Below are 85,498 nucleotides of genomic sequence, written 5' to 3' on the forward strand. Positions count from 1 at the left end.
TCAGCTGGAAAAGTATCGTTATCTTTTTCAATGCGCAAAGGAAAGCAATGATTTTGATTCATTTATGAAATTCGCAGTGTAGTTTTGTGCAATTTTTCAAATTTGCTCATTTATAGTATTCTATTCATATTTTTTATTTTTATTCAAAAAAGCCATCAGCCCGATGAAAATGTTTTTTACATCTTCATCGGGCTGATGGCTTTCAATTATGAACAGACGGTGAATGCGGACTAACCTATTCACCCGACCTACAGTGGCTATCTGTTCTATTTGTTAATTGTACAGGTAATTTGCAATGTCTTCGCTTTTGATATTCTCAGCATCGATCCATACCGGATCAAGTAAAACCTTCTTATCAATCTTTGTTTCCTTCTTCGGTGCAGTAGACTGAATAGCCGCCCACATGGTCTGATATCCCATCGCATAAGGATTCTGTGAAAGCACTCCCAGTTCTTCCCCTTTCTGGATCGCTTCCTGCTGTTTGCTGGTTGCATCTACGCCTACTATAGCAACTTTATTTTCTCCTGTGTCCTTATTTACCTCCAGAAACATTTCAGAAACCTCGGCATTGGTGCAGAAAACACCATCCAATGCCGGATATTTATCCAGAACTTCCTTCATGGCTTCCTTCATATCATCAACCTGGTCAGAATATACGGTTTCCACCACTTTAATATCCGTATAATTTGCAATATTATCCAGAAATCCTTTTACACGCTCCTGCGCGCTCTGTGTTTTCTCCTGTGCGGAAAAAACAGCCACATTTCCCATTTTTCCAATGGCGCTGCCAAGCTTATATGCTGCATATTTGCCGATCTGTGTATTGTCTGTTCCACGGAAAGCTCTGACCAGCTTTGTATCACTGACATTGGAATCAAATGCGACCACCGGAATTCCGTTCTCTTTCGCTGCTTCCAGCTGTGCCTGACAGGAATCCATATCTCCGGCAGAAAGACACACTACAGATGGATTCTCAGCGATCACTGCATCAAGAGTATTGATCTGACTTTCTACGTCCTCTTCATCATCCGGACCCTCAAAGGTCATCGTGATCTGCTTGTCTTTTTTGAAACCATACGCCTCATTTACGTCCTTGACAGCAGCTTCCATTCCTTCTTTTACTTTATTCCAGAACTCGCCTTTTTTGCTTTTGCTGACAACAGCTATTCTGGCACCTTCTTCAATAGAAAGAGTGTCATCGATCTCAGGGATCAGCGGGCTTTTTTCTTCTTCCACTTCGGTTGCTTCAGGGGTTTCCTGGACATCTGCTACAATCGGTGCAACAAGCTTTTCTACTTCTTCTTTCTGACAGCCTGTCAGCAGGGTTGCCACAGCCAACAAGGCTGCTGACGCTACTGCAGCTCTTTTCATTGTAATCTCCTCTTCCTCGCTGGTTACTGTTCTTTATCGTCTGCCTTGTCCGTCCACAGTAACTTATACTTTACAAAAATCTTACATTTGGTTACTTGCTTTTTACATTATACACTTTTTCGTATTTCCGTCCAGAGTTTTTACACTTTTTTCACAAAATCCAGAAACGCGCTTCCCTGTGGCTCTGTTTCAAACTTCATCATTTTTCCTGTTCTGGGGTGTTTGAATTCCAGACAACTGGAACAAAGTCCCAGTGATGTACCTTTTTCTCCCGAAGGATTATATTTCCGGTCTCCAAGAAGGGGCAGTCCCTCATGAGAGAGCTGCACACGGATCTGATGATGCCGACCTGTTTCCAGCCTGATCTTAAGAAGTGTCCGGGATTTTCCGTTTATCTCCTGCTGATCCAGAACTTTATAGTGAAGGATCGCTTTTTTTGCTCCCGGTGTATTGGCAGACACCACCTGAGACATGTTGGCTTTTCCATTTTTTTTCAGATAGTCTGTAAGAGTCCCTTCTGAGCTCTTTGCTTTTCCCTCTGTTACTGCCAGGTAATATTTTCCGGCGCCTCCTGCCATCATCTGTTTACTCAAATTTCCTGCTGCTTCGGATGTTTTCGCAAATACAAGAATGCCTTCTACCGGCTGATCAAGGCGATGTACTACTCCCAGATATGGGATCTTTCCCGGTGTTTTTTGTGCCAGATAATTTTTCAGAGCACTTTCCATATCCATTGTTCCTATTTTTGCTGCCTGCACCGGCATTCCTGCTGTTTTTCTGCACACAAGGATCTCTTTGTCTTCATATAAAATATTTTCTTCAATCTGATAATTCCACATATTTTCTCATCTTACTTCCTTTCTCACAGAAGTATAACTGATGATGTTTTTGATGGCAACTGATAAATATAACTGTTCGGAAAATCTCTGATCGAAAATTTTGCTCTCTGCTCGGATCATATTATTTTATCCAGGGCTTTTCGGAACGGTTATATACTTAATATATGCAATCTTATATACACAACGAGACGGTCATCACTTTTTTTACTTTTACAGTTTCCAAAAATGATGACCGTCTCAACACTCTTCGTTATTCAATTTTTCTTCCTCTTCGTTCTTTCGAATAAAGTTTTCTTGTTATACTTATTATACTTATCAATCGAAATCTTTGATTTTATATACTTTATAAAATAATTTCGATTCTCCTTATTCAATTTTGAAATTTTTCTTTTTCAGATTCTCTCTTCTTTTTTATTTCCTGCTCATAAACGACTGATATATGTAAGTATATCTTTTCGATTATTTAGAAAGTTTTATAGATCAGAAATCATTTTTTACGATGTTTGATTTCCTGTTTATCTGAAGAATTTCGGTGGTTATACTTTTTCCTGTTCACTAAACAATTCTGGACTTAACTTCTTAAATTCAAAACCATTTGTCATCTCTGTACTTTGCAATCTGCTGATTCAAATCGACCTATTGGGATTTTCTCCTCTGCAGTTCTTTAAAGTATCCTGGAAAAAAGTTCCTGCCCGATTCTTCTATTTTTAATATCCTCTCAGATATTCTTCTGATGCAAAGCTTCAATCCATATCCTAATGGTTCTGATATGCATTTCAAAGTATCGTTCTCATCTTCACGTTTGTTCTTGGAATCTCTTCTTTCCAACGAACCGGTGAGTTGAGGGTTTTACTCTTTCGGGAAATATTTCTTTACATATTTCCTGAAATCTTTGTATCAGGTGTGTGACAGTTGTTCAATATGAGTTACCGATTCTATATTACCTGAAATACTGATTTCCTTTTGTTTCTGATTTCTTAAAATATAAGTAAGATTTAAGAGGATCTTATTTATATTTCATAAAAGAAACTTCTGTTTTCTTAAGGTGTATCATATGTGATCTGTATCAGGTCTTTCTTGCAGGAAATCCGGTTCCTGTCACTCTCATATTGATGATGGTGTTTGTTTATGTTCCCACTGGAATCACCTTTTCCTTTCTTCATCCTTCATGTGCATCTATGCTATGAATTGAATGATTTTCTTTTTTGTTTTTTGTTTTTCTCTTGTTGTTTTTGATGGTCTTATAATAACATCGTTGCGTGTATTTGTCAATACATTTTTGTGTTTTTATGCTATTATTTTTATTTATTTGTTTTGTTATGTGTTTATATTTTATAATTTGTTTGTATTTTTTATTATTTTCTGTTAATTTATACTATTGTGAAGTTGTGAAGGTAGGGTATATGTCGCGAACGGACGGACGGGAAGGACGGGCGGGGCGGGTGAGGCTTCGGAGGTCTAGTGCTTCTAAGGCTGCGGGGATTCTGCTAAAACCGCTGAAAAAATCCCAGAACTCGCTAACGCTCAAACAGCTGGGATTTTTCCAGCAACGCAGCCTCCCCGCGGCCTAAGAAGTACTACGACTCCTGCAGAGTCACCCGCCCCTCCCGTCCTTCCCGCCCTGACTTTCGAACATGGAAAGTTAGTTAGAAAAGTTTCTGTGTGACTGTATTGGCACTGCAAACATTGCAATGTTTGTACTTTGCAATGTTTGCAGGGGATTGAGATAAACTTTATTCGAAAGAACGAAGAAGAAGAAAAATTGAATAACGAAGAGTGTTGAGACGGTCATCATTTGTTGAGCTTTTCTTGATATTTTTACCGGGGCTGGGATTTGTCTCTGGGAATGTCAGCGTGAGGTGTCCTGTGGGGAGCAGGGGCTTCGGAGTGAGCCTTTGGTCATACTTGGCGGCTGAGGTGACCTGTGGAAAGGTATTCTGCGGATACAGGCCGCAGAATAAGGCCCATCTGTCTGAGCCAGGTACGCATCAGCGTACATGGCGAGTTATGGGCCGGCCTTTTCACAGGTTGCCTCAGACGCTTAGTATGACCAGGCGAAACGACAGCCTCTGCTCCCCACAGGACACCTCACGCGTCCGCATCGTCCACATCCCATAACCAAATATCCATAACCTTAAAAATGTCCCACAACCACACTCCAAAAACAAAAAAGCAGACCGGCAACCTCGATTAAAACGGTCACCAGTCTGCAAAACAACACGGAAATTCTTAAATTACTATATTCCGCTCTGCAGCATATTCATGAACACACTTCCATCACCTTCACGCTCTATATGTGTTCAATCCCTGCATCTATCTACGATTATAATTGATCAGACAACCCTTAAGGATGATCTCTCTCTCATCATCTGTCAGCTCACCCAGAGTTACATCGAACTCCTTCAGAGCATCACCTTCAACAGTATATCCCTTGATCACGTCTGCTTTTTCCTCAACCGCCTTGCGGATTCCCGGGAAGAACAGATAATCACCATTCTTGAACGGAAGATCTCCGGACGGGATCAGGAATGGAAGCATACCCCAGTTGATCAGATTGGAACGATACCTCTTGGTTGCATACTCATTGGCAATGTTTGCCCAGCCGCCAAGTACCTTCTGGCAGGATGCAGCCTGCTCTCTGGCAGAGCCATCGCCCGGTTTCACTGCAAAGATGGTACTTCCTACGCCAAGGTTGGTCTTATCTACATCCGGATAAGTCTTGTTGATGGTTTTAATAACCGGTTTCAGTTCCGGAACAGCCTCTGCCGGGCAGTTACCTGCCTGGATCGCCTTCTGTGCTGCCTGGATCTCTTTTGCACGGCCAACATAAGCCGGATCCTTTCTGGACAGTGTGAACTCTGCAAGTCCAAGCGGATTGGAACGGTAGGAGGATGTCTCACCGGACGGAATCAACTCGTCAGTGGTAGTAACCGGATCGTGGATCTCGGAAACAACCTTCAGGATCAGGTTGTCTGCAAGTGCAGCCATCTCCGGCCAGTCTTTGATATTCGGTCCAAACTGGATCTCTACGCTTGGATCTGCCACGCCCTTGCTGTCAAATACACGGTTCTCGTAGATAGACTTATCGAAGTAGTATTTATGCTCGGAATAGCTTCCGTCAAACTCCTCTGCTGAGGTAAGGAATCCCTTGTTTGCTGCTGTAGCTGCAATGGAACGTGCATCCATAAGTGCAACTGAAGAAATCTGACCGTTCTGGATCTTGGAGCCTTCACGGTTCGGGAAGTTTCTGGTTGTATGACGGATACTGAATGCATTGTTTGCAGGTGTATCTCCGGCGCCGAAGCATGGTCCGCAGAATGCAGTTTTCACAACTGCGCCTGTTCCGATCAGTTCTGCAAGAACACCATTCTTAGCCAGTTCCATGTAGATTGGAGTACTTGCCGGGTATACACTTAAGGTGAAGGCATCATGGCCGATATTTTTGCCCTTGAGGATATCTGCTGCAGCGCAGATATTCTCGAATCCACCGCCTGCACAGCCGGCGATGATTCCCTGCTCAACATAAAGCTTGCCATCAACTACCTTGTCTCTCAATGTGAACGGAATCTTTCCGTCAAGACTTACCTGTGCTCTCTTCTCCACATCTGCAAGGATATCGTCAAGGTTTGCCTTCAGCTCATCGATGGTGTAGGTGTTACTTGGGTGGAACGGCATTGCGATCATTGGTTTGATCTCACTGAGGTCGATCTCTACACAGCCGTCATAGTATGCAACGTTGCCCGGTTTCAGTTCTTTATAATCCTCCGGTCTTCCGTGGATCGCATAGAATTCCTCGATCTTCGCATCTGTCTGCCAGATGGAGGAAAGACATGTGGTTTCTGTTGTCATAACATCAACACCGATACGGAAATCTGCGCTTAAGCTGGCAACGCCTGGTCCAACGAACTCCATAACCTTATTCTTCACATAGCCGTTGGCAAAAACCTCGCCGATGATGGCAAGCGCAACATCCTGCGGTCCTACACCCGGACGTGGAGCACCTTTCAGATAAATAGCAACTACTCCTGGCATATTAATATCGTATGTCTGGCAGAGAAGCTGTTTTACAAGCTCCGGTCCGCCCTCTCCCATAGCCATGGTTCCAAGTGCTCCGTATCTTGTATGACTGTCGGAACCGAGGATCATCTTTCCGCCGCCTGCAAGCATTTCTCTTGCAAACTGATGGATAACTGCCTGATGAGGCGGTACATAAACTCCGCCGTACTTTTTGGCACAGGTGAGACCAAACATGTGGTCATCTTCATTGATGGTTCCGCCTACTGCACAGAGGGAGTTATGGCAGTTGGTCAGTACATATGGTACCGGGAACTTCTCAAGTCCTGAAGCTCTTGCAGTCTGGATGATTCCCACAAATGTGATATCATGGGAAGTCAGTTTATCGAATTTGATCTGAAGTTTCTCCATGTTATCGGATTTATTATGAGCCTTGAGAATAGAATATGCGATGGTATTCTTAGCAGCCTCTTCTTTCGCTACAGGCAGATCAGCCTGGTTCTCGGGAATGATTTCCTGTCCGTTCTGAAGATAAACGCCGGTATCGTAAAGTTTCATTTCGGTTCCTCCAATCTGTAATGATTCTTTTTTTCATAATTTCGTTTATTATAGAGGATTTTTACACATTAGTCAATAAAAGTGATCACGACTGGTGCATTGTTTTGCGTACAAGCGTTATTGTCCTGTGCTTTACTTTCCCTGCAAAATCCGCTATACTGAAGACCATATCGGACGGATATTCATATTCTGCCGGCTGTGGCAGTTTCAATACGGAGGTACTGTTTATGTTTCGTTTATGGGGAAAAATATGGAAAGACAATCGCATGCTTCAGGACACCGTTGTCTGTGATGACAGCGATGATACCAGAACCCACAAGATCTTTCACGGACTTGAGGAAATCTGTTATCAGATGGATCTGGGAAATCCTATCTGGCTGGATGCCACAGTGCGGGATTTCAAAAAGCATGATAAGGCCCGCTTTTATCAGGATAATTTCATTGAACATATTGAATTCGACTACCTGGAGATCCAGGTGATCGAGGAAGACTGAGTAACATATAAAAGGACGCAGGAAAGCCACGAATGCTTATCCTGCGTCCTCTTTTTTCAGAAATCCCCAATCTGGGAGGTATATTTCAGAAGATCATGCTTACTGCTTTTAATGAAGTTTATGCTCTCAGCCAGGAGAAAAACGTAACGCTCCGTATGGCAGCTTACATGGTTGCGATCAAGAGGATCACCACAGCCGGAAAGCTCCGCGGCGGCCCGATCTCCATGGGTTGATAAGGTATAGCTGATAAATTCCTTATCTTACACAACTGCATACATAAAAAAGCTCTCCGGCGGATACAGAGAATCGTATCTGCCGGAGAGTTTTTTTTGCATCCGGTTTCCTTATTCCGGAATATCTTTGTGTACATTTCTGTATTTTCTCAAATATACCGGGATATGTTTTTACTCTGCATTCATAAATTCCCGTATGATCTCCCGCATGATCTCTTCCTCCTCCGGAGAAAGCATCTTGCTGAAGTGGCTTCCGGTAGCAGCCGTCTGACGGATACTTCTGGTGATCTTATCTACGATCTCTTCCTGCAGAACAGAATCCGGCTTTTCTGCGACCGGTACTTCCTCCACCCAGGTACGGACCTGTTCCACATAATCTGCAAGAGAAGCCATCACAAGCTCTTCCTTATAAGAAAAGTCCAATGCCTGACGAAGAAGAAGCAGTACTACCGGCACTGCCGCCCCTATATAAAGATAAAGCATAGACAATCCTTCCCTGTATCCCAGTCTGCTGTTGAGAAAAACAGACAGTCCCAGAAGAAATGTACAAAACAGTGACGGATACCATACAAATCGGTTCATCCGATGCCAGAGCCTGTCCCTTGACTTCCACAGGTTCAGCCATTTTTCTTTGAGATTCTGTAATCGCTGCGTATTTCGGATCATTCTTCGGTAGGTAAGGTTTGTTGCCAGCATCCCCAGACCGCCGATACATCCCATGGATGTCATGACGTAAAGCGGGATGTTCAGCTTCATGATCATCTCCAGCATAAGCCCTCCCTTTTTCACTGCCGCACAGTGCCTGAGCGTGCTTTTGTTCTATAGCCGCACTGCTCATCGCCTTAGGAATATTATACTTCTATATAACTTAACTGGAAAGAATTTTCGTTCGTCAAATGCTGCCCCTGTTTTCGGTCTTTTTACATTTCCTGCAGTGCTTTGACTACATTTTCAAATTTCATGAAGTGAGAAGCCTTTACGAGGATGGTATCTCCAGGTTTCACATATGTGTTCAGGTTCTTAAGAAGGCTTTCCAGATCTTTTTCCCGGATGACTGTCAGATCCGGATTGGTCTGAGATGCCTTTTCCGCGATATGGGCTGCAAGTGGTCCTACGCAGATGCATGCATCGATCCTGCACTGACCTGCATGAATGCCTACACCTTCATGAAGTGCAGCTTCATCCGTTCCAAGCTCACCCATATCGCCAAGAATGGCAACCTTTCTTCCAAGTCCGTCCTGAAGAACATCCAGGGAAGCCTTCATGGACATGGGATTTGCGTTGTAGCAGTCATCTACGATCATGAATTTATCGGTCTCGATCATATTGAATCTTCCGCTGACCGGTTCCAGGCTTTCGATGCCATTTTTGATCTGCTCTGCATTCAGTCCGTAAAGTCTGCCCACAGCTGCTGCTGCCAGTGCATTGGATACCATATGACGTCCCGGCATTGGAATATCTACATGAAATGTCTGGAGTTCTCCGTTCTCTGCCATTTTTCCCTTCAGACAGATGTCACAGCTCATTCCCTTCAGGCCACGGCTTTCCACATTTTCACAGGTAACAGAAGCATTTTCTCCGTTTCCGAAAAATACCGGCTGCATGCCGTTGTATTCCTTTACTGTGGAAAGCTTATCATCATCACCGTTAAGTACGATATTTCTCTTCACATACTGAAAAATCTCTGTTTTTGCCTTCAGGACGCCGTCTCTGTCTCCAAGGTTTTCCAAATGGCAGGTTCCGATGTTTGTGATCACGCAGGTGTCCGGTTTTGCGATCTTTGCAAGACGGGTCATCTCACCGAAATCACTGATTCCCATTTCCAGAACTGCGATCTCATCTTCATCACGAAGGCGGAATACTGTCAGTGGAAGTCCCAGCTCATTGTTGAAATTCCCCTGGGTTTTCAGTGTACAGTATTTTTCCTTCAGCACAGAGGCGATCACCTCTTTTGTGCTGGTCTTTCCAACGCTTCCTGTGATTCCCACAACAGGAATATCAAGCTGCTCCAGATAAAACTCCGCAATGTCCTTTACTGCCTGAAGGGAGGAGCCTACCTGGATATACGGATGATCCGCCCCTTCAAGAGTTCTCTCGGATAAGGTCGCGAGTGCACCTGCTTCCATTACCTGCGGGATAAAACGGTGAGCATCCACACGCTCTCCTACTACCGGTACAAAAAGACCTCCTTTTTCCACCTTACGGCTGTCCGTTGTGATCGCAGTCACTTCCTCCTGAAGTTTTTCCTGCGGGCCGTGGTAAATACCATTGCAGACTTTTGTGATATTTTCCAATGTAAGATTTTTCATGAATAAAATCCTTTCTTTTGCCAGAAACTCCTCCTGTCAACAGGAGGAGTTACGGTCAGATATTTTATTTGCTGTATTTCTTAAAAGAAATGCGGATCAGTTCTTCACAGAGGTCCGGATAGTCGATTCCCAGGACCTTTGCTTCCTGCGGGATCAGACTGGTGGGTGTCATTCCCGGAAGTGTGTTTGCCTCCAGGCAGTACATATCACCGTTTTCTTTCATCATGAAGTCAAAACGTGCATAGCCCTCAATGCAGAGAGCCTTTGCGCCAGCTTCCGCATAATGCTGCATTTTCTCGGTCAGTTCCGGTGAGATCTCAGCCGGACAGGTTTCTACTGTGGAGCCTGCCTGATATTTGTTCTTGTAATCATAAAAGCCCTGCTTCGGTGCGATCTCGATGATCGGATAAGCCTTTCCGTCTACAACTGCAACGGAAAACTCACGCCCCCTGATATACTCTTCAACAACTACCTCATCTTCATAAGAATAAGCACCATCAATGGCATCCTCATATTCTTTCTGGTTGTTTACAATATAAACACCTACGCTGGAACCACCGCAGCATGTTTTTACAACAACAGGAAATTCCATACCAAGATCATGGATGTTTCTTGTACAGTTTTCTTTCAGCATGGAAACGCCCTTCGGTGTCGGTACCTGATCCATGAGAAAGATCTTCTTGGTGAGGCCCTTATCCATAGCAAGGGCACTGCTTAAATATCCGGTTCCTGTGTAACGGATCCCCAGAAGATCGAAGGTTGCCTGAACCTTTCCATCCTCTCCGTTGGAACCGTGAAGTCCCATAAATACAATGTCTGCTGCCTGACACAATTCCAGTACATTCGGTCCGAAAAAGCTTCTTCTTGTGCGTTTGATCTCTTCGATATCATCATCGAAGCTTCTCATATACTCTGCCGCAGAATCTACCTCATAATCTTTATCTCCAAAGGGCTCATCCCAGTCCACCGGCTCCAGTCCGCAGAAAATATCTACAAGAATGGCATTATGGCCTTTCTTACGAAGTGCCTTGCAGACACCGGTTCCTGTTACGATGGAGATCTCTCTTTCTGTACTGGTTCCGCCTGCCAATACAACGATATTCATACTTTCATCTCCCTTGATGATCTTGTGTTTTCTTTTTTCGTATTCTTTTAATATTTCTTTTAATCTCTTATTCATAAACTACGATTGGTACTCCTACACTAATATTATTATAAATGATTGCCGCCTTATCCTTCGGGGTGTTTACACAGCCATGAGAACCATTTGTGATATAGATCTGCCCGCCATACTGTGAACGCCAGCTTGCGTCATGGATTCCGACTCCTCCGGAAAACGGCATCCAGTATGTAACCGGTGATGCATATCCAGGTCCCTTCAAAACTGCCGGTGAACGCATGGCATCCAGTGCAAAGCATCCGGTCGGTGTGGAATGGCCCTTTCGGACACAGCCGGTAACTACCGGTGTATCTACCAGAAGCTGTCCGTCTTTATAGAATACCATTCTCTGGTTGGTCAGGTCAATCTCTACATATGTATTTCCGATATCATTGGTATCTCTGCAAAGTCCACTGTAAGCATACGCCGGCTGTCTCACTTCTGTAGTTCCTGCAAGAATGGCATTATAAAGCCATTCAGTCTCTGTGGTCTGATCGATAGCCCATCCGTAATCACCGCCCTTGATGGTTTTCTGGCGGCCATCGTAAGTGGTAAATGTCCTCGTGCAACCAAAGGTATCATATTTATATCCCAGGCTGTTCACATAAGCTGCAACCTGATCTTTATTTACTATATAATCTCCGTTTGCGTCCCTGACCAGCCAGTCTTTGATGGTATTTCGGTCAAGTTGTTCCGACCGGTCCGAAAAATCATAGGTGATCACGCAGCTGGTAAGCTTGTTCATCTGGTCACAATCTTTTTTCAGAGCTTCATCGTCTTTATATATCGATGGTTTTTTGTAGCAGTTTTTCTTTTCCAGACTAACTGTTTTGTCTCCTGCGGAAACAGCTGCACGGATCACCTTCTGAACCTTTTTTGTATCCAGGGTCGTTCCTTCTTTTTCCGGCTGGATCTCGTAGGTTTCGCCATTATCCTTAATGCATGCGTCTGCAGGCTTTTCCATATTGTCCTTCTGCATGCATTTCAGATTCTTCACAGCCTCTGTCAGTTTGTTCTGATCTTCATAAGCAGTATCCGTTGCCAGTGTATATTTTTTCTTCTGATTAAAAGCAAGGAACCATTTGTACCGGTCCTGTTTCTTGATCAGCTTTTTGGCTCCGTCATCCGGCTTGTAGACCAGTCCGGCTTCTTTTGCGGTAATACTCTCTTTTCCGTTGTTTCTTGTATCAACGGTAAGAACATATGCCTGCACTTCCTTTGCAAGAAGCTTTTCTGTTTCATCTGCAGTTTTATAGGAGCAGTTAAAACCATTCACCTGAGATCCCGGCAAAAAATGATCTGTAAAATAGTGTACACCATATCCATAAGCCCCTGCTGTAAGGATCAGCAGGATCATGATCAGTGCAATGACCAACTTTTTGCCTGTTTTCATTTTTTCTTTTTCCTCATCCATGAGCTCTCTCCAATAGTTATGACTGCCCGGTATTACGCATGCTGAAATACCGGGCAGTCTGATGTGATCGATTTATTTCTCCAGAAGTTTTTCCACACTTACAAGCTTCACACAGAGAACAAATACCTCTGCTGCCTTGCCAAGCTCCTCAACGCTTGGGTAGCTTGGTGCAATACGGATATTACTGTCTTTCGGGTCCTTTCCATATGGATAGGTTGCGCCCGCTCCAGTCATAACAACGCCTGCTTCTTTTGCTTTGGCAACGATGGCTTTCGCACAGCCTTCCATAGAATCAAAGGAAATGAAATATCCGCCGTGAGGTTTGGTCCACTCACCGATTCCAAGTCCGTTAAGCTCTTTATCCAGTGTTGCGAGAACAAGCTCGAATTTCGGACGAAGGATGTCTGCGTGTTTCTTCATATGCTCATGCAGTCCGTTGATATCTTTGAAGAAACGAACGTGACGAAGCTGGTTCAGTTTGTCGTGTCCGATGGTCTGTACAGTCATGTATTTGCGGAAGTCATCCAGGTTCGCCTTGGATGCAGCAACTGCTGCGATACCGGAACCAGGGAAGCTTACCTTGGAGGTAGAAGTAAATTTATAAACAATGTCCGGATTTCCTGCTTTCGCACACTCATCAAGAATCTCAAGAAGGAAATCCTGATTGTCATCATAGAGATGATGGATGCTGTAAGCGTTATCCCAGTAAATACGGAAGTCCGGTGCAGCCGGCTTCAGATGCGCAAAACGCTTAACTGTTTCTTCGGAATAGGTGTAGCCCTGCGGATTGGAATATTTCGGAACACACCAGATTCCTTTTACTGCCGGATCTTCATTGACATATTTCTCAACCATGTCCATATCCGGACCTTCCGGAGACATCGGAATGTTGATCATCTCAATGCCGAAAAATTCTGTGATACGAAAATGACGGTCGTATCCTGGTACAGGACAGAGGAATTTCACCTTGTCAAGCTTGCACCATGGTGTATTTCCCATTACTCCGTGGGAATAGGAACGTGCAATGGTATCGAACATTACGTTCAGACTGGAGTTACCATAGATGATGATATTCTCTGGCTCTACCTCTGACATCTCACCGAGAAGTCTCTTGGCTTCCGGGATTCCGTCGATGACTCCATAGTTACGGCAGTCCACACCGGTCTCACATTTCAGATCTGCATCCCCTGCAAGTACTTCCATCATTTTCATGGAAAGATCAAGCTGATCCGGTGCAGGTTTACCACGGGACATATCCAGTGCCAGACCTTCGGCTTTGATCTCGTCGAACTCACGGTCAAGTTCTTTCTTTAAATCGAGTAGCTCTTCCCTGCTCATCTCACAATATTTTTTCATAAGTTTGCTTCTCCTCTTTTTGTGCACAGTTTCATATCTGCGGTTGCTGTGTTTCTTCTGTTAACGATTTCTGTCTGTCAGGAATTCTCTGCAAAATCTCTTCCGCAAAAAACAGCCACAGTTTCACGGAAGCGGGAAGCCTCTGCCCGGCAGAAAATCTCTGCGTACATTTTAGTATGTAAAAGCGCTGTTGTCAAATCTTTCGTGGAAAATCCTGTACTTCTCTTGCACAGCATCCATTTTTCCTCTATACTGGAAAAAACATTATTATGGCGTTTTTATGGATTCATGTCCCGATCAGCCGGATCTGGTACAGTAATCTCCGGAAATGCTATATAAAAATGCTATATATATCTTATAAATTTACTATTATGAAAGAGGTATTGATCATCATGTGGATTGCAGATGGATGGAAAGAATATGAAGTTATTGATACATCAAAAGGAGAAAAGCTGGAGCGCTGGGGGGATTATCTTCTGGTTCGTCCGGACCCGCAGGTAATCTGGGATACTCCCCGCAAAAACCGTGGCTGGAAGCATATGAACGGACATTATCACAGAAGCAGCCGTGGCGGCGGTGAGTGGGAGTTCTTTGATCTGCCTCATCAGTGGGAGCTTCATTACAAGGACCTTACTTTTAATCTGAAGCCTTTCAGCTTCAAGCATACAGGACTTTTCCCGGAGCAGGCTGTGAACTGGGACTGGTTCGGTGAAAAGATCCGCAATGCAGGACGCCCGATCAAGGTCTTAAATCTTTTTGCCTATACCGGCGGCGCTACTCTGGCTGCAGCTGCAGCCGGCGCTTCCGTTACTCACGTGGACGCTTCCAAGGGTATGGTGAACTGGGCAAAAGAGAATGCTGCTGCTTCCGGACTTTCCGGTGCGCCGATCCGCTGGCTTGTGGATGACTGCGTGAAGTTCGTAGAGCGTGAGATCCGCAGAGGAAATCATTACGATGCGATCATTATGGACCCGCCTTCTTACGGCCGCGGACCTAAGGGCGAGATCTGGAAGATCGAGGATGCGATCCATCCGCTGATCAAGCTTTGTACGAAGATCCTCAGTGATGATCCGCTGTTTTTCCTGGTAAATTCCTATACTACAGGTCTTGCACCGGCTGTTCTGACTTATATGCTTGCTACGGAGCTGAAGCCCTGGAAGGGTAATGTGGAGTCACAGGAGATCGGACTTCCTGTAACAGAAAGTGGTCTGGTTCTTCCTTGCGGAGCTTCCGGACGGTGGAGCTCCTCCCGGTAGGATAAGGATGTTGTGGCATCCTTATTAGCTGGCACTTTTTTTCTGCTGTTGTGAACTGCTGTGAGTTGGTTTTTTTCCTTTCGAGGGGACACTTTGGCGTGGGCAGGGTTGCGAGAAGGGGAAGCACTCGGAGTTAGCGAAGGCCGTCTCCCCTTCTCGCGCTCTTCCCCTCCTGGCCACGCCGCTGTTCTGCGTTGTGGAATGTGATTCTGTATTGGCGGGATGATGGATTCTACTATGTTGGATGTGAAGCGTTGTGCCGATTTTTATCCTTACTATTCAATGGTAATACTCCGCGAGGCGTTTTTTGTGAGCGAAGGTCACAGAAAGCCCGAGACATACCACGCGAATTTATACGATCAGTATAAATTCTGTGCATCACAAAGCGTATTACTGAAAACGGAGTGAACAGTAACTTTTTATCAGGTATCTTTTTGTATTTTCTGATTATTTGTATTGAAACGCTTTTTTGATAGGTCTATAATATAAAAAAAAGGAGCGTGATCTTTATGAGTACGGAAACTACGAAGGATACTCTTCCTTTTACCTGCACGCCGGCTTATAACCGGGATGCCTGTAAGGGATGTGTCTGTTCTACCTGCTATGAACAGGAATTTTGTGACCGGTGCAGCTCCTGTGTAGAGCAGGGACATCGGAAGGAACGATGCAATGCTTATGAGGGAGCCTACAATTACTAACAAAAAAAGGATCTGAAAAAGGCAGAACTATTTGTAAAATCTAGCCTTTTACAGATCCTTTTTATTATTATCCACCACCCAACAGATCGGCACAGCCTCCCCTTCTCGACACCCCCGAATCCCGCACCCTGTCAGAACATTCACGCCCACCACAACGCCGAACAGCGGCGTGGCCAGGAGGGGAAGAGCGCGAGAAGGGGAGACGGCCTTCGCAACTCCGAGTGCTTCCCCTTCTCGCAAATTACCGCCTTCCAAAAGGCCGAACCTTTATCCTAAAAATAAAAAAAATAAAAACATATAAAAAAAGAGACCGTCAGACCAATAAAGTCCAACAGTCTCAAAAAAGAAAAAAACTCTTTTTATTCTTACACTTTTTTATTTATTCTTAACCTTCTCCAGCATCTCCTCAGCTCTCTCAATCTCACTCTTCTCATCCTTCGGAAGAACAATATTAAGAATAATCGCAAATACCGCTGCCGGAACAATACCGGAACCGCCGAAGATCAGGCTGATCGCCTGTGGCAGATGCACCAGGATCGCTGTATTGGAGCCAAGTCCATAACCAAGACCAAGTGCTACGGAAACGATCGTAACATTTCTCGGTCCGATCGGCCACTTGGTGATTAACTGGATACCGCTGACAACAATAGATGAGAACATCATAACTGCAGCGCCGCCAAGAACACTCTGCGGCATGATGGAAATCAGTGCTGCAAGCTTCGGGAACAGTCCGCATGCGATCAGGAAGATTCCTCCTGTAGCGATACAAAAACGGTTTACAACCTTATTCATTGCAACCAGACCAACGTTCTGACTGAAGGATGTGTTCGGAAGCACACCGAACAGTGCTGCGAAGGAAGATCCAAGTCCGTCACACATAACACCACCGGAAAGCTCTTTGTCTGTAGCCTCTCTTCCAAGACCACCCTCTGTGATTCCGGAAATATCACCAACTGTTTCAACTGCAGTTACAATAAACATGATCAGGATCGGCACGATCGCACGTGCGTCAAACACCCATTTTACAGGCATCAGTGCCGGTACCGCAAACCATTTTGCCTGAGCAACCTTGTCCCAGTTGAGAACCCAGGCCTTTGTAGCCTCCACAGTAGCACCTGTGTCATCTACATATGTAAATGTTGTAGGAAGTACCATAGCCATGATACTTACCAGAACGTATCCCACGATAATACCGATGAGGATTGAAGAAAAGCTTGTGAAGCCTTTTGTTCCATGTTTCAGTACAATGATCACGATCAGAACTACAAAGCCTACGAAAAGGTTTTCAAGAGAACCGTAATCCTTTGCGGAGCTTCCGCCACCGAAAGAGCTGATTCCCACACCGATCAGTGAAAGACCGATTGAAAGTACAACTGTACCTGTTACAACAGATGGGAAAAATTTTCTTAAGGGTTTCAGAAAGCTTCCCAGAACAGTCTCAAAAAGACCGCCGATAAAGCAGGCTGCCATGATCGAACCATAGGCAACGACACCATTTCCCATGACTCCGGCAACACTCTGACATACGCCGATGAAGCCTGAACTTGTTCCCATAACGATAGGAAGCTTGCCACCGACCGGTCCGATCGTAAAGACCTGTACAAGTGTAACAATTCCTGCGATCAGCATTGCATTCTGAAGTAATGCAACCTGAAGATCCCCTCCTGCTTCGATCCCGCAGGCAGCTGTGATGATCAGAAGCGGGGTAAGATTACCCACAAACATGGCAAGCACGTGCTGCAGTCCAAGGGGAATTGCCACCTTAAGAGGTGGGCGTCCGTCCAGCTCATAAGGGCTGGCTGTGTTTTTCTCCTGTTTTTCCATAATGAATCCATCCTTTCTTTCCCTATGTCCTGACGATAACATAAAAAAGAAGGCAGTTATACCCACTGCTGAATATAACCGCCCTGTTATCTGTCAGTACACGTATCGTGTCTCTTCTGTTTCGACACTCTTATCTGAACTGTTATTTCAGACTCCTGAAAAACGGGTTCATTATACAGTATCCCAACATCTATATCAAGTGTTAATTAACAAGTTGTTGATTTTTTTGCAGCTTTTTTCGCCTGGCTCTCACTCCAGAGCTCATCTGCCTGTTTCTTCCATACCTCTGCATAATGATCACACTTTGCACAGAGATGCTCCGCTGTCTCCGGAGACTGAAGATCTGTAGATTTCGCTCCTGCACGCTCAACCATCTTGCGGAGAAGCTCAGGATTTTCAAGCATCGGACATGGACGAAGCATATTTTTGTTGAACGGCTGACCCTTGTGATACTCCATAAAGATCGGGCTCTTCAGCGCCTCAAGGAGTGTACATTCTTTAATGTTCGCATTGGAGAAATGAATGAATACACAAGGATCCACATCCCCGTTTGCATTGATATGGAGGTAACGACGGCCACCTGCGATACATCCGCCTACATACTCTGCATCGTTCTGGAAGTCCATAGTGAAGAGAGATTTTGTGGCACGGAATCTGCGGACGCTGTCATACATTTTGATTCTCTGCTCCGGTGTGGGGAGGAGATCTGCTGCTGCATCATTTCCAACCGGCATATAGTGGAAGAACCATGCAAAATAAGCTCCGCACTCGATCAGATGATCAAAATACTCCTCACTGCTTACTGCATCTACGTTTGCGGATGTGTAGCATGTGGAAACACCGAACGGAAGGCCGTGGCTCTTCAGAAGCTCCATGGCGTGCATAACCTTCTGATATACACCATCACCACGACGTCCGTCTGTAGTTGCCTCTGTTCCCTCAAGGCTGATAGCCGGAACGAAGTTTTTCACACGGAGCATTTCCTGACAAAATTCTTCGTCAATAAGAGTTCCGTTTGTGAAGGAAAGGAACTCGCAGTCCGGATTCATCTCACAGATCTTAATGAGATCCTTTTTGCGGACCAGTGGCTCACCGCCTGTGTAGATGTACATATAGGTTCCCAGTTCTTTACCCTGTTTTACGATAGAATCGATGGTCTCAAGATCCAGGTTCAGCTTGTGGCCATACTCTGCTGCCCAGCATCCTGTGCAATGAAGGTTACATGCGCTGGTAGGATCAAGAAGAATTGCCCACGGTACATTGCAGTCATTCTCTTCTGATACCTTTTCCTGCGTTGCACTTCCCTTAAGACTGGCATTTACAATAAAGTTGCGGAAAAATGTCTGGCGTACGCCTGCATCCAGCTGATACATACGAAGGATCAGCTGATACCAGTTGTCCTTTGCCTCGATGGAGTGACGGATCGCATTTCTCTGTCCTGCATACCAGCCATCCGGTGTTACTTTATCAACCATTTCCATGATCTTCGGTATATTTGTCTCCGGATCCTTCTCAAGATAATCCAGTGCTTTTGTTACGGTAGCTGCGATCGCTGCCTGTTTTGCTTTGTCTACGATTCCCATACTCTATTTCCTCCTATGTTATTATCTAAAGTGATTGGTTATTTTTATGTTTATGTTTAAAGCCGACTCTTGATGATCTTGATCGTCAGGATCCCGACCCATAGATTGAGAATCCCTTCCAGTAAAATGGAAAATCCTACCAACACCATCATCATAGCTGCTGCTTCAAATGGTCTGATAAAAACCAGAACTCCGATCACTCCGGTGACCAGTGCGATCAGCAGGATCTGCCACCACAACGCCAGACCGAATCTCTTCGCATCTACAGACATCTGGATCTTAAACAGGGCATCTGCCAGGATCAGGATTCCGAACACGGAAAAAATAAGATCCACTGCGAAATTTTTTCTGGCTATCAGGATCACTCCCACTGCCATCAGCAGGATCCCGAAAGCCAGATCAAACTGAAATGCCAGACAGAAAGCATCTCTCGTGAAATATCCGCTGATTTTAATAGCTCCGTACAGGATCAGCATGATTCCCATAAGCACGCACAGCATTTTTACAGAGCTTTTGGGCCTTGCCATCAGAAAAATACCCAGCACACAGAACAGTAATGACATGACGATGTAGATGTTTTTTATAAGCTTCAGCTGTTTCAGGTCATCCATATGTTCCCTCCTTGATAATTTTTTCTCATTTATTGTACTGAATTATACATCCCTGTGTCGTTTAAAAAAACAGACAAAAAAGAGCCAGTGCCTAAATTTCAGACACCAGCTCAAAATTAACCGTTTCTATACCTTAATAATATTCGAGGACATTCCTGTTCTACACTAAATGGATATTTTTAATCTTCATTTAGTTGAGATCATAGCTTTTATTTCAGATTTTTGTACTGACTCTCAAGGCTCTTCTCGTAAATATACTCCAGCTTATGCATATCTGACAGGATATCATAATCCATATCATGCCGTAGCCAGTCCAGGATCACTCCCACAAATACGCATTTATAATACCGGCTTATAAGATGCCTATCTTCCTGATCCATTTCAAAGTCTCCGACCGCCCTGTTGATCAGCTCCTCCACCACACGCTCTGCGGCATGATCCAGATAATCGGCAAATACATCCCTCTGGATCGAGCGGTACAGATGTATCATGGCTTTTTTGTTCTTCTGAACTGCGTTGACAAGGATTTCCATACAGTCGCTGACTGATTCCGGTACTTTCTGATCCTTCAGAATGTCATTCAGCTCTTCCTTTACCATTGCTTCCACTGCATCCGGAATATCTCTGAAATGGTAGTAAAATGTATTCCTGTTTACTCCACAGCGTTCCACGATGTCCTTTACCGTGATCTTGGACAATGGTTTTTCGTTCATAAGTTCCGTCAGTGTATGCAGTATGATCTGTCTTGTAAAACCTGGCATTTTCTCTCCCCCATCACAAGCTTTCCTCGGGTTATTTCCTTATTATGTCATAAAAATAACATACTTTCAAGCAACAACATGTTCGAAAATGTCCATAAATCCCCGGAGATCTTTCTCCCGATAACTGTCCCATGACCTGGCTGAACAAGGTTTTGTCAGATCTCTTCTTTCTGTTCCTGCACTTTTTTCTCTGGCTGAACATGAACGATTCCCTCCACAACGGTATGGTTTCTGACCTGATTTACCACAATATCCAGATTTTTCCAGCTGCATCGGAATTGTTCTCCGTCCTCCGGTACACGTTCCAGAACTCCGCAGACAAAGCCGCTGAAAGTATCATATTTTTCTACAGGAAGCTCCACATTTATGACCTCTGCCACATCATCCAGGATCGCTCCTCCCTGTATTTTCCAGATATGTTCTCCTGTCTTCTCAATATCATCCGGCTTCGGCAGATCTGTCCTGTCGTCAATATCTCCCACCAGCGTCTCCACAAGATCATGCAGAGTGACAATTCCCACAAAGCAGCCGTATTCATCCAGCACTACTGCAAAATAATCCCGTTTTTCCCTCATTTCCCGGAAGATCAGGTTGGCACGCATGGATTCCGGTACAAAAAACGGTGAATAACAGGCATGATGCAGAACAGCTTCTCTGGATCTGTCATCCAGGCGGAAATAATCTCTGGTGTCCAGAATATGGATAATATCATCCTGGTCTTCCCCGCATACCGGATAAAAGGTGTGACGGTTCTCTCTGATGATCCGTTCCCATTCCTCATCGGAGTCTTCCATATAGAGGACAACCACATCTCTTCTGTGTGTACAAATCTCATCTGCCGCAGTATCATCCAGGTCAAAAACATTCTGGATCATCTCGCTTTCTTCCTGCTGGATGCTGCCCTGTTCATTTCCCTCTGTAAGCAGCATACGGATCTCTTCCTCTGTGGCCTGCTCCTCTTTTTCTTCCGGTTTGATCCCCATCAGATACAGCACACCATTGGCAGTTACTGTCAGAAGTGCAGTAGCCGGCCAGACTGCGATCATCGCGATCTTAAGAAGTCCTGCCAGACGCAGAGACAGCTCATCCGGATTTTTCATTCCCAGACGTCTTGGCACCAGTTCTCCGAACAGAAGACTTACATAGGAAAGCAGTATGGTCACAATGATCATGCATACGATCTTCAGAATATTCTGCGGTACATCTATCCCTGTCTTTATCAGTGCCTCTGTCATCGGCTGTGCAAAATATTCTGCCGCAAAAGCGCTCTGCAGAAATCCTGCCGTAGTTACCGTTACACGGATCGCTGTCATAAAATGTGCCGGCTGTTCTGTAAACTTTATCAAAATCTGCGCCCGGTGATCTCCCTCTTCCGCCAGCACCCTCATCTTTGCTTCATTCATGGACAAAATCGCCATTTCCGCACCTGCGAAAACAGAATTCAGAAGGATCAGGAACACCAGTAAAACAATTGCCTGTATCATATTTTTATTCCCCTCAGTATCGTCCGGAATTATTCCGAACCAATTATAATACAGAAAGCGGACCGTTATCATCCGCTTTCCTGTTGCTTATTCTGATTATTATTACATAAGATAGCATAACCCTTCCGGTCTGTCAAACCATCAACCTCCAACCAGCAATATACTATGATATAAAAAGCAGCAGATACATACAACAGAACGGCCTTTCATCTTCCACTCTGCTGCATGCCTATGAACATCATCGCTGCACGACCTATGTTCACTCTGCTGCTTCCTTTTCCATATGATGTTTCGGAAATTCCATAAGGATCTCGGTTCCCTGTCCCGGTTCACTGTTAAGCCACAGCCTGCCGTTCAGAGTTTTTACCCCGTGCTTCACAATAGAAAGGCCAAGACCGGTTCCGCCGATTTCCTTGGAATGGCTTTTGTCCACCCGATAAAAGCGTTCAAAAATGCGTTCCTGATCTTCCTTCGGAATACCGATCCCTGTATCCCGCACATTCACGCGAACTGCATCCTCGCCATCCTTCAGTCTCACAAAGACCTCTCCACCCCGGCGGTTATATTTGACAGCATTATCGCAGACATTATAGAGAACCTCTTCCATGATCGTCGGCACTGTATCCAGCACTGTACTTCCGCCTTCCATATACATATGCACTTCCTGCTTTTCGGCAGCTTCATGTAAAGTAGAAAAAATATCATGAGTCAGACTGTAAAGATCCAGTTTTTCCCACTGATACGGCAATCCACCCTCATCCAGACGGGAGATCCGGATCACATCCCCAACCAGACGGATCAGTCTCTGCGCTTCCTTATAGATGCGTCCTGCAAAAACCTTCACATCCTCATCCTTCACAAATCCGTCCTGCATGATCTCAGCAAATCCGGAAATGGAAGTCAGCGGCGTTTTCAGTTCATGGGAAACATTGGCGGAAAATTCTCTTCGCAGCTGTTCCCTTTCTACTTTTTCGGTCACATCCACCAGAAGGATCACCGCACCCTCTGTCTTATTTTCTCTTGTGACAGGATTGGCGATCACCTGAATCTCACTGCCATCCAGACGAAGGATCTTGTTCTCATGCTTTCCTTCAAGGACCTGCCCAACGACACCTCGAAACTCCTCCGAGCGGTTCAGAAGATATACACTTTCTCCTGTTTTGACCTCCTTTACTTTAAGAAGCTTTCCCACACTGGAGTTGACAGAAAGTACCATGGTATAACGGTCGATCACAAGAAGTCCCTCCTGCATGTTCTCCGTGATAATAGAAAATTCTTTCTGCTGTCTTCTGGCTGCCTCAAGCTGCAGACGGATCTGCCGGCTCTGTCTGCCGATCTTGCTAAGAAGCGGCTGTACCTCATCATAGGCATCATTCTCATCCGGATGCTCCAGATCAAGCCCATTAAGAGGTTCCACAACCTTCCCGGAAAGCCTGGATGCAAATACGCCGGACAGGAGCAGCATAAGTATCAGAACTGCAGCAAAAGGCGGAAGCAGCTGCAGGAGCAGCATCCATACAGAAGCCTGGTTACTGGAAACTCTCAGCACATTGCCATTTTCAAGGCGTACTGCATAATACATTGTTTTTTCGGAAAGCGTGGATGACATTCTTTCATCCGCACCTTCTCCGTTGATCTCTGCTTCACGGATCTCCTTGCGATGTCCGTGATTATCCATGCTTTCCACATTTGCCTCATTGTCGTAGATAACTTTTCCACTTTCATCCACATAAGTAATCCTGGAATCCTCATCATTCAGCTTCTTCAGATAATCTGTCCCGGTACTTTCCACGCCTCTGGAAATATACACGGCTTCTTTCTTCAGCTCACCCATCAGCTGTCCCTGAAAATAGTGATAAAGGATTCCCACGACAAATGCCAGTCCCAGTGCTGTGATCAGTGATGAAACCAGCATGATATACTTAAATATTTTTTTACTCAAAGCTCAGCCCTTTCCTTTCTCCGAAATCTATATAGCATTTTACAAAAGCAATGTAAAAATAATTATCCGGAAAAAGTTAAATCCTTGTAAATTTTATCACATTATAAAAAGTGCTGTGATATCCTTTCAATACCACAGCACTTTTTTTTGCAATAATGCAACTCTTTGCAATCTGCTCTTACTTATTTCTATTCCTCAACAAAATAGTTATCTGTATGACTGGAACCGCTTCTGTGGTTTCCTGTGATGGAATATTCCACCCACTCTGCAATGTTCACAGCGTGATCACCGATACGCTCGAAATATTTTGCAGCCATAAGGATATCCAGACCGATGTTTGCATCCGGCTTTCCGTTATTCAGGACCTCGGCCAGCTTTTCCTTAATATCATTGAAGGCATCGTCCACCTTATCATCATCGTCAATAACCTTTCTGCAAAGCTCAAGATCACCCTTTACAAAGGCATCGATGCTTTCTGTAACCATCCGGACAGTATCCTCTGCCATCTTCCGGATATTAATGATATCTCCGGTAACTGCTTTGTCCTCGATATGCTTGGACAGATCCGCAATATCTGCTGCCTGATCACCGATGCGTTCCATATCGGAGATCATCTTCAGCGCTGCGGAAATGGATCGCAGATCTCCGGCTACCGGATGCTCATGAAGAAGAAGCTTCATGCAGAGATTTTCAATCTCTTTTTCCTGTGCATCGATCTCTTTTTCCGTCTCAAAGATCTTGCCAATGAGAGTCATCCCGCCTTCACCCTGAATAGCTTTGGCAGAAAGTGAAATTGCTTTTTCGCAGAGACTTCCCATGGTGATCAGTTCCACGTGAAGCTCTTCCAGCTGTCTTACAAAACGTTCTGACATAATATCAACCAAACCTTCCTGTAATATAATCCTCTGTACGCTTATCCGCCGGCATGGAGAACAGCTTGTCTGTATCCGCAAATTCCACAACCTCACCAAGAAGGAAAAATGCTGTCTTGTCGGAGATACGGGTCGCCTGCTGCATGTTATGTGTGACCATGACAATGGTGTAATCCTTTTTAAGCTCTACTGCCAGATCCTCGATCTTGGAAGTGGAGATTGGGTCCAGGGCAGATGTGGGCTCATCCATAAGAAGTACCTCCGGCTGTACTGCCAGGGCACGGGCAATACAGAGACGCTGCTGCTGTCCGCCTGACATTCCAAGAGCACTTTTTTTCAGGCGGTCCTTGACCTCATCCCAGATTGCCGCATCACGGAGAGATTTTTCCACGATCTCATCCAGCTTTGCCTTGGAACGGATACCGTGTGTTCTCGGACCGTATGCAATATTATCATAAATGCTCATCGGGAACGGATTGGGCTTCTGGAATACCATTCCCACACGTTTACGCAGAAGATTCACGTCCATATCTCCGTAAATATCTTCCCCGTCAAGCTCTACCTTTCCTGTGATGGAACAGCCTTCCACAAGGTCGTTCATACGGTTTAAGGATTTCAGAAGTGTGGATTTACCACAGCCGCTTGGTCCGATAAATGCTGTGATCTCTTTTTCCGGGATCTCCATATTGATTCCCTTCAGGGCATGAAAGTTTCCGTAATGGAGATTCATATTGTCAATTGAAATTTTTGTATTTTCACTCATGATCGATCATTATCCTTTCGCAATTTTTCTGGCTACCAGACCGGACAGTCCGTTGATAACAAGTACAAATGCCAGAATGACTACTGCTGTTGCAGATGCCTGGTTTACATGAAGTCCCTCACTGGAAAGCACATACATGTGAAGTGCCAGGGTACGTCCGGAACCCATCAGGCTGTTTGGAACTGCCGCAACAGTACCGGAGGTATAAAGAAGTGCTGCAGTCTCACCTACCACACGTCCGATGGCCAGGATCACACCTGCCAGGATTCCAGGAACTGCGGAGGGAAGTACAATCGTAAAAATAGTACGGAGCTTGCCTGCTCCAAGTCCGAAGCTTGCCTCACGGTAAGAATCCGGAACAGATTTCAGTGCTTCCTCAGCGGTACGCATGATCAGGGGAAGTACCATGATCACCATAGTCAGTGCACCGGAAAGAAGAGACATGCCCCAGTGCAGTGCAGTTACAAAGAACAGCATACCGAACAAACCATATACGATAGATGGAATACCGGAAAGTGTCTCTGCGGTAATACGGATCAGCTTTACAAAACGGCTGCCTTTTTTTGCATATTCCACAAGGAAGATCGCTGCAAAGATTCCTACCGGAGCGGCAATCGCCAGAGATACCAGTGTCATGATCAGGGTATTGATCAGTGACGGGAGAAGGGAAACGTTCTCTGAGGTATAGGTAAGGCTGAACAGACTTGCATTCAGATAGGGAATACCTTTTACAAGCACATAGCCGATCAGGAAGAACAGCAGTGCAAACGTGATCACTGCTCCCAGCAGTGTGAGAAATGCCAGGATTCCTGCACCAGGATGTCTTGCATAAGACTTCAGCTGGTCTCCTATGGTAAGTGTATTTCTTTTTTTCATGGTTGTTTCTGCCGCAGGATCTGCAGTTACTGATACGTTAGTTTGCATACTCCGCCCTCCTGTTCAGCAGTGAAAGACTTAAGTTGATGATCAGGATAAATACAAAGAGTACAACTCCTGTTGCGATCAGTGCTTCTCTGTGAAGTCCTGATGCATATCCCATCTCTGTTACGATGTTTGCAGTCATGGTACGGACACCCTGAAGAAGTCCCTTCGGCATACGTGGCTGGTTTCCGGCTACCATGATCACGGCCATGGTCTCACCGATGGCACGTCCGATCCCAAGGACAACGCCTGCCAGGATTCCTGACTTTGCTGCCGGAAGCATAACAAAGAAAATGCTTCTCTCTTTTGTTGCGCCAAGTGCAAGTGAGCCTTCATAATAGCTTTCCGGAACGCTTCGTACTGCCGATTCCGTAACTCCGATGATCGTCGGAAGGATCATGATTCCCAGAAGGATACATGCTGCCAGCATACTGCTTCCGGTTCCTCCGAACAGCTGGCGGATCAGCGGCACCAGGAGAACCAGACCAAAATAGCCATATACGATGGATGGAACGCCTGCCATAAGCTCAATACCGGATTTCAGTGGTTTATAGATTTTTTTCGGGCAATATCTTGCCATAAATACGGATGTAAAAAGTGCGATCGGAACTCCGATAAGGATTGCTCCTGCAGTTACATAAATACTTGCCACGATCATTGGCAGGATTCCGAATTTATCGTTTGTTGGTCTCCATTCTGTTCCGAAGAGGAATTTTAAGGGACCGATCTTTCCCATTGCAGGAAGGCCGTTTGCAAAAAGGAACACACAAATAAGAAATACTGCGAGAACCGATGCACAGGCCGCAATGAGAAAAACGACCTTCATGGCCTTTTCTCCTAAATGATTCATAAGACACCTTTCTCTCTGTTCCAGTGGATATCCACTGTGCTGATATATAACGGAGCGGCTTTCCTGACCTTGTCATGATCGCCGCTCTTTGTAAGATACTTCAATCGTTTTTTACCTGGGAATTTATTTGGTCACGTCTTCCCAGTCTGTGATATCACCTGTGAAGATGGATTTTACCTGGTCACTTGAAAGCTCCTCAAGGTCATTGTCGTTATTTACAATGACTGCGATACCATCTTTTGCGATCTCTGTAGCTTTAACACCTTTCTCTGTTTCCTCGTCCTTCAGCTCACGGGATGCCATTCCGATATCACATACACCCTCTGTTGCGCTATTGATTCCTGTTGTGGAATCGCTGACCTGAACTTCTACTGTGATGTTTTTGTTTGTTTTCTGATATGCCTCTGCAAGCTTCTCCATTACAGGTCCTACGGAAGAAGATCCCATAACTACGACTTTGCCTTTTGCATCTCCGGCTTTGTATGCCTCTGCTTTTTCATCTACTTTGATGTAGCCTTCTTTTTCGATGATGTCCTGTCCGTCAGAGCTCATGATGTAGTTGATGAAATCCTGTGCTGCATCACTGAGCTTGTCGCCTGTTACGATGTTGAACGGACGTGCTACCTTGTATGTATCATCTGCAACGTTCTCTGCTGTTGCCTCTGCTCCATCGATCTTTACTGCTTTTACTGTATCGTTGAGGGAACCAAGGGATACGTATCCGATAGAGTTCTCATCGCCTGCTACTGTGGTAAGCATTACATCTGTGTTGTTTGTGATGCTTGCTTCCTGTGTTGTCATATCTACTTTCTCGCCGTCTTTTTCTTCTTCGATCCCAAACAGCTCTACGAATGCTCCACGTGTTCCGGATCCGTCCTCACGGGAAATTACGTCGATCGCTCCGGATGGTGCTGCCATTACAACGGTTCCCATTACTGTAGTTCCGATAAGTGCTGCTGTTAAGATACCTGCGATTCTTTTTTTCATGATTTTTTTCTCCTCATTTCTATGATCATTTTTACTTGCTTACTGCTTAAATACAGGTGTTATTATAGGAATGGAAGGTAAAATATAAAATCGCGGTTTTGTAAAATGTTAGTAAAAAAATGTGATATAAAAAAAGCTGCTTGCGCAGCTTTTTTTATATGATATATTCGTCCGCCTTCACGGCTTGCCAGTTCATCAGGTCTTCCAGTGTTATATGATCTACCACACCTTTGATGGCGTCGTCCAGCTTTTTCCAGAGGATCTGGGTGACGCAGTTCTCCTCACGGTCACAGATGGCTCCGTTGTCGTCCAGACATTCCACAGGGGAAAGGCTTCCTTCTGTGAGGCGGAGGATCATTCCGATGGTGTATTTATCCGGAGTCTGCTGCAGTGCATAGCCACCCTGAGGGCCACGGACACTGCGGACAAAGCCTGCTTTGTTCAGAATGGAGATGATCTGCTCCAGATATTTATCGGAGATCTCCTGGCGCTTCGCCACATCCTTCAGGCGGATCGGTTTTCCTGTATAATTTGTAGCAAGATCCAACATCAGTCTCAGCGCATATCTTCCTCTTGTAGAAATCCTCATGTAATATTTACCTCCAATATTTCAGTATTCTTCTGATTTATAGCCTTTTGCTCTTTCTGTTATTGTGTAGCTGTTCAGCCGGAAATATTCCTCTGTATTCCATAACCGGCACCCTTCTCTGTGATACACAGGCAGCTTCCTGTATCTTCTTTCATAGAAAGCAGAATCTGCTTTGCAGACTTTATTCTTTATATTGTTAATAGGTTTTGTTTGTTTTCTCTATTATACCTGAAAAAGCTACAAGATACAAGCAAGTCCACACACACTGCTTATTGCTTTTCGCGGGACCTTACCAGTGAACAGTAACCACAGCCCCACAGAGGGCTTACTTAATTCGATGAAATCAAGAATAAAACCGGCGCTCCGGCAGCCTGCTTGGACAGGCATTCAGGAGCGCCGTAAATAATCCCGCAGAATCACGCTTCGGGGCAAAAGAAGCGGTCTTCGGATCGATTATTTTGTAAACAGTGGTGTGGAGTAGTAACGGTCTCCACTGTCCGGAAGAAGTGCTACGATCACTTTCCCCTTGTTCTCCGGGCGTTTTGCAAGCTGGATCGCAGCATAGAGAGCTGCACCGGAGGAAATTCCTGTAAGGATTCCCTCTTTCTTGGTAAGGAGTTTGGATGTTTCAAATGCATCCTCGTTCTCTACCGGAATGATCTCGTCATAAACCTTGGTGTCAAGTGTGTCCGGAACAAAACCTGCGCCGATACCCTGGATCTTATGCGGGCCTGCTTTTCCCTCAGAAAGTACAGGAGAAGTTGCAGGCTCAACAGCAACTACCTTCACATTCGGGTTCTGGCTCTTCAGGTACTCACCTGTACCGGTGATCGTTCCGCCTGTGCCGACACCTGCTACGAAAATGTCTACCTTTCCGTCTGTGTCATTCCAGATCTCAGGACCTGTTGTTGCTGCATGTGCCTTCGGGTTAGCCGGGTTCTCAAACTGTCCCGGGATGAAGCTTCCCGGAATCTCCTTGGCAAGCTCTTCTGCCTTGGCAATGGCACCCTTCATTCCCTTGGCTCCGTCTGTGAGAACTACCTCTGCACCATATGCCTTCAAGATGTTTCTTCTCTCAACACTCATGGTCTCCGGCATGGTGAGGATCGTCTTATAGCCCTTGGCAGCTGCGATGGCTGCAAGTCCGATTCCTGTGTTACCGGATGTTGGCTCGATAATGGTTGCGCCTGGTTTCAGGACACCTTTCTGCTCTGCATCCTCGATCATTGCCTTACCGATTCTGTCCTTAACACTTCCTGCCGGGTTAAAATACTCAAGCTTGGCAAGTACTGTAGCCTCAAGTCCCTCAGACTTCTCTACGTTCTTAACCTCTACAAGCGGTGTGTTTCCGATCAGTTCCAGTGCGCTTCCGTAAATTTTACCCATGATGATATCCTCCTTATTTCCTTTATGTCCATTTCCTTATTTCCTAGTAACTATATATGTTTTCTGTGATTTGATTGAATTATATCATAGTACAGGGATTTGTCAATACATTTCAGCCAAAAAACGCAGGAATTTTTCTCCGGAAAAACCCCTGCGCTTCATATAATTTCATTTATTCTTTTTTAGGATTTTTACAAGCAGATGCATAGTCAGACAGATATTCATATTCTTTATTTTTCAGATTCTGTTAATGTAATATCCCCATCGCTGCATTCCACATTTAAAGTCGGTGCTGAAGCACCGGCCTTGTTCTCATAAACAGAGGTGTCTTCCTCATTGTCGGTTTTTCCCCTGGAAAGCCCCTCCGTGTCCACATCTCCGTCTGCAGTTTTCAGATAAATATTGGTTTTCTCTGCACTGCCGTTCTTCATTTCTACAGAAACATCACCGCAAGAGCTATTGATCTTCATATCTCCGTTAAAGCTGCTGTTGTCTATCTGAATATCTCCGTCGCTGAGAGCTATCTGCCCATCTGCAAGCTCTGCCTTTTTTATGGTCACATCTCCGTTTCCGGATTTCAGCTGCATGTTATCTGTACATTGAAGTTCTTTTACATTCAGATCCCCGTCGGAAAGCTTTGCATCAAACTTTTCGAACTCGCCCTTATCCAGCATCAGATCTCCACTGAGAAGTTCCAAGGTCATTTCTTTACACAAAAGCTGATCGGCAGCAAGATCCCCGTCGGAAAGCTGAAGCTCCGCTTCGGAAAGCTGTGCCTTCTCCGGAATATAAAGAACCACCGTATTCAATGCATCTTTCTTTTCTGTCAGATCCGCATGTGTAGAGAATATCCCCAGATCATAGGTTATATAATAACTTCCACTGCCGCCTGCAGGCTCCTCAAGCGTGAGCTCTCCATCCTTATCCTTCCAGGTCAGAGGATTTTTCCTCCCGTTTTTCTCAAGCTTATATTCCATATAATAATGGTCATCATCTGAGGTACGGATATCCAGATCAAAATCCTCAAAATCCACATTCAGCTTCGTAAAATCATCAATCTGTTCTTTTTTCATTACTGTAAGATTTTTACGACTGGAAGAATTTCCTCCGGATACATACATATGATCTGAAGTATATGTGAAATCTTTTCCCCCTGCAAAATATCCTGCTGTGGAAAGAACAACTCCCGCTGCACAGAGTGCTGTACCTGTCATCAGCACTGTTTTTGCAATCTTATTCATTTTTATGCACCTTCTTTCTTACAAGTCTGTTAACCAGACGGCCGATTCCCATTGCACACCATTTACATATATATATGGTAAGTACTCCAACGAGGATTCCCGCACCTGCCATCAGAAATCCACTGCCGACCATCATGCAGGCTGCTGCCAGAGATCTTGCGATCAATGTCACGCCGAAACCTGTGAGCACGATACCTCCGGCAATTGCTGATACACCTGTAACTGCCATGGAAAAGATCACTGCTGCGATGACAATCACCACTGCTGCCAGTACTGCAAGACCTGCAAACAGCAGCGCAATGCTCACCGGCGATGCACAGATCACCAGAAATGCGAGAAGAATGATCTTTCCGGGGGAACGCTTCTTTCCTGCGGATGTACTGTACCCTGTTGTACTCAGGTTTCTTGAATCTGTCCGGCTATGTGCATGGGAGCTCTCTCCGTAATATGAACCTGCTGCCGGCAAAGCTGCTGTTTTTTCCTCGGTGATGTCTTTACTGTCACCAACACTCTCCTGTAAAAGGTTCAGAAGCAGTTCCCTTGCCGCCTCTTTAGGCTGTCCCAGTTCTTCCATAACCTGCTGTTCATTCTCAGGTCCAGCCTCATCGAAGTATTCCGAAAAATACTCAATGGCATTGTCATAATCTTCTTTTGGAAGCCGCTTCAGATATTTCTTCAGCTGCTCCATATACTCTTTTCTTGTCATTTTCGAAGTCTCCCTTCCACAATATCGTCTATAGTATCGCGGTATTCTCTCCACTCTTTCCTCAGATATTCCAGCTGCTTCCGTCCGTCTTCTGTGATGGAATAATATTTACGTTTCCGTCCCTGAAATTCCTCTGAATAAGTTGTCAGATAACCATCCGTCTCCAGTCTGCGAAGGATCGGATACAATGTGGATTCCTTGATAGAAGCTACCATCTTCACTGTCTGGCTGATCTCATATCCGTAAGAATCCTGCTGCTCTACAACAGAAAGGATCAGGCATTCCGTCAGCACTGCAGACACTGGATAATAATACATAGGCACACCTCTTTATATAATTATTTTATATATAAAATTTTTATATATAATTATTTTACATATATAGTACCACACTTTTTCCTGTTGTCAAGCACAATTTCGCAATTGCTTTTTCCAGACTCCTTCTTTATAATATTTACAAATGTAAACACCTACCAAGAAAGGACGTAATTCTATGGAAAAAAAGCCTCATCTGATGGCAATCGTCCTGTTTCTGACGGGTCTTATCTGTATTGGACTGCTTTTTGGCCTCAGCTATAAAACCTACCGGAAGATCGATGCCGTTGACCAGAAAATGGCCTCCGTGATCAAACCGGTCCAGAAAAAGCAGAAATCCATGAAAGAGGATATCGAACTTTATACAGCTAAGATCGAAAAGAAACAGGCAGCCAACAAATACCTGCAGCAGCGGGCACAGACAGAAAAAGCTGTCAAAAACAACACCGGTGAACATGAACGGGCACCGGAAGCCGAAAACAGTCAGAAAACGACCAAACCCTCTGTTTTCAGTGAAGCCGGTGGTGAAGGATTCACCGATGGCGGTAATGATACCTCTTCTGCTTCCAACAACGGCCATATCGTCGGGATCGATCCCGGACATCAGAGTGAAAATGTTGATATGAGCGCCACAGAGCCGAACGGCCCCGGTTCCTCCACCATGAAGACCAAGGCTTCCACCGGAACCAGAGGCTCCTTCAGCGGTCTCCCGGAGTATCAGCTGAACCTGGACGTTTCTCTTCTGCTTAAGGATATCCTGGAACAGCGTGGATACCAGGTAGTAATGACAAGGACAGACAATGATACCGCTATCAGCAACAAGGAGCGTGCAGAACTGGTCGCTTCCCAGGGTGCGGAGATCTGTGTCCGTATCCATGCAAACGGAGATGATTCTGCAGATGTCTCCGGTGCTCTGACCATGTGTCCATCCCAGCAGAATCCTTATGTTTCCAATCTCTATGACAGTTCCAACAAACTATCCAAATGCATTGTGGATTCCTACTGCGCAGCTACCGGCTTCCAGAACCGCGGGATCATCTACACAGATTCCATGACAGGTATTAACTGGAGCACGATCCCGGTGACGATTGTGGAAATGGGATTTATGACCAACCAGAGCGATGATCTGAAAATGGCGGATTCCTCCTTCCAGCAGACTATGGCAGAAGGGATCGCCAATGGAATCGATGCTTATTTCCAATAATAAAAAGGAGTTTGTTTATATATGAAAAAAAATACATTTCTATATATTGTGATCGCAGTGCTTGTCATCGCACTGGCAGGACTTGGGGCACTGAATGTCCGCTCCCTGGACAAGCTTGCATCTCTCCAGACAAAAGTTAACAAGCTGCAGAAAAGTGTGCAGGAGGTTTCTGATTCTGCCGCTGAGCTCAGCAGCAAAGCCGATCAGCTGGATGCTCTTTATCCTGATGATCCTACCGTTTCCAGCGCTGCTGCCGCAGCATCTTCAACTGAGGTCCAGGGTCCTTCCGCACAGGAAGAATCCACAGATACATCTGCAGCCTCCGATTCTTCCGAAGCTTCTGGCAGCAAGGACAGTTCTTCTTCCACTCAGGAAGAAGGAACTCTTTCTCCATCCAGCGGAAGCACTTTCACAGACAATTCGGATTCCAGCATGGACAACCTTCTGAACCAGGTACAGTCACTTCTTCCCACCGATAACGGAACCTGGTCCGTATATGTATGCAATCTTGCAAAAAATACCGAAGGTACCATCAATGATCAGCAGATGCAGGCTGCCAGCCTGATCAAGCTCTATATCATGGGTGCTGTATATGAGGATTATGACAGTCTTTCCTCCAAATACAGCAAGGATCAGCTGGACAATGCACTGAACTCCATGATCACAGTCAGCGACAATGATGCTGCCAATACACTTGTCAATTATCTTGGCGGCGGGGATGACGCAGCCGGAATGGCCCGTGTGAATAAATTCTGTCAGGATCACGGATACACCAGCACTTCCATGGGACGTCTTCTTCTTGCAGATAATTCCAATGGGGATAACTACACTTCCGCAAAGGATTGTGGAAAATTTCTGAAGACCATCTATCAGATCGACAAGGGTACTGCTACCGATAACAACGATACTCTGGCAGGAGCCGAATATATGTATCGTCTTCTGAAAATGCAGACCAGGAAAAACAAGATCCCGGCTCAGATGCCTTCCGAGGTAAAGGTTGCCAACAAAACCGGTGAACTGGATCACGTAGAAAACGATGTCGGCATCATCTATGACACTGCAAAGGGGATCGACCTGGTAGTCTGCTTTATGTCACAGGATCTTAACGATACCTCTGCTGCACAGAACACCATCGCACAGGACAGCCGTGCGATCTATGGATACTATAACGAATAACAAAAGAAAATATCTTTATATTATATTGGTAAGGAAAACATCATGAACCAGACAAAAGAGAAAAAAACAAGATACTTATTATGGCCTGCGCTACTGCTTCTGCTTCTTCTGCTGGCGCCGGGCAACATTGTCCGTGTGCAGGCTGCCTCTGACCAGACTGCTGTCCAGCTGAAACTCAGTCAGGGTATCCGCCGCTATGATTATGCTTACCAGGTCCTTGATCTGGTAAATCAGGAACGTGCCAAAAAGAACCGGAATCCTGTCACTATGGATAAGAACCTTCTGGAATGCGCCATGACCAGAGCAGAAGAACTGACCGTTTGCGCCAGTCATACCCGTCCCAATGGTTCCATCTGTTTTTCAGCCTTTCCTTATTTTGAGAATCCAAGTGAAAATCTTGCGATCAACCAGGGAACTCCTGAAGAAGTTATGGAATCATGGATCGAATCTTCCGGACATTACACGAACATCATGAATTCCAAAAATGTTTCTGCCGGAATCGGCTGCTACTCACAGAACGGTCATCTCTACTGGATCCAGTGCTTTTCTTCTCACGCAACAGAAGCCTGCACACAGCCTGCCAATCAGACTGTGTCACCTGTTATTTCCGTGCTTCCAAAGCTGATAAATATCCATTTCAACGAAGCTTCTCCGATCACATTCACAGAAGAACAGAAAACACTGGCTATCTATATAACCTGTAATGGATTCAGCTATATGAGTTCCAGCCTTGACCCAGCTTCTTTCACATGGTCAACCGGAGATCCTTCCATTGCCACTGTGGATCAGAGCGGTGTTATCCGACTGAAAAGCAGAGGAACCACTACGGTTTCTGCCACACTGAAATCCTGCCCGGACAAAACACTGTCTGCAGATCTCAATGCATACTATGATCTGGAAAATTCCAGAGAGACTTCTCTGCGCTATACAAGTTCCTGGAACTATACCGGAAGTCCCATTACTTTTTCTCCTGAACTAAAATTCCATGGTCGTACGCTGACTGAGGGAAAAGATTATACGATTTCTTTCTCCAACAATCAGAACAGCGGTGTGGGAACTTTCACGATCACAGGTCTTGGCCTTTATTCCGGAACTCTGACGAATAATTTCGGTATCTGGCAGATCAATCTCTCTCAGGCAGAGATTGATTTTTCCCAGTCCTCCTATCTGTATACCGGAACTCCACTAACTCCGAAGCCCACTGTCACCTGGAATGGTATAACCCTGACAGAAAATGTAGATTATACACTCTCCTGGCATAACAATGCCCAGCAGGGAAACGCTTATGTTACTGTTTCCGGTAAGGGAAATTTCACCGGTGAAAGTAATAAATATTTCTACATCGACCTTACCCCGATCACGGAAGCTGAGATTGGTGATATCCCGGATTATGAATATGCTCCTGGCAAAGAATTCAAGCCGGAGCCAACGGTCACATTAAATGGTGTTACTTTAAAGAAAGATGTTGATTATACCCTTTCTTATTATGATAACACCATGGCAAGTTCCAGAACCAACAGACCTCGTGTCCATATAACCGGTATCGGCATTTACAGAAGCGGTTTTTCCAAATACTTCACCATCAATCCACTGAAGCTCTCCGGTGAGACCATCCAACTGGCAGATTCAAACTGCAAAAGTGAAAGTGTAACCTCTTATCTGCGAAATAACCTGGTCATCACCTATAATGGCACACAACTGACCTCTGATGATTTTCGCATTACTTCTGTATACTATTCCTCCAGCAATGAGATCCTGGATTTTTCACTTTCCTATAAGCAGAATTATTCCGGTTCAAGGCATATGACATCTGTAAAGCTTTGCGATCTTTCGGATATTCCGGAACAGATCTTCAACGGCAATGCAGTAACTCCGAAGCCTACTGTAAAATACGGCTCGGACACGCTTCAGGAAGGCACGGATTATATCCTTACCTGGAAAGATAACGCCAAAACCGGCACTGGCTCCGTAACGGTTACAGGAATCAACAATTATTTTTCAAGTCAGTCCCTGACCTTTAAAATATCTGCTCCGGCACCAACGAGCACTCCAACTCCGAAACCCACTGCTACCCCAACTCCGAAGCCTACTGCCACTCCAACGCCGAAGCCTACTGCTACCCCAACTCCGAAGCCTACTGCTACCCCGACTCCGAAGCCTACTGCCACTCCAACGCCGAAGCCTACTGCTACTCCAGTTCCGAAGCCATCCACTACCCCGGCTCCAATACCATCTGGCACTCCGGCTCCTGTGATCACGAAATTAACTGCACCGTCAATTAAGGCCTCTGCCTCCTGGAACAGCTGTACGCTCCGCTGGAACCGTATAAACAATGCCCGGAACTATATTCTCTACAGAAAAACAAATTCCGGAAAATACACAAAGATCAAAACTTTAAACGCAAATACTACTTCATACAAAGACACAAAGATCACTATCGGAAATAAATATTCTTACGTGATCCGTGCAAGCAAAAAAACATCCTCCGGTTATATTTACAGTCCAGTTTCCAAAGCAGTGACTGTGAAACCGAATCTGCTCCGTCCGTCCATAAAGCTTAAAACCCTCAAAGGAAAACAGACCCTTTCCTGGAAAAAGATTTCCGGAGCAACCGGCTATGTCATCTATCAGAAAAAAGGAAATGGTTCCTTCAAAAAAGTAAAAACTATTTCTTCCAAAAATACCAGCTATACATTTAAGACAGCAAAAAATGTTACATATAGCTACAGACTGGTTCCATACCGCACAGTAAATAAGAAGGTAAAGACCGGACCTGCAAGTGCGGTAAAAACCGGAAAAGCAAAATAACAGACTTACCGGATCGGACAAAAAAAAGGATGATGCGTCACCGAAACGCATCATCCTTTTTTCAGTTCTTTTCTTCTCCCTCTTCATAGGATTTTTCCCAGATCTCGGAAAATACTGCCAGCGGACAGTCTGTCAGCAGGCACATCAGAAGAAAGCACTCATATGGATTCACTATGTAGATCTCACTCATTTCGCAGCGGGCCAGGATCTCCTGGATCTCCTCCAGGAAATGGCGGTATCTCGTATACGGATCATCCTCTGCCATCTCCTGAGAGATCACAAAAAACTCCAGCGTGATCAGATCAAACCGCTCCACCGGAAATTTATGGTTCAGGATATTGTTGATCCTCTGGCGGCTGAAGCGCTTCTGGCTGAAATGCTTTGCCAGAATGGATGCGGACATCTTTTTGAGATTTCCCATTTTATTAATGGGGATCCCGCTGCAGATAACCTTTTCCAGATCCGAAGCACTGATATTCTCAGGCTTCCAGATCTTTTTGCCACCGTTTTCTTCCTCATCTTCCTGATACATGGCTGCAATGATCTTCCTTGCCCGCTCCAGAAGGATCATAAATTCCTGAAAAGCCTGGCTCTTCTCTGATTTCGGATCATCATGTCTTCCTTTCAGAAAAGCCAGATATTCCAGAAGCTTTTCTTCACTGTCCAGACAAAGCCCTGTGCCATACACGATCTCTCCGGTCTTTTTTTCCACCGGAGTCATCTGTTTGTAGGTTTCTTTATATTCCTCCGCTTTATAATAGCCAAGATGATTCCGGTAACAATACCAGTAGATCACTTCTTCCGGATTATGGAAATCAAAATCCTGCTCACGAAGCACCCGGGTCAGAAAATCTGAAACATCCTCTGTACTCATCCGAAGTCCGAACCCCAGCAGAAAAACTGTTTCACGCTTCACAGATGCCTGAGTCAGCCAGTTATTCACCAGAGAACTCAGTTTGGCTGACGTAGGTGACATGGATTTCGGTGTGTAGGTTTCCTTGAAGGATTCCACAACGATCTCCCTGTAGACTTCCTGAGGTACCTGGGAAAAAGGCTCCTCAAGCTCTGCACGCTCATACACATATCGTTTCAGATAGTCACCAAAGGAAACCAGTTCCATCTCCTTGTAAAGATAATGAAAAATAACATCTGCATCCTCATCCTCAAAAGAATCCAGACTGACAACCTGGCGGAACTTCTGTGCCGCCTTTCTTGTAAATTCAAAGTCCTTCACTGAATCGAAGGCAACTGTCTGTTCAAAATCAAGATCCTGCATTCGATTTCTCATCGCAAATTTTCTCCTTATCTCTTTTCTTACTCCCCGGGTTTATTACCGTCCGGTACTGTGGCGCTCTGCCCAGCGTTTGAGAATATTTTTTTCTTCATAGCCGCTGATCTGTGCAAGGACCAGTGTCACATTATCTCTGCCGCCTCTTTCCAATGCCTGTTCCAGGATCTTACCTACTTTTTCTTCTGCGGTTTCTGTCCCGTCAAGGATCTTCTGAAGCTCCTGATCAGAAAGCATGTCTGTCACTCCATCTGAACAGATCAGATACGAGCTTCCCGGCTGATAACCGATCTCCACGATAGAAGGCTCCAGTGCCATGTTTTCTTCCTGAAAGCCCAGATACTGCGTCAGCGGAGCTTTTCCCAGCATTTTTCCGCCGATCACATGGTCCGTGGAAATCTGCTGGAACTTCCCCTGAAAATGACGGTAGATACGGCTATCCCCAAGGTTGCAGGCATAGATTGCCTTTTCGCTGAAAGACAAAAGTGCCATGGTTGTTCCCATGCTTCTGATACAGTTTTCATTGCTGTAGCGACATACTGCCTCATTCATATTTTCGCAGGCTCCTGTCAGAAAAACCACAGGCTCTTTTTTCAGGGTCTTTTTGTTTTCTTCATAGAAGCCTCCCAGCGCTTCCACAGCTGCAGAAGCTGCCATTTCACCGTAGCTTTCTCCGCCCATGCCGTCAAAAACAGCCAGCATTGGAAGCTGCCAGTGCTGTGTATGACCTGCCAGGATTCCGTCAACCCCCTGGTTGTGCACCGGCAGGCGCACTCCGCAGCACCAGAAATTATCCTCATTATTTGTCCTCACCTTTCCGGTGTGGCATGTATACGCATAATCAATCTGATAGGCCATTCTTTTTCCTTTCGTAAAAACCCTTCGACATTACTGCTGAAGCTCCACTACAGAATTACTCCAGTATTTGTCTCCCAGTTCTACATATTTGTCGTTATCGCTCTCTTTATCATGAACCTTACCATCTGCATCGATCCATCGGATCAGAAGGCCGTCCTGATAATAAAAATACTGCTTCTCATCTCCGTCCCATACATAAGTATAAAACATCTGCTCGCCCCAGTAAAAATATTCCTCATAAACGCCATCTGCGGAACTGCCGGGATATACAAGTACTTTGGCGATCTCTCCTGATCCGTTATAAAAGCGCAGGCGATCCCCCTCTGTACCTTCACGTCTATAGCTGTCCAGAGCATTTTCTATGGTTGTCGCATGGTCACGTATCGTTTCCATTGCCTGTGCGAAACTTTTATCCGAATTGTCTGCAGTACCGAAATTTCCTTTGTTCAGAGCATCAGAATCATCGGAATCTGTATACGAAGGTTCCCCGTTATCCGCAGGTTTCCGTATCGTTCGTACCGCAAGGATCCCGCCGATCAGCACAACAAGGATCCCAGCTGTTATAAGCATTCTGAAAATACCTTTCCGTTTCCTTCTGTCATCGTCATTTCCGTCATTCTCTGGTACGGATCCTTCCCACTCCTGGAGATTCTGGTCACGGTCGTCTTCCAGATCTGTGATAGATGTAACTCTGGGCTTTACAGCTCCGGTTTTTCTTATACCGGGATCTGACTGACGGGAACGTCCTGACGGATAACCGGACAGGCTATCCTTTTCGGATGCTGTTTTTCCGGATGCAGATTTCTGAGGCTTCTGTATTGTGCTCTGAGCCTTTGGCGTATTCCGGGCTGCATTTTTTGCTATTTCTCCGGCTGTCGGTTTCTCCGGCTGTATGGATACCGGCACAGGATTTTTACGTGCCTGACGGATCGCATCCGTATTCAGCTGACTCGTTCTTGCCAGCTGTCTGGCTGCACCCTCCTGGAGAAACTTCGGCATGGACTTCGGAACAGGTCTTTCCTCCACTGGTTTCGGTTTCTCATGAACTCCCTGTTCTCTATTTGCCGCTCCATACCGGATTTCTTCCAGTGCTTCCCGAAATTTCTCAGGAGTCTGATATCGTTCTTTTGCATCATAAGCACAGGCTTTTAAGATAACGGAGCCGAAAGCCTCTCCTGCATCCACAGGTGGTGGCGGTGTTTCGCCTGACATCCTCCTCGTGAGTGCGTTTTCCTTATCTCTGTATGTGATCAGCTGTTTTTCAAGATTCAGAAACGGAAGCCTGTTATGATTCATCAGTTTATATAACACCAGGCCAAGTGCATAAATGTCCACTCTGCTGTCGTACTGTTCTCCCCTGTACATCTCCGGCGCCATATAGGAATAAGTTCCCTTTTTGGAAAGGGTACTCATGGTTTTTTCCAGTTCTCTGGCGATTCCAAAGTCCCCCAGCTTGAAATCCCCGAACCTGGATACAAAAATATTCTCAGGTTTGATGTCCCTGTGGATGATGTGAAGCTGCCCACAGTATTCCAGTGATCTGCAAAGATCGATACCCAGCTTCATCACTTCTTTTTCTGTGAGATTTTTTCCCGCATAATATTCCATGAAGCTTGTGAGATATTCCATGCGGATAAAAATATCCCATCCGATCTCGTCCAGATATTCCATCACCTTGTAATCTTCTACAGATACAATATGGGAATTTCCCCGGAAATACTCCATGGTGCTTACTTCCTGAATGCACTCCTCCACCAGATTTTCAAAATAACCGCGGACAGATTTTTCATCACCGGATTCTGAGCGCACACTGTCCAGCTCCCCTTTACTGGCGGGGATTGTGATTATCTTAATTGCCGAGTAAAAAGAACGTCCCTTCTCAGTTCTCTGAGCTTTATACACTCTTCCAAAAGAGCCTTCCCCGATCTTGCTTACGATCTTCCATTCCGGCCACGGGGAAATTGGCAGTTCCTTGTCCATCGCAATCCCTCCTCTCTCAGAAAATCCCTGCTTATAAACAGAAATCTCCCTCCGGATTTCCGGGGGGAGATTTATTTATATTAGCAAGGTATATCGACTTATTCTTCTACCGGTGCAGTTTCCTCTGCTGTCTCTTCAACAGCAATGGTCTCTTCCTCCGGAGCAGTCTCAGTCTTCTCTTCCTCTACGGAAATTTCCTCTGTATCCTCAGGCTCCTCGGAAGCTGTTTTTACCTCCGGCATTCCTGTGTCAAGACTGATCTCACTGTAACGCTTCATACCTGTACCTGCAGGAATCAGCTTACCGATGATAACGTTCTCTTTCAGACCGATCAGCGGATCGATCTTACCTTTGATAGCAGCCTCTGTCAGGACTTTTGTTGTTTCCTGGAAGGATGCTGCTGACAGGAAGGAGTTTGTAGCAAGGGATGCTTTGGTAATACCAAGCATAACCTGTTTTCCCTCTGCCGGCTGTTTGCCCTCTGCCTCAAGTTTCTCATTAACTTCCTCAACATCAAGGACATCAACAAGTGTTCCTGGCAGGAACTCTGTATCTCCATTATCCTCGATACGGATCTTCTTCAGCATCTGATGAACGATAACCTCGATATGCTTATCGTTGATCTCAACACCCTGCAGACGATATACACGCTGAACCTCACGGATCATGTAATCCTGAACTGCACGCACACCCTTGATTCTCAGGATATCATGCGGATTTACACTACCTTCTGTCAGCTCATCGCCGGCCTCAAGGACCTGTCCGTCAAGGACTTTGATACGGGAACCGTATGGGATCAGGTAAGTCTTGGAATCGCCTGTCTCCGGATCGTTTACGATGATCTCACGTTTCTTCTTAGTGTCGTTGATCGTGGCAACACCTGGGATCTCTGTGATGATCGCAAGACCCTTCGGCTTTCTTGCCTCGAAAAGCTCCTCGACACGAGGAAGACCCTGTGTGATATCTCCACCGGCAACACCACCGGTATGGAAAGTACGCATGGTCAGCTGTGTACCTGGCTCACCGATAGACTGTGCTGCGATGATACCAACAGACTCACCAACCTGTACCGGCTCACCGGTAGCCATGTTCGCACCATAACATTTTGCGCAGACACCAACCTTGCACTTACAGGAAAGGATGGTACGGATCTTCAGTTTGTCGATCGGTCCGCCTGTCTGGTTGCTTACGCCCTCTTTCATGATACGGGCTGCACGCTTCGGTGTGATCATGTGGTTTGCTTTAACAAGGATTTCTCCGTCTTTATTCTTAACTGTCTCACAGGAGAAACGTCCTGTGATACGCTCCTGAAGGCTCTCGATCTCTTCTTTTCCGTCCATGAATCCACGAACGACCATACCGGAGATCTCTGCTCTGTTCTCACAGCAGTCCGCCTCACGAACGATCAGATCCTGGGATACGTCAACAAGTCGTCTTGTCAGGTATCCGGAATCGGCTGTACGAAGAGCGGTATCAGAAAGACCTTTACGGGCTCCATGAGCGGACATGAAGTACTCCAGTACGTCAAGACCTTCACGGAAGTTTGACTTGATCGGGAGCTCGATGGTATGACCGGTTGTATCAGCCATCAGTCCTCGCATTCCGGCAAGCTGTTTGATCTGCTTATCGGAACCACGGGCTCCAGAGTCAGCCATCATGAAGATGTTGTTGTACTTATCAAGACCTGTAAGAAGTGCCTTTGTAAGCTCATCATCGGTCTTCTTCCAGGTATCAACAACCTCTTTGTAACGCTCTTCCTCTGTGATAAGACCACGTTTGTAGTTCTTTGTGATACGGTCAACAGTATCCTGAGCCTGCTTGATCATCTCCGGCTTCTGCGGCGGCACGGTCATATCGGAAATAGATACGGTCATGGCTGCCCGTGTGGAGTATTTGTAACCCATAGACTTAACGGAGTCAAGTACCTCGGCTGTCTTTGTTGCACCGTGAGTATTGATAACCTTTTCAAGGATCTGCTTCAGCTGTTTCTTACCTACAAGGAAATCAACCTCAAGAAGCAGTTCGTTTCCAGGTACGCTTCTGTCCACAAATCCAAGGTCCTGCGGAAGGATCTCGTTGAACAGGAAACGTCCCAGTGTGGACTGAACATTGCCGCTTAAAACAGTTCCGTCCGGCATTGTCTTATGACAATGGACAATGATCTTTGTCTGGAGTGTGATGACCTTGTTCTCATATGCAAGAATTGCCTCGTTGACACTCTTGAAGAACTTGCCTTCACCCTTATTTCCAGGTCTCTCCTGAGTCAGGTAGTAGATACCAAGGACCATATCCTGTGAAGGAACGGCTACAGGACCACCATCTGACGGTTTCAGAAGGTTGTTCGGTGATAACAGAAGGAAACGGCACTCTGCCTGTGCTTCCTGGGAAAGCGGAAGATGTACAGCCATCTGGTCACCATCGAAGTCAGCGTTGAACGCGGTACAAACAAGCGGATGAAGCTTGATCGCCTTACCTTCTACAAGGATCGGCTCGAATGCCTGGATACCCAGACGATGCAGTGTAGGTGCACGATTCAGCATAACCGGATGCTCCTTAATGACGTCCTCAAGGACATCCCATACTGCCGGCTCAAGCTTCTCTACCATTTTCTTGGCATTTTTGATGTTGTGGGAAGTTCCGTTGGCAACAAGCTCTTTCATAACGAAAGGTTTGAACAGCTCGATAGCCATCTCCTTCGGAAGACCACACTGATAGATCTTCAGTTCAGGTCCTACGACGATTACAGAACGTCCGGAATAGTCAACTCGTTTACCGAGAAGGTTCTGACGGAAACGTCCGGATTTACCCTTCAGCATATCGGAAAGGGATTTCAGAGCTCTGTTTCCAGGGCCTGTTACAGGACGTCCACGGCGTCCGTTATCGATCAGGGCATCTACAGCCTCCTGCAGCATACGCTTCTCGTTGCGGACAATGATATCCGGAGCACCAAGCTCCAGAAGTCTTTTCAGACGGTTGTTTCTGTTGATGATCCTTCTGTAAAGATCATTCAGGTCAGATGTTGCAAAACGTCCTCCGTCCAGCTGTACCATAGGACGAAGATCCGGCGGGATAACCGGGATAACGGTCATGATCATCCACTCAGGACGGTTGCCGGACTCACGGAAGGACTCCACAACCTCAAGACGTTTGATGATCCTTGCACGCTTCTGGCCTGTTGCGTCCACAAGCTCTGCCTTCAGTTCTTCGGAATCCTTTTCAAGATCGATAGCCTGAAGGAGCTCCATGATGGACTCGGCACCCATACCTACACGGAATCCCTCTCCGTAAGACTCACGTGCTTCCTGGTACTCACGCTCGGTGAGTACCTGTTTGTACATAAGTCCGGAATCTGCAGGATCCAGAACGATATAGTTAGCAAAGTAAAGCACTTTCTCCAGTGTTCTCGGAGAAATATCAAGAATCAGACCCATACGGGACGGAATTCCTTTAAAGTACCAGATATGAGACACCGGAGCTGCAAGCTCGATGTGTCCCATACGCTCTCTACGAACGGCAGATTTGGTTACTTCAACACCGCATCTGTCGCAGACAACGCCTTTATAGCGAATTTTTTTGTACTTTCCACAGTGGCACTCCCAGTCCTTGCTCGGTCCGAAAATCCTTTCACAGAAAAGACCATCCTTCTCAGGCTTCAAGGTTCTGTAGTTGATCGTTTCAGGTTTTAAAACCTCACCGTGTGACCACTCTCTGATCTTCTCAGGGGACGCCAGTCCGATCTTGATGGCATCGAAAGTCATTGGCTGATATGTTTCATTGGCGTTGGTTGTTTCTGCCATGTATTCTTTCCCCTTTCTTATTCCTCATCATCAAAGGACTCTTCAAACTCGATCATATCATCTTCGTCTTCCATGTCCTCATCTTCTTCTACATTGACAAGCTCTTCTCCGCTGAACTCCTGCTTGGTGTAGCCGTGTTTACCGAAGGACTCCTCATCTCTGCGTCCTCTGGAATCACCCTCGATGACATGACGAAGATCAGTATCTCCGTAATCAGAGGTTTCCATAATGTGTACCTCTGATCCGTCCTCGCTGAGCACACGTACATCCAGACCAAGAGACTGAAGCTCTTTAAGAAGTACCTTAAAGGACTCAGGAATACCTGGCTCAGGAATGTTGTCACCTTTGATGATCGCTTCATAGGTCTTAACACGTCCGATCACATCATCAGACTTCACTGTCAGGATCTCCTGCAGTGTGTAGGAAGCACCATATGCCTCCAGTGCCCAAACCTCCATCTCTCCGAAACGCTGTCCACCGAACTGAGCTTTACCACCCAGAGGCTGCTGTGTTACCAGGGAGTATGGACCTGTGGAACGTGCATGGATCTTATCATCTACCAGATGATGCAGCTTCAGGTAGTGCATGTGACCGATAGTTACAGGGCTGTCGAAGTACTCGCCTGTACGTCCGTCACGAAGTCTTACCTTACCGTCTCTGGAGATCGGAACGCCCTTCCAGAGTGCTCTGTGAGCTTTATTCTCATCGAGATACTGCATAACATCCGGTGCAAGGATGTCTTTATATTTCTCACGGAATTCCTCAAAGTCTTCCGTATTAACGTAATCGTTGGCAAGCTCCAGAGTATCCTGGATATCAACCTCGTTTGCGCCATCGAATACAGGTGTTGCAATATTGAAGCCAAGTGCTTTGGCAGCAAGGCTCAAGTGGATCTCCAGGACCTGTCCGATGTTCATTCGGGAAGGTACACCCAGAGGATTCAGCACGATATCAAGAGGACGTCCGTTTGGAAGGAATGGCATATCCTCAACCGGAAGTACACGGGAAACGACACCCTTGTTACCATGACGACCAGCCATCTTATCACCAACGGAGATCTTTCTCTTCTGTGCAATATAAATACGTACTGCCTGATTTACTCCAGGGCTCAGCTCATCGCCGTTCTCTCTTGTAAATACCTTGGCATCTACGATAATACCATACTCACCGTGCGGTACCTTAAGGGAAGTATCACGTACCTCTCTTGCCTTCTCACCGAAGATAGCACGAAGGAGACGCTCCTCAGCAGTAAGCTCAGTTTCTCCCTTAGGAGTAACCTTACCGACAAGGATATCACCGGCACGTACCTCAGCACCGATACGGATGATACCGCGCTCATCCAGATCCTTCAGAGCGTCATCGCCGACACCCGGAACGTCACGTGTGATCTCTTCCGGTCCCAGCTTGGTATCACGGGATTCTGCCTCATATTCCTCAATATGGACAGATGTATAAACATCATTCTGTACCAGTTTCTCACTAAGAAGAACAGCATCCTCGTAGTTATAACCCTCCCAGGTCATAAATCCGATCAGCGGGTTCTTACCAAGTGCAAGCTCACCATTGGATGTAGACGGGCCATCCGCGATAACCTGTCCTGCCTCAACATGCTCACCCTGGAACACGATCGGTCTCTGGTTGTAGCAGTTGCTCTGGTTGCTTCGCATGAATTTAGTCAGATGATAATCATCTTTTGTTCCGTCATCATTCTTGATAGAGATATCTGTAGATGTGGAACGAAGTACTGTACCTGCTTTTCTTGCAACAACGCATACACCGGAGTCAACAGCTGTCTTGGTTTCCATACCTGTACCAACAACCGGAGCCTCTGTTGTAAGAAGCGGAACGGCCTGACGCTGCATGTTGGATCCCATCAGCGCACGGTTCGCATCATCGTTCTGCAGGAACGGGATCAGGGCTGTAGCAACGGAGAATACCATTCGCGGAGATACATCCATGTAATCGAACATGTGCTGCTCGTACTCCTGTGTCTCCTCGCGGTAACGACCGGAAACGTTCTTATGAATGAAGTGTCCCTCTTCATCCAGTGGCTCATTCGCCTGTGCTACATGGTAATTATCTTCCTCATCCGCTGTCATGTATACAACCTCATCGGTTACACGCGGGTTGGAAGGATCTGTTTTGTCGATCTTTCTGTACGGAGCCTCTACGAAGCCGTACTGATTGATCCTTGCATAGGATGCAAGGGAGTTGATAAGACCGATGTTCGGTCCCTCAGGAGTCTCGATCGGGCACATTCTTCCATAGTGGGAATAATGTACGTCTCGAACCTCGAATCCGGCTCTGTCTCGTGACAGACCGCCAGGTCCCAGTGCGGAAAGTCTTCTCTTGTGAGTCAGCTCTCCAAGCGGGTTGTTCTGATCCATGAACTGTGACAGCTGGGATGATCCGAAGAACTCTTTTACTGCTGCAGTTACAGGTTTGATATTGATCAGGGACTGCGGAGAAATACTCTCTGTGTCCTGTGTTGTCATTCTCTCACGTACCACACGCTCAAGTCTGGAAAGACCGATGCGGTACTGATTCTGAAGCAGCTCACCGACAGCACGGATACGACGGTTGCCCAGGTGGTCGATATCATCATCGTTACCAAGGCCATACTCCAGATGCATATTGTAGTTAATGGACGCAAGGATATCTTCCTTGGTGATGTGTTTCGGGATCAGGTCGTGGATATCACGTTTGATCGCATCACATCTGTCCTCAAATGTGTCATTTTCTTCCAGAATTTTTTCGAGCACTGGGTAGTATACTAATTCTGTAACACCCAGGGACTTCGGATTCTCAAGCTCCGGCAGATAGTGACGGATATCAACCATAAGGCTGGAAAGGACTTTGATTTCTCTCTCCTCACCCTGGATCCATACGTACGGAACTGCGGAATTCTGTAATGTATCAGCAAGCTCTTTTGTAACAAGTGTCTCAGCCTCAGCAAGGATCTCACCTGTTGTTGTATCTACAACATCCTGAGAAAGCTTGTGGCCTACGATACGTTTATTGAAATGAAGCTTCTTATTAAATTTATAACGTCCGACTTTGGCAAGGTCATATCTTCTCGGATCGAAGAACATTGCCATGATCAGGCTCTCTGCGCTCTCTACTGCAAGCGGCTCGCCCGGACGGATCTTCTTATACAGCTCAAGGAGACCTTCCTGATAGTTTGTGGAGGTATCCTTTGTAAAGCTGGCAAGGATCTTTGGCTCTTCACCAAACAGATCAATGATCTCAGCATTGGTTCCAATGCCCAGTGCACGGATCAGAACAGTGATCGGAACCTTTCTTGTTCTGTCTACACGTACATAAAATACATCATTTGAATCTGTCTCGTACTCCAGCCATGCACCTCTGTTCGGAATTACAGTACTGGAAAACAGTCTCTTACCAAGCTTATCATGAGCGATCGCGTAGTAGATTCCAGGGGAACGTACTAACTGGCTGACAATAACACGCTCAGCACCATTGATAACAAAGGTACCCGTAGCTGTCATCAGCGGTAAATCTCCCATGAAAATCTCGTGTTCGTTGATCTCTTCTGTTTCCTTATTGATCAGCCTTACTCGAACCTTCAAAGGTGCGGCATAAGTCACGTCACGTTCTTTACACTGCTCGATGGAATATTTTGCATCTTTTTCATCGTATGTGAAATCGATGAATTCCAGACTGAGCTTTCCGCCGTAATCTGCGATCGGAGAAATATCATCAAATACTTCTTTTAAACCTTCGTCAAGAAACCACTGGTAGGAATCTTTCTGAACTTCGATCAGGTTTGGCATTTCCAGGACTTCTTTTTGTCTCTGGTAGCTCATACGCATGCTTTTTCCAGTTTTTACAGAACGAATTCTGTTTTTTTCCATTGACGTTTCACCCCTGTTTTTTTATTATTTATTACAACATGATCCCGCCTGACCTTTAGGCAGGCATATCTAGCCATAATATAGCATCCTCCACTTTAACATAAGAAAAAAAGTGTGTCAAGCACTTTTTTTGATTTTTTTACATTTTTCAAAAAAAAGATTCTGTTCCTTCTATACATACGATGTATGGATATCCGGAACAGAATCTTTTTTTATCACACATACTTACTTCACAACAGTATTTACTGTTACTGTATTTCCGTATCTATCTTTTGAGACAAGTTTCAGAGCAGTATTCTTTTTTTGCTTCTTTATTTTAATAACGTACTGTTTCTTTTTGTTTACGGATGATACACCCAGCTTTGTCTGTTTTCCGGAACGCTGCACATATGCAATAACTGTCTGGCTGCCTGATGCAGTTCCGCTTATAGCTGTACTTCTTGATGTAACAGTTCTGCATGAAGGACGGTTGATGCCGGTCCATCCTTTGCAGCTTTTTACATATATCGCCTGAACCTTTCCGTTTTCGCAAAATGTATTCTTTTTCATGACCGGTATTACAGATGCATATGCATAAACACCATTCCCCGTATTTTTCTCCGCACGGTTTCCTGATACTTCGGATACTTTTGATTTCCAGAGCAAAATACCACTTTTTGCATTTGATGTCACACGATTGCTTTTTACCCTGACTCCGCCGACCACATACTCAATTTTCACGCCATGATTTTTGTTGGATAAACAGGTATTACCAAGAACATTATTGTTCTTTCCTGCATTTACACGTATTCCCGAGCCGGCCGTTGATTTAACAGTATTCTTCTGTGCAGTGGATGAAGTATTTACAGATTGCAGATAAATTCCATCTCCGCCTGCTCCGGAAACAGTATTCTGCTCTACAAGATTTCTCTGTTCTGATCCTGCTGCATAGACAGAACCGGAGAGATAAATTCCCGTATTTGCAGTTCCGGACACTGTATTCCTGCTGATAACGCTTCCTCGGGAATCCTGGGCATAAATCCCAAAATTGGAATATGAAGAAGTTTTTTTCATTGTTACCTGATTATCTGTTACGGTATCTGTGTCAGTAAGAGACATGCTGATTCCGTTTCCATATCCGCTGATCTGATTATCTTCTACAGTCACACCTTTCACCGGATATATCTTTTTAGGGAGCACAGCTCCATCTTTTTTCATATTATAGCCTGAAACTTTTATACCACTGCAGATCCATGCAATTCCACCAATGCTGGTAGTTCTGGCAAGACTGATGTAGTTTCCTGCCACACGAAGATTCCTGTTTTTCAGCATGTCCGGCCCATCATCATAGCCTGGCGTCTGGTGTGTATTGCTGCTCACAGAAGAAATGTCCACTCCATTTCCCACATTTACCATGGTATTATTTTCTGCTGTAGAATCTTCATAATTCATAAACCTTATACAGCGTTTTTTTACATTATGGAAAGTATTATTCGTAACTGTGATCCTTTTATATGTTTTTCCGGACATCATACTGTGCGTTCCCAGCCCTGTAAAGACATCTTCGAACACATTTCCATCGATCACAAAATCTTCACAGGTCGTTCCATCATAAGGTCTGTACTGCGGAAAAACATTGCTCTCATCTGTACAGCAGTCGATCTGAATACATTCCTGTCCGCCTTCCACATAATTCTTATAATAGCCACTGAATGTACAGCCTGTGATCTTGGCATTTTTCACTCCGCCAAATTCCAGAAAATGAGATTTCAGATTATTAAGAAATGTAGCATTTTTAATCGTAACATTCGTAGCATGTCCAATGCAAAATCCCACAAATCCGCCTGGAGCATCCTTATTTTCCACACACTGATAATTGTAGTCCCAGGTTCCTCCATCGATCACAATGTTGCGATATCCATCATATCCGCCTTCTGAATCTTTGGTATTTCCAAGACGGAGGATCAAATGTTTGGTGGTAGACGTTTTTGTAATATTAGCGTCTCTTGCATATAAGTACATATTACTGTACATGCAAAGTGTACCTGTCAGTTCATAATTTCCCGGTGGAATTATGATCTTGCAGGGATTTTCATCTGTGGCCTGATCTTTCAGTTCAAGAAACAGTGTGTTCAAAGGCGCTGTGATATCCTGTCCTTCCTCAACTTCCAGAGTCACAGTCTGATAAGTTCCAAGTTCTCCATCTGAAGCATCTCCTGCGGAAAAATCCCCAGCAGCATTGGCATCATCTGTAAAATCAGCCGGTGCCTGACCTGCGCCTTCATCAGCTTTATTATTATCCGGCTCTGCGACGTTTTCTACATTACCGTTTTCCTGCTGAAGCTGAAGTTCTTCGGAACCGTTATCGCCGTTCTCCGTTCCTTCGGAAAAATCTGCCGGCAATTCTCCGCTGATACTGCCATCTGTTGTCTGAATATCCTCACTGCCAGCTTCCGTTGCTGCATTGTCAGAAATATTCTTATTTGTGTCAAAATCTCCATCTGTGCTTCCATCTGAAAATGTGTCTTCAGTTGAATTTTCCGATATTTCCTCATCACCCGGTGCCTCTGATACATCCACTGCTTCTACAGCACCTGACTCTATTTTTGTCCAGGATGCCTGTGATGCAGGAACCACACTGCCATCGTTATCCAGCACAAGCGGATCCAGATCCTGTTCCGGCATATTTTCCTCTTCTTCAAGCTCCTCCTGCTGCTGCATTGCAGTTTCCTGAGCCCGAAGTTCATCCAGAGGATTTTTCACGTTTACAGTTATATTTTTTCCGACAGACACTGTCTTGGCTGCCGTCGGAAAAGAAACTCCTGTGATTCCCAACGCAGCAGCAAGGATACAGGCCATTATTTTTCGTTTCATATTCCATCCACCCTTTCCTGTCTCCTTTATTATCCTTTCTTTTTCTTCAAAAATCAAGATTTACCCTGGATTTTTTCACTAAAAAAGGCTGCTGTGCCGCCGGTAAACCGGCAGTCACAACAGCCTTTAAAACTTTTGATCTGATCGGATTATTTAAGTGTAACCTTAGCTCCCTCAGCCTCAAGTTTAGTTTTGATGTCCTCAGCCTCAGCTTTGGATGCGCCCTCTTTAACAACCTTCGGAGCACCATCAACGATAGCTTTAGCCTCTTTAAGTCCAAGACCTGTAACCTCACGAACAACTTTGATAACTTTAACTTTGTTAGCGCCAACCTCTGTAAGCTCTACGTCAAACTCATCTTTCTCCTCAGCTGCCTCGCCTGCTGCACCTGCTGCTGCTACAACAACACCTGCTGCTGCGGAAACGCCGAACTCTTCCTCACAAGCTTTTACAAGGTCATTTAACTCTAATACAGATAATTCTTTGATTGCTGCAATAAATTCTTCTGTTGTTAATTTTGCCATTTTAATTTCCCTCCATTTATAAATTTTAATTAATAATCATGCGGTCGTTATGCCGCCAATTGCACGTTGCTGGGATTACTCAGCAGCTGCTGCGTCAGCTCCGCCATTCTGCTCTGCGATCTGATTAAGCACACGAGCGAAGTTTGCGATCGGAGACTGCATACTTCCAAGCAGTTTTCCAAGAAGTTCCTCTCTTGAAGGAATTGTGGACAGTGCCTGAATTCCGGCCTGATCATTGTAGTTACCTTCAACTACACCTGCGATCAGCTCCAGTGCCGGGAACTGTTTTGCATATTTAGCAAGGATTCTTGCCGGAGCAGTTGCGTCTGTCTCGGAGATAGCGATCGCATTTGTGCCATGTAAATGATCACTGAGGCTCTCAAATGCTGTACCCTCGAATGCACGACGCATCATGGTATTCTTGTATACCTTGTACTGAACACCAGCTTCTCTTAACTCTTTACGAAGAATTGTATCCTGCTCAACTGTAAGACCGCTGTAGTTTACAAGTACAACAGACTGTGCGTCTTTAATGCTGTTAGAGATCTCTTCTACGATTGGTTGTTTCAGTTCTACTTTTGCCATGAAATGGTACACCTCCTTATAGATTTTGTATACCGCCGTCGCAATAAGTCAATCTGTTTAAAAAAAGACCTTACTGCTTCGCAATAAGGCCTTGTGTAATCTTAACTCAGAATACTTGGACCTCGGTAGGCGTTTTGATCCTTATGCCTTACGGCACCTACTGTCTTCGGCAGCGTTCTTAGGTACAATACCATAACAGTGCCGGGTGTGTCAAGTATTTTTTAAGATTTTTTCAAAATTATTTAGTACCAAAAATACGGTCTCCGGCATCTCCAAGTCCCGGGCAGATGTAAGCGTTCTCATTGAGCTCTCTGTCAAGGGAACCACAGTAGATCTGTACATCCGGATGTGCCTCGTGAAGACGTTTCAGTCCCTCCGGAGCTGCGATGATGCACATGAACTTGATGTTCTTTCCACCCTGTTTCTTAACAAAATCAATGGCAGCCTCACCGGAACCGCCGGTTGCAAGCATCGGATCAACGATAACCGCGATACGCTCATCAATAGACTCCGGAAGTTTACAGTAGTACTCATGCGGCTCATGTGTCTCAGGATCTCTGTAAAGACCTACATGTCCCACTTTGGCAGATGGCACCAGTGTCAGGATACTGTTTACCATTCCAAGACCTGCACGGAGTACCGGGATAACAGCCAGCTTCTTACCGGCGATCATAGGTGTCCTGCATGTCTCGATCGGTGTCTCCACTTCCACTTCCTCTGTAGGAAGATCACGAAGTGCCTCGTATCCCATAAGGATGCCGATCTCCTCCACCAGTTTACGGAACTCATTTGTTCCTGTGTTCTTGTCACGGAGCATTGAAATTTTGTGTTTGATCAGCGGATGATCCATAATATAAACATTTTCCATTGTGATTTCCTCTCTTGTTCCGACGCAGCCGATACGCCTGCCACATCTGTGATTTTTTATCTTATTACATTATAATATATATAGTGTTTTTCCAAAAGGGGGAGTTTTACTTTTGAAGTTTTAATTCTCCGTCTCCGGCAGCAATAGCCTGATCGATCGCCCAGGCAACTCCAAATTCCTGGTTGGTCTTTGTTATATATTTTGCCACCTCTTTGATCCCGGGAACGGAATTTCCCATGGCTACCGTGGCGCCGAAATCCATGGACAGCATGGAATAATCATTAAAGCTGTCCCCAAGCACCATTACCTCATCCATTGTATATCCAAGAGATTCTATATATTCCTTCAACACAGGACCTTTCTGGGCTCTGACTTCCGTCACCTCCTGGTTCAGGATAAAGGAAGATGCCACCGCAAGCTCAGGATTCTGTCCAAGCTTCTCCCCGATCTCCTGAAGCATATCCACATCTCCTGCAAAAATAAAGATCTTGTACACAGGCGTCTCACATTCTTCCAGAGAACGGATATCTGAGATTCCTCTGGTATTTCCGGCAATCTGCAGGAACTGAGCAGAGTTACGGATCTTTTCATCGCTGTCATTTTTGTCCATATGGAAAAGTCTTATCTGGCGGATAATACCATCCTCGATCTCCTTCTTAGTTCCAAGCCGGTAATCATACCTGTCTGTAAAAAATATAACAGATACAGGATATTCTTTAAGTTCCTCATAGACCTCCTCGCAGAGATCAATGGGGATCGGCGTACGTTTCACTACTTCTCTCTGTGGGTTTCTCACCTCTGCTCCACTGCTTAAGATGTAATCACAGGTAATATCTGTATCCTTCAGTGCGTCCATGGCTCCACGGAAATTACGTCCTGTAGCCACCATAAAACGGATTCCCGCATCACAGGCACGTTTAATGGCAACCTGAGTTTCCGGTGCGATCTTATGGTCATCCCCAAGAAGGGTTCCGTCCATATCACTGGCGATCACTTTTATCATAAGTTCCTTCTCCTTTGAGCATTTTAATCTTCTGTGAGAAATTATAGCTTACAGGAACCGGAATTACAAGATGGGACAGATAAAGCGGGCATTTATATTCCCCTTTGCTGCCACCATGTCCTGTGATATAATTCTTTGCATATATTTTCTTATTATATTATTTCATTCTGATGGAGGAATCATGCTAAAAAAATCATATATATACCGGACCTTCACCCGGCTTTTATCTGTCACGCTGCTGATCAGTTTCTGTTTTCTTTTTGCCGGATGCGAACAAACCCAAACCAACACTGATGAGCAGGAACCTGTCAGTGTTTCTGATTTTAAACTGAACACAGTTGTTGATATCAAGATCTATGATTCCAGGGACAGATCTCTCCTTGATGACTGTCTCTCTCTCTGCGACAGATATGAGCTTGTTTTCAGCCGTACCAATGAAGACAGTGAACTGTACAGACTGAACCACAGAGAAGACCAGGGCCAGGAATCCGGCAGTTTTCCTTATAAGATAAGTACAGATCCTGATTCACAGAAGGAAACCTGGATGATTTCCCCCCAGCTTGCAGATCTTCTGGATGAAGGACTTGCCTTTACCAGGGAATCCGGAGGTGCTTTTGATATTGCCATTGCGCCTCTTACCTCTCTGTGGGATTTTACCGCAGAAGATCCCCAGGTACCGGCAGACAATGATATCCAGACAGCACTGCCACTGTGCAGCTCTGATGGCGTAGAGCTTAACGGGCAGAAGCTTACTCTTCCTTCTCCCGACACTGCCTTTGACGTAGGGGCTATTGCCAAAGGCTATATTGCCGACCGCATCAGTGAATACCTGAAAAAAAGCGGCGTAAAAAGTGCCATCATCAATCTGGGCGGCAATGTTCTCTGTATTGGAGGACGGCCTGACGGAGAGCCATTTAAGGTTGGCGTTCAGAAGCCTTTTGCTGACCGCAATGAAACGGCTGCTGTAGTGGATATCAACGGACGTTCAGTTGTTTCTTCGGGAATCTACGAACGCTGCTTTAAGCAGGACGGAAAACTCTATCATCACATCCTGGATCCACACACCGGATATCCTTATGATAACGGTCTGATCTCCGTCACTATCATTTCTGACCGTTCCGTGGACGGCGATGCCTTAAGCACCACCTGCTTTGCACTGGGCCTGAAAAAAGGTCTTGCCTTCGCAGAAAAAAAAGGTGTCCAGGCTGTCTTCATCACCAAAGACTATGAGCTTCACTATACAAAAGATTTCCAGAAAAAAATAAAAGTTTCACAGGTCGACTGATCTGTGAAACTTTTATCTGTAATAGTATCTGCTGCTCTTTTTAATTAGGTGTGATCATATCCGGCCAGGACAGGATTTCCCTAGAGATGATCTCTTCGTAATCACCTTCCACATCCTCACTTCTTCCGGCTGCAAACACATTGGTCTCAGCACCCCATACACTGTCCTCATACTCCCATACGTGGAACTTCAGCCCGCGGAACATAAAATCAATGCTTCCGCAGCCATCCTCTTCCGTATACTCAAATGGGATCTTCTTGGTATTCAGTGCTTCCTGCACTTTCTGTAAACGCATATACTCTCGCTCCTTCCACGCCGAAAATCTTTCTTTATATCAAGTATAGCATGTTGTGATTTTCGACACAAGGAAAGGATGAAAGTGCCTGTGAGCTACGGATATCTCAGGCCCAGTAGAGTCTCATTCCAAACTCATGGCTCATACGGTCCGGATGCCCATCAACTCTTGAAAGCAAAGTACAGATATCCTGATAGGTATTCTTTGCCATACATTTACCGCTATTATCAGAAAGAATTAGTGTAAGGTTCCACTTCTCGCCTTTTCCGTATTCTTTCTCAAAGGTTTTTACCATGACACGGCTGTCTGCCGGAACTTCTGCTTTAACACTTCCCTTTTCCACCAGTTCTCCGTTCAATGTTTCTGTAATGATCCATGTAAGTTCACACTCTCCCAGAGCTCCATCTGTATCATTTACAATATACAGACTGTCCAGATGATCTTTGTGCTTTGCAAAAACACCCACTGGTGCGTTGCTTTCCAGTATAGCCTGAAGACCCTTTTTGGGAATTCCCCACCAGTCATATAAACCGTAGAAGCTCTGAGGACACAGGTCGATAAACATAAACTGTACATATCCTGAGCAAGGTTCATATTTCTGGATCCTGTAATGCTCTGTATAATATTTCAGAAGCTTATACTGATATTCCTGGATCTTCGGGATATCATCCACCAGTTTTTCCAGACGATAATATACCGCCGGAACAGTTTTCAGATTTTCACTGCTGCCCGGTGCATCAAATCCGTACTCTGTATTCAGCTTTTCTGTCTGCTCATAAATATCTGCATATTCTCCACCGCTTAAAGAACCCAGATAATTGTGGCTGTCCCCGCTAAGCGGATCATCTTCGCAGAAAGAACCCTTGATGATCGGTCTGCCCGGATCCATCTTCTGTACCTCCCTATACAGAGCAGGTCCCGGATTTTCCTCCATAAATCTCCTTCTCACATTTCCATCCGGATCAACACATCCCGGTTCATTCATAATGATCCAGCAGATCAGAGACGGATGATGCTTCAGAAGTTTCACATTTTCTCTGTAAACATCTGCAAATCTCTGCGCCCATTCATCTGTTGAAGGATGCGTCCAGTTGTACTCCGAATCCTGAAGAACTGCAATTCCCAGCTCGTCACACAGATCATAAAAAACTTCCTGCTCTGTGTGGACATGTACTCGTACCAGGTTAAAACCTGCCGCCTTTACATTAAGAAGATCTCTCAGGTACCGTTCCCTTGTCATTGCGGAAATATAACAATCCGGAAAATAAGAGGTTCCTCTTATATACAGCTTCCTGTTATTAAGCCAGAATCTTGTTATTTTTTCATTACGCTCAATCTGAATGTCCCGGAAAGCAAAATTCGTTGTTCTGCTGCTCAGTATGTCTTTTCCCCTGCTTAACGTAAGTTCTGCCTGATACATCCAGGGATAACCATGATCCCATGTGGACCACAGTCTGACATCTTCCACTTTAAGCTCACATTTAAAGCCTGTCTCTGCTTTCTCTGCCATTATCTGAACAGTTTTTTCTGCCTTTATAAGACCGGACTCTTTTTCCCGGATCTTTACATTAAAATCATATGTCTCCCCGGATTTCAGACCTCGCGCTTCAGTTTCCACATATACGTCTGCTTTCTTTCCATCTGGATCCAGTTCATACTTCAGATCTGTCTGATCTTCCAGAACACCTTCTTCTGTCAGGATCAGCTCCACTTTTCCGTAGATTCCTACAGGATTTACATCTCTCTGGATAAATGTATCAGAATGTTCGTAGGTACCTTTTACCATATTTCTTTTTACCAGGGTGGTTCTGGAATCCTGTGCATCCAGCTCCACCTCATCATCCCATGGAGAACTTACCTTTACAATGAGATAATTTTTCTTTCCAAAAACAAGCTTATCTTTTACATTAAAGGAAAATGGAGCGGAATATCCTTCATGCTCTCCAAGAAATTCTCCGTTAAGCCATACTTTTCCATAATAATCCACATTGGTAAATTTAAGGACAGCATCCGTAACTTTCTGATCCGGAACTTCAAACTCTGTTTTGTACCACCAGGGTGCCTGATTGAAATATCTCAGTTCACGCCCGAAATATGGCTGTCTGGCATAGATAAGCTGCAGATGTTTCAGTTCCTCCAGTTCCTCCCATTCAGACACCTGGGAACCTACGGAAGTATCTGCTTCCCTGGCAGCATAAAGCCCGATCTTTTCCCCTGTATCATGAACATCCTGCAAAATTTTCCATCCTTGTTTCAATTCAATCCTTGTTTCCATTTCAGCCTCCTAACTCTTGACCGCACCTGCAGCCATACCTTCGATTATGTTCCTGTTAAGAATAAAATACACGATCAGTGTAGGCAGGATCGATATTACGATCGCCGCAAATGTACTTCCCCAGTCCACTCTTCCGAACTGCCCCACAAAGTCATTCAGGCCAATTGGAAGAGTTTTCATATCAGAAGATGAGATAAACGTATTGGCATAGGTAAATTCATTCCATACAAAAACAAAATTGTATGTAAGAACTGTCATTGTAGTATTTTTAGCCATAGGTACCACGATCTTGCGGAATGTGGTTCCCATTGTGGCACCGTCAATAACTGCCGCTTCCAGAAGAGAATCCGGCATAAATTTAAAAAATCCGGTGTAAAGATAGATACACATTGGAAGTCCGAACCCGATCTGCGGAAGCACCAGTGCCCAGTATGTATTTCTCAGTCCGATCCTGTTATAAATCTGGAACATGGGTACAAGGCAGGAAAAAATAGGCACCATCATTCCAAACAGGAAAAATGCCATCAGTGCATTGGCATATTTTACCTTTACCTTACTGATCACAAATGCAACCGGGCATCCCAGGACTACGATGCCAAGAAGTGTGAGAACTGCCACAACCGTACTGTTAAGAAAATATCTTGGAATGGATGAGATCGTCAGTGCGCTGATATAGTTTCCAAGATAAAATCCTGATGGCAGGGCATACTGTGCAGTATATGTCATTTCATCCGGTGTTTTCAGACTGGAGCAGATAACCCAGAAAATAGGGTAGACCTGTATCATGACAAAAATAAGGATCACTACATAGAACACAGCACGAATAGGTATATTTTTTCTTGATTTTATCATTCTGACCCATCTCCTTTCGCCGATCCCAGGCATTTCTGTATAATCCCTACTGCTACCAGACATTCAATGACCAGAAAAACGGACAATGTACTTCCATAGCCAAAGTCAGCCGAATTAAAAGCGGTTTTATACATATAAGTTGCCACCATCTCTGTTGATCTGGATTTATTGTCAAGAATATAGAATACATCAAAGGTTTTCAGACAACCATTTACAAGCATTACAATGACAATGCTGAATATATTTTTCACCAGTGGAAGCTTTATGTAACGATACTGTTGAAAAACATTGCAGCCATCCATTGTAGATGCCTCGATCACATCCTTTGATATGGATACAAATGCGGAATAAAAAATGATCATGTACAGACCACAGTATTTATATCCATCGATCAGGGTTATGGTTATCAGCGCTGTATGGGAATTTGCCAGCAAAGCGATAGGTTCCATTCCCAGTTTTTCCATCACATAGCAAACCAGACCCTGGGGCTGGACAGAAAGCATTTTGGAAAAAATCTGGCAGATCGCCATAGATGAAATGATACATGGAATAAAATAAATAACCCGCAGAATATTTCCACCCTTGGAAATATGTGTAAGCAAAATCGCCAGGATCAGTCCTGCACATAACTGGAACAGACTTCCCAGTACAACAAATTTAAGATTATTTACAACAGCCTCACGAAATGTCTCATCCTGAAACATCCTCACATAATTTTCCAGTCCGATAAACTTCATATCACCGATTCCATTCCAGGAAAAAAGGCTGTAACCCATTGACCACAGAATTGGGATGATAACAGTAAGAATATATATGAACAGTGCAGGAAGAACAAACGGTAAAGGCTGGATTTTATTTCTGGGCTTCATATCCTCTCCCCTTTCATACGCAGATGCAGATAAAATTCCGCATCTGCGCATTCTATCAGTTATTCTTCAGTGTCAAAATAATCAGATGCATACTGTTCTACAGCTTTGTCCATGTTTTCACAGAACTCTTCAGGAGTTGATTCTCCCATTCCAAGGCTTGCCAGCTCTTTTCTGTAAACCTCGTTTGTAGAAGGATCCAGACGAACATCCCAGCACTGGGCAAAAGTGCCACAGTTCTCAAGATCACTTAAAATCTGCTGTGTAAGCTCCGGCAGCTTCTCCGAATCACTTGGCATCATGGATGGAAGCATATTGAACTCATACATTGCCGTATCAGCAAAATTATCCCATACATAACTGATGAAATCTTTCATCTCATCACTCATGGAATCCTTGAGAATGGCAGTTCCGATTCCACAATTCGCATAGTAATCATTTTCTCCCGTAGCGGTTCCCTCGCTGTCTACAGGAAGTTTGAACATGGAAATATCATCTTTAAGATTTCCCTCATCATCTGTAAGATCCGGTGTATCCCATGTTCCGGTGTATAACATTGCCGCACCACTGTTCAGAAACAGATCCATCTGCGCGGTAGTATCTGAACTTGTCCATCCTTCACTGAAATACTGGGCTATATCCTGTGTATACTGGGCTGTTGCGATACCTGTCTCAGAATTAAATTTTTCTTTTCCCATTCTTGCATTGTCAATGAAGTCATTTCCTTCCAGTCTGAAAGCCTTAAATGCCGGATAACGCATGATCATGTCGTAATTTCCTGCGGATATCGGGGTCATTCCCGCATCTTTCAGCTTCTTGCACACATCCAGGAGATCTTCCAGTGTCTGGGGTGTTTCAGTAATTCCGGCTTTTTCAAACATGTCTTTGTGATACCAGAAATACTCTACATTTCCCTGCCAGGTCATAAGGTAATTGCTTCCGTCACTGAGTTTCGGATAATCCAGTGCAATACCAAAGAACTTGTCTTTGATACCCAGTTCATCATAAAGGTCATCCACACTGTAGATCAGATCTTTTTTGCAAAGGCCTTCAAAAAATGCCTCCGGATCTGCATCAAACCAGTCCGGCAACTCATTGCTGGATGCAAGGATCTTGATCTTCTGAAGATATGTTTCTCTGTCTGCAATAGACTCTACATTGAATTCAAAATCCGGGTGATCTTTTTTGTAATCTTCTGCAAGCTTCTTCAATGTTTTTAACGCTGCATCTGTTTCGCCTCTGGCACTGATATAATTGATCACAAGTGGTTCGGAATCCTCTTTTTTATCTGCCCACACATTCATCATGCTGAATGAAGAGAGACACATCATTGTGGCAAGTGTAGCAGCCATCACTTTTTTTAATTTCATTTTCGTCCTCCTTTTGGTACATTTCTATTCATCCGGATTGAATATTTTGTTCCGCTTTCCTTATCGATGAGACCATTATATTAAATCCGTCCGGAAAAATACATGGAAAATCTTCGCTGTACCTGGAATATTTTCTCCAATAATTTCCCAACACTTGTGAGAATTTTTCCCTTATTATATAATGTAGCCAATAAAATCAGGAGGGGGATTCCATGATAGAAAATCTGAAAAAAAAGGCGTTTCAATTATTTTTAGGAATCAGTCTGAAACGCAGGCTTTTTATTACATATCTGCTGCTCAGTTCTCTGATACTTATGCTTACTTCCGTGTTTTTTTATACTGCATCCAAAAAAGTACTGATCAAGCGTGCCGCACTTTCCAGCCAGCAGCAGCTATCCCTGATCACCAGCAACCTTGGAGAAAAGATCGATCATATATCAAACTATGCCATCACCCTTTCCATCAACAGCAATATCGCCGATGTTTTAAAAGAAAACCCCACAGTTCCCGAAAACACACTGGAACATTTTCTGGTAAATTCCGAACTTACAGACCAGGCCCAGCGTATCATCGGACTTCACAAAAACATCTATGCCTGGGATATCCTGGATACAGAAAACCACTGGTTTCACAGCAGTACCACAGAAACAGATCAGCTTGATTCCATTTTAGATCCCGAAGTCCTTGACAGCCTTCAGACTAATCTGGCTTTTCAGTTTCTCGGACCCTTCCAGATAAGCGGGGAGCCAACCTTTGTAGCCTTAAAAAGCATTACAAACATTGATAACACCAAATATCTGGGCGCCCTGGTCCTTCTGATCAGAGAAACAAATATTTCCTCTGCATTCCGCGACCTTCCGGACAGCTCTTCCAGGGATTTCTATATTACTGATGAAAATGGACAGATACTTTCCTCTTCTTCATCCGAAGGTATTTATAAAGACTTCTCATCCTATACAAAAATCAGTTCAGAGAATTATAAAACCCTGACAGAAACCTACAGGCATTTTTTTTCCGTAGACGGCACTAACACTCTTTTTATCTGCAAATCCTATCCTGACCTGAACTGGAATGTGATCAACCTGATTCCTCTGGAAAGTCTGCCTCTGGATCATATGGTGATCCTGCACAATATTCTTCTGATCAGCATTGTAGTGTTTATTTTATCTGTATTTTTTTCCATATTATGTACAGGTACTGTCACCGCACCTATACAGAGACTTGTAGAAAAAATGAAATCTGCGTCTGCCGGAAAGCTGAATATTTCTGCCAGTTACTCTTCAAATGATGAACTTGCAGTTCTCTATAACCAGTTTAACCTTATGATGCAGAAGATCCAGACATTACTTAACGATATCTATGAGGAACAAAATGCCAAACAGAAAATGGAAATACGTCTTTTACAGTCCCAGATCAATCCCCATTTTCTTTATAATACTTTAAACACCATCAAGTCTCTCATAGAACTTGACATGAATGATACCGCAGTAAAAGCAGTGTCTGCCATGTCATCTTTCTACAGAAACTCTCTTTCAAAGGGACAGTTTATCATTCCTCTGCGCCAGGAGCTGCTTCTTACAGAACAGTATCTTTATATCCAGAATCTGCGGTATATGGATTTTGTTGATTACGAGATCACCTATGAGCCGTCCTGGGAGGATCATGGGGCAGAGATACCTAAGCTGACCATACAGCCTGTTGTGGAAAATATTTTTGTCCACGGACTTACCAGCCAGATGTGCCATATTCACTTAAATGTTTCTATCAGAAATGGTACCATCTGTATTTCTGTTTCTGATAATGGTTCCGGTATCCCGCCGGAAAAACTTGCCGAACTTAACCGTTCTATCAGAGACTTCAAAACTGCCCGACATTCTTTCGGGCTTCCAAGTATCAACCACAGGATTGCTCTTCTCTACGGTGAGAATTACGGACTCACCATCGAAAGTTCACCTGAAAAGGGAACCACTGTAACCATAGTAATACCTGACAAAAAAATCTGATTGAGGGGGAAATATAAATTGAAAACACTCGTAATTATTGACGATGAAATTTTTTTCAGAAAATCTCTGATCAATTTTCTTGAAAAACAAAACATTTATAACATTGCAGGGGAAGCTAATAACGGACAGGCCGGAATCCAGCTTATTGAAAATGTCAAACCCGATATTGCCCTTGTGGATATATCCATGCCGGTTATGAGCGGTCTGGATATGATTGCAGCTCTTGGAACAGACTGTCATACCAGATTCATCCTTTCCACAGGATACGAAGATTTTGACTATGCCAAAAAAGCCATCTCTCTTCAGGTCCGCGGATACCTCCTGAAGCCACTGGATCACCGGGAGCTTATGGAGACACTCCAGAAAGTAAGTGACGAGATCGATCAGGAAAATTCCAAAAACAGTTATGTGAATAATTATTTTCAGTTCCGCGATCTGTATACACGACAAATGCAGCTTAATTTCTTCCAGAAGGTGATCAGCGGAACAACCATTTCCCCGGATGATCTGGAAAAAATTCCGATTCATAAAACTTCCGGTTATCTTACCATTCTTATGGAGATCCACAGTGCCAATCCGGAAATATGGGATGAAAAAGGTGATTTTTCTCTGCTCCACACTATCCTGGAAAATATATGCAGAGAAATCTTACAGCCTGTGTGCAAAGAGCTTATTTACATTGACTATTCTCAGATGAGACAGTATATCATCATGGAAAAAAGCTCTGATTTTTCTTTTGCCGATCTGGAACAATCCTGTCTCAGACTTGCCGGGATATATGATAATATTGCACAGATTTCCACTTTTTTCTGCTGCGGAACACCTCATGAAGGCGTGGAAGGAATCCGTTATTCCTATGAAGAGGCTCTTTCTGTTTTTCATAACAGAACTGCGTCTTCTTCCGGATTTCTTTATTTCACGCCCCAGTCCCATTCCGCTGATTTTACATTAAAGCCTCTGGTTTATAATGATATCCTGATCTTTCTGCGCCAGCAAAATTCACCGGCTCTCTGTAAATATATTGATGAATATTTCAACGATATCATCACCAAAAAAATCCATATCCGGCAGACCTGGAGTGTAGCTGCTGCTTTTCTTACTGTACTTGACGGTTTTATCACGGAGTGCAGTCAGCGTGAAACGCTTTTTCCTCTTCTGGAAAACGCCCTGAATACTTACCAGAACTGCCAGAGTGCCCTGCAGTTAAAACAACTGCTCCAGTCTACCTGCAAGGCAGTTCTGGATTCTCTTGCTGATGAAAAAAATCCGCGGAAGTCAGCTCTTGTATCCCAGGTTCAGGAATATATCTGTCTGAATTTTAATCAGCCGGATCTTCGTCTTGAAACCATTGCTTCCCATTTTTTTGTCAATCCCCAGCATCTCTCTGCTGTATTCAGTCAGGAATCCGGAGTTACACTTACCTCATATATCAATGTCTGCCGCATGAAAAAAGCCAGACAGTTTCTTCTGGAAGACAGCCCTTCCATTCAAAATGTAGCTTCTTTATGCGGATTTTCTGATTCCGGATATTTCAGCAAATGTTTCCGGAAATATTACGGAATCTCTCCAAAAAACTTTGTATCCCTGACTGAAAAGAACAGTTATCCAGGTTCTATCGGCATATGATCTTTATCTCATTAAAGCGTAACGTTTCACCGCTTCATCTTATTAAAATTACATTTTACTCTAACATATGTTTTATGTAAAATGCAAGTTCTTTTTATTGTGCAATATCCCGGAATGTGTTAAGATAAAACCTGCGACTTTATACAAATAGCAGTTTACCATACTGCAATAATGAGGTGAGTTATGAAAGAAAGAGAAAAACTTGGATCCCGTCTGGGATTCATTCTGATTTCTGCTGGCTGTGCCATCGGAATCGGAAACGTCTGGAAATTCCCTTACATGGCCGGACAGGGCGGTGGCGGCACATTCGTACTGTTTTACCTGATCTTCCTGGCCCTTCTTGGACTTCCTGTTATGACTATGGAGTTTTCTGTTGGACGTGCCAGCCAGAAGAGTCCTGTCAAAGCATATTACGCACTGGAAAAACCAGGACAGAAATGGCACATCCATGGATATATCACTCTGATCGGATGTTATCTCCTGATGATGTTTTACACCACTGTTACAGGCTGGATGCTGAATTACTTCTATATGACAGCCACCGGTAAATTCCAGGGACTTGATTCCGACGGTGTTGCAGGACAGTTTACCAACATGCTTGGCCAGCCCGTTACTATGGGATTCTGGATGATCGTTGTTGTTATTGCAGGTGTTTTTGTCTGCTCCCGCGGTCTTCAGAACGGCCTTGAAAAAGTTACCAAGGTTATGATGATCTCTCTTCTGGTGATCATGGTTGTTCTTGCCATCAACAGTTTTACCATGGATGGTGCCAAAGAGGGACTGAAATTCTACCTGATCCCGGATTTCGAGCGTATGAAAGAGATCGGTATTATTTCTACCATTACCGGTGCTATGAACCAGGCATTCTTTACTCTCAGCCTTGGTATCGGTGCTATGGCTATCTTCGGAAGCTACATCGGAAAAGATCATGCACTGCTTGGTGAATCCATGAATATTGCGCTTCTGGATACTTTTGTTGCGATCACCTCCGGACTTATTATTTTCCCGGCATGTTTCACATTCAATGTTGACCAGACTTCCGGACCGAGCCTGATCTTCATCACACTGCCGAATATTTTCAACCACATTCCGCTTGGAAGACTGTGGGGAAGCCTGTTCTTTATCTTTATGTCATTTGCAGCTTTCTCTACCATCCTGGCTGTATTTGAAAATATTATTTCCTGCGGTATGGAGCTTACCGGCTGGAGCCGAAAAAAATCCAGTCTTGTAAATGCCATCGCCATCATCCTTCTGTCTCTGCCATGCGTACTTGGATACAATGTATGGTCCTGGGACTGGCTCAAGGTATTCGGCGGCGCAATTCTCGACCTTGAAGATTTTCTGGTAAGCAACATTCTGCTCCCGCTTGGTTCTCTTGTATACCTGCTTTTCTGTGTTTCCAAACGGGGCTGGGGCTGGGAAAACTTCACAGAAGAAGCCAACACCGGAAAAGGCATGAAGATCCGGAAATGGATGCGCGGATACATCACTTATATCCTGCCGCTGATCATTCTGTTTATCTTCTTCTTTGGTCTGTACGATAAGTTTTTTGCATAAAATAAAACACCCCTGACGGATATCGTATGTGATTTACACACGCGATTTCCATCGGGGGTGTTTTTGTTGAATCAGGCGGATATTCACAGCCTGCACTCTTCCTGATACAAGCAAGTCCCCTCACCGCGTATTGCTTTTCGTAATTGAAGCAAGGAACTTACTTGATTCAGTTAAGAATTTTACCTGCCTAGCAGCTCCAGTACTTCCTCTCTGCTGATCAAAGCCTGGCCGATTCCCTCGCCGCTTAAGATCTCATCAGCCAGTTCCCGTTTTCTTTCCTGAAGAGCCCGGATTCGTTCTTCTATGGTGTCTTTCATAAAGAGGCGGTAGACACTGACAACGTTCTGCTGACCGATGCGGTGGGCACGGTCTGTTGCCTGATTCTGCACAGCAAGATTCCACCAGGGATCGTAGTGGATCACAATATCAGCTGCCGTAAGATTCAGGCCTGTTCCTCCTGCTTTCAGAGAAATGCAGAAAACAGAAGTATCATCCTCATTAAATGCATGTACCATCTGCGCCCGTTTTTCCTTGGAAGTCGATCCGGTCAACATATAAAAAGAAACTTTTGCTTTTTTCAGACGGACAGCCAGCACATCCAACATGGTAGTAAACTGGGAAAACAACAGGAGCTTATGTCCGCCATTCACCGCATTCTGAACCAACTCCATGCACATCTCCAGCTTGGAAGAATTCCCTTTGTATCCTTCATATACCAGTCCCGGATAACAGCAGATCTGCCGCAGCCTCGTGATCTCTGCAAGGATCTGCAGTTTAGAAGTGCGAAACTCCGCATCCGACTGCATCCCAAGCATCAGGCGAAGCCGTTCCGTATGGGCCTCATACAGCTCCTTCTGCTCGCTTTCCAACGGGGAAAACATATCTTTTTCCAGCTTATCCGGAAGATCCTTCAGCACATCCCTCTTCAATCTCCGCAGCACAAAAGGACGGATCATTTTCTGCAGACGCTCCATCGCATCGGAATTGCTGTACTGCACAGCCGGAAGTTCGATTTCCTTACGAAATTTTTCGTAAGAATAAAGGAAACCCGGCATCAGAAAATCAAAAATACTCCACAGCTCACTGAGCCTGTTCTCCACCGGTGTACCGGTCAGCGCAAGCCTGAATTCCGACCGGATCTCCTTCACAGCCTTTGCCACCTGAGTTCCGTGATTCTTGATATACTGCGCCTCATCAATGATCTGCACAGCAAAATCCAGGTTCTGATAAGCCTTCAGATCCCGTTTCAGAAGGTCATAGGAGGTGATCAGAACCTCCCGTTCTCCCGCATTTTTGATCAGTGCTTTCCTCTCCTTCACATCACCAGTCACAACGGTAGCCGGAAGTCCCGGCGCAAAACGTTCGATCTCGTTCATCCAGTTAAACACCAGCGAAGCAGGCGTTATCACAAGGGCACGTCTGTTTTCTCCCGGCGCAGATTCCTGAAATTCTGACCAGAGAAATGTGATCACCTGGAGGGTTTTTCCAAGTCCCATATCATCTGCCAGGATCCCTCCAAACTGATTATGCTTCAGAGTTTTGATCCAGTAAAAGCCCTCTTTCTGATAGCCCCGGAGGATTTTTTCCTGCTCCCTGGGAATCTGAAATTTATGTTCTTCCATTGTCTGCATGTTCCGGATCAACGCACGAAAGGCATTGTCCTTCTCTACCTTGATCAGATCGCCGCCCTTCAGCTGACTGTCCAGATACATAGCACGATAGGCCGGAACCTGAGTCTTTCCTTTTTTCAGTTCACGATCACTGATCTGCAGTCCATTTTTCAGAGCAGAAAGCTCCCTGAGCTGACCATCGGAAACATCCAGAAAGCTGCCATCCTTCAGGCGGAAATATTTTTTCCTGCGATCGTACCTGGAAAGAATATCAAAAAGCTGCGCCTGATCCATCCCCTCCACATCCAGATCCAGGTTCAGAAGTCCGGCTGACAGAGAAACGCCAAGACGGATGTTTGGCAGCTTTGTCACCCTCATCTGTTTGATGGACTGGGAAATATAGACAGCTGCAACTTTCTGCATGGCGGGGATCCCTTCAGTAAGAAGCTGGTAGAGCTTTTCTTCGGAATCTTTCACACTGTCGGGTTTCCCTGAACCTTCCCTGCACAAAGATTCCAGTTCCTCGGCACGACAATCCAATGCCAGCTCCATCCGCTGGTCATCATATCCGTTAAAATATTTTGACAGCAGCGCAAACACACCAAGCTCTCCCGGAATATCCCTGGTGCGGGCAGACACATCTCGGTCAAAAACCGAAAATTTATCCTTCCCGTAAACAGAAAATGCCTTACAGGTGATCCAGTCACGCTCCGGCGCATCCAGATAGATCTCATATGCAGCCTTGTAGCATTCAAGACCTGTTTCTTCCGGGAAATCCCTGGGATCACAGTGAAAAAATTTTTTCAGGGAAGGAAGCAGCTCACGCACAAACGCAGGCACATCCGGTTCATCAATAAATCCTCGGCCTGCAGGAAGCCGCTCCAGACAGGTAACAAATTCCTCCACTGCTCCAAGCTCCTGCCTGGAAACCAGATATACCTTCGCATTATCAAAATACATATGATACCGTATGCCTGTCACACTGTATACCGGCGCGATCTCAAGAGATAACCCCTGATCCTTCTTCCGGATCGTCAGCGTCCTGTCCGGAATTTCTCTGACAGAATGCCATGTTGTCTCCGGATCATTGTTCATTTTAAACTTGAAACTTTTTTCGCCAAGTATAAGAAGCAGATCCTCAAGTTCTTTTCTGTCAACGGTAAGATCCCTCACCTTTTCCACAGCTATATTCTTCAGCTGTTCATATCTGGACATGTAAGTGCCGTGATGATTCTCGACCCATTCCCGGATAAAGGCCAGCACGCTTCTGGATCCTTCTGAAAAGGCTTCATCTGAATGGATAAATTCCAGATTTTTTCCATAAGAAACCTTCTCATTATGATCCAGATTCCACACAAAGGCCAACACATCCTTGAGGATATATTTTTTCTCACAGCCAACGCGGAATTCCACGGTAAAACAATTTCTCACAGAATTAAATTTCAGGCAGGTTTCCAGCTCCACCCTGCCAAAATACGGATCCCCGGAAAACGGAAGCATACGGCTGTATAGCTGGCGATTAAGGAGGCTTTTCAGCTCAACGGTGGTTTTCGTTGCAGGCTGCCCTGGTCCGGATAAAGCAGCCGGAAATGCTGTTCCGCTGAATAACTCTGCCTGCTTCTGTTCCTCATCCTGCTGTCTGCGGATTTCCACACGCTCATAGGCCTTACGGTCTCCATATTCCAGAAGCACTGCCACGCAATGCTTACAGATCTCGGAATAGCTGCGAAAAGCCGGGCAGTCACAGTATGCTTCTTTTATGCGGTCCGCTTCTGTATCATACTGAAAGCCTGTATTGTATACATTACGCCCACTTCCCTTCACTGCTGCAGATATTTTATCCACAGCTCCTTCCGACTTAATATCCAGCGACTGGATCCTCTTTCCGGTACGATAAATATCAAGACCTCTCTGATATGCCGTTGTATTACAAAGTGCCCGGATGGCTGTTCGTTTAAGCATGTATCTTTCCCTTCTTTTCTTATCGCGTTTCTTCCATTATAAAAGGAGACCTGCACTGTGACAAGTCTCCTTATAGTCCTCATTGATATCTCATTCCTGATCTGCCTATAGCATTTCCATAAAATCCCGCATCAGGTTCAGCTGCTCTGAAATGAATTGCTGCATCAGACGTTCCCGTCATACGTTGGTACAGATAACTTTCTCAGCAGGCTTTCCTTCTTGCTTCATCCTCTTTCCGCTCTTCTCCGACTTCTGTCATCAGATACGGATCAAGAACCTCTTCCAGCTCTTTCTCAGTCATGATCCCTTGTTCCAGAACAAGTTCCCGGACAGACTTGCCAGTTTTTACTGCAGTTTTTGCGATGGTTGCAGACGCCTTGTAGCCAATATGCGGGCAGAGAGCCGTTGCGATTCCTGCACTGCTTTCCATCAGGTCTTTGCAATGTTTGCGGTTTGCGGTGATTCCTGTGATGCAGTTTACGCTCAATGTATCCACTGCTTTTTCCAGAGTCGTAATGGATTCAAAAAGATTACAAAATACAACCGGCTCAAAAGCATTTAACTCCAGCTGTCCGGCTTCTGCCGCCATGGTAATGGTGGTATCATGTCCTACGATGTGGAAAGCGACCTGGCTTACTACCTCCGGAATGACCGGATTTACCTTACCTGGCATGATGGAAGACCCATTCTGCTTTGCTGGAAGATTGATCTCCCCAAATCCGGTTTTCGGGCCGGAAGACATCAGTCGAAGATCGTTGCACATCTTGGAAAGATCCACCGCACAGGTTTTTACTACACCGGATACGGCAACAAAGCCGTCCAGATTTTCTGTTGCGTCAAAAAGGTCCTCGGCCTGTTTCAGCGGATAACCTGTAAGCTTTTCCAGATTTGGCACGATCTTATAAAAATAAGAATCGGAAACGTTGATAGCAGTTCCCACTGCAGTTCCTCCAAGGTTTACGGTGTACATTTCCCTGTGAGCCTTTTCGATACGTTTCCTGTCTCTGGAAACCATAGACGCATAACCGTGGAACACCTGACCAAGACGGATCGGAACTGCATCCTGAAGCTGTGTACGTCCCATAGTGATCACATCATCGAACTCCTCTGCCTTTTTTGCAAGCTCCTTCTCAAGTCTTACCAGTGCTTTTTCCAGAGGTGCAAGAAGATCCAGAACGGTAAGCTTACCGGCCGTCGGAATCACATCATTGGTGGACTGTGCCATGTTTACGTGATCATTTGGATGGACCATTTTATAGCTTCCCTTCGGACATCCGAGGATCTCACCGGCTCTGTTTGCGATCACCTCATTCATATTCATATTTGCGCTGGTTCCGGCACCACCCTGAATGGCATCTACGATAAATTCCTCAGCCAATTTTCCTGCGATCACTTCATCACAGGCTCTGACAATGGCGTCTGCCTTATCCTCCGGAAGAAGCCCTGCATTATTATTAGTGATAGCTGCTGCTTTTTTAATCTGTGCCAGGTTCCTGATAAATACCGGATGAAGCTTTGTACCTGTAATAGGAAAATTCTGTTTTGCCCTTAAAGCCTGAACTCCGTAATAAGCCTCTGCAGGCACTTCCATAGTTCCGATCGAATCTGCTTCCAGTCTTGTTTCTGTTGTCATTTTGTCATCCCTCTTCTTTCTTCTGATCCTGTGCACATCTGATTTGCTCCGCCCTCTGATCTCATTTTTTCAGTCCGACGGATATTCACTGTTTACAAATCATTTTGTTATTTTCATTTTTATCAGCAGCTGTTTTCTGATGCCTAAGAAACTAACACTTTCTTTGTGGCTTGTAAATACTTTTAAGGGAAAACCATGATTATCCGTGTTTTTCAATAGTTTATATTAATCTTTTTAAGAGTTTCTTTTATTTTTCTTATTTTTATTAAGTCATTTCTTGTGTTGTGATAACACACGCAGTATAATCAATACAGAAATACCTATTTTCAATCCACTTCCCTACGCAGCTCTGTACCAGTTACAAATAACATTTTTCATCGAAAGGATACATTCTACATGGAACACAAACTCGACAACATCGACCGAAAGATCATCGAAATGCTTCAGAAAAACGCCCGCACCCCGGTAAAGGAAATCGCAAAGGAAGTCTTTCTCTCATCCCCCGCTGTTTCCGCCAGGATCGAACACCTCGAAAAAAACGGGCTGATCACAGGCTACCATGCCCAGATCAACCCGGTATTTCTCGGTTATCATATAAAAGCATTCATCAACCTGGAAGTAGAACCCAACCAAAAAAAAGACTTCTATCCCTTCATCCAGTCCATCCCAAACGTCATCGAATGCAACTGCGTCACCGGCGATTACTCCATGCTCATCGAAGTAGCCTTCCGCTCCACCATGGAACTGGACCACTTCATCAACGAACTCCAGCAGTTCGGCCGCACCAAAACACAGATCGTATTCTCCACCAGCGTAGAACACAGAGATCTGCCGGTGGAGTAACCCCCACCGGCATTTTTTATAAACCATATCACATTGCTCTACCAGCCGACAGCGAAGCGCCTCAGACAACCGGAAACTCAGCCTTTCCTCCCAGGCATCCAGCGCAGCGCTGATGCCTCATCGCATTCCCGGCAGACCACTCAACCCAACATTTACACCCAAACTCCCGAGCAGCCACCCTCCCCTGCCGCCTTGAAAAACCAGCCCGTGAGGCGTGTGCTGCCTGTCGCCGGACTCTGCAGGAGGGGAGCTGATTCTTGGCTGGCGGAAATCTGCGTTGTTTTACAAAAGTCCGCTGTCTGAGCGGCTATAAGACGCGAGTTCGGACTTTTGGAAAACGGTTTTAGCAGAATTCCGGCAGCCTAGAAGCCAGCCCCCGACGAAGCCCCGGCGACAGGCAGCACACGCCTCACGGGCGTCCGTATTTCAACAAAAAAAGAACAGCAATGAACCTCAAATCCACCACTGCTCTCCATTCATTTCCTAAATCACTTTCCCATCAAAGCAACAATCTTCTCCTTCAGCTCCCGCGCATTCTTCTTCGGATCCTCCGCCTTCATGATCGCAGAAACAACCGCCATACCACTCATACCGGCACCCTCAAGCACATCCATATTCCCGGCATTCAATCCCCCGATCGCAACCGCCGGAATCGGAACCGCCTCACAGATATCCTTCAACGTAGAAACCTTGGTAAGGATCGTCACCACCTTAGTAGTAGTAGGATAAATCGCCCCCACACCAAGATAATCCGCACCATCCTCATAAGCCTTCACAGCAGCCTCCACCGTCTTGGCAGTAGCCCCCACGATCTTATCCGGTCCCATCAGCTTCCTTGCCACAGCAACCGGAATATCAGAAGCTCCAACATGCACACCAGCCGCATCACAGGCCAGCGCCACATCCACACGATCATCAATGATCAGCGGCACATTATAACGATCTGTGATCTCCTTCACCTTAAAAGCCTTATCCAGATACTCCCGTCCACCCTTATTCTTCTCGCGAAGCTGGACCAGAGTCACACCACCCTTACAAGCCTCCTCAACCGTACGGAGCAAAGACTCCTCCGTATGATAAGAACTATCCGTCACCAGATACAACGTTACATCCAAATCTTTTCTATCCATCCTAATCCCCTCTTTTTCAGTACATTTCAATCTTCAACAGATCCAGCAGCTGTCGATCCGAAAGCCCATAGATCTCATCCAGCAGATTTACCTGAAAGCTTCCCGGACCGCGGGAAATCTTCTCCGCTTCCTCGCCGGCGATACCCATAAGTGCAGTACCAAGCACTGCCGCAGCCAGATAATTCCCGGATCTCCCATTTAATTCCATCTCAACGCCAGACCAGACACCTGCCTCTATACTATCCGTCATCTCTTTCGCAATATTATCTTCGCACCCCGGCAAAAACGCCGCAGTCAGTGCACCGACCATACAGCCGGTTCCTGTGATCCCGGACAGCGCCGCACTGCCATTTTGTACCAGAACAACCCGTTCACCATCCGTAACAAAATCCTGTTTCCCGGTAGCCAGCACGATTGCCTGATTATTTCTGGAAAAAGCCTTAAGCACTTCACTGACTCCATCGATATTTTCCTCAGTCAGAGCATCCTCGACACCCGCATCGATTCCGATCGCATGAGACGGCAGCCCGGAAACAGCCAGAAGCTCTGACATATTTCCCTTCAGCACTGCCGGATGACCGATCCTTAAAAGCTCCCGTGCCAGATCCAGCCTGAGATCACTGCAGGCAACCCCTACCAGGTCCAGAAGAACCGGAATCTTATTTTCCATCGCTGTTCTCATAGAACGCTTCATTGACTCGATCCTGGCATCGGTAATATTCCCGAGATTCAGCATCAGCGCACCAGCCGATGCCGTAATATCTGTCACCTCTGCTGGATGCTCCGCCATGATCGGCCTTGCACCTACTGCAAGGACCACGTTGGCACAGTCATGGATCGAGATCGGATTGGTGATGCAATGGATCAGCGGCTTTTCTTCTTTAATTCGCTTTCGCAGTTGTAAAATTCTTTGTCTCATATGTTTTTGAACCCAAAGCTGCCTGGAATTTCACCAGAAGACCTGCTTTACTCAGAGCCTTCAGGAAAATATAGGCAACACATCCTCCCATTGTGGTTGCTGCAAGGAACATCGGCGTATAATAAAATGCTGTCAGTCCGCCTCTTCCCATCAGGAATGCCATCACCGGATAAGAAACCATGGATCCGATGATACCTGTTCCAAAGATCTCACCGATCACCGCACAGATGATCTTGCCTTTGGAAAGTCTGTAGAACACACCTGAAAGGAATGCGCCAAATACTGCACCGGTCAGTGCAAGTGGCGGGATTCCCATGAACATCATACGGATCACGCCGATCATGGTCGCACAGAGAAGGGAATACCACGGTCCCATCAGAACCGAGCATACGATATTGACAAGATGCGCCGTGGGGCACATTCCCTCAATCCTCAGGATCGGTGAAATAACGACACCGATCGCAACCATCATTGCCAGCATTACCATACGAAGCGTGTGCATCCTTTGTTTTTCCATAGTGTTTTTCCTCCCTGAAATATCAGGCAGAGCCCTGTCAGATCCGGGCAAAAGCTTCCCGTCTGCTGCAGTCTGCCCTTAGATTTTGGCGGTCGAAGTTCCCTTACTTCCTCTCACTCCGAAAACACGGATTCCCATCGCTTACATGATCCTTCCGGAAAAATCCTCCGGAATATCACTCTCCTGCCAGACATTAAGGCGCTCCCCTTCCTGCCCGCTCGCCGCAGAAGCTCCACATGCAGTCTCTGTCACTTTCACATCCCCACATTGTCAGACCATTCCAGTTCCATTCCTGCATCCGAAAAGAGCGCATCCCATGGCAAATTCCACGGAGACACGCTCTCAGATCACAATCCCTCCGTTGGCATTACCCAAATCAGGTACGGTCGAAGATCTATCTTCCTCTCAGCCTGTCACACAAGCTCCCGCTGGCTCTTTTCTTTTCTGTTTTTCAATATAGCACACACCTATCCCATTGTCAAACCTCCACTGCTTATTGCTCTTTGCACTCCCGCCGGAGACGTTACTGTTCACTCCGTTCTCAGCAACACGCTTCGCGATGCACAGAATTTATGCTAATCGCATAAATTCGCGCGGTATGTCTCGGGTTTTCTGTGACCTTCGCTCACAAAAAACACCTCGCGGAATATTACCAGTGAACAGTAACCCGGAAACTTTCCTAATTCAGTTAAACAATTATTTCGACATAAAAAACTCCCTGCTTTACTACTTTTCATAGTAAAACAGGAAGTATATAAATCTTATTTTGAGATCTCGTCGATCAGACGCAGCTCCTCAGCTGTAAACGGTGCACAGTGGATCGCTTTCACATTATCAAGGATCTGCTGCGGCTTGGAAGCTCCGATCAGAACACTGGTAACTTCCTTATGCTGAAGCAGCCAGCCAAGCGCCATATCAGCCAGCTTCTCTCCACGCTGGGCTGCCAGATCGTTCAGTCTCCGGATCTGATCCAGACGCTCCGGCGTCAGCACACTTTCCTTAAGGAATCTTCCATCTTTGCGGATACGGCTGTCCTCCGGGATCCCGTTCAGGTAACGGTCTGTCAGCTGTCCCTGAGCAAGAGGACTGAAGGTGATCAGACCTTTTTTCAAAATGCCGGTGGTTCTCTTGAGACCGTTTTCTTCCACAGTTCTGTCAAAAATGGAATACCGGTTCTGGTTGATCACAAAGGGACATTTCAGATCCTTCAGGATCGCTGCCGCCTGGCTTAAGGTTTTTCCATCATAATTAGAAAGTCCCACATAAAGGGCCTTGCCCTGCTGAACCGCTGTTGCCAGCGCCCCCATAGTCTCCTCAAGCGGAGTCTCCGGGTCCATTCTGTGATGGTAAAAAATATCCACATATTCCAGACCCATGCGCTTCAGGCTCTGGTCAAGGCTCGCCAGAAGATACTTGCGGCTGCCCCAGTTTCCATAAGGGCCCTCCCACATATCATAGCCTGCCTTTGTTGTGATGATCAGCTCATCACGGTATGGCATCAGTTCTTCTTTCAGGATCTTGCCGAAATTCCGTTCCGCACTTCCATAGGCAGGTCCGTAATTATTGGCAAGGTCAAACTGTGTGATACCATTGTCAAAAGCTGTAAAGCACAGCTGCTTCATGTTTTCATAATCAGAAGTATCTCCGAAATTATGCCATAATCCAAGAGACACCTTCGGAAGCATCAGACCGCTTTTACCGCAGCGGTTATACTCCATGGTTTCGTATCGTTCCTTTGCAGGTGTGTACATAAAAACCTCCCATAATGTAGCATGATTTACATTTTCTGTAACTGCTTTTACTATACTTCACCGACCTTTATTTCGCAAGACGGATCATATTCCAGCTGTGTTTTGCAAAAACTGCTTCCAGTTTTCCGCCGTCCAACTTTGAGCACTCTGCACTGGCTTTTACAGGAACTACATTCTCCGTCTGAGCCTCTGTATTGGCTGCCTGAAGATCGTCATTATTGAGTACAATATGCTCTACGATCTTATATCCCTCAAACTGTCTTAAGTCACAGGAAACTTCCATATCCTCATCCAGACTCTTATTCACTGCAAAGATCGTCAGCGTATCCTTTTCTTCATCCCAGACACACACAGAATCCAGATATGGAGCTTCTCCATAAGTCTTGCTTTCATATATGGGTGTGAGAACCTGTGTATTAAGGACGGTTCCTCTTCCAAACATACTTGTCAGCATATACGGATAAAAGATCGTCTGACGCCATGCGCCTGTATCGGATGTCATGATCGGCGCAATAACATTTACCAGCTGTGCCATGCAGGCGATCTTTACGCGATCTGCATGACGGAGAAGTGTGATCAACATACTTCCCACAAGAAGTGCATCCTCAAAGTTATAAACATCCTCCAGCTGATGGGGCGCCTGTACCCATTTTTCCAGTTTTTTATCCTGTTCATTGCTGTGGTACCATACGTTCCATTCGTCGAAGGAAAGATTGATCTGTTTTTTTCCATGCTTCTTTGCTTTTACAGCATCGCAGATGGAAACCACTCCTGAGATAAAATCATCCATGCCCTTGGAGCTTGCCAGAAAATCGGCAGTGTCTCCCGATGCATTTCCATAGTACTGATGCAGGGAAAGATAATCCACCTGATCGTAAGCCTCGTCAAGAACCGTATACTCCCAGGAGCCAAAGGTAGGCATTTCCAGACTGGAGCTTCCGCATGCAACAGTCCCAACCTCCGGATCCATAAATTTCATCAGGCGGGCAGTCTCTGCTGCAACTCTTCCGTACTCTGCCGCAGTTTTATGTCCCATCTGCCACGGACCGTCCATCTCGTTTCCGAGACACCATAATTTGATATCATGCGGCTGTTCATAGCCGTGAGCCTTACGGAGATCACTGTAATAGGTACCACCCTTAAAGTTACAGTATTCCAGAAGATTTTTCGCATCCTCCGGTCCTCTTGTTCCCAGGTTTACTGCCATCATCACATCGCTGCCGGCTTTTCTGGACCAGTCCACAAACTCATTGAGTCCAAACTGGTTTGTCTCGATGACCCCCCAGGCCAGCTCCGGTCTGGACGGACGCTGAGCTTTCGGCCCGACGCTGTCCTCCCAACGGAATCCGGATACAAAATTTCCGCCCGGATAACGAACGATCGGTACCTGAAGCTCCCTTACCAGCTCCAGAGTATCCTTCCGAAATCCCTGCTCATCAGAAAGAGGGCTGCCTTCCTGATAAATCCCCTCATAAACCGCACGTCCGAGATGTTCTATAAAGGAACCATAGATCCTTTTGTCTGTTTTTCCGGTGAGGAAATATTTGTCCACGATGATCTGCGCTTTTTTCATTGTAAAAATCCTCCTGTAAATTATTATTTTCTGCTGCTACCGCATTTAGCTCTGTTTCCGATTCCGCCGTATACCGGCTCTTACGCCTCTGTTCGCTCATACACTCTCAGCGGAAATCAACCGTTTCTATGTTTCATTTTACCATCCTGTTCTATCCATACCAGTGATTATCTTCCGAAACAGTTGACTTTTTTTCCGGTAAGATTTATCGTAAAGACAGTCTTACCAGACGGACGTCCCTCTGTCACTTTACTTTATACTTCCAGACAGAAAGTTCTTTATAATGCCACAGTCGGATTGTCTGATCTACGTAATGAAAGGAGCGCAGCATTTTCATGGATTTCACCTTAAATTTCTGCGAATACAACCGTTCCAACTCCGATTACGACAGGATTTTCCGGCCGGAGGGAAGCGGAGATTTTCTTTTTCTTTTATTTAAAACACCAATGAAGGTTTATCTGGGCGATCAGCTTACTGTCACCCGGGATAATGCCTGCATCTTTTATATTCCGGGAAATCCCCAGCATTATCAGGCTGTGCGAAAATTTCGGAACAGTTATGTCCATTTTTCCTGCGGAGAAAACCTGGCAAAACGGTTCGGACTTCCCTGCAACGAAATTTTTTACCCCAGTGACTGCCAGGAGATCGATCACTGTATCCAGAAGCTGCAGCATGAATATCTGAACAGAGAAGTTTTTTCCCGGGACTACGAGTATGCCCTGCTCTGCCAGCTGATGATCACAGCCTCACGGGAACTCCGCAGTACAGATACAGGCAAGTCTGCAGACTCGGAGCTCTGCAGCCTATTCCAAAAAATCCGTCTGGAAATGCTTACAAATTACGAAAAGCCATGGACAACAGAAAAGCTCTGCGCCATGGCTAATCTCGAAAAAAGTCAGTTTTATTCCTGTTACCGGAATTTTTTTGACAGCACCCCTCATGCTGACTTGAATCTGCTCCGTCTGGAAAAAGCAAAAAATCTGCTCACCAACGAAGCTCTGCCTGTTCAACAGGTGGCTCTGCTGTGCGGATTTTCAAATCTCTCACACTTCAGCCGGTACTTCCGAAAGAACTGTGGCTGTTCGCCCAGTGAGTGGGCACGCCGCCCCTGACCAAAAGGATATTCACACTCTGCATTTACTGCGCAGGCAACTTGTCTGATCTGATCACCGTGCCGCATTACACTTCTCATAAGCAAACAGTGCCGCACCAAGCGCACCACAAAGCTGTGCCTCATCACAGATATAAAGCTTCGCCCCCAGCTTCTCCTCCAATGCCTGGATGATACCTTTATTTCTGGCAACACCACCGGTCATCATGTATTCCCCCGGATTCTTTTTGCCAAGGCGGGCTGCAAGAGCTCCTACCTTGGAAGCAACAGATACATTCAGACCATGGATGATATCTGCCACGTCCTTATTCTGGGCAACCAGGGAAACTACCTCGGACTCTGCAAATACAGTACACATGCTTGAGATCACTACGTTCTCTTTCCACTCCAGGCCACGGGTACTCATCTCCTCCAGGGAAAGTCCAAGAGTACGGGCCATCATTTCCAGGAATCGTCCGGTTCCTGCTGCACATTTATCGTTCATCAGGAAATTTTTTACCGCACCGTTCTCGTCAATGCTGATCGCCTTGATATCCTGACCGCCGATGTCGATAACTGTACGCACATTCGGATTCAGATAATGAGCGCCCTTCGCGTGACAGGTAATCTCTGTGATACTGTCATCACCACTGTCAATATAGGCACGTCCATATCCGGTAGTAACGATACGCACGATATCTTCTTTCCTGATCCCTGCTTTTTCCACGGCCATCTCCAGGCTCTTCTCTGCACTCATCATAGCGCCGCCGCCTGTGGGAATGATCATGGTCGATTTAATTTTTCCGTCTTTATCCAGGATCACAACATCCGTACTTGTGGAACCGCTGTCGATCCCTGCCACATAATAAACTCCTGATTCCATTTTTTTCCTTATCTCCTCACTGATTCCTTTTGATGGGTCCATATCCTCAGAGCCTTCCAGGGTCTCCGCAAAAGCCTGCACTCTGGTAAGGAGCTGTCCTGCACTCTGGCTTGTAAAATCTGTCTCGATCTTCAGAAGCGGAACCTTGATATCACGCTTGATGCTTGCATACTCAAATCCGTAATAGTCGCAGAATTTAATAGTATGATAAATGATCCCCTTCAGGTTCGGATCCAGATACAGCCGGTTTCTTCGGGTGCTATTGTTCATACGAAAGCAGGGCATCTGTGAAAGAAGTGCATCCGCATAAGCCAGGAACATGGCATCGTCTTCCATTTTTTCCAGCTCCTCACGGATCACTGCAAGACGTCTTCCACCTGTACAGGTCAGGTTTTCCACATCCATGCGGATATTATCCCGGATCATTTTTTCCAGGATGCCGCTGACACGGACACCCAGAACACCGATATACGGCTGGTTATCCACAGGCTCATGGGAAAAAGCATTCAGAAATCCACTTCTGTCGAAGGTTTTCCCCGAAAATTTCTCATAAGCTTTCTTCAGACGGTGGATGCCCTGGGCAAGCTTCACCTTTTCACAGTCGTTATCCTCATGAGGCATGTCCAGCATGTACAGAAATTTACATTTACCGGTACTTTCCACAATGTCGTACACACGGCGCATGGAATCACAGCAGTTAACAAGAACAAGCTGCTCTACCTTTCCCTCCAGCACTGCCTGGATCACAGATTTTCCAAAGCCACAGAGATTAGCATGAGCGATCTGGTCCGAAAGCTCAAAATTCTCCGGCATTTCCTCAAGAACCGCACATTCCTCGCCAAAGCCCTTAAACAGCTCCAGCGGTGTATATTTACAGACGTAATGTATCATGACCGTTTTTCCTCCTTACCTTCTGACAGCATTTCCAGATATGCCTGAAGTCGTGTGGATACCTGGCCGTCACTGGAATTGGCCGGGTTACAGCCGTCACCGTCCAGGACCATGGTTGGAAGTCCTGCATTTTCCAGAGAATTTTTGATCAGGCTGGAAGCTCCGATGGTTCCCTTGCAGCCCCAATGCGCAAAAAGGATCCCGCCGTCTGCCTCTGTAAGGTTCGCCAGCTCCTGGGCACGCCGGATCCTCTGCTTCACACTTCCGTTGTAAATGCAGTTGACCATTTTTTCCGCAAGGGCCTCATAAGGATCCGAGGCCTGCATCCGCTGAAAACCGTCTGCAACAAAATCACAGGCACGGATATGCACGTTCTGGCTGTAATTAAATACATCCTTTACCGGCTCCTGCAAAAACGGCATCATATGCATCCACAAAATATGAAGACCTTCCCCCTTTGGTGCCTTCTTCACATCCTCAAGAAGCATTTTTGTGTATTTCAGGGATTCCTCTGAACCTGCCAGAAGATGGCACATAAAGATCGCATACAGCTCGTTTGTCAGGGAAGTCACCGGATCGTGATCTTTTCTGAGGGCAAGCTGGCTGCTGTAATAGGAGGCCGCTTCATTGCTGTTGGCAACTGCACGCTGTACCGACTGCTCGGAGATTTTTTTCCCGCCTACATCCTCCAGGAATTTCTTCAGCTCACGGAGCTGATCTGCAACATAGCTGATGGAATCCTGATTTTTTTCATAGGGTACGTCAATATAAAAGCCCGGGATCTGATATTTCTGTTTCAGATAAGGAAACGTCATCATGTTTCCATCGCAGGCAAGGTTTGTGTAGATGGTACATTTGGGCTTCGGTACCAATCCTGTCATGGACGCTCCCAGAAAAACTCTGTGATAGGAGCACATGGTTTCCGGAAAGCCCTCTGATTCCGTCTGTGCCAGAAATGCCTGCTCACATCTGGTTCCGGCGATGAAGCAGGACATTGCCTCCACGGAATACGGAGTGATCCCTGCTGCTGTCAGAAGCTCTCCCGGTACAAAAATGCTCACCAGAGCGGTATCGTCCGGTTTTGCAAGGGCTTTGATAATATTCTGCATGACTACACGGGCTACATACTGTCCCGAAGCCGGAAGCTTCCTGTCAGGAAAAAGCTGCAGACGTTTTTCCTGAAGCCGGTATCCAGTGAGAAGAAGTTTTCGTGCTTTTTCCGGATCCCTGATGGATCTCTCTCCCACCATATCCCCGAATTTCTTTATAATATCCAATCTGTCACATCCTCCGTCAAATCAAAAAATCTATTATAAGTCTGTCAGACGCTTACCCGAAATTTTGTCTCAGACAAAATCCTGTAGCATTATCATCGTCTGGATGGTATAAAGGTTCCACCTGTCAGACCAATATTTTTATTATAAAGATATTTTTTTCAAATGTAAACACGCCAATTTTTACAAATTTGAAGCCTTTTGCACATATCAAAACATCAAAATGCAGATTTTCCACAAAACTCGCATTCCTTTTCGTGGAAAACCCGCATTTGTCTTATCACATTATCTTCTGCTCTGTTTTTTCCGTTACTCTGTATCACATCTGATGACGTACCACCTTATATTCATCTCCGGAACGATAATACGGACATTCCTTGTAATCACTGCTCACAAAACGATAATATTCATCCTCATCCAGATTGACATCACAGTAATATTCGTCACACTCTTCATCATATGTATAGTTTGCACAGTATTCGCAGCTGGTTCCCTTCATATTTATTTCTCCTCTCTTTGCAGGAAAGTATTTCTCCCTGCTGTTCTCCTGATTATATAATAAAAAAAGGAAGAATTCCATTACTGAAATCCTCCCTCTTTTTTATATATCAGAACATTCCGTTCACAGTCTTATATTTGTAAAGCATCTCCGCATGATTCTGCTCTTCCACCTGGATATCTGCCAGAAGCTTCCGCACACCACTGTCTTCAAAAGCAAAAACATCCGAGTTGTATTCTCCGGAAATCAGCTTTTCTGTTCCGATACAGTCTGTTGCAAGAAAAGCATCGTGTTCCTTATCCTCTGAGGACATCACCGATGTGTAAGCAGCCTTGGGCTGGTAATCACGGCCGTCACTGTCATTACAGTTTACCTGGGGAACTGTACCGGAAAGCACCTGGCTCAGGGAATCGTAATGCTCCTGCTCTTTTTTCTGAAGAGTCTGAAATAAGCTTTTAAGCTCCGGATCCCTGGCCTGCTGTGCGTATTTTCCGTATTTTTCAATGCAGCTTTTTTCCTGTGTCTGAAGATCCTGGATCACTGTGCGTTCTTTTTCCTTTAATATCATTATGATCATCCTTTCTTTTGATAATAATGATAGTATGGTTTGGAAACGCGATTTTATTCATATTTTACGCAGTCAGGATCTCCATCAGTGCTCCGTAAAGATCCTTGTCCAGCTCCATGGACTGAAGCTCAGATAAAAGAACCGGCAGCTTCTTTCCGGCTGTGATCAGCTGATATAATCTGTCCTTCAGTACAAAACCGATCTCTGCCTGGTTCAGGAAATCAAAGACACGCTCTTTTGTCTGATTGTCTGCCACTTCGACAGCGAGAATGATCTGCACCTCTGCCGCTGTGTCTGCTTCCACTTCCACACAGATTTTCTGAAGCTTCTCTTCATATTTTACAGCAGCCTCAGTCTCTGCTCCGTTAACCAGAACCTTCACAGTATCTGTTCCTGTTTTCGCAAAATTACAGAACTCCACGGTATAAGCTCTCTTTGCCGGGATCAGCTCTGTTTTTCCCTGTGCGGGATGAATGGTAAACACTCCCTGATCCTTTTCCTTATAATCCATTTCCGTAAATACACAGGCACCATTTTCATAAGCACAGGTTTCGTTGTCATCCTCATACAATCTGAAGCTTCCGTCAGCACCCGGAAATACCCGGATATTCAGGCTTTCCGGATTCTTTTCCGCCTCTGTTCCACGGATCTCATCGGTCATCACCAGAATACCGCCTGCTTTTGCAAGAACCGGGATACTATCCAGAGTACGGTACATATCCACCATTCGTCCACCCTCATAGCGCAGACCTGTTTGACACTCCCCACAGCTAAAGCAGGGGGATTCTTGCTTCTCCCACTACTGCATTGGCAAACACCTTACGGTACTGCAATGTCTTACACAGTGTCCACAAGCTATATTTATACTGTTC

General features: G+C 45.4%; 64 protein-coding genes, 1 riboswitch and 1 other annotated feature. Of the genes, 13 read left to right on the top strand and 51 right to left on the bottom strand.

What is annotated here, in order from left to right; translation table 11 throughout:
• Positions 1-273: 273 nt before the first annotated feature.
• The 3 genes from DMI82_RS13285 to DMI82_RS13295 form a co-directional block, all read right to left on the bottom strand.
• The gene (locus tag DMI82_RS13285; protein WP_110103581.1) at positions 274-1,371 is read right to left on the bottom strand and encodes a substrate-binding domain-containing protein; all 1,098 of its coding nucleotides are present in this window, start codon (positions 1,369-1,371) and stop codon (positions 274-276) included.
• Between the two features lie 140 nt (positions 1,372-1,511).
• Positions 1,512-2,210 carry an RluA family pseudouridine synthase gene (locus tag DMI82_RS13290; protein WP_092069748.1) on the bottom strand — a complete coding sequence of 233 codons (699 nt, stop codon included), beginning with the start codon at positions 2,208-2,210 and terminating at the stop codon, positions 1,512-1,514.
• Between the two features lie 2,313 nt (positions 2,211-4,523).
• On the bottom strand, positions 4,524-6,782 hold the full coding sequence (locus DMI82_RS13295) for a hydratase (RefSeq protein WP_110103582.1): 2,259 nt from the start codon (positions 6,780-6,782) through the stop codon (positions 4,524-4,526).
• A gap of 227 nt (positions 6,783-7,009) precedes the next feature.
• On the opposite strand from DMI82_RS13295, the gene DMI82_RS13300 reads away from it, so the two are divergent.
• Together DMI82_RS13300 and DMI82_RS13305 are read left to right on the top strand one after the other, a co-directional pair.
• Positions 7,010-7,276: a hypothetical protein gene (locus tag DMI82_RS13300; protein WP_015526267.1), complete on the top strand. Its 267-nt coding sequence runs from the start codon at positions 7,010-7,012 to the stop codon at positions 7,274-7,276.
• A 32-nt stretch (positions 7,277-7,308) separates the two neighbouring features.
• A complete protein-coding gene (locus DMI82_RS13305; protein ID WP_110103583.1) occupies positions 7,309-7,509 on the top strand; it encodes a hypothetical protein in 201 nt (66 codons plus the stop codon).
• A 171-nt stretch (positions 7,510-7,680) separates the two neighbouring features.
• Here the strand turns inward: DMI82_RS13305 and DMI82_RS13310 are convergent, their stop codons facing one another.
• The 5 genes from DMI82_RS13310 to DMI82_RS13330 form a co-directional block, all read right to left on the bottom strand.
• The gene (locus DMI82_RS13310) at positions 7,681-8,280 is read right to left on the bottom strand and encodes a hypothetical protein (RefSeq protein ID WP_110103584.1); all 600 of its coding nucleotides are present in this window, start codon (positions 8,278-8,280) and stop codon (positions 7,681-7,683) included.
• A 149-nt stretch (positions 8,281-8,429) separates the two neighbouring features.
• Positions 8,430-9,818 carry a UDP-N-acetylmuramoyl-tripeptide--D-alanyl-D-alanine ligase gene (locus DMI82_RS13315; protein WP_110103585.1) on the bottom strand — a complete coding sequence of 463 codons (1,389 nt, stop codon included), beginning with the start codon at positions 9,816-9,818 and terminating at the stop codon, positions 8,430-8,432.
• A 64-nt stretch (positions 9,819-9,882) separates the two neighbouring features.
• Positions 9,883-10,923 carry a D-alanine--D-alanine ligase family protein gene (locus DMI82_RS13320; RefSeq protein ID WP_044961514.1) on the bottom strand — a complete coding sequence of 347 codons (1,041 nt, stop codon included), beginning with the start codon at positions 10,921-10,923 and terminating at the stop codon, positions 9,883-9,885.
• A gap of 67 nt (positions 10,924-10,990) precedes the next feature.
• On the bottom strand, positions 10,991-12,391 hold the full coding sequence (locus DMI82_RS13325) for a L,D-transpeptidase family protein (RefSeq protein WP_110103586.1): 1,401 nt from the start codon (positions 12,389-12,391) through the stop codon (positions 10,991-10,993).
• A gap of 72 nt (positions 12,392-12,463) precedes the next feature.
• Positions 12,464-13,747 carry a hypothetical protein gene (locus DMI82_RS13330; protein WP_021651427.1) on the bottom strand — a complete coding sequence of 428 codons (1,284 nt, stop codon included), beginning with the start codon at positions 13,745-13,747 and terminating at the stop codon, positions 12,464-12,466.
• Positions 13,748-14,139: 392 nt separating this feature from the next.
• Between DMI82_RS13330 and DMI82_RS13335 the strand changes: the two genes are divergently transcribed.
• Positions 14,140-15,003, top strand: coding sequence for a class I SAM-dependent methyltransferase (locus DMI82_RS13335; protein WP_092069884.1), 864 nt, complete (start codon positions 14,140-14,142; stop codon positions 15,001-15,003).
• Between the two features lie 509 nt (positions 15,004-15,512).
• The gene (locus tag DMI82_RS13340; protein WP_110103587.1) at positions 15,513-15,701 is read left to right on the top strand and encodes a hypothetical protein; all 189 of its coding nucleotides are present in this window, start codon (positions 15,513-15,515) and stop codon (positions 15,699-15,701) included.
• A gap of 375 nt (positions 15,702-16,076) precedes the next feature.
• Here DMI82_RS13340 and DMI82_RS13350 read toward each other — a convergent pair whose 3' ends face one another.
• The 16 genes from DMI82_RS13350 to DMI82_RS13425 form a co-directional block, all read right to left on the bottom strand.
• On the bottom strand, positions 16,077-17,525 hold the full coding sequence (locus tag DMI82_RS13350) for a uracil-xanthine permease family protein (RefSeq protein ID WP_044962082.1): 1,449 nt from the start codon (positions 17,523-17,525) through the stop codon (positions 16,077-16,079).
• 206 nt (positions 17,526-17,731) lie between these two features.
• Positions 17,732-19,108, bottom strand: a complete 1,377-nt coding sequence (locus tag DMI82_RS13355) for a radical SAM protein (RefSeq protein ID WP_021652466.1) — start codon at positions 19,106-19,108, stop codon at positions 17,732-17,734.
• A 56-nt stretch (positions 19,109-19,164) separates the two neighbouring features.
• On the bottom strand, positions 19,165-19,719 hold the full coding sequence (locus tag DMI82_RS13360) for an HdeD family acid-resistance protein (protein ID WP_110103589.1): 555 nt from the start codon (positions 19,717-19,719) through the stop codon (positions 19,165-19,167).
• 209 nt (positions 19,720-19,928) lie between these two features.
• Positions 19,929-20,480, bottom strand: coding sequence for a TetR/AcrR family transcriptional regulator C-terminal domain-containing protein (locus DMI82_RS13365; RefSeq protein WP_092069733.1), 552 nt, complete (start codon positions 20,478-20,480; stop codon positions 19,929-19,931).
• Positions 20,481-20,635: 155 nt separating this feature from the next.
• Positions 20,636-21,964, bottom strand: coding sequence for a hemolysin family protein (locus DMI82_RS13370; protein WP_242981839.1), 1,329 nt, complete (start codon positions 21,962-21,964; stop codon positions 20,636-20,638).
• Between the two features lie 259 nt (positions 21,965-22,223).
• Entirely contained in the window at positions 22,224-23,906 is a 1,683-nt protein-coding gene (locus tag DMI82_RS13375; RefSeq protein WP_330409267.1) for a sensor histidine kinase, read from the bottom strand.
• Positions 23,907-24,094: 188 nt separating this feature from the next.
• The gene (gene phoU / locus DMI82_RS13380; protein ID WP_059086668.1) at positions 24,095-24,778 is read right to left on the bottom strand and encodes a phosphate signaling complex protein PhoU; all 684 of its coding nucleotides are present in this window, start codon (positions 24,776-24,778) and stop codon (positions 24,095-24,097) included.
• A 4-nt stretch (positions 24,779-24,782) separates the two neighbouring features.
• Complete coding sequence (gene pstB / locus DMI82_RS13385) at positions 24,783-25,541, bottom strand: phosphate ABC transporter ATP-binding protein PstB (protein ID WP_021652472.1); 759 nt, start codon at positions 25,539-25,541, stop codon at positions 24,783-24,785.
• A 9-nt stretch (positions 25,542-25,550) separates the two neighbouring features.
• Entirely contained in the window at positions 25,551-26,465 is a 915-nt protein-coding gene (pstA, locus tag DMI82_RS13390; RefSeq protein ID WP_110103591.1) for a phosphate ABC transporter permease PstA, read from the bottom strand.
• Complete coding sequence (gene pstC, locus DMI82_RS13395) at positions 26,455-27,312, bottom strand: phosphate ABC transporter permease subunit PstC (RefSeq protein ID WP_021652474.1); 858 nt, start codon at positions 27,310-27,312, stop codon at positions 26,455-26,457. Before pstC ends, pstA begins: the two co-directional genes overlap by 11 nt.
• A gap of 123 nt (positions 27,313-27,435) precedes the next feature.
• A complete protein-coding gene (locus tag DMI82_RS13400; RefSeq protein ID WP_021652475.1) occupies positions 27,436-28,299 on the bottom strand; it encodes a substrate-binding domain-containing protein in 864 nt (287 codons plus the stop codon).
• 154 nt (positions 28,300-28,453) lie between these two features.
• Positions 28,454-28,888 carry an RrF2 family transcriptional regulator gene (locus tag DMI82_RS13405; RefSeq protein WP_015526289.1) on the bottom strand — a complete coding sequence of 145 codons (435 nt, stop codon included), beginning with the start codon at positions 28,886-28,888 and terminating at the stop codon, positions 28,454-28,456.
• Positions 28,889-29,341: 453 nt separating this feature from the next.
• Complete coding sequence (cysK, locus tag DMI82_RS13410) at positions 29,342-30,274, bottom strand: cysteine synthase A (RefSeq protein WP_015526291.1); 933 nt, start codon at positions 30,272-30,274, stop codon at positions 29,342-29,344.
• Between the two features lie 230 nt (positions 30,275-30,504).
• Positions 30,505-31,515 (bottom strand): DUF4097 family beta strand repeat-containing protein, encoded by a 1,011-nt coding sequence (locus tag DMI82_RS13415; RefSeq protein ID WP_110103592.1) that lies wholly within the window; start codon positions 31,513-31,515, stop codon positions 30,505-30,507.
• The gene (locus DMI82_RS13420; RefSeq protein ID WP_110103593.1) at positions 31,508-32,221 is read right to left on the bottom strand and encodes a DUF1700 domain-containing protein; all 714 of its coding nucleotides are present in this window, start codon (positions 32,219-32,221) and stop codon (positions 31,508-31,510) included. The genes DMI82_RS13415 and DMI82_RS13420 overlap by 8 nt, the downstream gene beginning before the upstream one ends.
• Positions 32,218-32,538 (bottom strand): PadR family transcriptional regulator, encoded by a 321-nt coding sequence (locus tag DMI82_RS13425; RefSeq protein ID WP_015526294.1) that lies wholly within the window; start codon positions 32,536-32,538, stop codon positions 32,218-32,220. Before DMI82_RS13425 ends, DMI82_RS13420 begins: the two co-directional genes overlap by 4 nt.
• Before the next feature lie 175 nt (positions 32,539-32,713).
• On the opposite strand from DMI82_RS13425, the gene DMI82_RS13430 reads away from it, so the two are divergent.
• From DMI82_RS13430 to DMI82_RS13440, 3 genes are read left to right on the top strand one after another with little or no spacing between them, the layout of a single operon-like run.
• Entirely contained in the window at positions 32,714-33,739 is a 1,026-nt protein-coding gene (locus DMI82_RS13430) for an N-acetylmuramoyl-L-alanine amidase family protein (protein ID WP_242981840.1), read from the top strand.
• A gap of 21 nt (positions 33,740-33,760) precedes the next feature.
• Positions 33,761-34,915, top strand: coding sequence for a serine hydrolase (locus DMI82_RS13435; RefSeq protein WP_110103594.1), 1,155 nt, complete (start codon positions 33,761-33,763; stop codon positions 34,913-34,915).
• Positions 34,916-34,957: 42 nt separating this feature from the next.
• Positions 34,958-37,723 carry a CAP domain-containing protein gene (locus DMI82_RS13440; RefSeq protein ID WP_110103595.1) on the top strand — a complete coding sequence of 922 codons (2,766 nt, stop codon included), beginning with the start codon at positions 34,958-34,960 and terminating at the stop codon, positions 37,721-37,723.
• 61 nt (positions 37,724-37,784) lie between these two features.
• Here DMI82_RS13440 and DMI82_RS13445 read toward each other — a convergent pair whose 3' ends face one another.
• The 10 genes from DMI82_RS13445 to DMI82_RS13490 form a co-directional block, all read right to left on the bottom strand.
• Positions 37,785-39,011: a hypothetical protein gene (locus DMI82_RS13445; protein WP_015526296.1), complete on the bottom strand. Its 1,227-nt coding sequence runs from the start codon at positions 39,009-39,011 to the stop codon at positions 37,785-37,787.
• A gap of 42 nt (positions 39,012-39,053) precedes the next feature.
• A complete protein-coding gene (locus DMI82_RS13450; protein WP_022426674.1) occupies positions 39,054-39,869 on the bottom strand; it encodes a PP2C family protein-serine/threonine phosphatase in 816 nt (271 codons plus the stop codon).
• A 30-nt stretch (positions 39,870-39,899) separates the two neighbouring features.
• Entirely contained in the window at positions 39,900-41,849 is a 1,950-nt protein-coding gene (locus DMI82_RS13455) for a serine/threonine protein kinase (RefSeq protein WP_110103596.1), read from the bottom strand.
• A 98-nt stretch (positions 41,850-41,947) separates the two neighbouring features.
• Positions 41,948-45,646: a DNA-directed RNA polymerase subunit beta' gene (gene rpoC / locus DMI82_RS13460; RefSeq protein ID WP_015526299.1), complete on the bottom strand. Its 3,699-nt coding sequence runs from the start codon at positions 45,644-45,646 to the stop codon at positions 41,948-41,950.
• Positions 45,647-45,663: 17 nt separating this feature from the next.
• The gene (gene rpoB / locus DMI82_RS13465; RefSeq protein ID WP_110103597.1) at positions 45,664-49,521 is read right to left on the bottom strand and encodes a DNA-directed RNA polymerase subunit beta; all 3,858 of its coding nucleotides are present in this window, start codon (positions 49,519-49,521) and stop codon (positions 45,664-45,666) included.
• Between the two features lie 225 nt (positions 49,522-49,746).
• Complete coding sequence (locus DMI82_RS13470) at positions 49,747-52,374, bottom strand: right-handed parallel beta-helix repeat-containing protein (RefSeq protein WP_146207163.1); 2,628 nt, start codon at positions 52,372-52,374, stop codon at positions 49,747-49,749.
• Positions 52,375-52,523: 149 nt separating this feature from the next.
• On the bottom strand, positions 52,524-52,898 hold the full coding sequence (rplL, locus tag DMI82_RS13475; protein ID WP_015526302.1) for a 50S ribosomal protein L7/L12: 375 nt from the start codon (positions 52,896-52,898) through the stop codon (positions 52,524-52,526).
• A 75-nt stretch (positions 52,899-52,973) separates the two neighbouring features.
• Positions 52,974-53,483, bottom strand: a complete 510-nt coding sequence (gene rplJ, locus DMI82_RS13480; RefSeq protein ID WP_021652200.1) for a 50S ribosomal protein L10 — start codon at positions 53,481-53,483, stop codon at positions 52,974-52,976.
• Positions 53,484-53,534: 51 nt separating this feature from the next.
• Positions 53,535-53,671: a sequence feature (ribosomal protein L10 leader region), on the bottom strand.
• A 50-nt stretch (positions 53,672-53,721) separates the two neighbouring features.
• Entirely contained in the window at positions 53,722-54,351 is a 630-nt protein-coding gene (upp, locus tag DMI82_RS13485) for a uracil phosphoribosyltransferase (RefSeq protein WP_059086661.1), read from the bottom strand.
• Between the two features lie 106 nt (positions 54,352-54,457).
• A complete protein-coding gene (locus DMI82_RS13490) occupies positions 54,458-55,354 on the bottom strand; it encodes a Cof-type HAD-IIB family hydrolase (protein WP_059086660.1) in 897 nt (298 codons plus the stop codon).
• A gap of 181 nt (positions 55,355-55,535) precedes the next feature.
• Here DMI82_RS13490 and DMI82_RS13495 point away from each other — a divergent pair, with 181 nt between their 5' ends.
• Positions 55,536-56,639: an FAD:protein FMN transferase gene (locus tag DMI82_RS13495; RefSeq protein ID WP_059086659.1), complete on the top strand. Its 1,104-nt coding sequence runs from the start codon at positions 55,536-55,538 to the stop codon at positions 56,637-56,639.
• A 40-nt stretch (positions 56,640-56,679) separates the two neighbouring features.
• On the opposite strand, the gene DMI82_RS13500 is transcribed toward DMI82_RS13495, so the two are convergent.
• The 5 genes from DMI82_RS13500 to DMI82_RS13520 all read right to left on the bottom strand — a co-directional run bounded on the left by DMI82_RS13500 (position 56,680) and on the right by DMI82_RS13520 (position 62,297).
• Positions 56,680-56,934 carry a hypothetical protein gene (locus tag DMI82_RS13500; protein ID WP_059086658.1) on the bottom strand — a complete coding sequence of 85 codons (255 nt, stop codon included), beginning with the start codon at positions 56,932-56,934 and terminating at the stop codon, positions 56,680-56,682.
• 106 nt (positions 56,935-57,040) lie between these two features.
• Positions 57,041-59,209, bottom strand: a complete 2,169-nt coding sequence (locus DMI82_RS13505) for a glycoside hydrolase family 2 protein (protein WP_110103599.1) — start codon at positions 59,207-59,209, stop codon at positions 57,041-57,043.
• Between the two features lie 9 nt (positions 59,210-59,218).
• Complete coding sequence (locus DMI82_RS13510; RefSeq protein WP_021976595.1) at positions 59,219-60,061, bottom strand: carbohydrate ABC transporter permease; 843 nt, start codon at positions 60,059-60,061, stop codon at positions 59,219-59,221.
• The gene (locus DMI82_RS13515; protein WP_110103600.1) at positions 60,058-60,930 is read right to left on the bottom strand and encodes a carbohydrate ABC transporter permease; all 873 of its coding nucleotides are present in this window, start codon (positions 60,928-60,930) and stop codon (positions 60,058-60,060) included. Before DMI82_RS13515 ends, DMI82_RS13510 begins: the two co-directional genes overlap by 4 nt.
• A gap of 59 nt (positions 60,931-60,989) precedes the next feature.
• Positions 60,990-62,297, bottom strand: a complete 1,308-nt coding sequence (locus DMI82_RS13520) for an ABC transporter substrate-binding protein (protein WP_110103601.1) — start codon at positions 62,295-62,297, stop codon at positions 60,990-60,992.
• A gap of 212 nt (positions 62,298-62,509) precedes the next feature.
• On the opposite strand from DMI82_RS13520, the gene DMI82_RS13525 reads away from it, so the two are divergent.
• The 3 genes from DMI82_RS13525 (at position 62,510) to DMI82_RS13535 (ending at position 67,483) form a co-directional block, all read left to right on the top strand.
• On the top strand, positions 62,510-64,300 hold the full coding sequence (locus tag DMI82_RS13525) for a sensor histidine kinase (RefSeq protein WP_110103602.1): 1,791 nt from the start codon (positions 62,510-62,512) through the stop codon (positions 64,298-64,300).
• Between the two features lie 18 nt (positions 64,301-64,318).
• A complete protein-coding gene (locus tag DMI82_RS13530) occupies positions 64,319-65,926 on the top strand; it encodes a response regulator (RefSeq protein ID WP_158526475.1) in 1,608 nt (535 codons plus the stop codon).
• A 183-nt stretch (positions 65,927-66,109) separates the two neighbouring features.
• Positions 66,110-67,483 carry a sodium-dependent transporter gene (locus DMI82_RS13535; protein WP_110103604.1) on the top strand — a complete coding sequence of 458 codons (1,374 nt, stop codon included), beginning with the start codon at positions 66,110-66,112 and terminating at the stop codon, positions 67,481-67,483.
• A 179-nt stretch (positions 67,484-67,662) separates the two neighbouring features.
• On the opposite strand, the gene DMI82_RS13540 is transcribed toward DMI82_RS13535, so the two are convergent.
• Entirely contained in the window at positions 67,663-71,055 is a 3,393-nt protein-coding gene (locus tag DMI82_RS13540) for a DEAD/DEAH box helicase (protein ID WP_110103605.1), read from the bottom strand.
• Between the two features lie 202 nt (positions 71,056-71,257).
• Positions 71,258-72,688 (bottom strand): aspartate ammonia-lyase, encoded by a 1,431-nt coding sequence (locus tag DMI82_RS13545; protein ID WP_110103606.1) that lies wholly within the window; start codon positions 72,686-72,688, stop codon positions 71,258-71,260.
• A gap of 396 nt (positions 72,689-73,084) precedes the next feature.
• On the opposite strand from DMI82_RS13545, the gene DMI82_RS13550 reads away from it, so the two are divergent.
• Positions 73,085-73,531 (top strand): Lrp/AsnC family transcriptional regulator, encoded by a 447-nt coding sequence (locus DMI82_RS13550; RefSeq protein ID WP_021652217.1) that lies wholly within the window; start codon positions 73,085-73,087, stop codon positions 73,529-73,531.
• A 488-nt stretch (positions 73,532-74,019) separates the two neighbouring features.
• Here DMI82_RS13550 and thiE read toward each other — a convergent pair whose 3' ends face one another.
• The 5 genes from thiE to arfA form a co-directional block, all read right to left on the bottom strand.
• Positions 74,020-74,661, bottom strand: a complete 642-nt coding sequence (gene thiE / locus DMI82_RS13555) for a thiamine phosphate synthase (RefSeq protein ID WP_015526321.1) — start codon at positions 74,659-74,661, stop codon at positions 74,020-74,022.
• Between the two features lie 16 nt (positions 74,662-74,677).
• On the bottom strand, positions 74,678-75,580 hold the full coding sequence (locus DMI82_RS13560; protein WP_021652219.1) for a hydroxyethylthiazole kinase: 903 nt from the start codon (positions 75,578-75,580) through the stop codon (positions 74,678-74,680).
• Positions 75,543-76,097 carry an energy coupling factor transporter S component ThiW gene (gene thiW / locus DMI82_RS13565; protein ID WP_015526323.1) on the bottom strand — a complete coding sequence of 185 codons (555 nt, stop codon included), beginning with the start codon at positions 76,095-76,097 and terminating at the stop codon, positions 75,543-75,545. The genes DMI82_RS13560 and thiW overlap by 38 nt, the downstream gene beginning before the upstream one ends.
• Before the next feature lie 336 nt (positions 76,098-76,433).
• Positions 76,434-76,536, bottom strand: a riboswitch (TPP riboswitch).
• Positions 76,537-76,858: 322 nt separating this feature from the next.
• Positions 76,859-77,848 carry an aldo/keto reductase gene (locus tag DMI82_RS13570; protein WP_110103607.1) on the bottom strand — a complete coding sequence of 330 codons (990 nt, stop codon included), beginning with the start codon at positions 77,846-77,848 and terminating at the stop codon, positions 76,859-76,861.
• Between the two features lie 67 nt (positions 77,849-77,915).
• A complete protein-coding gene (gene arfA / locus DMI82_RS13575; protein WP_110103608.1) occupies positions 77,916-79,421 on the bottom strand; it encodes an arabinosylfuranosidase ArfA in 1,506 nt (501 codons plus the stop codon).
• A 335-nt stretch (positions 79,422-79,756) separates the two neighbouring features.
• Between arfA and DMI82_RS13580 the strand changes: the two genes are divergently transcribed.
• On the top strand, positions 79,757-80,533 hold the full coding sequence (locus DMI82_RS13580) for a helix-turn-helix domain-containing protein (RefSeq protein WP_110103609.1): 777 nt from the start codon (positions 79,757-79,759) through the stop codon (positions 80,531-80,533).
• A 54-nt stretch (positions 80,534-80,587) separates the two neighbouring features.
• Here the strand turns inward: DMI82_RS13580 and DMI82_RS13585 are convergent, their stop codons facing one another.
• The 5 genes from DMI82_RS13585 to DMI82_RS13605 all read right to left on the bottom strand — a co-directional run bounded on the left by DMI82_RS13585 (position 80,588) and on the right by DMI82_RS13605 (position 85,353).
• Complete coding sequence (locus DMI82_RS13585; protein WP_021652226.1) at positions 80,588-82,285, bottom strand: acyl-CoA dehydratase activase; 1,698 nt, start codon at positions 82,283-82,285, stop codon at positions 80,588-80,590.
• A complete protein-coding gene (locus DMI82_RS13590; RefSeq protein ID WP_110103610.1) occupies positions 82,282-83,562 on the bottom strand; it encodes a 2-hydroxyacyl-CoA dehydratase subunit D in 1,281 nt (426 codons plus the stop codon). Before DMI82_RS13590 ends, DMI82_RS13585 begins: the two co-directional genes overlap by 4 nt.
• Positions 83,563-83,878: 316 nt before the next feature.
• On the bottom strand, positions 83,879-84,058 hold the full coding sequence (locus DMI82_RS13595) for a DUF6472 family protein (RefSeq protein WP_015526328.1): 180 nt from the start codon (positions 84,056-84,058) through the stop codon (positions 83,879-83,881).
• 109 nt (positions 84,059-84,167) lie between these two features.
• Positions 84,168-84,626 (bottom strand): ferritin-like domain-containing protein, encoded by a 459-nt coding sequence (locus DMI82_RS13600; protein ID WP_044961927.1) that lies wholly within the window; start codon positions 84,624-84,626, stop codon positions 84,168-84,170.
• 64 nt (positions 84,627-84,690) lie between these two features.
• Positions 84,691-85,353: a DUF5110 domain-containing protein gene (locus DMI82_RS13605; protein ID WP_110103611.1), complete on the bottom strand. Its 663-nt coding sequence runs from the start codon at positions 85,351-85,353 to the stop codon at positions 84,691-84,693.
• Positions 85,354-85,498 lie beyond the last annotated feature (145 nt).

The sequence above is a fragment of the Blautia sp. BCRC 81119 genome (genome assembly GCF_003184505.1).
In the GTDB taxonomy this organism is placed as follows: domain Bacteria; phylum Bacillota; class Clostridia; order Lachnospirales; family Lachnospiraceae; genus Blautia_A; species Blautia_A fusiformis.

Bases quoted from the DNA above. Each gene is read 5' to 3' on its own strand.
- DMI82_RS13420 (WP_110103593.1), bottom strand. From the start codon at position 32,221: ATGACAAGAAAAGAGTATATGGAGCAGCTGAAGAAATATCTGAAGCGG.
- rpoC (WP_015526299.1), bottom strand. From the start codon at position 45,646: ATGGCAGAAACAACCAACGCCAATGAAACATATCAGCCAATGACTTTC.
- DMI82_RS13330 (WP_021651427.1), bottom strand. From the start codon at position 13,747: ATGAAAAAATATTGTGAGATGAGCAGGGAAGAGCTACTCGATTTAAAG.
- pstC (WP_021652474.1), bottom strand. From the start codon at position 27,312: ATGAATCATTTAGGAGAAAAGGCCATGAAGGTCGTTTTTCTCATTGCG.
- rplL (WP_015526302.1), bottom strand. From the start codon at position 52,898: ATGGCAAAATTAACAACAGAAGAATTTATTGCAGCAATCAAAGAATTA.
- DMI82_RS13495 (WP_059086659.1), top strand. From the start codon at position 55,536: ATGCTAAAAAAATCATATATATACCGGACCTTCACCCGGCTTTTATCT.
- DMI82_RS13440 (WP_110103595.1), top strand. From the start codon at position 34,958: ATGAACCAGACAAAAGAGAAAAAAACAAGATACTTATTATGGCCTGCG.
- DMI82_RS13355 (WP_021652466.1), bottom strand. From the start codon at position 19,108: ATGGGAATCGTAGACAAAGCAAAACAGGCAGCGATCGCAGCTACCGTA.
- DMI82_RS13500 (WP_059086658.1), bottom strand. From the start codon at position 56,934: ATGCGTTTACAGAAAGTGCAGGAAGCACTGAATACCAAGAAGATCCCA.
- DMI82_RS13445 (WP_015526296.1), bottom strand. From the start codon at position 39,011: ATGAGAAATCGAATGCAGGATCTTGATTTTGAACAGACAGTTGCCTTC.
- DMI82_RS13325 (WP_110103586.1), bottom strand. From the start codon at position 12,391: ATGGATGAGGAAAAAGAAAAAATGAAAACAGGCAAAAAGTTGGTCATT.
- DMI82_RS13595 (WP_015526328.1), bottom strand. From the start codon at position 84,058: ATGAAGGGAACCAGCTGCGAATACTGTGCAAACTATACATATGATGAA.
- DMI82_RS13490 (WP_059086660.1), bottom strand. From the start codon at position 55,354: ATGATAAAAGTGATCGCCAGTGATATGGACGGAACCCTTCTTGGGGAT.
- cysK (WP_015526291.1), bottom strand. From the start codon at position 30,274: ATGGGTAAAATTTACGGAAGCGCACTGGAACTGATCGGAAACACACCG.
- DMI82_RS13470 (WP_146207163.1), bottom strand. From the start codon at position 52,374: ATGAAACGAAAAATAATGGCCTGTATCCTTGCTGCTGCGTTGGGAATC.
- DMI82_RS13435 (WP_110103594.1), top strand. From the start codon at position 33,761: ATGAAAAAAAATACATTTCTATATATTGTGATCGCAGTGCTTGTCATC.
- DMI82_RS13365 (WP_092069733.1), bottom strand. From the start codon at position 20,480: ATGCCAGGTTTTACAAGACAGATCATACTGCATACACTGACGGAACTT.
- DMI82_RS13570 (WP_110103607.1), bottom strand. From the start codon at position 77,848: ATGTACACACCTGCAAAGGAACGATACGAAACCATGGAGTATAACCGC.
- DMI82_RS13370 (WP_242981839.1), bottom strand. From the start codon at position 21,964: ATGATACAGGCAATTGTTTTACTGGTGTTCCTGATCCTTCTGAATTCT.
- thiE (WP_015526321.1), bottom strand. From the start codon at position 74,661: ATGGATAGAAAAGATTTGGATGTAACGTTGTATCTGGTGACGGATAGT.
- rpoB (WP_110103597.1), bottom strand. From the start codon at position 49,521: ATGGAAAAAAACAGAATTCGTTCTGTAAAAACTGGAAAAAGCATGCGT.
- DMI82_RS13305 (WP_110103583.1), top strand. From the start codon at position 7,309: ATGCTTATCCTGCGTCCTCTTTTTTCAGAAATCCCCAATCTGGGAGGT.
- DMI82_RS13600 (WP_044961927.1), bottom strand. From the start codon at position 84,626: ATGATATTAAAGGAAAAAGAACGCACAGTGATCCAGGATCTTCAGACA.
- upp (WP_059086661.1), bottom strand. From the start codon at position 54,351: ATGGAAAATGTTTATATTATGGATCATCCGCTGATCAAACACAAAATT.
- DMI82_RS13430 (WP_242981840.1), top strand. From the start codon at position 32,714: ATGGAAAAAAAGCCTCATCTGATGGCAATCGTCCTGTTTCTGACGGGT.
- DMI82_RS13360 (WP_110103589.1), bottom strand. From the start codon at position 19,719: ATGGATGACCTGAAACAGCTGAAGCTTATAAAAAACATCTACATCGTC.
- DMI82_RS13550 (WP_021652217.1), top strand. From the start codon at position 73,085: ATGGAACACAAACTCGACAACATCGACCGAAAGATCATCGAAATGCTT.
- DMI82_RS13285 (WP_110103581.1), bottom strand. From the start codon at position 1,371: ATGAAAAGAGCTGCAGTAGCGTCAGCAGCCTTGTTGGCTGTGGCAACC.
- DMI82_RS13580 (WP_110103609.1), top strand. From the start codon at position 79,757: ATGGATTTCACCTTAAATTTCTGCGAATACAACCGTTCCAACTCCGAT.
- DMI82_RS13310 (WP_110103584.1), bottom strand. From the start codon at position 8,280: ATGCTGGAGATGATCATGAAGCTGAACATCCCGCTTTACGTCATGACA.
- DMI82_RS13535 (WP_110103604.1), top strand. From the start codon at position 66,110: ATGAAAGAAAGAGAAAAACTTGGATCCCGTCTGGGATTCATTCTGATT.
- DMI82_RS13425 (WP_015526294.1), bottom strand. From the start codon at position 32,538: ATGTATTATTATCCAGTGTCTGCAGTGCTGACGGAATGCCTGATCCTT.
- DMI82_RS13605 (WP_110103611.1), bottom strand. From the start codon at position 85,353: ATGGTGGATATGTACCGTACTCTGGATAGTATCCCGGTTCTTGCAAAA.
- DMI82_RS13515 (WP_110103600.1), bottom strand. From the start codon at position 60,930: ATGAAGCCCAGAAATAAAATCCAGCCTTTACCGTTTGTTCTTCCTGCA.
- DMI82_RS13320 (WP_044961514.1), bottom strand. From the start codon at position 10,923: ATGAATATCGTTGTATTGGCAGGCGGAACCAGTACAGAAAGAGAGATC.
- DMI82_RS13560 (WP_021652219.1), bottom strand. From the start codon at position 75,580: ATGAGACAAAGAATTTTACAACTGCGAAAGCGAATTAAAGAAGAAAAG.
- DMI82_RS13585 (WP_021652226.1), bottom strand. From the start codon at position 82,285: ATGATACATTACGTCTGTAAATATACACCGCTGGAGCTGTTTAAGGGC.
- DMI82_RS13505 (WP_110103599.1), bottom strand. From the start codon at position 59,209: ATGGAAACAAGGATTGAATTGAAACAAGGATGGAAAATTTTGCAGGAT.
- DMI82_RS13340 (WP_110103587.1), top strand. From the start codon at position 15,513: ATGAGTACGGAAACTACGAAGGATACTCTTCCTTTTACCTGCACGCCG.
- DMI82_RS13350 (WP_044962082.1), bottom strand. From the start codon at position 17,525: ATGGAAAAACAGGAGAAAAACACAGCCAGCCCTTATGAGCTGGACGGA.
- phoU (WP_059086668.1), bottom strand. From the start codon at position 24,778: ATGTCAGAACGTTTTGTAAGACAGCTGGAAGAGCTTCACGTGGAACTG.
- DMI82_RS13450 (WP_022426674.1), bottom strand. From the start codon at position 39,869: ATGGCCTATCAGATTGATTATGCGTATACATGCCACACCGGAAAGGTG.
- DMI82_RS13400 (WP_021652475.1), bottom strand. From the start codon at position 28,299: ATGAAAAAAAGAATCGCAGGTATCTTAACAGCAGCACTTATCGGAACT.
- DMI82_RS13520 (WP_110103601.1), bottom strand. From the start codon at position 62,297: ATGAAATTAAAAAAAGTGATGGCTGCTACACTTGCCACAATGATGTGT.
- DMI82_RS13455 (WP_110103596.1), bottom strand. From the start codon at position 41,849: ATGGACAAGGAACTGCCAATTTCCCCGTGGCCGGAATGGAAGATCGTA.
- DMI82_RS13405 (WP_015526289.1), bottom strand. From the start codon at position 28,888: ATGAGGATTTCTACAAGAGGAAGATATGCGCTGAGACTGATGTTGGAT.
- DMI82_RS13415 (WP_110103592.1), bottom strand. From the start codon at position 31,515: ATGAATAAGATTGCAAAAACAGTGCTGATGACAGGTACAGCACTCTGT.
- DMI82_RS13290 (WP_092069748.1), bottom strand. From the start codon at position 2,210: ATGTGGAATTATCAGATTGAAGAAAATATTTTATATGAAGACAAAGAG.
- DMI82_RS13510 (WP_021976595.1), bottom strand. From the start codon at position 60,061: ATGATAAAATCAAGAAAAAATATACCTATTCGTGCTGTGTTCTATGTA.
- rplJ (WP_021652200.1), bottom strand. From the start codon at position 53,483: ATGGCAAAAGTAGAACTGAAACAACCAATCGTAGAAGAGATCTCTAAC.
- pstA (WP_110103591.1), bottom strand. From the start codon at position 26,465: ATGCAAACTAACGTATCAGTAACTGCAGATCCTGCGGCAGAAACAACC.
- DMI82_RS13300 (WP_015526267.1), top strand. From the start codon at position 7,010: ATGTTTCGTTTATGGGGAAAAATATGGAAAGACAATCGCATGCTTCAG.
- DMI82_RS13525 (WP_110103602.1), top strand. From the start codon at position 62,510: ATGATAGAAAATCTGAAAAAAAAGGCGTTTCAATTATTTTTAGGAATC.
- DMI82_RS13335 (WP_092069884.1), top strand. From the start codon at position 14,140: ATGTGGATTGCAGATGGATGGAAAGAATATGAAGTTATTGATACATCA.
- DMI82_RS13295 (WP_110103582.1), bottom strand. From the start codon at position 6,782: ATGAAACTTTACGATACCGGCGTTTATCTTCAGAACGGACAGGAAATC.
- DMI82_RS13545 (WP_110103606.1), bottom strand. From the start codon at position 72,688: ATGACAACAGAAACAAGACTGGAAGCAGATTCGATCGGAACTATGGAA.
- DMI82_RS13540 (WP_110103605.1), bottom strand. From the start codon at position 71,055: ATGCTTAAACGAACAGCCATCCGGGCACTTTGTAATACAACGGCATAT.
- pstB (WP_021652472.1), bottom strand. From the start codon at position 25,541: ATGAGTGAAAATACAAAAATTTCAATTGACAATATGAATCTCCATTAC.
- thiW (WP_015526323.1), bottom strand. From the start codon at position 76,097: ATGGAAAAACAAAGGATGCACACGCTTCGTATGGTAATGCTGGCAATG.
- arfA (WP_110103608.1), bottom strand. From the start codon at position 79,421: ATGAAAAAAGCGCAGATCATCGTGGACAAATATTTCCTCACCGGAAAA.
- DMI82_RS13315 (WP_110103585.1), bottom strand. From the start codon at position 9,818: ATGAAAAATCTTACATTGGAAAATATCACAAAAGTCTGCAATGGTATT.